Raw genomic sequence first — 112,465 nt, 5'->3', positions numbered from 1 at the left:
CGGCAGCGGCAGCCCCCGGGCCCGGCCGATGGCGGCGGCCAGCGCCTTGTCCCGTACGCCGCGGATCGAGCGGGCGTCGTTGACCGTGGTCAGCCCGGCCGCGGCGGCGGCCTCGAGCAGGGTCAGCCCGGGACCGCCGGACACGGTTTTGAGCACCCAGGCGTCGTGGGAACCGGCGCGCACCGCCTCGGTCATGGACAGCAGCGAGCCCCCCGGCCGCACCACGTCGACCCGGTGGCCCCACGCGGCCAGCTGCCGGATCACCTCGTTCGGCATGCCGTCGTGGCGGTAGTGCTCCTCCACCAGGAAGCAGAGCCTCATGGACCTTCCCCATATTCCCCGGACGTCCGCCGATCCCGTCCGGCGAGTTGTGACGTCACAGGATGTCATGGACCGCAATGTGATGATCGGTCCACCTGGGCGGGTCCGGGCGGCCGGGAGGAACCGAATATTCGAATGTACGGACGCCGCAGGCTGCTGTTAGGTTCATCCCGTGCCGAAGCTGAATCAGATCATCGCAGTCGAAAAGGGCGTCAAGTCCAAGTCCCTCCAGGAGCTTTCGCAGGCTCACCACGACGTCCAGAAGCCCGCCCTGCTGGCCGGCATCTCCCGCACCTACCAGCCCAAGGACGAGGAGGGCGAGCAGCTGCCGCCCGAGTCCACGCGGGTCCAGGTGAAGGCGGAGGACGTGCTGCGGGCGACGGCCGGCACGCTCACGCGGCTGTTCGACGTGACGGCGACCAAGGACTGGGCGAACCGCACCGCGGCCGCCGATGTCGTCGTGGACGGCAGGGTCCTGCTGGCCCAGGTGCCCGTGCCGTATCTGCTCTTCCTCGAGAAGCAGCTCACCGACATGCACACCTTCGTACGGAAGCTGCCGGTGCTGGACGCGTCCGAGTCCTGGAACCTGGACCCGTCCACGGACTCCTGGAAGACGGACCCGGTGCGCACGATCCGCACCAAGAAGGTGCCGCGCAACCACGTCAAGGCCGAGGCCACCGACAAGCACCCGGCGCAGGTCGAGGTCTACTACGAGGACGTCCCGGTCGGGTACTGGACGACGGTGAAGTTCTCCGGCGCACTGCCGGCCCGGCGCGTGAACGAACTCCTCGACCGCGTGGAGAAGCTCCAGCAGGCCGTCAAGTTCGCCCGCGAGGAGGCCAACGGCACCGAGGTGACCGACCAGCGGGTCGGCGACGCGGTGTTCGGATACCTCTTCGGGTAGCCCCGAAATCTCCCCCTGTATGTCTGCAGGGGGTGCGCGAGAGCGCAAGCTGAAACTGATGTTGAAGCTGAACAGGGGTGTCAGTTGGGGGTTCGAATCCCTCCCCCGGCACGACGTGCCGGGGTGGCCCAAGCCTGGCAGAGGCGGCCCCGTAAATCTCAGATTCTCGCTCCAGTCTCAGTATTCGCCGCCGAACACCGGATCGACCGGGCGCGGACGATCATCGACGGATGGGGGTTCAAGTCCCTCCTGCGCCTCTCCCGTGGCGCGGTAGTTCAATGGCAGAACACGTCGGTCTCAATATGATCCGCGGCACTTAAACGCCGCCGGTGTGCGCAATTGGGTGGCAAGCAGGAGCCCGGGAGCTGGACATGCTCCCGGGCTCTGTCACGTCCCCGCTCCGATGGCCGGGGCGTACGACCGGCTACACGGGTACGGACACGAACGTCCGGCCCGCCTCGTTCTCCACCAGGACCGCCTTCACGTTCGCCGGATCCACGGCCGCCGAGCCGTCCAGCGACGCGCCCTTGCCCTCGCCGTTCTCCTGGCCGACGACCCAGCCGCCCGCGGTGGTGCGGGTACCGTCCCGGGCGACCACGACCAGCCGGCACCGCTCGCCCGGAGGCACCCCCGTGACGGCCGCGTGCACCCGTACCCACTGGGCCGCCGGGGCCATCTGCACGGTCATCCGGCTGCCCGTGACCGGATCGGTCGCGGAGGCCACCTTGGTCCCGGGCACCACCGTCGGGGGAGCCGTCGACACCGTGGGGGAGGGCCGGGGCAGGGCCACCGCCCCCGAATCACCGGCGCCCAGCTGAGCACCGGCCCAGAACACGGCGGCCAGCGAGGCCGCCGCGGCCAGTCCCGCGAGCGCCGCCCGCCGGCGCCGTTCACCGGCCCGCTCCCCGCGCATCTGCCGAAGCGTGCGCTGGAGCAGCAGGTCTCCGCCCCGCGGAGGCCCGTCGAGGAACGCCTCCGCGGGGACCTCACCCAGCGCCGCCTCCATCTCGCGCAACGCGGCCACCTCCTCCCGGCACTGCACGCACCCGCTCACGTGTTCCTCGACCCGGCGGACCTCCGTGTCGTCCAGGACGCCGAGCACGTACGGGCCGAGCTGTTCTTCCTCCTCGTGCCGCTGCCGGTTCATGCCACCACCTCACGCAGTCCGGCGGGCTGCTGGGGCGGCCTGCCCGATCGTTTGCCTTGTCTGGAAGCGCCGTCCCCGGCGCCGTTGTCCCGGAAGACGTCGCGCAGCGCCTTGAGCGCGTAGTGCGAACGCGATTTGACCGTACCGGCCGGGATGCCGAGGCTGTCCGCCGCCTCCGCGACGCTGAGCTGGCGGTAGTACAACTCGCGCAACACGTCCCGGTGTTCCGGTGACAGCCGGTCGAGTGCGCCCAGCACCGTCATCGTGTCCACCACGGAATCGGCGTGGTCCACTTCCACCGGGGGAGTGGCCGCGGCCCCCGAGACCTCCGGCGGCCGTGCGGCCTTGGCCCGGTAGCGGTCGGTGATGATGTTGCGGGCCACCGTGAGCAGCCAGCCGCGCACCGAGCCCTTTCCGTTCACCAGGACCTCGGAGTGCCGCCAGGCCCGGATCAGCGTTTCCTGGACGATGTCCTCGGCGGCGGCCCGGTCTCCGGTCAGCCGGGTGGCGTACGCGAGCAGGGCGTGGCCGTGCTCCTCGTACACCGACCTGATCAGTGCTTCATCGGTCGAGCCCCGCCGAGTGCGGGGCCACAGTGGTCCGGCCATCTCACCCTCTCCGTCTTCCTCGCCTGCGTGGTGCGGTCGGAACACGCCTGCCGTACGGACCGGGTTCACGTGACGTGCGTCACCCGCTCACATGCGGCACGCGCGGCCCTCGTTGAGGCAGTCGACGACCGCGGTCATCTGCCGGCCGGTCATCGCGTTCACGAACATGCCGTGGTCCGTCTTCGGGCTGTGCCGCTGCTCGGGGAAGGAGTCCAGAGCGAGGGGCGCCCCCGCGGCGACCTCGTAGGACAGGGAGACGCGCAGCTCGGGCACCGGGAAGGTGCGCGGCGGGCAGACGCCGTTGGCGGCGGGGAACCTCAGGTGCGAGCGGTGCCCCTCGCCGGCGGTGTCCAGGCCGTTCCAGCAGCTCGGAAAGACCAGGGTGCGGGTGACGAGGTCGCCCCGGGGGCAGCGCGGATAGCGGGTGGTCGACCGGTCCGGGGTGCTCGAACAGCTCCAGCGGGCCCGGACGTCGGCGTCGCTGTCCGCCGTGCCGGCGACGGCGTCGCCGGTCACCCCGCGCAGGAAGCGCGGCATCGCCACCACCTTGCTCACCGGACTGCCGCGGAACTCCACGCGGACCGAGGCCTCCGGCAGGATCTGCCCGGTGTTGCCGTGTGCCGCGGAGGTCTCGTGCGGGCGGGTGCCCGGACGGTCCGGCCGGCGCAGGACGGGCCAGTAGTACGTCGACCGGTCGCCGCCGCGGCAACTGGTGGCGGCCGCGTCCAGGGAGGCGTCGGTGGACATCGCGTCCGTGGACAGGTTCCCGACGTACGCGTGCGTGTGGTGGGCGCCGGCCGGCAGGCCGGGCGAGACCACCAGGTTGTCCTCGTTGAAGTGGCCCTCCTCGTTGCGTCCGCAGTCCACCACCACCGAGCCGGCCGAACCCTCGGCTCCCGGCGCCGGTTCGGGCGCGGACGCGCGGGGAACATCGCGTATGTCCACGTAGTCGGAGGGTGCCGGGCCGGCGCCCTCCGTCCCCGGGTGCGGACCGGCCGCCCGCGAGGCCCCCAGGACGGCGGCGAGCAGCCCGCCGCCCAGGACCAGGAAGACGGCGAGCGTGAGCAGGCGGCGTTCTTTCCCCATGGCGGTCACGGTCGCCGGTGGCGCCACCCGAGTCAACCGGGCATCCGGATGGCGAACGGTGCCGCGCGCCCGATGGGAGAGCGGGGCCTCCTTGCCGGTCCGGGCACCGACCGCGCAGAGTACGGCCTATGACACCCGAGATGACGCCAGCCGAGCTGCTGCACGCCTTCGCCCGCACCCGTGCCTCGCTCGACGGGGCAGAGGTGACCTACTGGTGGTCGGGCGACGTCTACACCTGGGGCCCCGGGGAGCCCCACCAGCGCCTCTTCGGCTTCGAAGGGCTGAACGTCGCCCGGCTGGTCCGGGACGAGGAGACCGGCGGCTACCAGCTGCTGTCCAGGGAAGCCGCCTTCTATCTGGACCCCCTGACCCGGGAGATCCTGGACACCTGGCAGGACCGGCCGGTGGTCCACGTCTGGAACGATCCGGCCAACCAGAAGTGGCGGCCCTTCCCGGTCCCCGTGACCGAACTGGGCGACCAGGTCTGCTTCAGCCTGGAGATCCCGCTCGCCTACCCCTCGCCGCTGCCCGTGGCGCAGTACCCGGCCCACTCGGCCGACGACACCTACCGGGCGCTGGAGCTCTTCCAGTTCTTCGCGCCCGCCACGGTCCTGTCCACGGACGAGCCCAGTGTCCCGGCCACGATGTCCTGGACCCGGATGTCGCCCTGGCTGCCCTGGATGGAGCAGGGGCAGCGGCCCGGCGGCCTCACCTTCCACTGCCGTGGCCGAAAGCTCGGCTCGTACGCGGAGGTTCCCGAGCGCACTCGCTCCTCCATCGCCGCCCACCATCCGGAATTCGCCTGTTCTCCGGACAAATGGTCCGAGCCGAACGAGACCAGCTGGACGTACTTCCGCAAGCTCTTCCCGCCCCTCGGCGGCGCGGCCGAGGCAGGTGCCGCCACGCGCTGAGCGCCCCCCGAGCGCCTCCCGGGGCAGGGGCAGGGAGCGGACAAGGGTTTTCCCCGTATCGCGTTCATCCCCGCGTTGCCTACTGTCTGCCCATCGGCGATCTTCTCCTGACCCGACGGCCGGCACGCCAACCCCACATGGCATGATGCCGTCCCACCAGGGGGAATCTTCGGTACGCCGTTGCCCTGCCCCGCCGTCGAGGCCGGGGCAACGTGGCGCGCGGCGGCGGCCGGGGCGAGTTCGACCAGCTCGCTCCCGGTCCCGCGGCCGCCGGTCACCTCCCACACTGCACCGACCGGCCGCTCCGGCCTGCCCGGAACCGGCCCGCGAAAGGGAACTTCGTGCACGCATCGAGACGCAGGCTCATATCCGTGGTGGCGATGTCCGTCACCCTGCTCGCCGGCTCCGCCACCGCCTCCGTGGCCGTCGCGGCCGACGTTCCGGCGCCGGCCGCCGAGACCGCCGCCACCGCTCCGGTCGAGAACCTCATCGTCGGATACAAGAGCTCCGCCTCCGAGGCCAGTTCCAACAATGCCGCCGCCGTCGACGCCGCGGCCAAGGGCAAGCAGGCCGGCAAGAAGGCGACGTTCGACCGCCGCCTCGGCACCGGAGCGGCCCTGGTCAGCCTCGGCTCTGCCACCGCCCCCGCCGACGCCGCCAAGCTGATGGCGCAGTTCCGCGCCGACCCGGACGTCGCCTACGTCGAGGTCGACTCCCGCGCCTACCCGATGGCCACCCCGAACGACACCGAGTACGCCAAGCAGTGGGACCTCTTCGAGCCCACCGCCGGCATGAACGTTCCTGCGGCCTGGGACAAGACCACCGGCTCCGGCGTCACCGTCGCCGTGATCGACACCGGCTACGTGGCCCACTCGGACCTCGCCGCGAACGTGGTCGCCGGCTACGACTTCATCAGCAACGCCACCTATGCCCGCGACGGCGGCGGCCGTGACGCCAACCCCGCCGACGAGGGCGACTGGAACGCCACCGACGGCGAGTGCGGAGTGGGCTCCAGGGCCGGCAACTCCTCCTGGCACGGCACCCACGTGGCGGGCACCATCGCCGCGGCCACGAACAACACCAAGGGCATCGCGGGCATCGCGTACAACGCGAAGATCCAGCCCGTCCGCGTGCTCGGCAAGTGCGGCGGCACGACCGCCGACATCGCCGACGCCATCACCTGGGCCTCCGGCGGCTCCGTCGCGGGCGTCCCGGCGAACGCCACCCCGGCCAAGGTCATCAACATGAGCCTCGGCGGCTCGGGTGCCTGCACCTCCACGTACCAGAACGCCATCAACGCCGCCGTCGCCCGCGGTACGACCGTCGTCGTCGCCGCAGGCAACAGCAACGCCGACGCGGCGGGCTTCTCGCCGGCCAGCTGCAACAACGTGATCAACGTGGCCGCCAGCAACCGCACCGGCGACCGCTCCTTCTACTCCAACTACGGCGCGAGCATCGACGTCGCCGCCCCGGGCGGTGAGACCCGCCGCGGTACCGACACCCCCGGCACCATCACCACCCCCGAGAACGGCATCCTCTCCACGCTGAACGCGGGTACCACCACCCCCGGCGCCGAGAACTACAAGCCCTACCAGGGCACCAGCATGGCCGCCCCGCACGTCGCCGGCCTCGCCGCGCTCGTGCTCGCCGCCAAGCCCTCGCTGACCCCGGCCCAGGTCGAGTCGGCGATCAAGAACAACACCCGCCCGCTGGCCGGCGTCTGCTCCGGCGGCTGCGGCACCGGTCTCGCCGACGCGGCCGCGACCGTCAACGCGGTGACCACCACCACGCCTCCGGCCCTCGAGAACGGCACGGACTACACCATCGGTGACAACACCACCGTGGAGAGCCCGATCACCGTCTCCGGGAAGACCGGCAACGCCCCGGCCACCCTCAAGGTGGGCGTGAACATCGTGCACACCTACATCGGTGACCTGAAGGTCGACCTGATCGCCCCGGACGGCTCGGTGTACAACCTGCACAACCGGTCCGGCGGCAGCGCCGACAACATCAACCAGACCTACACCGTCAACGCCTCCTCCGAGGTCGCGAACGGCACCTGGAAGCTCCGCGTGAACGACAACGCCGGCGGCGACACCGGCAAGATCGACTTCTGGAACCTGACCTTCTGATCAGATTCCGCTTCGGTCGCCAACTCGGCCTGACAGGCCGATAGTACGGACCAAGTCCCACCCCGCGGACCCGCCGGTACACGTGTACCGGCGGGTCCGACGGCTTTTCCCGTCACCTGGCTGATTTCTGCGTCACAATCCGGGTCCACCCGCCATCCGACCTCGTATTGTCGCGTCTCACAGGAATGGCACAGGAGCTGGGGACCGAGAGGCTGGTGGCTGTGCGTGGTGGCGGCGACGGGGAACGCTGACACGAGCGTCGGACAGGACGAACTGGTCGAAGCGGTCGACCGTGCGCTGAACTCGCACGGCCGTGCCCTGCTGACCGGCCCCACCGGCGCGGGGAAGACCGAGGTCGTACGCGCCGTTGCGGCGGCCGCCGAGTCCCGCCGCGAGACCGTGCTGCGCCTCGCGCCCGAGGCCGCCGACCAATGGATACCCGAGGCCTCGGCCGCGGCCCTGCTGGCCACCGTCCCGGGCGCCGCCCTCGAACGGCTCTCCGGCCCCCAGCGCACCGCCATCGCCCTGCTGTGCCGCGAGACGGACACGCCCCGGGCCGGCCGCGACCACGTCGCACTGCGCCTCGCCGTCCTCGAAGTCCTCCGCACGCTCGCCGCCGGACACCCCGTCCTGCTCGTCCTGGACAACGCCCAGTGGCTCGACGCCGAGAGCACCGACCTGCTCCGCTTCGTCCTGCGCCTGACCCCGCCCCAGGTCCGCGTCCTGGTCGCCGAATGCGTCCAGGGCGGCGCACCGGTCGGCGAATGCCTCTGCGGCACCGGCACCCCCGCGATCCGGGTGCCCCCGCTCGGCGCCGACGAGATCGCCGAACTCCTCGTCCGCCACGGCCTGCCCGCCCGCCTCGCCGGACGCATCCACCAGGCCAGCGGCGGCAACCCCCGCCTGGCCATCGCCCTCGGCCACTCCCTCGCCGAAGCCGCCGGGGCCCGCGACGGCAGCGCCCACCACGCCGACACCCTGCCCGTCTCCGGGCAGGCCCGCGAGGTGGCCCGCAGGCTGCTCGCCGAGGTCCCCGCCCAGGCCCGCCGCACCCTGCTGCTCGCCGCCCTGGCCGCCCGCCCCACCACCGCCCTGCTGCGCCGGGCCGGCCGCCCGGACGCCGAGGCGGAGCTGGCCGAGGCGGAACGGGCCGCTCTGGTCCGGGTGGGGGAGGACGGCAGCGTCGAGTTCACGGCCGGCGCCCTGCCCACGGCGCTCGCGGCCGACGCGGGCTGGCCCGAGCGTTCCGCCGGACACGCCGCGCTCGCCGAGGCCGTCGGCGACCCCGTCCAGGCCGTACGCCACCGCGCACTGGCCGTGGACACCCCCGACCAGCGGCTCGCCGCCGAGATCACCGAGGCCGCCGCGGTCTGCCGCCGCCGCGGCCAGCGGGCGCTGGCCGCCGAACTCGGCCTGCTCGCCGCCGAACGCACGCCCTCCCACCTGGCCGGCGAGGAACTCGCCCGCCTCGTCAACGCCGCCGAGGACGCCGGCTGGGCCGGCCGCGCCGATCTCGCCCGCCGCGCCACCCGGGCCGTCCTGGCCCGCGACGCCTCGCCCGCCAGCCGGGTCCGGGCCCGGCTCGCCGTGATCGACGCCGCCGGGCAGGCCCTGGGCGCCCTGGACGAGACCTTCGCCTGCGCCATGGCCGACGCCGCCGGGGACCCCTCGCTCGAAGCCGCCGTCCAGCTGCGGATCGCCTGGAAGCACAACCTCAGCGACGGGGACCCCGTCCGGTCCCGCGACGCGGCGGCCCGGGCCGGCGCACTGGCCGCACTCGGCGGCGACCAGGTCGCCGAGGCCATGGCCCTGACCGTACGGGCCCGCATGGGCCGCATCCTCGGGGACCCCGGCGCCGAGGCGATCCTCGCCGAGGCGCTCGCCCTGCCCGCCCCCGACGTACCGCTCGGCATGCGCAACGCGCCCCAGTACCTCGCCGTACGGCACGCACTCTTCGACGACCGCCTGGACGACGCCCGCAAGCAGCTGATGGTCCTGCTGCCCGCCGTCCAGCGCACCGGCTCCGCCGAGGACGTCTTCGAGGTCCTGCGCAGCCTCACGGAGGTCGAACTGCGCAGCGGCCGGTGCACGGCCGCCTCGTCCCGCGCCCGCCAGGCCCTGGAACTCACCATCGAGGCGGGCCTCTCGCCGGGGCCCGCCTGGTACGTCGCCGCGATGGCCGAGGCCAACGGCGGCAGCTTCGCCCGCGCCGCCGGGTACGCCCGCCGCGGCATCCAGGCCTCGTACGAGGAGCACGACCAGGTGTTCCTCTCCCGCAGCCTGCACGCGCTCGGACTGGTCGAACTGGCCACCGGCGAGGCGGCGAAGGCCGTCGCCACCCTGCGCCGGGTCGCCGAACTCGAAGCCGCCCAGAAGGTGGTGGACCCCTCGATCCTGCGCTGGCACGGGGAGCTGGCCGAGGCACTCGTCGCGGCCGACGCGCCCGAGGAGGCCGCCCGGCTGCTCGACTCCGTGCGCACCGTCGCCCGGGGCCTCGGCCGCACCGGCGTCGTCGCCGCACTCGACCGGGCCCGCGGCCTGTGCCTGTCGGCGCAAGGGGAGGCGGACGCCGCCGTACAGCTGCTGGAGGCCACGGCGCAGCGGTTCGAGACCCTGCGGCTGCCGCTGGAACGGGGCCGCACGCTGCTCGCGCTCGCCCGGGTGGAACGGCGCCGGCGCCGGCGGGCCCCGGCCCGCGTCGCGCTCCTGGCCGCGGCCGAGGTGTTCGAGCGGGCCGGCGCCACCCCGTGGACCGAGCTCGCCCGGGAGCCGGCGGCGGGCGAGGGCGGGCGCCCGGAGGCGGCGGCCGCCGCCCTGACCGAGGCCGAGACCCGGCTCGCCCTGCTCGTCAGCCGGGGTGCCAGCAACCAGGAGGCCGCGGCGAAGCTGTTCCTCAGCGTCAAGACGGTGGAGGCACGGCTGACCCGTATCTACCAGAAGCTCGACGTGCGCTCGCGGGCCCAGCTCGCCACGGCACTGGCCACCGCACTGCGCACCACGCGCTGAGCCCGGGGCCCAGCGCGGTGGCGCGCAGTACGGGGCCGGAGCCGGTCAGCAGCTCAGGTTGGAGCCCGGAGTCACGCCCAGCAGCTGGGTGAAGCTCTGGTACTTCGAGATCCGGCTCTGGACCTGCGCGGGGTTGCCGCCGTTGCACTCCAGCGAGCCGTTGATGGAGCGGATGGTCTCGCCGAAGCCCGCGCCGTTGACCATGGCGGCGTGGGCGGTCATCGTGCCCGGACCGTTCTGGGTGTTCCAGTACCAGAGCGCCGTCTTCATGGCGATCGCCGGGTCCCGCTCCACGAGGTACGGGTCGGCGAGGAGATTGATGCCGAGCGCGTCGCCGGCCGCCTTGTAGTTGAAGTTCCAGCTCAGCTGGATCGGGCCGCGCCCGTAGTACGCGGCCTGGCCGGCGGGGCAGCCGTACGGCTGCCCCGCGTCGCAGTAGTGCGGGTAGTTGGCCGTGTTCTGCTCGACGATGTGGACGAGCCCGCCCGTCTCGTGGGAGACGTTCGCGAGGAACGCGGCGGCCTCGCGCCGCTTCACCGTGTCGTCGCCGGTCCGGGCGAAACCGGGGTACGCGGACAGCGCCGCGACCAGGCCGTTGTAGGTGTAGAAGGGGTTCCGGTTCGGGAACATCTGGTGGAACTGGGCCTCGGAGACCACGAATCCGGAGGGGTGGCCGGGGTCGGGCTCCTGGCTCCCGCCGTCACCGCAGGCGCCCTGGTCGGACCACACGCCCCACTCCCCGGTGGTTCCGGGCGTCTCGCCCTGGGTCCACCATTTCGCCTGCCAGTTGTGCCCGTTGTACGAAGCGTTCGCGCCGCCCGTGTACACGGCGGACGGGGCCCAGGCGCCGGCGCACGGGGCGGCCGCGGCGGCGGGGGAGGAGGGGAGGACGAGGGCGAGGCCGAGGCCTGCCGCGGCGGCCGCCGCGGCGGCCAGCGAGAGGGCACGGCGGCGAAGCGCACGTTTATCACGTAACTGCTCCTTCAGTGGGGGGAGTTGCCGTGGGGGCGGCAGCAGTGCCCACTGAAGCGAAAATGGTCTGAACCTGTCAAGGTCTAGACCAAATGAAACGCGCCGGCGCGGTATGCCGCGCCGGCGCGAAACCGGAGGACCGAGACTCCGGAGGGCCGGAGGGCCGGAGGGTCAGCTGTCGGCGGAGAGGTTGCCGGAGAGCACCGGGATGTTGCTGAGGATGTGCGAGAGCGACTCGTCGCCCTTGGCCTGGGTGGAGTTCTCGGCGCACTGCTGGTTCATCGGGTTGGACAGGACGTTGATGTCCTGGACACCGATGTTGACCAGGGCGAGGATCGACTGGGCGTTGACCTTGGCCGGCAGGCCGATGCAGAGCTTGTTGGCGGTGCCCTGGACCAGGTTGGCCTGCGGGCTCATCTTGCCCGTGGTCTCCGCGTTGCCGTAGATCTGCGCGGAGCCGTTGCCGTTGACGGTGTTGACGCCGTTGTCGTTGCCGATCGCCATCGCCGGGGTGGCTACGGCAGCGCCCGCACCCAGCACGGAGGCGGTGACCGCGGCGGTGGCCATGAACTTCTTGAACATGTGGGGGATCCTTCTGTCGCACTGTCGCATGAGATAGCCGCCCTCGGCGGGGCGAGCTGATCAACTGCTCCAGGCGCTGCCGGTTATCCCCACTCACCCGAGTGGCTCAACGGGCGGGGCGGCGGCCCGGTCCCGCCGCCGTGGCGGCGAGACTGAGCTCCTCGGCCCCGGGGGTCAGCCGGTCTTGCGGCGGACCTTCTTGTTCTTGCCGCCGGGGCCGCTGCTGGCGCCCTGGACCTTCGCGCGGGACTGGTGCGCCTGCTGGGACTGGGCATTCGCGGCGTTGCGCTCCAGCGCCTCCCGGAACTTCCGCTTGGCCTCCTCGGCCGGAGATTCGTCCTGCGGGGTCTCTGCTTCGTCTGCCATGTGTCCTCCTGGGGTGGTCAAGCCGTTTCAGTCTGTCAGCTGCTGTGGCCGCTGACCAGCGAGTTCCGCGGGGCCGGTGCTCTGTACACGGCGCCCCTCCCCAAGGATCACTTGGGGAGGCCATAAGTTCCGCTGATGGGGTCATAAGGTGATACCGGGTGCTGAGTAAGGATTGCCTTAGTTTAAGGTTCCTCTTGATCACCAGTGATCCACTGTGCTGTCACTCGAAGGGAACCTTTGCCATGCCTCGACCTCTGCGGGTAGCAATCGTCGGTGCCGGCCCCGCCGGGATCTACGCCGCCGACGCGCTGCTGAAGTCCGAGGCGGCAGCGGAGCCCGGTGTGTCCATAGACCTCTTCGAGAAGATGCCCGCGCCCTTCGGGCTGATCCGCTACGGCGTCGCCCCCGACCACCCGCGGATCAAGGGCATCGTCACCGCCCTGCACCAGGTGCTCGACAAGCCGCAGGTCCGGCTCTTCGGGAACGTCGACTACCCGAACGACATCAGCCTGGACGAGCTGCACTCCTTCTACGACGCCGTGATCTTCTCCACCGGCGCGACGGCCGACCGCGCCCTGGCCATCCCGGGTGTCGACCTCGACGGTTCCTACGGGGCCGCCGACTTCGTCTCCTGGTACGACGGCCACCCCGACGTCCCGCGCACCTGGCCGCTGGAGGCCGAGAAGGTCGCCGTGCTCGGTGTCGGCAACGTCGCCCTCGACGTCGCGCGCATCCTCGCCAAGACGGCCGACGAGCTGCTGCCGACCGAGATACCCCCGAACGTCTACGAAGGCCTGAAGGCCAACAAGGCCCTCGAGGTGCACGTCTTCGGCCGCCGCGGTCCGGCCCAGGCCAAGTTCAGCCCCATGGAGCTCCGCGAGCTGGACCACTCGCCCACCATCGAGGTCATCGTGAACCCCGAGGACATCGACTACGACGAGGGCTCGATCGCCACCCGCCGCTCCAACAAGCAGGCCGACATGGTCGCCAAGACCCTGGAGAACTGGGCGATCCGCGATATCGGCGACCGGCCGCACAAGCTGTTCCTGCACTTCTTCGAGTCGCCCACCGAGGTGCTCGGCGCGGACGGCAAGGTGGTCGGACTGCGCACCGAGCGCACCGAGCTCGACGGCACCGGCAACGTCAAGGGCACCGGCCAGTTCACGGACTGGGACGTCCAGTCCGTCTACCGGGCCGTCGGCTACCTCTCCGACGAGCTGCCCAAGCTCCCCTGGGACGTCGAGTCGGGCACGGTCCCGGACGAGGGCGGCCGGGTCATGGAGGCCGGCAGCCACCTGGCGTCGACGTACGTGACCGGGTGGATCCGGCGCGGCCCGGTCGGCCTGATCGGCCACACCAAGGGCGACGCCAACGAAACCGTCGCGAACCTGCTGGCCGACCACGCCGAAGGCCGCCTGCTCACCCCGGCCGCGCCCGCGCCGGAGGCCGTCGAGGCCTTCCTCGCCGAGCGCGCCGTCCGCTACACCACGTGGGAGGGCTGGCACCGGCTGGACGCCGCCGAGAAGGCGCTCGGCGAGCCCCAGGGCCGCGAGCGCGTGAAGATCGTCGAGCGCGAGGCGATGCTCGAGGCCAGCGGGGCCTAGGAAAGCCCGGGAAGCACGACGGAGGGCCGGGACCGGCGGGGTCCCGGCCCTCCGTCGTGCGGAGGGTGGTCAGCCGCGGGCGGGCTCGGTCGCCACTCGTCCGGGGGAAGCGGGTCGCGCCCCGGAATGCCGTACCGCCCGCGGGAGTTCGTACCAGCGCGAGACCTGATCCCACACGCACTGGAGAGCTCATGAAGATCGGCATCATCGGCGCGGGAAACATCGGCGGCAACCTCACCCGCCGCCTCACGGCCCTCGGGCACGACGTGTCCGTGGCGAACTCGCGCGGCCCCGCAACCCTGACGGCGCTCGCCGAGGAGACCGGCGCCACCCCCGTCACCGTCGCCGAAGCGGCCCGCGGGGCGGAGATCGTCGTCGTCACCATCCCCTTCAACAAGGTGCCCGATCTGCCCTCCGGCGTCCTCGACGGAGCCGCCGAGGGCTTCGCGGTCATCGACACCTGCAACTACTACCCCCAGCAGCGCGACGGCCGGATCAGCGGTGTCGAGGACGAGGGCCTGACCGAGAGCCGCTGGGTGGAGCGGCAGCTCGGCCACCCCGTGATCAAGGCCTTCAACGGCACCTACGCGCAGGACATCCTCGACCGGCACCGTCCGGCGGGCGACCCCGAGCGGATGGCACTGCCCGTCGCGGGCGACGACGAGGCGGCGAAGAAGACCGTCCGCGCCCTGATCGAGCAGCTCGGCTTCGACACCGTCGACGCGGGCGGCCTCGACGAATCCTGGCGCCAGCAGCCCGACACCCCCGTATACGGGCTCCGCGAGGGCGTCGAAAGCGTCACCCGCGCGCTCGCCGCGGCCTCCCCGGAACGCAAGGCGGCCTTCCGGGGCTGACACCCGCTAGCGCCGCTCCAGCAGCCCCCGTACGAAGGCGGCCTGGCCGGCGTGCTGCAGGTCGTCGGCCAGGACGCTCACCAGGCGCACGCCCAGGGTGACGGGCGGGTCCCAGCGCTCGTCGACCACCCGGTCGAGCTCCGTGGCGGCGAGTCCCCGCACGAAGCGCACGCTCTGCTCGTGGACCGCGTCGAAGTAGCCCAGCAGCAGCTCGCCGGCGCCGACCGTGACCGATCCGGCCTGCCGGACGGTGTGCCCGTACCCGGTCGACCCGGCGGGCAGGCCCAGGGCGAACCGGGCGGCCCAGCCCTGGGCCTGCCACACCTGCTCCAGGTCCGCCGCGTCCGCCACGTGGTCGTCCTGGATCCGGGTCAGGTGCCAGACGAGCCAGGTGATCGAGTTCGCCGCAGGGTCGACGCGCGCGTTGAGCTGCTCCGCCGGGAGCCCCTCGACGACCTCGTGCACGATCTCCTGGATGCGTCCGAATCCGTCGGCGATGACGTCCGTAGCCTTCATGGACCCACCATGCAAGGCGGCCCGGCCCGCGCGGCGCGAGCGACACGCGCCTCAGACGGCGGCGTCGGCCTTGTCGGTCGTCTGTACCGCCGCCGGCTGGACCGCGGCGGCCGCGGTCACGGTTCCGTGCCCGCCGCGCAGACCGAACCGGCTGATCACGGCGACCAGCGCGAACGCGGCGGCGCCGATTCCGAAGGTGAGGGTGAAACCGGACTCGGCGGGCAGCGCGGGGACGCCCGGCGGCAGGTGCTCCAGGGTCTTGGACGCCAGGATCGTGGTCACGATGGCGCTGCCGATCGCGCTGCCCGTGGAGCGGGAGATCGAGTTGATGCCGTTGGCGATGCCGCTCTGGTGGTGCGGGACGCTCGCCATGATCACGGCCGGCATGGCGGCGTAGCCGAAGCTGACGGCCGCACCGACGACCAGCCCGGCGCCGATCACCGAGGCGCTGTGCCGGTGGTCCAGGGCGAGCCAGGCGAACCCGACGGCGCCGAGCACGGCGGCCAGGCCCAGGGCCGCACGCGGCCCGCGGCGGCGGACGAGCCGGCCGCCGACGGGCGAGGCCAGCAGCGAGACGACGGCTCCGGGCAGCAGGAACTGCACGGAGGCGCGCAGGATGGACGCGTCGAAGCCGTAGCCCGTCAGGGCCTCGGGCATCTGGACGAGGTAGGAGACGCCCAGGAAGTTCGCGAACATGCCGAAGCCGACGAGGATGCCGGCCAGGTTGGCCATGAGCACCGGGCGGTGGACGAACATCCGCATGTCGACGAGCGGCTCGCGGACCTTGCGCTCGACCAGGACCCAGACGGCGGTCATGACGGCAGCGCCGGCGAAGCTGCCCAGCGTACGGGCGGAGGCCCAGCCCCACTCGTGGCCCTGGGAGATCGGCAGCAGGAGCAGCAGCAGGGCGATGCCGAGGGTCAGGGCGCCCAGGAAGTCGGTGCGGCCGCCGGTCTTGTGGCGGGTCGCGGGGACCAGGAACACCACGGCGAGCAGGGCGAGGGCCGCGAAGCCGGTCGCCATCCAGAAGGCGCTGCGGTAGTCGGCGTCCGAGCCCGAGGTCAGCAGGCCGGTGGCGACGAGCGCGAGGCCGCTGCCGAACGCCAGCGTGCCGCTGACCAGCGCCATCGCGCCGGGCAGCTTCTGCGGCCGGACCTCCTCGCGCAGGACCGAGAGGGCCAGCGGGAAGATCGCGGTGGCGGCGCCCTGGAGGACCCGGCCCAGGATCAGCAGGGGCAGGGAGGTGGCCAGCGCGGCGATGACGGAGCCGGCGACCATGACACCGAGCACGGCCACCAGGGTCGGCTTCTTGCCGTGCTGGTCGCCGAACCGGCCCAGCAGCGGGGTGAAGACGGCCGCCGAGAGCAGGGTGGCGGTGGTCACCCAGCTCACGCTCGCGGTGGAGGTGCCGAGGTCGTTGCGGATGAGGCCGAGGATCGGGACCGGCAGGGTCTGCATCATCGACACGACCATCGCGGCGAGGCTCAGGGCGAGGACGACGACCGTCTCGTTCCGTCGCCCGGTGGCCGCCGTGGCGGCGGGGGAGGGGGTGCTCATGGCTGGCTGGACCTTCTTCGGGCGTCAGAGCTTCAGGACGCAGATGTTTGACGTCATCAAGTAACTCCGTCGACCGTAGACGGGGATAGTTAAGGTGGTCAAGTAAACAATTGATAATGTCAACCATTCTGGGTAGGCTCGAGTCATGTCCGGTAAGAGCGGCACCGCCCCGCACACAGCACCCGCCAAGCTCCAGCTGCTGGAGCTGCTCGCCGCCATCGGCACGGCCCAGTGGCGCGACTTCGCGGCGGCCGCCGCCCATCACGGCCTCACCTCCACCCAGGCGAGGGTCCTCGCCCAGCTCGACGGCCCCGTGCCGATGCGCGGGCTCGCCAAACTGCTGGTCTGCGACGCCTCGAACGTGACCGGCATCGTCGACCGCCTCGAGGCCCGCGAGCTGGTGCGCCGCGAGGCGTCCCCCGCGGACCGCCGCGTCAAGAACGTCGTCGCCACGGACGCGGGCCGCGAGGTCATCCGCCGCGTACGGGAGGAGATGCAGGCGACCCGGGGCGCGCTCGACACCCTCGACGAGGCCGAGAGCGCCACGCTCTACGCCCTGTTGGAGCGGCTGCGCCCCACCATGGAGAACGACGCCTGAAGTAGCCTCGACTCCCATGAGCACCCTGCAGACGATCAACGACGTGTCCGTGCTGATGTGCGAGGCCGAGGGCGAGCCCATCGCCGGTGAACGCGAGGCCCTCGACTGCATCGGCGACGCCGGCTACCAGGGTGCCCGCTGGGCCGTCATCCCCGCCGAGCGGTTCGAGGACGCGTTCTTCCGGCTGAACACCCGCGTCGCGGGCGCCATCATCCAGAAGTTCGTCCAGTACCGGGTCGGCCTCGTCGTCCTGGGCGACATCTCCCGTCATACGGAGGCCAGTTCGGCGCTGCGCGACTTCGTCCGCGAGTGCAACCGCGGGACGCACACCTGGTTCCTCGCCGACGCGGCGGAGCTGCGCGAACGCCTCGCCGGATCGCCGGCGTGAGCGGCATGGGCGGAGCGGGCGACGTCGATGGGCTGCGCCTCCTGCGGGCGGCCGACCGTACTGCCACCGCCTGGAAGAACGGCGGGGGAGTCACCCGCGAGATCGCCGCGTGGCCCGAGGGCGCCGGAACCGGGGACTTCGCCTGGCGGGTGAGCCTCGCCGAGGTCGCCGCCGACGGACCGTTCTCGGCCTTTCCCGGCGTGGACCGCACCCTCACCCTCGCCGCAGGCGCGGGCATGGACCTCACCGTGGCGGGCGCCCACCGCCTCGTGGACGAGCGCTTCGCACCGCAGGACTTCGCCGGGGACGAGCCGACCGACTGCCGCCTCCTCGGCGGCCCCGTGGTCAACTTCAACGTGATGTACCGGCGCGGGGTGACCGGGGCGCGGACCGCCGTCGTACGGGGCGCGCTCGCGCTCGCCGTGCCGCCCGGGGAGACCCTCCTGGTGGTGGCCCTGGACGGGTCGGCGATGCTCCACCGGTCCGGTGGCGGGCCGGGCCCGGCCCCGGGCCCCGTGTCCGCCGAGGAACTGGCCCCGTACGACGCCGCGTTGCTGACGGGCGGGCCCGAACGGACCCTGCGTACGGCCGGGCGCGCGGCCGTGGTCCGCTTCGGTCCGCCTCCGGCGGTCGGCGCCGTCACCGCCGGATAGCGGCCCTGGCCGCCTCCCGCACCCGCATCCGCACCCGGGCCTGAGCCCGCATTCCGGGGCGAGGGCGGGCTGCGGCAGGACGCCCCAGCAGCACCCCGGTCAGCGCCAGCGCCAGCCCGCACAGCTGCCGGGCGCTGAGCGTCTCGCCCGCGATCGCCGTGCCCAGCAGGACTCCCGTCACCGGATTGAGCAGGCCGAGCAGGCCGACCGTACCGGCGGGCAGGTGCCGCAGGCCCGCGAACCAGGCGGCGAAGGCGAGCGCCGTCGCCACCACGGTGACGTAGCCGAAGCCCAGCAGGGCCGGGCCGTCGAGCGCGGGCGGAGCGCCCTCCGCCGCCACCGCGAGCGGCAGCAGCACCAGACCGCCGCCCAGCAACTGCCAGGAAGTGGAGGCGAGGACTTCGGCTCCGCCGCTCCACCGCTTGGCGAGGACGTAGCCGAGCGAGGAGACGGCCATGGCGGCGATCGAAGCGAGCACCCCGAGGGCGTCGAGCGACGCGCTCGCGGTGAACAGCATGAGGCACACGCCCGCCACCCCGAGGCCCGCGCCCGCCAGGTGCCGCGGCCCCGGCCGCTCGGCGATCACCGCCCAGGCGATGAGCATCATGACCAGCGGAGCGGTCGCCATGACCGTCGAGGCCACGCTCGTCGGGAGCCGCTGCGCGGCGAGGTACACCAGCGCGAAGAAGCCGCCCATGTTGAGCACGCCGAGGAGCAGCGACTTCCACCACCAGGACCCGCTCGGCAGCTTCCGGCACACGGCCAGGAGCAGCAGCCCCGCCGGCAGCGCGCGGATCACCCCTCCGTACAGCGGATGCCCGGCGGGCAGGAACTCGCGCGTGACGAAGTAGTTCGTCCCCCATGCCACCGGCGCGATGGCCGTGACCAGAGACCACCGCATATTGGCTTCCATGGAAGGTATTATAGCTTCCATGGAAGCCAAGGACCACGTCGCTCGTATCCAGGACGAATGGGCTCGTGAACGGCCCGACGTCGACGTCAGCCCCCAGGCGGTGATCGGCCGCCTCCACCGCCTCGGCCTGCTCCTGACGCAGCGGCTCTGCCTCGTCTACGCCCGGTACGGGCTCAGCGAGGGGGAGTTCGACGTACTCGCCGCGCTGCGGCGGGCGGGCGAGCCCTTCGAGCGGGCGCCCGGCGAGCTCGCCGGGCACACGATGGTGACGACCGGCGCGATGACCAAGCGGATCGACCGGCTGGAACGGGCCGGCCTGGTCGCCCGGCGCCGCTCGGCCACCGACGGCCGGGGCCGGGTGGTCGCCCTCACCCCGGCGGGCCGGGAGCTGATCGACCGGGCCTTCACCGAGCACATGCGCAACGAGCGGAGCCTCCTGGAGGGCCTGACCCCCGGGGAGACCGCGCAACTGGAGGGGCTGCTCACCGCCTGGCTGGCCAAGATCGAGCCGCCGACCGGGACATGACGCTCAGCGCAGGCCCAGCTTCACCCACTTCGCCGTGCTGGGCACGCCCTTCGCGTTGAGCAGGAACAGCATGTAGTACCCGGGTGGCGCGTCGGCGGCGGTCGGCGGGGTGCGGAGCCCGACGGCGTTGCCCCGTACGCCGGTGAGCCGGAGCTCCAGGTGGCGCTGGCTGGTGTTCACGGAGTGGGTCACGGTCGTCGGCGCCAGCAGGACGGCGCGCGCCACGTCCTTCGGCGTCGACGTCGCGACCTCGAAGGCCGCGTCGTGGGCGAGCTCGCCCGCCGGGACCCGGTCGAGGGACGGCCGGGGGCCGCGGTGCAGGTAGGCGGGCTCGTAGAGCTCGATGCTGCCGTCCATCCCGTCCTTCATGTCGGGATCGTTGGCGATCTGCTGGAGCTCGTCCCCGGTGACCATCACGCGGCCGTCGGGCATGACCAGGGCGTTGGAATGGTAGCCCCGGGGCAGCCGTTGGGCCGGACCGAGCCGCCAGCGGCCGCGGGCGTCGCGCAGCTCGATCTGCCGGTACTTCGGATCGGCCTGCGGGTTGAAGGGCCCGTTGCCGTAATCCCGGGTGTCCAGCGCCCCGTTGACGGTCAGCAGCGTGCCGTCCGGCAGGATCAGGGTGTCGTCCTGCGTCCGCCCGAAGGCGCGCGGCTCCTCGATGGTCCACCGGCCGCCGGACAGCCGGTAGGTGAGCGGGTCGCGCGGGTCGCCGCCGAGCACCAGGACGGAGTCCGGCCCCCGGAAGCCGGCCGGGAGCGGCACGGCGGAGCCGTACCCGCGGAAGTCGGCGGGCCGCCGCGGCAGGTCGGTACGGACCTCCTTGACCGGGTCGAACAGCCACTGCTGGTCGGCGTCGCGGCCCAGCCCGTAGATCATCCCGTCCCGCAGCGAGAAGAGGTGCGGGTAGTCGTTGCGGAACGGCGCGTCCGACCGCAGCCGCTGCGAAGCGAGGTCCAGCGGGATGTCGAACGGCCGCCGGGGCACGGGATGGCGCAGCGCCGGGAAGCGCTCGACCACCGGGGTGGGGGTGCCCGTACCGCGTTCGGACTGGCCGGACATGATGATCTGGCGGCCGTCCGCCCCGGTGACGACCGAGGGGTACCAGCGGCCCACGGCCATGTCCCGGTTCCGGTACCAGTTTTCGGTCCACGGGTCGAACACGAAGGACAGCTTGGCGCCGCTGCCGCCCTTGCCGCCGACGTTGCCGCCGAAGACCCCGACCATCCCGTTGGGCAGGTACGCGTGCCCGGCGCAGAAGAACGGCGCAGGACGGGGGGCGTACCGGCCGTCGGGCATCAGGACCACGGGCGGCGGCACCTTCTTGAAGGCCTGCGCACCGGTTCCCCTGGCCGGATCCCAGAGGTAGGCGCGGCCCGCGTTGGTCCGGCCCACCGTGTTCGTGGGCCCGGTCTCCTTGGTGGGGTCCTCCTCCGTGCGCTCGAAGGAGAACAGCAGCACCTTGCCCGTCGGCAGCTGGGCCACGTGCACGCCGAAGTCGGGAGAGGGGAAGAACTGGGTGAACCGCCCGAACTCCGCTGCCGCGAAGCGTGCGTTGGCCTTGGTCTGGGACTCCCGTAGTGCGGTCAGGCTCGCCGTGCGCTTGGTCTGCGGATAGCCGCGGGTGCCGTCGGCCGCCTCGCGCAGCCGCGCGTGCGCCCGGGCATGGTCCTCCCCGATCACCGCTGCCTCGGCCGCCTCTGCCGCCTCGGCTGCCTCGGCCCGCGGCGCGGTGCGCACGGCGGGGCCCGGCTGCGGGGGCGGCGACATCGCCGTGAGCGCCAGGGCGGAGGCGATCACCCAGGCCGACACGGCGGCGGAGCGGTGCGCGCGGGACATGGCTCTCCTCTGGATCTCCGATGGATTCGCCAGATATTAGGAGGAACCCGGTCTTTCCGGTCGATGCGACGCGACGCGGAGCCATTCGGCCCAGGGATACGGCCGGATGAATCGTTCCTGCGGTGAACCGCTGCGGCCATAGAGGTGAGACCGCGTACCCGTCGGCGCTCCGGGACCGCTGCGGGCGGTTATCCATGTGGACGTGATCAAGTCGCTCCGTACCGGATTCACCGCAGCCGCCGTGACCGCAGCTCTCGTCACGCTCAGCCCCTCGGCCGGGGCCTCCGCCTCGGCACCCTCCGCCAAGGCTCCCTACGACCAGGTGACCGTGGACGTCGCCTCCGTCAACGGATCGGGCTGCCGTCCAGGCAGCGCCGCCGTCGCCGTGGCCCCGGACAACACGGCCTTCACCGTCACCTACAGCGAGTACGTGGCCCAGGCCGGCGGCGGCGCCCCCGCCGTCGAAGGCCGCAAGAACTGCCAGCTCTCCCTCGTCGTCCACGTCCCCCAGGGCTACACCTACGCCGTGGCCCAGGTCGACTACCGGGGCTTCGGCAGCCTCCAGGAGGGGGCGATCGGCACGCAGAAGGCGAGCTACTACTTCCAGGGCATGAGCCAGACGGCCCAGCGCACCCACAAGTTCAACGGCGCGCTGGACGACAACTGGCAGGCCACCGACACCACCGGCGTGGAGGCGCTGGTCTTCGCACCCTGCGGGGAGCAGCGCAACTTCAACATCAACACCGAGCTCCGCGCCGAGGTCGGAACCTCCGACCCGTCGCAGACCAGCTTCATGGCGCTCGACTCGACCGACGGCAGCGTCAACAGCGTCTACCACTTCTCGTGGAAGCAGTGCCCGGGACGCTGACGGGCGGAAACGAGCCGGTGCCGGGGCACGCGCCGTCAGGCGGTCCCCGGCACCCGGCGTTTCACCCCGACTCCCGGCTCCCGGCTCCCGGCTCCCGGCTTCCGGCTCCCGGCTTCCGGCCCCCGGCTCCGGGCTCCCGGCCTCAGGCCGACGCGCGCCGGACCAGCTCGGTGGAGGTGATCACCGGGCCGGGCGCGGGGTGCTGTCGGGGGCCCGCGGCTCCCAGCGAGTCCAGCAGCAGCCGCGCCATCATGCGCCCCATCCCCTCGATGTCCTGACGCACCGTCGTCAGCGGCGGATCGGCGTTCTCCGCCACCGGCTCGGCGTCGTCGAACCCGATCACCGCCACATCGCCGGGCACGGTACGGCCCCGCTCCCGCAGCACCCTGAGCGCGCCCGTCGCCATCAGGTCGTTCGCCGCGAACACGGCGTCGATCCCGGCCCGGCGGTCCAGCAGTTCGGCCATCGCGCGGGCCCCGCCCGCCACCGTGAAGTCCCCCTCGGCGACCAGCGCGGGATCCGCCTGCGGCAGTTCGTCCCGGTAGCCGCTCAGCCGGTCGGCCGCGGAGGTCTGGTCGAGCGGGCCGGCGATGTGGGCGATCCGCTCACGTCCCCGCGCCAGCAGGTACCGTACGGCCGCGCGGGCGCCTCCGCGGTTGTCCGCGTCCACGTACGCCACCTCGCCGTCGGCCTCGCCGTTCCCCGCCCCTGCTGTCCAGCCCGGCCGGCCGCCGTACACCGTGGGCATGCCGATGCGCCGGGTGATCGAGGGCAGCGGATCGTCGGTGTGCAGGGAGAAGGCGAGCGCCCCGTCGACGTGGCCGCCCGCCAGATAGCGCTCGATCCGGTCGTAGTCCCGCCGGTCCTCCACCAGCAGGAGCACCAACTGCGTGTCGTGCGCCGTCAGTTCCTTGCTGATCCCGCGCACCTGCCGGGAGAAGAAGGGGTCGGAGAATATCCGGACCTCCGGCTCGGCGATGATCACCGCGACGGCGCCGGTGCGCCGGGTCACCAGGGCCCGGGCGGCCGGGTTGGGCACGTACCCCAGATCGCGGATGGCCTCGCGCACCTTCTCCACCAGGTGGGTGCGGACGCCGTCGCCGCCGTTGACGACGCGGGACGCGGTGGCCCGGGACACCCCGGCGCGTGCCGCGACCGCCTCCAGGGTGGGGCGGTCCCCGGGACGCTGTTCCGGCACGGGCGCTCCTCCTGGTGTCCGCGGGCACGGGCCCTCGGGGCAGCAGGGTAACCCGTACCGCCGGGAGGCCGGTGGCCTTCCCGGCGGTACGGATCGATACCGGCCGATGACCGGCGTCCGTCCGGGGCGCCTGTCAGTGGCCGAAGTCGAACCAGTTGACGTTCACGAAGTCGGCGCCCTGCCCGCTGGTGAAGGTCAGGTACACGTCATGAACGCCCGTGACCCCGCTGATGTTCGCCGGCACCGTCCGCCAGCTCTGCCAGCCGCCGGTGTTCCCCACCGAGAAGCTGCCGATCGGCGCACTGGTACGGCTGTCCAGCCGGACCTCGACGAGTCCGCTGACCCCGCCGGCCGCACCCGAGGCGACCCGGCCGTGGAACTGCCGCGCCGCCGTGGAGCCGAAGTCGACGCCCCGGTACACGGCCCAGTCGCCGTTGGCGATGGCGCCGAGGTTCTGCCCGCCGCCGGTGTCGGTGGTGGTCTCCTTGATCAGCCCGGTCTGGCCGTCGTACGACTCGGCCTGGATGGCGGCGTACGCGTCACGGCTGCCCGCCGGCGGGGTCGTCGGCGGGGTCGTCGGCGGGGGAGTGGTGGGCGGCGGCGTCGTGGGCGTGCCGGCCGCCGACTGCAGGACGGACACGTAGTCGACGACCATGGGGTGGCCGGGCACGGTACCCGCGTCGGGCCCGCCGCCGAAGGCGTCCGGGAACCCGCCGCCCATGGCGACGTTGAGGATGATGAAGTAGCCGTGGTTGGTGGCGCTGGTCCACGTGGCCGCGTCCACCTGGTCCGCGCGCACGGTGTGAAAGAGGAGCCCGTCCACGGAGAAGCGCATCTCCTCGACGGCCTTGGACCTGTCCCACTCCACGGCGTACGTGTGGAACCCGCCCTGGCAGCTGGTGCCCGGGCAGACCCGCTGGCCGCCGATGCCGGACGTCTCGTTGCAGGGGCCGCCCGGGCTCGTGCCGCAGTGCAGGGTCGCCCAGACGGTGTTGAGGCCCTGGACGTTCTCCATGATGTCGATCTCGCCGATCCCCGGCCAGTTCCACCAGTTGCCCCGGTACGGAGCCCCGAGCATCCAGAACGCCGGCCAGTAGCCCTTGGCCGCCGGGCCCGTGACGTCCGGCATCTGGATGCGGGCCTCGGTGCGCAGGGTGCCGCCCGCCGGGGGCTGAAAGTCCGAACGCCGGGTCTCCACCCGCCCGGAGGTCCAGTTGCCGGCCGCGTCCCGACGCGGGGTGATGCGCAGGTTGCCCGCCCCGTCGAGGGAGACGTTGGCGGGATCGGCGGTCATCGTCTCTATCTCGCCGGTGCCGAATCTCGCCGGCCCGCCGGGATAGCTCGTACCGGTCGTGTACTGCCAGTCGGCGGTGTTCAGGCCGGATCCGGCGGGCCCGTTGAAGTCATCCAGGAAGACCCGGGACCAGCCGGCCGGGGTGGGGGGCGCCGTGGCGCCGGCGGGCAGGACGGCCGCCACCGAGGCGGCCGCGACCACCGCGATGGTGCTGAACGCGGCTAAGACGGCCCGGCGGACGGCCGGCCGTTTCCTGTCGGATGTCTGACGCATGGATGCCTCTCTGAAACGCCGTCGGGGAGGTGCGCCGGTCTCTTGAGAGCGCTCTCAAGACGGCGCCGCTGCACACTGTGCTCCCCGCCCCCACGGGCGTCAAGACATCGCACCGGGAACGGAACCGGCGGGCCGCGCCGACGGGAACACACCCGTACGGCCCAACCCGCCGCGCCCCTCAGCCGGGAGGGCCGAGGACCTCGCGCGCACCGGGGAGGTCATGGACGGCGGCCGCCGTCCCGGTCAGCGGCAACAGCCCGGAAAGCGGGCACAGCACCGGCATCTCGTGGTCGACCTCCCACTCGCCGACGGCCGCGGCCCGGCTCTTGCGGCCGCCGCCGGCGTCGGTGGTGCACACGGCGTACAGCCGTCCGGCGCAGCCCCGGCAGAGCAGGGCGTCGTGGCCGGTCACGGCCGGACCGCCGACTGCGCCGCGGCAGCGGATCCGCCCCGGCGGACCCGCGGGCCCAACATGCCGGGTCCGGCGCCCGCTTGTAGCGTCGGTCGCGTCAGGAGTCCTGGTGACCCGACAGGAGTCCGCCGGCCGGTGCGCAACCGCGCGGTACGCACAGTGCGCGCAGTACGCAGACGAAACGGATCACGCCCGCGAGGCGCGCCGAGCCGCCCGAGCGCAGCCCGCGCCGGAGCCGGGACGGCCCGCCTTCCACGCCGTCGCGGGGCGTGCGCACAGCACCCGTACGAGAGGCCGTGCCGATGCCGAACGACGTTCCGATATCGAGCCTGCTGCGTGTCGAGCGGGGCCTGGCCGGCCCCGAGGAGCTGGCGGCGATCGCCGTCGTGATCGCCTGCTACGCGGGCCGCACCGCCCGTGCCCGCGCCGCCGTGGTGCACGGCGGCGGGCGGGAAACCGGCCCGGAAACCGGGCCGGAAACAGGCCGACGGCGACGCACCGTCCGCCCCGACGCCGGCTGCTGGGCAGGCTGCTGGGCCTGCCGCTGAACCCCGCCCGCCGGCCGGGCGCACGGCCGGCGGACAGGGACGCGAAGCGGTCACCTCCGGTGCAGCACCGTCGTGAGGACCTCGAGCAGCGCCGTCCGGGGATCCGCGACGGCGCCCTCCGAGCGCCAGGCCACGAATCCGTCCGGGCGTACGAGCACCGCGCCGTCGGGGCCCATCCCATGGACCTCGGCCCAGTCGGCGCCCTTCTCCTGGAGCAGGTCCGCGTCCGGCCCGGAACCGATGCCGTAGGCCTCCAGCCGGACTTCCGGAAGCTCCCGGGCCACCCGTTCGGCCGCCTCCCGCCACGGCGTCCCCGCACCGCTGAGCAGCACGAACGAGCGCTCGTACAGGTCCAGGGAGGAGATCCGCTCACCGGCCCTGATCAGCCACATGTGCGGGGCGCGGGTGCCGGTGTCGCCCATCAGGCGCATCGCCTCGGGGATGATCGGGCGACCCGGATCGCCGCCGACGACCGCGCCCCGCGGGTAGCAGTAGCCCATCGCCGTGGGCAGGATCCCGCTGCCCGGCCCGCCGCCCATGGTGGGCGGCGGCGCGTACCCGGGGTGGCTGTGCTCCGCCGAACGGGCCGACGCCCGCTCGCTCGTGGCCCTGGCCACCGGCAGCCGCTCGGCCTCGTAGGTGTCCAGGAGGCCGATGCCCGCCGCGCCGTCCAGCACCGCGGCGATCTTCCAGGCCAGGTTGTGCGCGTCCTGGATGCCGGTGTTGGAGCCGAAGGCCCCCGTCGGGGACATCTCGTGGGCGGCGTCCCCGGCCAGGAACACCCGGCGGCCGGACGAGTACCGCTCCGCCACCCGTTCGGCGGCGTGCCAGGGGGCCTTGCCGCCGATCTCCACGTCCAGGTCGGGCACGCCGATGGCATTGCGGATCTGCTCCACGCACCGCTCGTCGGTGAAGTCCTCGAGCGTCTCGCCCCGGTCCGGGTGCCAGGGGGCGTGGAACACCCACTGCGTCGCGTTGTCCACGGGCAGCAGCGCCCCGTCCGCCCCCGGTCGCATCAGGTAGCAGACGATGAAGCGCAGATCGCCCAGCACGTCGACGAGCCGCTCCGAGCGGAAGGTGACGCTCACGTTGTGGAACAGCTCGCCGTTGCCCGTCTGCGGGATGGCCAGCTGCTCCCGCACCGGGCTGCGCGGCCCGTCCGCGGCGATCAGGAAGTCGGCCCGTACGGTGGTGTGCTCGCCCGTCTCGCGGTTCTTCACCAGGGCGGTCACCCCCGATTCGTCCTGGTCGAAGCTCATGAGCTCGGTGGAGAACCGGATGTCGGCCCCCTGCGCGCTGCTCTGCTCGGCCAGCACGGGCTCGATGTTGTTCTGGCTGCACAGGCACCAGCCGGTCGGGCTGAACTTGCGCAGGGCCCCGGACGGGTCGACGGACTTGATCAGCCAGTTGTGGTCGCCGCTGGTCAGCGAGCGGGCTTGCAGAATGCCCTGGACCCCCTCCAGCGCGGACGCCGCCCGGCGGATCGCGTGCTCCGCCCCTGCGGTGCGGAAGAGCTCCATGGTCCGGGCGTTGATGCCACGGCCCCGCGGGTGCGGGGAGGTACCGGAGTGCTTCTCGACCAGCAGGTGCCTCACTCCGTGGCGGCTCAGGAAAAGCGAGGTGGACAGGCCCACGAGGGAGCCGCCCACGACGAGAACCGGTACGCGAACATCGGCGTTGTCTTCCATCAGCTGCGGGCTCCTGTTTTCTGTGTGGGGGAGTGGACTCTTTATGCCCCCGATCGTCGATTAGGCCCGGTTGATTCGCCGGTTGTCACCCGCTTGATCCGGACATGTAGCGGTACGTCGCCACCCGGATGACGATGAGCGACAGCGGCTCCCCCTGAGATGCGCCGGCCCGCCGTCCCGACCGAGACGGCCGCCGGCCCGGGCGGACGCCACCGGTGACGGACGAGGGGTCCGTACGCGATGGATCTCCACCCCCTCATGAAGGAGTGAGTAGATGACAACCACCCTGTCCGAACGGGTGTCGCAGTCAGCCTTCGACGGCTCCATGCTCCGGGTCGTCCTGCTGATGGACCTCCACGAGGGGGCCCAACAGCGGTTCTTCGAGGCGTACGAACAGCTCCGCCACGACATCGCGTCGATCCCGGGCCACATCAGCGATCAGCTGTGCCAGTCCTTCGAGAACCCTTCCCAGTGGCTGATCACCAGCGAGTGGGAGAGCGCGCCGCAGTACCTCGCATGGGTCAACAGCGAGCACCACGCAGAACAGGTCAAGCCGCTCGGCGCCTGCGCCCGCGTCATGCGCCCGCTGAAGTTCACCGTCCTGCGCGAGACCGGCCGGAGCTACGACCAGGCCTCCCGGCCCGCCGGCGTCCGCCTCCAGCCCGCCCCCCGCCTCGGCGCCGGCATCGTCCGCCACGCCCTCACCTTCACTGTCAAACCGGGCAGCGAGGAGCAGGTCGCGTCCATCCTCTCCAGTTACGCCTCCCCGGCCGCCCGCGTCGACGACCACACACGGCTCTGCCGGACCTCCCTCTTCATGCACGGCAACCGGGTGGTACGGACCGTGGAGGTCCAGGGCGACCTGATGGCAGCCCTGCGGCACGTCTCCGAGCAGCCCGAGGTACGGGCCGTCGAAGAGGCCATCAACCCCTACCTGGAGCAGGACCGGAACCTGAACGACCCCGAGTCCGCCCGCATGTTCTTCATGCGGGCGGCGCTCCCCGCCGTCCACCACATCGCGGCCGGGGAACCGGACACCGAGGACGTCACGCGCCACGCGCTGTACTACCCGGCCAAGCCCGGCTGCGGCCAGGCACTGGCCCGCTTCCTCGCCCGCCAGGACGAGGCGGCCGCGCACCGCCCGGAGAGCCCCGTACGGAGCAGCAGCATCTTCCAGCGCGACGACATCGTCGTCCGCCTCGTCGACGTGCGCGGCCCGCTCGACGCCGAGCCCGACAGCATCCTGGGGGTGCGCGGCCCGCGCAAGGCGGCCGTGCTGGACCGGCTGACGGCCACGGCCGGCGAGCGGACCACCGCCGCCCGCCACACGATGAACCTGATCACCGACCGCCGGGCACCCGCGCAGTCCTGACCCCGGTCCCCACCCCCAAGCCCGTCCAGGCTCCACACGCCAGGAGGAACCCGCCATGACCAGACAGCGCCCACGCATCGTCGACCTCAGCGAGACGCCGCCCAACCGCCGGCGCGGTGGCGACCTGAGGGCCGTGCTCACCCCGACCTCGGTGGGTTCCACCAGCGGCTTCATGGGCCTGGCTGTCATGGCCCCCGGGGAGTCCATCGCCGAGCACTACCACCCGTACTCCGAGGAGTTCGTGTACGTGGTCGCCGGCCGGCTGGAGGTCGACCTCGATGGCGAGGCCCACCCGCTGCGCACCGATCAGGGCCTGCTGGTCCCGCTCAACGTGCGCCACCGGTTCCGCAACGTCGGCGACACCGAGGCCCGCATGGTCTTCCACCTGGGACCGCTCGCCCCGCGCCCCGAACTGGGCCACGTGGACACCGAAGAGGCCCCGCACCCGGAGGGCACGGCCTGGGAGCAGCCCCCGGACCGCACGGGAGCGGTCTCGTGACCGGCCGCCGGGTGGCGGTCACCGGGGTCGGCGTCGTCGCTCCCGGCGGGATCGGCGTCTCGGCCTTCTGGGACCTGCTCGCCAACGGGCGCACGGCGACCCGCGGCATCACCCTCTTCGACCCGGCCGGGTTCCGCTCCCGGATAGCCGCCGAGGTCGACTTCGACCCCGCCGCGCACGGCCTCGGCGAGGGCGAGGCGGCCCGGGCGGACCGGTACATCCAGTTCGCGCTCGTCGCCGCCCGCGAGGCCCTGCTCGACGCGGGGCTCGACCTCCGCTCCGACGAGGCCTGGCGCACCGGCGTCTCCCTGGGCACCGCCGTCGGCGGGACCACCCGACTGGAGCACGACTACGTCGCCGTGAGCCAGTCGGGCGCCTGGTGGGACGTGGACCACAAGTTCGCCGGGCCCCATCTGCACCGGGCGTTCACGCCCGCCACCCTCGCCTCGGCCGTCGCCGAGCAGACGGGTGCGCGCGGACCGGTGCAGACGGTGTCCACCGGCTGCACCTCCGGACTCGACGCCATCGGGTACGCCGTGCACTCCATTGCCGAGGGCCGGATGGACGTGTGCATCGCCGGGGCCTCCGACTCACCCATATCGCCGATCACCGTGGCCTGTTTCGACGCCATCAAGGCGACCTCGCCGAACAACGACGACCCGGCCCACGCCTCCCGGCCGTTCGACGCCGACCGCGACGGGTTCGTCCTCGGCGAGGGCGGCGCCGTCCTCGTACTCGAAGAGCTGGAACACGCCCGCGCCCGCGGTGCGACCGTCTACTGCGAGATCGGGGGCTACGCCACCTTCGGCAACGCCCACCACATGACCGGGCTGACCGCCGAGGGCCTGGAGATGGCACGCGCCATCCAGACGGCCCTCGACCAGGCCGGGATCGACGCGCGGGACATCGACTACGTCAACGCGCACGGATCCGGCACCAAGCAGAACGACCGCCACGAGACGGCGGCCGTCAAGCGGGTCCTGGGCGAGCACGCCTACAAGACGCCGATGACCTCCATCAAGTCCATGGTCGGCCACTCCCTCGGCGCCATCGGAGCGATCGAACTGGCGGCCTGCGTGCTCGCCATGACCCACCAGGTGGTACCGCCCACGGCGAACTACGAGACGCCCGACCCCGAGTGCGACCTGGACTACGTACCCCGCACCGCGCGCGGCTGCACGCTGCGCAGCGTGCTCTCGGTCGGCAGCGGCTTCGGCGGATTCCAGTCCGCCGTGGTCATGACCCGGCCCAAGGAGGAGGTGTCGTGACCCGCCGTACGGTCATCACGGGCATCGGGGTCGTCGCGCCGAACGGCATCGGCGCCGACGACTTCTGGAAGGCCACCCACTCCGGTCTCAGCGTGCTGGACCGCGTCACCCGGCCCGGCTGCGAGCACCTTCCGCTGCGCGTCGCGGGCGAGGTGCGGGGCTTCGACCCCGGCGCGATGGTCGAGGAGCGCTTCCTCGTCCAGACGGACCGCTTCACCCACCACGCCCTCGCCGCGGCGGACCTCGCCCTGGCGGACGCCCGGCTCGGCCGGGCCGACTACGAGGCCGACCCCTTCTCGGTCGGGGTGGTGACGGCCGCGGGGTCCGGCGGTGGCGAGTTCGGGCAGCGCGAGCTGCAGAGGCTCTGGGACCAGGGCCCCCGCTACGTCGGCCCGTACCAGTCGATCGCCTGGTTCTACGCCGCGAGCACCGGCCAGATCTCCATCCGGCGCGGGCTCAAGGGACCGTGCGGGGTCGTGGCCAGCGACGAGGCGGGCGGGCTCGACGCCTTCGCGCACGCCGCACGCGCCATCCGCCAGGGCAGCCGGGCCATGCTCGTGGGGGCGACGGAGGCGCCCCTCGCGCCGTACTCCATCGTCTGCCAGCTGGAGTACGAGGGCCTGAGCACGCACGAGGACCCCGAGCGCGCCTACCGGCCCTTCACCGCCAAGGCCTGCGGATACGCCCCCGCGGAGGGCGGCGCGATGTTCCTCGTCGAGGACGAGGACGCGGCCCTCGGCCGGGGCGCCACGGTCCGCGCCGTGCTGGCCGGCCACGCCGCCACCTTCAGCGGGACCCAGCGGCCGGACGAGGCCGGCGAAGGGCTGGCCCACGCGATCCGGGGTGCGCTGCGCGAAGCCGGCTGCGCCCCGGAGGAGATCGACGTGGTCTTCGCCGACGCGCTCGGCACGCCGCGGGCCGACGCGGCCGAGGCGGCCGCGATCGCGAGCGCCCTCGGCGCCCACGGGCGCGAGGTACCGGTCACGGCGCCGAAGACCGGTACGGGCAGGGCGTACTGCGCGGCGCCCGCCCTCGACACCGCCGCCGCGGTGCTGGCACTGGAGCACGGCATCGTCCCGCCGACCCCGAACGTCTACGACGTGTGCCACGACCTCGACGTGGTCACGGGCAGTGCCCGCTCCACGGACCTGCGCACCGCGCTCGTGCTGAGCCGCGGCCGGATGGGCTCGAACTCCGCGCTCGTCCTGCGCAAAGGCCCCGTGGCGGCCTCGTAGTTCACCCCCCCCAGGGTGCGCGTTCGGCAGGAGCCGCGCAGCCCCCGTAGGAAGAGAGAAGCCACCATGTCCGACCGACTGACCCTGGAGGAGCTGGCGGCCCTGATGAAGACCGCCGGCATCACCGTCGACCCCGCCGAGCTGGCGAGCCGTCCCGACACCGCCTTCGACGAATACGGCCTGGACTCGCTCGGCCTGCTCGGCATCGTCGGCGAGCTGGAGAACCGGCGCGGACGGGCGCTGCCCACCGACGCCGACCGCTGCAAGACCCCCGGCGAGTTCCTCGACCTCGTCAACAACAGCCTGATGACAGGAGCCTGACATGCCAGGACACACCGAGAACGAGATCACCGTCAACGCACCCGTGGACCTCGTGTGGGAGATGACCAACGACCTCCCCAACTGGCCCCAGCTGTTCAGCGAATACGCCTCGCTGGAGATCCTGGAGGAGAAGGGGGCCACCACGCGCTTCCGCCTGACCATGCACCCCGACGAGAACGGCAAGGTGTGGAGCTGGGTCTCGGAGCGCACCGTGGACCGCGACAGCCTCACGGTCCGGGCCCGGCGCGTGGAGACCGGCCCGTTCGCCCACATGGACATCCACTGGCAGTACTTCGCGGTGCCGGGCGGCACGCGGATGAAGTGGACCCAGGACTTCGCGATGAAGCCGGACGCGCCGGTCGACGACGCGTGGATGACCGACAACATCAACCGCAACTCCCCGATCCAGATGGCGCTCATCCGGGACAAGATCGAGCAGCGAGAACGCGAGAACCGCGCTCCCGCCGTCAGCCGTCTCTGAAACGAAGGGCGAGTACCCCCGGATGAACCAGACGCACCGCGCTCTCATCGTCGCCCGCATGGCACCGGGCTCGGCCCCCGACATCGCCGAGCTGTTCGCCGGCTCGGACGCGGGCGAACTGCCGCACCTGGTCGGCGTCACCCGCCGCAGCCTGTTCCAGTTCGGTGATGTGTACATGCACCTGATCGAGGCGGACCGGCCACCGGGCCCCGCCATCGCCCAGGTCACCGACCACCCGGAGTTCCGGCAGCTCAGCGACCGGCTCACCGCCTACATCAGCCCGCACAACCCCGATACGTGGCGCAGTCCGAAGGACGCGATGGCCCACGAGTTCTACCGCTGGGAGAACCCCGCCGCCACGTGACCCGAGCGGCCCGGACGGGACCCGCACACCGGTGTGTGCGGGTCCCGCCGCGTGCGGCCGCCGCATCGCGGACCGATCTTCGCCGGCCACGGGGCGTGAGCTATGTTGGAGCGTGAGTGACAGAGTCAAGGAGGCCCTTCGGTGTCATCGGGGCAGCAGGCACGGGCTCAAGCGGCTGCGATCAAGCCGAGCGGGGAGTCGTCCGACGCGCAGGAGGAATTCCTGCCCCCGGCCGACCGGCTCCTCGCGCTCTTCGACGGCCGCCGCCTCTCGCCGGGCCAGCGCCGGATCGCCCAGTACCTGATCGACCACCTCACCGAGGCCGCCTTCCTGTCGATCACCGAACTCGCCGAGCGCGTCGGCGTCAGCCAGCCCTCCGTGACCCGCTTCGCCGCCTCCCTCGGATTCAGCGGCTACCCCGCCCTGCGCGACGTGCTCCAGCCCATCGCCCTGAGCGCCGTGGCCGGCGCCCCGGACACCCGCGAGCAGATCCGCCGCAACGAGCTGCAGGCCGCCGTCGACGCCGAGATCGAGAACCTGGAGAACGTCCGCCGGCTGCTCGCCGACACCAACCAGGTGCTGGACATCGGCCGCGCGCTGGCCGCCTCGGTGCCGCTGACCGTCCTCGGACTGCGCATTTCGGTGTCCCTGGCCGAGTACTTCGCGTACGCCGCCCGGCGCATCCACCCCGACGTGCGCCTGGTGACCCGGGGCGGCAGCGTGGCCTACGACGCGCTGCTCCAGTCCAAGGCGGCCGGCGGGACGTGGGTCCTGGCCTTCGCGATGCCGCGGCACGCCAAGGAGACCCTGGCCGCCGTCCGCGCGGCCCGCAGTACGGGGCTGCGCGTGGTCCTGATCACGGATCCCACGCTCGGGCCGCTCGTGGACGAGGCGGACGTGACCCTGAAGGCGGGCACCGGCTCGCGCCTGGTGTTCGACTCGTACGCGGCCCCCGGAATGCTCTCCGCGGCCCTGCTCCAGTCGATGGCCGACGCGGACCCCGAGCGCACCCAGGCGCGCCTGGAGGATTACGAGCACGTGGCCGATCAGCACGGATTCTTCCTCTAAGAGCCGATCGGATCCGATTCGCACGCTCCTGACCGGGGGATATTCATCCCCCGAGGTGCATGAAATTTTTCATACTCTTGCCTACTCGACGGTATATATGTTTACTGACGGCGGCGCTCCGGATCCACCAGATGCCGAGGAGGAAGACCCCCTCCTGAACGGACGCGCGGTCGCGACGACCTCCTCACGCCGCGACCGCGCGTCGAGTCCAGGCCTTCGGATCCCGCAGAGCGCCCACGGCGGCCTCGGTCAACCCCTGGGCCGAGGCCGCCCACCTTGCCTCTCGATCAGAGTTCGACACCCCTCGGAAGTGACGAGAATGCCCCTGACGGCCACCATCACGCGCAGCCCGGACTGGCCCCTCCAGGTCAAGGCCCCCGGCACCCACGACTGGGAGCGCACGGCCACGCGCTGGCTGCGGGACCTGCTCCCCGCCCGCTACGGCAGCTACCTCACCCTGACCCGCCACCACGCCCTGCTGGCGCGGCACGTCCAGCTCCAGCTCCAGCACGAGATGCGGGCGGTACGGGTGGCGCTCCAGACCAGCCGGGCCGAGCTGCCCATGCTGGGCGTCGCCGAGTCGGTCATCGAGAACACGATCCGGATGTACGCCGTCGAACTCGAGCAGCTGGGGCGCCTCGCCCGCGGCGCGCGCCTGGTCTCCGACGCCCTGCTGACGGGCACCCCCGCCCAGCGCAGGCGCTGACCGGCCGGGGCTGCTGACTGGCCGGGGCTGCTGACCGGCCGGGGGCCACTGCGCGGGCTGCCGCTACTGCGCGGGCTGCCAGGAGCGCAGGCGCGCGGCCACGTCGAAGACGGTCGCGCGGAGCAGGCGGATGTCGGTGATGAGGTCGCGCCACTGCTCGTACGGGGCGTCCACCGCCTTGCCGGACGCCTCGATGTAGGCGACGGCGACCCCGTAGCCGAAGAACTCGTTGGCCTCGGGGAGCGGGCGGAGCAGGACGATCGCCTCCAGCAGGGCGGCCGCGCGCCAGTACGCGTCGGGGTCGTCCACGTCCAGGCTGGGCGTGTTCACCCGGTGCCGGGCGACGGCGGCGACCAGCGCGGAGTGGTCGGCCACCGCCACGTCCTTGAACAGTGACTCCTGCCGCTCCAGCAACCAGCGGTGATCGATGTGCAGTTCCACGCGTCCGAGTATCCCCGTCCGGGGGACGGCCGGGGGGCTGTTCGCCCAGCACGCCGCCTGCCGCCCGGCTTTGGGGAGCGGGCGGCGGGTGGTGACGGTCCGGTGACTTCCCGATCTCTCTCCGGCACAGGTGTTCCGTAGCGGAGGCTTTGACTCCTACGGTCTGTGCAGCACAGTTCCGGATCAGGAGGCAGCGTGGAGCGCGAGATCGGCATCGACCAGCTGGTGGCGGCGATGAAGGCGGTCGACGGGGCGGCCGGCCTCTTCGAGGAGTCGCTCGCCGTGTACGAGGCACGCGGCCTCAAGCGGACCAGCGACGATTTCAAGGTGGCGGGCGGCTCCGTACAGACGCTCCAGGGCGCCGAGGAGATGGCGCTGGGGGCCCGCAGGTTCCTCACCGAACTCGCCGTGCTCGCCGGTCTCACGGCGGCGGGCCTCGAAGACCGGCTGGCCGTACGTTCGGACACGGTCCGGGCGGGCTTCAGGGGTGTCCGCGGCGGCGGCTCCCGGATGGCCCGCCCCTTGCTGGACCCGACCGTGGCGGGGCTGCGGCTGCTGCTGGACGTCGACCTCTTCGAACCGGCCTTCAAGGCGGAGATGGAAGAGGTGCTGCGGGCCGAGGCGGCGACCTACCCCGCGCCCTCGACCATCCGCATGCCGCGCGCCGCCGCGGTCCGCACCCCCTGAGCGGAGCCCCTCGGGGTGCCGTACCGGGCGCAGGGGGAGAGGCTGGAGACATGCACCACGCACCGGTCGTCGTCCACCGGGTCTTCCCGTCGGGAGGCCGGCAGGTCACGCTGCGGACCGCGGGCGGCGAGGAGTCCCTCGGAGTGGCCCGCTCGGACGAGGACGTCATCGAGTTCCTCCGGCGGGCCGGCATGCCCGACCCCGACGAGGTGGTCCTCGGCGGCTCGGAGCTGGTCGAGTGGGATTCCGACGATCCCCACGTGTACACCGCGGATCCGCCCACCGAGGACCTGCCGTAACCGGCTCGCCGGGTGCCCCTGCGTGGCGAGCAAGGCGAGGACCCGCCGGCTGTCCTCGGCGCACGGGGCGATCCGCAGCTTGGCGAAGATGCCGGCCGTGTGCTGGGCGACGGCGCTCTCGCTGACGTGCAGGGCGAGCCCGATCGCGGCGCTGGACCGGCCCTCCGCCATCAGCTCCAGCGCGTCCCGCTCCCGCGGGGTGAGGCCCGCGATGGTCCCCCGGGCGTCGCTGCGCGCGAGAGCAGCCTGGACATCACCTGCTGGTCCAGGACGGTGCCGCCCGCGACGACCCGGCGCACCGCGTCGACGAACTGGCCGGTATCGGTGACCCGGTCCTTGAGGAGGTAGCCGACGCCTCCCTCGCGGCCGGCAGGGTGCGCTCCAGCCCGTCCCTCAGGAGGAAGAGGTCTTCGGCGAGGACAACGCGCACGGAATCTCCCACATCACGGCGGTCGGCCCGCCCGGCGGGCTGTGCAGGGCGAGGGTCTCGTCGAAGGGAGCCGACCGCCCCCGGACACCGAGTAGCCCGGTCCCCCCTGCGGGATCCGCACCGCCGTGGTGCTCGAAGACGATGTCGACGCGGTCGGCGCAGGCGTGCTTCGCCGCGTTGGCCAGCAGCTCGTCGACCGCGAAGTAGGCGGCCGACTCCACGGGCGCGGCGAGCCGGCGGGCCTCCACCCGTACGTCGAACAGCTGTCCAGTGCCGGCGAGCGCAGCGCGTCACCCGGCCCGCGGTCGGTGAGCACCGGCGGCTGGATGCCCCGGAACGGGCCCGCTCGCGGGAGCGGTCGGACCGGTGGCGCTGCGCGCCGGCCGCAGCCGGGAGGATCCGGCCGCCGAGGCCCACGGGCAGGAGCAGCAGGGCTCCGGCCACGCCCGCCCCGGCGCATGCCACGGCCACCGCCGACAGAGTCGCCAGTTGTGACCGCCAGGCGGCGGTCGGGGAACGGGATGCCCAACTCATGTCCCGTGCAGGGCATTCGCTGCCGAACCGGTCCCGGAGCGCGCCTTCGCGGCCCGTCCGGCCCATCCGGCCCACGGCGGGGCCGCGAGCAGGCATGCCGCCCGGAAGCAGACCATCGGCAGGACGGCGCCGGACTCCTCGTCCGTGAAGAGCAGCATGCTGAGGTGGACCAGGGTGTGGAAGCCACCCGCCGGCAGCAGCCGGTACGTCCCGCCGGTCCCCTCGAGCGCGAGGCCCAGCACCACCGACATGGCCACGGTCGCGACGAGGAAGGCCGCCGCTACACCGGGCCCAGCGCGAACACCGGTACGTGCCACAGCCCCCACAGCACACCCACGGTGACCGAGGACGCCAGCACACCGAAGCGGGTGCGCAGCAGCGGCTGCGCCCCACCAGCTGGGCCGCGGTGATCACTGCAAGGAGTGTTCCAGGGAGCCGGGACGGGTGAACCAGCCCTCGTCCGCGCCGCTTCGGCTCAGTACGTGCGCCAAGACCGCCAGCGCGGTGATCAGCGGAGCCGTGGCGAGCAGCGCCGCGCTGCGTCCGGTGTGTCGCCGACCGGCGCCTCGGATCAGCCGGGCCACGCGGTCGCCCCGGACCAGCGCGAGCGCGGCCACCGCGACGGCCGGTCCGGTCTGCGTCAGCTGGATCAGCTCGGCGGGTACCCCGGCGGCCTGCTGCACCGCCCCCAGCGCGTCCGCCGCCACGAACGCCACCGCGAGGAATGCACCGGCCGCTCCCCCTATCCGCGGTGTCCGCGCCGGCCGCGCCGCCCCGACGCCCTCGACCGTTCCCGTGTCCCGCCCCGTTCCGCTGCGTGTCATGGCCGTGTGCTTGTACCGACGACGATGCCGGGCGGAGCGGCCCGGGCCCTTGCACCTGGCCACCGGACCGGGGTGACCCAGGTGCACCTACACTCCCTGCAGCCCCGCCCCGCTCGTCGAGGAGGGCGGGTCCGAAGCGGAAGGGAGCCCTTCGTGGGGGAGCGTCAGCGACGCCTGGAGGAGCACATCGTGGTCGGGGCCGCCCCGGCGGACGTCCACCGGATGGTGGCCGACCTGCGGAACATGGGCCGCTGGAGCCCGGAATGCCGGCGGGTCTGGCTGGCGCGGCCGCCGGCCCGCTCCGGCAGCCGGTTCGTCGGATTCAACCGGAGGGGGCCGTTCGTCTGGTTCACGACGGGCCGGGTCACCTCCGCGCGGGCACCGGAAGAACCGCGCGGGGACGGGGAGTTCACCTTCGACGTGGGTGTCTTCGGCCTGCCCATCGCCCGCTGGGGCTACCGATTCGAGCCGGAGGGCGACGGTACCCGGGTCACCGAGACCTGGCAGGACCTGCGCAGCGGCCGCGGCGCCCGCCTGGCCGACGCCCTCGGCGCGGTCTTCGCCGGGACCGGGCCGCAGCGCCGCGTGGCCGTCAACCGGGCCGGAATGCGCACCACGCTCGCCCGCCTGGCCGATGCCTGCGGCGGCGAGGCGGGCGAGGCGGGCGAGGCGGGCGAGGCGGGCGAGGCGGGCGAGCGCGGGCGGGGGTGACGGCGCGGGTCAGGCCGCGCCGCCCTTCGACGCGGGGCCGAACTGCTCGTCCAGCACGGACAGTCGCCGCCAGTACTCGTCCTCGTTGATCTCACCGGACGCGAAGCGCCGCCCCAGGATCCCGATCGGCGACTGCTCGCCGTAGGCCGCCCCCCGGGCCCGCCACGGCCCGGGGCGGCCGCGCCACACGGTGCGGCGCAGCACGGTCACGGCGCCGATCACGACCGCCGCCCAGATCAGGGGGACGAACAGGATCCACGGGCCGGGCCCGTCGTACGCGAGGGTGGTGAGGGTGTTCATCTCGGTTCATCTCCTCGGAGGGGTGGAGGTGGTGGAGGTTTCCTCTCACTCCGAGACTCACTCCGGGAGGGGGTCCCGGTCGTCGTACGGCCGGCTGCACCCCGCGTACCACCGGGGGAGTACGGGCCGCCGCGTCAGCCCAGCCAGCCCGGCCGCACCAGCCCCGACTCGTAGGCAAGGACCACCAGCTGGGCCCGGTCCCGGGCGCCGAGCTTGACCATCGTCCGGCTGACGTGCGTCTTCGCGGTGAGGGGGCTGACGACCAGGCGGCGCGCGATCTCCTCGTTGGACAGGCCCATGCCCACCAGCGCCATCACCTCCCGCTCCCGGTCCGTGAGCCGGCCCAGATCCGCCGCGGCCGCGGGCCGTTTCGAGCGGGCCGCGAACTCCGCGATCAAACGGCGGGTCACGCCCGGGGACAGCAGTGCGTCGCCCTGCACGACCGCCCGGACCGCGCGCAGCAGTTCTTCCGGTTCGGTGTCCTTGACGAGGAACCCCGAGGCGCCCGACCTGATCGCCTCGAAGACGTACTCGTCGAGCTCGAAGGTGGTGAGCATGACGACCCTGACGCCGTCCAGCTCCGGGTCTCCGGTGATCCGCCGGGTGGCGGCGAGCCCGTCCAGCACCGGCATCCGGATGTCCATGAGCACGACGTCGGGGCGCAGCTCCCGCACCATCCGGACGGCCTCGTCCCCGTCGGCCGCCTCACCGGCCACCTCGATGTCGGGCTGCGCCGAAAGCAGCGCCCGGAACCCCGCCCGGACGAGCAGCTGGTCGTCGGCGAGCAGCACACGGATCACGGATCCTCCCGGGGCGTGACGGTCTTCAGCGGCAGCCTCGCGACCACCCGGAACCCCCCGTCGGGACGCGGACCGGCCTCGATCGTGCCACCCAGGGCGGCGGCCCGCTCCCGCATGCCCACGAGGCCGTTCCCACTGCCGCCCGAGGCGTCGCCGGTGGCCGGGCCGTCGTCGTCCACGCGCAGCTCCAGCGCGCTCGGCTGCCATATGAGGCCGACGCGCGCGGTGCGCGCACCCGAGTGCCGTACGACGTTGGTCAGCGCCTCCTGCAGGATCCGGAACGCGGCCAGGTCCGCGCCGGGCGGCAGGGCCCGCGCCGTCCCCTCGGCCGACACCTCCACGGTCAGCCCGGCCGCCGCGGCCTGCTCCACGAGCTCGGGAAGGCGGTCCAGACCGGGCGCGGGGGCGCGCGGTGCGTCGCCGGGGGTGCGCAGGGTGTCCAGCACCTGCCGGACCTCGCCCAGGGCCTCCTTGCTGGCGGCCTTGATCGTGGTCAGCGCCGTTCGGGCCTGCTCGGGGTCGGTGTCGAGCAGGGCCAGCCCGACCCCCGCCTGCACGTTGATCACGGAAATGCTGTGGGCCAGGACGTCGTGCAGCTCCCGGGCGATGCGCAGCCGCTCCTCGTTCACCCGGCGCCGCTCCGCGGCGGCCCGCTCGGCCCGTTCCCGGGCCCACTGCTCGCGCCGCACGCGGACCAGCTCGGCCACGGCCAGCATCGCGAGCACCCACGCGGTGACGGCCAGCTCCTGTCCCCAGGGCGCCGGGCCGTCCCCCGCCGGCGGGAGCCACCGGTACAGCCAGTGGACGATGAGCAAGTGCCCGGCCCACAGCAGCCCCACGGCTCCCCAGGCGGCTCTTCGGTGTCCGGCGACGACGGCTGCGAAGCAGGCCAGTGCCAGGCTGACGAACACCGGGCCGTACGGGTACCCGGCGCCGATGTACACGAGGGTGACGGCGCTGACCCCGTATGCCACGGCCACCGGATGCCGGTGCCGGGCCAGCAGCAGGGCGGGCCCGAGCAGCAGCAGGAGCCGCGCGAACACATCCAGCCCCACCCGCCCGGTCTGCTCCCGCGCGGCCCAGCCGGAGCCTGCCTGGGCGAAGACGGCGACGAGCAGCACCGAGCGCCAGGCCGGGCCCCGCCCGGTCCGCTCCACCCATCGCCGCCAGGGAGGACCCGGGCGCTCACGCTGCTCTTCCATACGGCCACGCTAGTGCGCGGCCGCCGTCACCCGCGTCACCCCGGCGTAGCGTCCGCCGCGTACTCCCCAGGTAGTACGAGGACCAGACGCGCCGGCAGCAGCCGCCCCTTCGTCCAGGTCGTCCCGGTCGTCCCCGGCGTCCCCGTCGCCCCCCGCGTCCCCCTCGGCCAGCCGGGCGATCTGTGCGCCGCCCCTCGCGCGAATGACCGCGTCTGACGCATCGTCATGTTCTTCTTGACCCTCGTTGCGTCCGGTACCCCGGCACCCCGGCACCCCCACCGGGGTCGAGAAGGAGATTCCCCGTGCCCCGTCTGGTCCGCTTCCCGCGCGTCGCCTGCACCGGTGTGGCCGCAGTCGCCCTCACCGTCCTCGCTTCCACCGCCCCCGCCTCCTCCGCACTCGCCTTCTCCGCCCCCGTTTCCTCCGCCACTGCCGCCGCCCCGCACGTCTTCGGGGCCGCCGAGCCGTCCGGGTCGTCGCTCACGCTCTCCGACCCGCGCATCGTGGCGCACTTCGACTTCCAGGCGGGTGAGACGCCGGAGAACATCGCGCTGGAGCCCGACGGCTCGGCCAATCTGACGTTCGCCCTGGCGGGCAAGGTCGTCCGGGTCGCCAAGAACGGCGACACCACGCCCGTCGCCACCCTGCCCGCCGTCACGAACCCGGCCACACCGCTGGTCGGTGCCGCGCTCGCCATGGGGATCGTGCGGACCGCCGACGGGTCGCTGTACGTCAACTACCTCACCGGGCACGAGGAGCAGACGGGCGTGCCGACCGGTGTCTACCGGATCGCTCCCGACGGCTCGGTCGAACTGTTCGCCGCGCTGCCGGCCACCAGCTTCGCCAACGGCCTCGCACTCGACGAGAAGCGCGGCGTGCTCTACGCCGCCGACTCCGTGCTCGGCAGGGTGTGGCGGATCTCGCTCGACGACGCCACCGTGACCACCTGGGCCACCGGCACCGCCCTCGAACCGGACGGTTTCGTCGGCGCCAACGGCATCAAGGTCCACCGCGGCGCCGTGTGGGTGTCCAACACCGACCGCGGGACCCTGCTGCGCATCCCCGTGAACGAGGACGGCTCCGCCGGAGCGATCGAGACCCGGGCCACCGGACTGGCCGGCATCGACGACTTCGCCTTCCCCGGCCCCGGCGACTCCGCCTTGGCGGCCCTCCACCCGACCAGCCAGGTCGCCCTCGTACGCCCCGACGGTACGCACTCCATCCTGCTGGAACCCGAGGCCGGCCTGTCCAACCCGACCTCCGTGGCCGTGCGCCGCCACAAGGTCTACGTGCCCAGTGCCGCCTTCACGACCCAGACCGACCCGAACCTGCTGATCGCGCGCCTGCACAAGGCTCATTCCTGACGATCCGCGCTATCCGGACTATCCGCCTCCGCCTCCGGACGCCCATGGCGGCCGGTGGTGGAGGGGGTTGCCGCCCTGCCGTAAATTGGCCCACGGCCCGCCGGGCCAGGCCGGACATAAGGGACGATCGCGGGCAGGAGTGGGCAGGACATGGCGCGACGCGGACGTGCGGAAACCGACCGGGGGGGCGCCGCCGGCGAGCCCGCGGTCCCGGGCTCCGAGATCGCCGCGGCGGCCGACGGCGGGCACGCCACCCCGGGCTGGCTGCGCCTGGGGCGCGACGGCCGGCTGACCGCCTACGCGAGCTGCGCCGAGGGGCTGGTGCGCTGGACCGAGTCGGCGCCCGGCTCGGACGTCTGGCGCGGGCCCGACCTGTTCCCCGTGGAGGGCTGGACCGGGCGGTACACGCTGACCCAGGACTCCAACGGCTTCGTCTGGTTCGCCGCGATGCGCCATCGGGACGGGGCGCCTGAAGGCCGCGAATTCTCCATAGCCGCCCAATATCAGACAAGTCGGCCGTTGAGCGACTGGCGGGCGGTGGGCAATCCGTTCCCGCCGGGCGACGCTTCGGCGCCCGCCCCGGGCGCCCCCGTCGTCCTCGCCGACGGCTCGGGCTCCCTCCACTACGTCGTCACCCGCTTCGGAGTCGGCGTGCGCGCCCGGACCCAGCGCGCGGACGGGTCGTGGAGCGCATGGGCCGACCACCAGCTCAGGTGGGTGCGCGGTGCGGTCGTACCCGCGCCCGCGATCCAGGGCCGGGTCGGTTTCCTCGTACCGTTCCGCGGCGGGGCCGTTCAGCTGGGCCAGGAGAAGCCGGGAGAGGGGGCCTTCGCCTGGCTGGGCCGGATGGAGGCGGAAGCGGTCGAGGGGACGTACAGCTCCATCGAGACGAGCCCCGGTGTCGCCACCCACTTCTGGCGCGCCCCGGCGGACGGGAGCGTCGTCGCCTGCCGGCCGGCCGGCGCCGGCGTGGTGACGACGAGCGGGTTCATGTCCCTGGGCGGCGCGGGCGGCGTCGGGCCGGTGGGCGCGGTCCGCGCACCCATCAACGGATACGACTGCACGGTCCTGCTCCAGCGCGGGGCCGAGGGCTACCCCGAGATCGCCGCCTACCCCACGCAGGGTGAGCAGTACGGGGCCTGGTGGGCCCCTGTGGGGGACCGGTGCGCGGGGCTCCCGGCCATGGCCGTCGACGCCCACGGCTCGGTCACGATCGCGATGCTCGACACGGACGGCGGGCTTCGGATCGCACGACAGGATCTCACCGCCGAGGGGCTCGTGTTCGGCGCTTGGCGCTGTGTGGGGTGACCTTCATCACCGAGTCATCTTGGCCGGTGGGGTGAATTGCCCATTCCGGCATTTCTCGCGACCAACTGGGCAGCCGGCGCGCCCGCTGTGCCTTGGATGCAGTTGCTCATTAACACACGCGAAACGTTGCGGGGCCGGGACGCTTCCGAATACTTGCTCGGCGTCAAACAATTGGCCTAGGCTGCACACGCCCTGTGAGGATCGCATAAGTGTGCGGGCCCGGCGCGGGGTCGGACGGGCGAGGCGAGGAGCGGCGGTGGTCAGGGTCGGGGGCGGATCCGGCTTCATGTCACGGCAGGGAGCCACACGCCGTAAGAAGAGTGGCAATCGAGGAGTTTTCTGAGTGGCCGGTACGCCCCGCCTGAGTGTTGTCGTTCCCTTTCAGGACGTCGAGATATACCTCGAAGAGTGCCTGGAGTCGATAGCCAGGCAGACGTTCCCCGACCTCGAGGTCGTCATGGTCGACGACGGTTCGACCGACTCCTCGACCGCGATCGCCGCCGACTTCGCCCGCCGGGACCCCAGGTTCAGGCTCCTGCGCCAGGAGCCGATGGGGCCGGGACATGCCCGTAATGTCGGTATTCGCGCCGCCCATCCCGAGGCGGAATTCCTCGCGTTCGTCGACGGCGACGACGTCATACCCGAGTACGCCTACGAGCTGCTCGTGCGCACCCTCGACGCCTCCGGCTCCGACTTCGTGTCGGGCAACGTGCAGATGATGAACTCCACCAAGAAGTGGCAGTCCCCGCTGCACAAGGCGCCCATGCAGCGCAGCAAGCGCGGTACGCACATCACGAAGGTGCCGGAGCTCATCTATGACCGGACCGTCTGGAACAAGCTGTTCCGGCGCTCCTTCTGGGACTACCACTACATCGCATTCCCCGAGGGAGTCATGTATGAGGACTCCTGGGTCAACATGTTCGCGCATTTCCGTGCGAGCAAGGTGGACATCCTCACGGACATCGTCTACTTCTGGCGCCGGCGCGAAGGAGGTGCCGCTCCCTCCATCACCCAGCGGCACACCGAATTCAGCAACCTGCAGGACCGCGTGGCCGCCGTGCAGTCGGTCAGCCGATTCCTCGCCGGACACCGCGCCAGGTCCTACAGCGACCACAAGCGGAAGTACGATCTCGCCTGTCTGAAGTCCGACCTGATGCTGCATCTGAAAGTGCTGCCGGACGCCGACGAGGAATACCGGAACGCCTTCATGCACTGGGCGAACGAGTTCCTGGACGAGGCCGACGAGGACATCATCGACGAACTCCCCGCCGATGCCCGCGTCAAATGGCTGCTGGTGCGCGAGGGCCGGCTGAAGGAACTGCTCGACGTCGTCGAGTTCGAGCGCAAGGGCGGCCCCCTTCCCGTCCAGCGGCGCCTGCACCGGTACCTCAACTACCCCTACCTCGGGGACCGTTCGGTCGGCCTCGACAAGAGCGCCTACCGGCTCGACAAGGAACTGTCGCTGCACGGTTCGCTGACGAGCGCCCGCTGGGACGATTCCGGACACCTGAACCTCGAAGGGTCCGCGTACGTCCGCTTCATCAACGTGCACAAGCGGCACATGTCGATGAAGGCCATCGCGCTGCGCAACAAGAAGCAGAACCGGGTCGTCGTCGCAAAGGCGAAGACCACGTACTACCCGCAGGCCACGGAGCACTCCAACCAGAACCGCTACTGCTACGACTGGTCCGGGTTCCAGGTCAGCTTCGACACCTCCCGCCTCAAGCGCAAGGGCCAGTGGGTCGAGGGGACGTGGGACGTGGCCGCCGGCGTGCTGAGCCGGGGCCTGTTCCGCTACAAGGGGATCGCGCGCGGCGGCGCGGGCACCGCCGCCAACCCGCCCTACCAGTACGTCGAGAAGAACACCCGCGTCGTACCGCTCTTCCTCCAGGGCAAGCTCAAACTCCGCGTGGAGATCGTCCGTTGCCGGATCACCAGGCACCGGATCGTCGGCGACAACATCGAACTCGGCGGTGTCTACCTCGGGCCCAAGCTGCCCGAGTGGGGCAAGTTCCGGGTGACCAGCATGGGCGGCGCCGGCCGTCACGACTCCTGGGTCCACTTCAAGCCGGGCGGCGAGGGCTGGTACACCTTCGTGACCCGCATCCCCGTCAAGGCGCTCGTCCCCGGCCACCGCACCAACTCCGGCGACGGGGTCCCGCAGACCTGGAACACCGGCGCCAACGGCTGGAAGACCACCCTGCACGTGGAGGGCCGCAAGGCGGCCATCTACCCGGTCATGGCGGAGGAGACCGCCGACGGCCACTACCGCCTGCCGGCCGGACTGCAGACGCCGAACGCGGACCGCGAGGTCGTCGTGCACCGCAACGGTTCCGGCTACGTGGTGATGTTCGAGCGGGACACCCTGCCGCTCGCCAAGTCCGTCACCTGGCGCCAGGACGGCTCCGTGGAAGTCGTCGTCGGCTACGCGGCGGAGGACATGCTCAGCGCGTCCGAGTACGCCGCGGCCCACATCGTCGTCCGTTCCCGGGCCCACGGCGCCGAACGAGTCGTCCCCATCACCTGGTACGGCCAGGAGTTCCGCTTCGTCCTCACGCCCGCCGCCATGCGCACCCTGGCCGGCGACATCCCGCTGGCCTCCGGCCGCTGGGACTTCTTCCTGCGCCGCCAGGACCCCTCCGCGGTCACCCCGGAGAACCGGTCCGGCGACCTCATGGTCAAGATGGCGCAGGAACTGATCCCCACGTTCCCCAGCGAGATGACCGCCGACGAGCGGCGCTACGAGATGCAGGCCGAGGCCTACGACCGGCTCTCCCTCCTGGTCCACTCGGCGATGCCCGACGAGGCGCGCGGCCCGTACCGCCAGAAGCTGCTGCGCACCAAGTCCTACCCGGACGCCCGGCGCAAGCCGCTGAAGCAGGCCGTGCTGTTCGACGCCTTCAAGGGCACCCAGTACTCCGACAGCCCGCGCGCCCTGCACGAGGAGATGGTCCGCCGCGGCGTCGACCTCGAGCACCTGTGGGTGGTGCGCGACGACCAGGTCGCGGTTCCCCCGACCGCCCGCCCCGTCCGCATGTGGTCCCCCGACTGGTACGAGGCCATGGCCCGGGCCCGGTACATCGTCGCCAACAACCACCTGCCCGACTGGTTCGAGAAGCGCGAGGGGCAGGTCGTCGTACAGACCTGGCACGGCACGCCGCTCAAGAAGATCGGGCACGACATCGAGGCCGTGCACTTCGCGGACAAGCGGTACCTGGAGCGTGTGGAGAAGGAAGTGCAGAACTGGGACATGCTGGTGTCCCCGAACAGCTTCAGCACCCCGATCCTCAAGCGCGCCTTCCAGTTCCCCGGCGAGATGGTCGAGAGCGGCTACCCCCGCAACGACATCCTGCGCCGCGCCGACTCGGGACAGCGGGCCGCGGAAGTACGCCGCCGCATCGGCCTTCCGCCCGGCAAGCGGGTCGTCATGTACGCACCGACCTGGCGCGACGACCAGTTCTACGCGCCCGGCAAGTACAAGCTCGACTTCCGCATCGACCTGGAGGACGCCCGGGCGCAGCTGGGCCACGACCACGTTCTGCTGGTGCGCCGCCACCCCAACGTGGTGGACCCGGTGCCCGGCGCCGGCGACGGGTTCGTCTTCGACGTGTCCGACTACCCGGACATGGCGGACCTCTCCCTGATCACCGACGTGATGATCACGGACTACTCCTCCCTGATGTTCGACTTCGTCAACACCGGGCGGCCGATCCTCTTCTTCACGTACGACCTCGACCACTACCGGGACACGCTGCGCGGGTTCTACTTCGACTTCGAGCAGTCCGCTCCCGGTCCGCTGCTCTACAACTCCCCGGAACTGGTGGGGGCGATCCGCAACATCGACCGGATCCAGCAGGGCTACGCGGCCCGCTACCGCTGGTTCCAGCAGGAGTTCTGCGACCTCGACGACGGCTACGCGTCGGCCAGGCTGACCGACCGGATCCTGATCGCCGGAGGAGACCTCGACCCGGCCCGGGCGCAGGCCCCGGCGGTCGGTGCGCCCGTCGGCCGGATCCCCGCCCAGCCGGGCCCCTGGAACGCGGGCAGCCTCGGCCAGATGCCGCGGCAGCCGGTGAGAAGGATGGATTCCGAGCATGTCTAACGCAGCCCAGAACGCGCGTCGCATCGTCACGGGCGTGGACGCTTCCGGGCCGGTTCCCGTCGAGTACCGGTTCTCCCACGCCAGGAACGGGAACCGGCATCTGGTCGTCGTCTTCGCGAACTTCGCCGCGCCCGACGACTACGGGATGTCGGGGGGAGTCCTCGACAAGCTGCGGTCGAACATCCTGTGGATCCGCGACTCCTTCGACGGCGAGAACAGCTACTACCTGTGCAAGGGGATGGATTTCGGCATCGAGCAGTCGGTGGCCGGGCTCATCGCGCGGGTGGTGAACGCGCTGTCGCTGACGCCGGACGACTGCACCATGATCGGCAGTTCCAAGGGCGGCAGCGCGGCGCTCTACTTCGGGCTGAAGTACGGCTACCGGAACATCGTGGCCAGCGTGCCCCAGTTCCTGATCGGCACGTACGTCAGGGAGTCCATGCCGGGCGCCGCGCAGCTGATGACGGGGGAGGTCACCGAGGAGAAGGTGCGCTTCCTCGACTCCGTCCTCCCCGACCTGGTGCGCAGCCGGCCGAACCCCGCGGCCAACATCTACCTGATCTCCTCGCCCCAGGACGAGCAGTACACCCGCCAGGTGGAACCCTTCCTCGGCCTGTTCCAGGGGTACGAACGCTTCAACTTCATCTTCAACGACTCCGCCCTGGTCACCGGCTCGTCGAAGGTGGTGCCCCACAACGTCCCCGTCATCATGGGACTGCTGAACCTCCTCGTCGACGGGGTCAGCCCCGTGATCGGCGGCGTCCGCTACGGCTATGAGGAGCCGGACCGCGACACGTCCGGGATCGAGGCGTACCTCGCGGCGACCTCCCAGGTGCGGGGGGACGACTTCCCGGCGCCGGTGGTGCTGATGCCCGCGGCGGAGCAGCGGCTGCCCGCGCACGCGGTCCGCTTCGTGGGGTCCGCCCCGCGTGCGGTACGGATCAGCATCTGGGAGAACGGGAAGTTCCAGGGGTCCCCGGCGGTCGCCCCCGATGGCAGCTGGAGCTGGCTGCGGGACAAGCCGTGGGGCAAGGGGCGGCACGTGGTGCGGCTGTTCGGGGTGGACGCGAACAACTTCCACTCCGGGCGCAGCGAAGTGGTCTTCACGGTCGTGGACCCGGTGGAAACAGCGGACCCCGTCTCCGCGCCGGCCCGGCCCCTGGCGCTCACGGTGACTTCTCCGGGCGCCCAGCAGCAGGTGCCGGGCCCGGTCCCCCGGTTCGCGGGCTTCGCCCCGGGTGCGGTGCGTGTGGAATTCCAGGAGGCCGGGATGAGCCTGGGAGCCTGCCCCGTGCAGGCCGACGGCAACTGGACCTGGGAGTCGAACTGGGCCTGGAACGACGGGCCGCACTTCGTCGAGGCCGTCGCGGTGGGCGCCGGGGGCAACGCCTCCGCCTGGATCTCCGTCCCCTTCACGGTGGTCGGCTCCTACCCCGTCCCCGGCCCCGGCGGCTACTCCGGCGTGAGGCACTGACCCGCGGGAGCGGGGTTCGTGCCAGGCCGTCGAGAAGAATGGATTGCGAGCATGTCCAACACAGCGAAGAACGCGCGCCGGGTCATCACGGGGGTGGACGCCTCCGGCCCCGTTCCGGTCGAGTACCGGTTCTCCCACGCCAAGAACGGCAGCCGCCACCTCGTCGTGGTGTTCGCCAACCTCAACGCGCCCGGTGACTACGGGATGGGCGGCGGGATCCTCGACAACGTCCGGGCGAACATCCTGTGGATCCGCGACTCGTTCGACGGTGCCAACAGCTACTACCTGTGCAAGGGGATGGATTTCGGCATCGAGCAGTCGGTGGCCGGGCTCATCGCCCGCGTGGCGAACGCGCTGTCGCTGACACCGGACCAGTGCACGATGTTCGGCAGTTCCAAGGGGGGCAGCGCGGCGCTCCACTTCGGCCTGAAGTACGGCTACAAGAACATCATCGCCAGCGTGCCCCAGTTCCGGATCGGCACGTTCGCCGTCAGTGCCATGGCGGATGCCGCCCGGGCGATGATGGGGGAGGTGACGGAGGACAAGGTGCGCTTCCTCGACTCGGTCCTTCCCGAGGTGGTGCGCGGCAGTGCCAACCGCTCGGCCAACATCTACATGTTCTCTTCGCCCCAGGACCGGCAGTTCGCGATCCACATCGAGCCGTTCCTCGGACTGTTCCAGGGCTACGAGAACTTCAACTTCATCTTCAACGACTCGCCCCTGATCTCCGGCCACGACAAGGTGACCACGCGGAACATCCCTTCGATGGTAGGGCTGTTGAACCTGGTCACCCACGGGATCGTCCCCCGCATCGGCGCCGTCCGCAACGGCCGCGAGGAGCCGGAGCGCGACACGTCCGCGATCGACGGGTACCTCAAGGCGACCTCCCAGGTGCGGGGCGAGGACTTCCCGGCGCCGGTGGTGCTGATGCCCGCGGCGGAGGAGCGGCTGCCGGCGCGGGCGATCCGGTTCGCCGGGTCCGCTCCGGGTGCGGTGCGGGTCAGCATCTGGGAGAACGGGAAGTTCCAGGGCTCCCCGGCGGTCGCCCCCGACGGCAGCTGGAGCTGGGAGCGGGAGAAGCCCTGGGCCAAGGGGCGGCACGTGGTGCGGCTCTTCGGGGTGGACGCGAACAACTTCCACTCCGGGCGCAGCGAAGTGGTGTTCACCGCCACCGACGAGCCCTTCGCGCAGGCGCCGGTTCCCGCCCCGGGTGGGGTGGCCGCGCAGGCGCCGGCCCAGCCGCCCGTCCTGTCCGTGACGTCTCCGGTTCCCCAGCAGCAGGTGCAGGGCCCGGCGGTGCGTTTCACGGGCTTCGCCCCGGGCGCGGTGCGGGTGGACTTCCTGGAGGGCGGCACGGGCCTGGGCACGTGCGAGGTGGCGGCCGACGGCGCCTGGACCTGGGATCCGGGCTGGGCCTGGAACGAGGGCGACCACCTGATAGAGGCCGTGGCGGTGGACGCGGGGGGCAACGCCTGCGCATGGGCCGCCGTCCCCTTCGTCCTGATGAACGCCTACATCGTGCCGACCCAGGGCGGATACACCACTACGAGGTACTGATCTCCGGGGCTGCCGTGACCTCCGGGGCGGGGCGGCTCACCCGCATCACCAGCGCCCGGTGGTCGGAGGTCTTGGTCTCCACGACCTGGCATCCGGTGCGCTGCAGCGCCGTGAACAGGTAGTCGATCTTCGCCCCGTCCTCGTGGGTGCGGCGCCCCGCCCGGGAGTCGCCCTTCTGGTCGCATTCCCGGTACGTGGTGTAGGCCTCGGCCGGCCAGAGCCAGGCGGTGGCGCTCCCGCCGACCGGCGGCGTCGAGTTGAAATCACCGCCGAGGATCGTACGGCCGTCCTCGGCCGCGGCCCCGAACAGCGAGTGCAGCTGTTCGTCCCGGAAGTCCCACTCGGGGTGCGCCGTGTCGGCGCCGCGCAGCGCGACGTGCCCGTTGCACACCCGGACCCCCTGGGCCGGAGCCTGGGCGCAGAGGAACCGCCGGTGCACTCCGGCCGTCGGCTGCTGCGTCGGTACGGCCCGTATCTCGGTGAGCGGGGACGCCGCGAGCAGACCGGAGCCGGCCTGCCCCCTGCCCCGTCCCGTGCAGCTGACGGGAACGCTGCGGCCCGCCTCGTCCACGCTGACGTAGGGGTCGAACTCGCTGTGCCAGTCCTTGCCCAGACGCCGGGCGGCCGACCGCAGGTCCTCGGAGCACACTTCCTGGAGGAGCATGACGCGCACCCCGCGCCCCTCGGCCAGGGCGCGCAGCTGCTGGTACTTGTCGTCGGGGCTGCCCTTGTCCTCGCAGCCCCACTGCTCCACTCCGCACATGTTCCACGTGGCCACGGACAGCGTGTCCGGCTCGATCTCGGGAGTGAGTGCCGAGGGCACCGAGGCGGTGGGCGCGGACGTGCAGGCCGCGACGAGCAGCAGACCGAGGGCCGCCGCCACGCCGCCGAAGCGGCGCGATCGGTGGCGTACCCCGGTCTCCGTGTGTCTGTGCATCCCGCCATCATTGAGTATGGGCCGGTCAGGCGGTGCACCGGGGGGAGCGGAACGCCGCAGTCCGGGAGGCTCGGTTTCCACGAGGAAGCCACCCCCTAGAGTGGGGGCGTGGTGACGAACACAGGTGCGGGCGTGAGTGGTGACCGGGTGCTGTACGGGTGCATGGGGCTGGGCGGGAGCTGGGAGCCGGTTCCGTACGGGCCCGCTGACATCGACGCGGCCGAGGCGGCGATCGTGGCGGCCCTCGACAGCGGGATCACCGCCTTCGATCACGCCGACATCTATCGCGGCGGCAAGGCCGAGGCCGTCTTCGGCGAGGTGCTCGCCCGGACGCCGGGGCTGCGCGAGCGCATCACCCTCCAGACCAAGTGCGGGATCCGGCCGGCCGGCAAGGACGGCCCGGGCCTGTACGACCTGCGCGGGCCGAGCATCACGCGGCGCGTGGAGGACAGCCTGACCCGGCTGCGGACCGAGGTGATCGACGTGCTCCTGCTGCACCGCCCCGACCCCCTGGCGGACGCCGACGAGATCGCCTCGGCGCTGATGTCCCTGCACCGGCAGGGCCTCGTACGGAACTTCGGGGTCTCCAACATGGGGGCCGCGCAGATCGCCGCGCTCCAGGCCCGGCTCGACGTCCCGCTGGTGGCGAACCAGCTGGAGATGAGCCTGCACAGCCGGGACTGGGTGGAGGCCGGGGTCCTGCTCAACACGCCCGCATCCGCGGGCAATGGGTTCCCGCTGGGGACGCTGGAGCACTGCCGCGACCACGGCATCCGCCTCCAGGCCTGGGGGGCGCTGGCGCAGGGACGGTTCACCGGCCGCCAGGAGACGGCCGCCGAACGGGCCACCGCCGAGCTCCTGGCCGAGCTCGCCCGGCGCAAGGACACGACACCGGAGTCGGTGCTGCTGTGGTGGCTGGGCCGGCACCCGGCCGGGATCGCCCCGGTCATCGGCACCGCCCGCCCCGAGCGGATCCGCGCCTGCCGCGACGCGGCGCTCCGCGAGCCCGACCTCACGCACGAGGAGTGGTACGAGCTGTGGGTCACGGCCAGGGGAGTCCCGCTGCCTTAGGGCGCTGCCGGGTCGTGCCGGCAGAGCCGTGACGGCCTGCTGTGACGCGACGGCGGCTCGATCCGCGGCCGGGCACGGCCGGGAAACGATGTTGCCCGCGTCCGTGATGGTCACTAGGGTCGGTCGGGTGACTGCCGGGTCGGCCATGGGCCACGCACGAGTGAGGTTCCCGGCCTCGGCGTGAGCACGAGGCGGGCCAGAGGCCCGCCCCCCTTCTCCGAGTCCCAGCTCCGGGCGCCCGCATCCGGCGCCCCGTTCCAGCGGATCCCAAGACCGGAGACACACCACTGATGTCCTATGACCAGCAGTACCCGCATGAACCCGAACCGCCGACGACCGCCGTCCACCTGAACCACACTGCCGTCTACGCAAGCGACCGGCACCTGTCTGCCGAGTTCCTCGCCGCGGTCCTGGGCTTGCAGGTCGGCGCCCCGTTCGGGCCGTTCCTGCCCGTCGACCTCGGCAACGGGGTAACGCTCGACTACTACGAGAAGAGGGACGAGCCGATCCAGGCGCAGCACTACGCCTTCCTCGTCCCTGACGAGCAGTTCGACGCAGTCATCACCCGACTGGAGGCGCTCGGGATCACCTACTACGCCGACCCCGGCCACACCGACCCCGGCCGGATCAACCGTCTGTTCGGTGGTCGCGGCGCCTACTTCGACGACCCGGACGGTCACAACATGGAGGTCATGACCCGCCCTTACGTCCGCCCTTAGGGCCGAACACGGCAAGCGGTGGCGGTGGCGGGCAGCCGGGCGGATAGCCGGGGGGATAGCCGGGGGGCCGGCCGGGCAGGGCCGGGGGATAGCCCTACCAGGGCCGACCGGCTTCCCGGATGGGGGCGCGAGGCGGAACCAACGAGGCTTGCGCCATGACCACTTACTCGCGCAAGGCGCTGCTCCTCGCCCTCTCCGCCGCCACCGCGGCCACCGGTCTGTCCGTGTCCGGCGCGGCCCCCGCGGCCGCCCGCGCCGCGGCGGGCGTCCCGGCACTCACCTGGCACCCCTGTGCCAAGCCGGGCGGCCCCGCCGCGCAGGAGTGCGCCGAACTGCCCGTGCCGCTGGACTACTCCGACCCGGACGGCCCGCAGATCACCGTCGCCGTCTCCCGCATCCCCAGCGACCGCCCGCAGGCCCGGCGCGGCTCACTCGTCGTCATCCCCGGCGGCCCGGGCGGATCCGGTGTCCAGCGGCTCACGCAGAAGGGCGCCGCACTGCAGAGGGAACTGGCAGGGGCGTACGACCTCGTCGCCCTCGATCCGCGCGGAGTGGGGGGCAGCACCACGGCGAGCTGCGCACTCGATCCCGCCGACCGGTACCTGACCAGCCTGCGGTCCTGGCCGGGCCCGAACGGCGAGATCACCGAGAACGCCGCCCGCTCCCGCCGCACCGCCGAGGCGTGCGCCCGCAACGGCGGCCCCGTACTGCGCAGTTTCACCACCATCAACCAGGCCCGCGACATCGACCGCTTCCGGGAGGCGCTCGGCGAACGCACACTCTCCGCCTGGGGCGTCTCGTACGGCGCGTACGTGGGGGCCGTGTACGCGCAGAAGTACCCGCAGCGCACCGACCGCTGGGTCCTCGACAGCAGCGGCGACCCCGACCCGCAGCGGGTCGCCCGCGGCTGGCTGGCCAACATGGCGCAGGGCGCGGAGGACCGCTTCCCCGACTTCGCGGCCTGGGCGGCCCACCCCGACCGGGACGCGGACGGACTGCGACTGGCCGCGACCCCACAGGAGGTGGAGCCGCTCGTGCTCTCGCTCGCGGCCTCGCTGGACCGGACACCGCGCGAGTCCACGACCGCGGGGGTGCCCCTGACCGGCAACGGCCTGCGCCAGGCCCTGCAGAACGCGCTCTACAGCGACTCCGCCTTCGCCTCCTTCGCCCGGCTCGTCCGGGCGGTCCAGGACCCGGCGGCGATCCCCGCGCTCCCGCCGGAGCTCGCCCAGCCGCTCCGCGACCAGGACGCCGCGATCACGGTCGGCGTCATCTGCAACGACGTGGCGTGGCCCCGCACCCCCATGGCCGCGTACCGGCGCGCCGTCGAGGCGGACCGCGTCCGGCACCCGCTCACGGCCGGACTGCCGGTGAACGTGCTGCCCTGCTCCTTCTGGAAGAGCGGCCCGGCGGAGCCGCCGACCCGGATCACCGACGAGGGGCCGTCCAACATCCTCATGGTCCAGAGCCTCCGCGATCCGGCGACCCCGTACTCCGGGGGCCTGAAGATGCGCGAGGCCCTGGGCGGGCGGGCCCGCCTGGTCACGGTCGAGCAGGGCGGCCACGGCGTGTACCTCGGCAACGGCAACGCCTGCGGCGACCGTGCCGTCACCGCGTTCCTCACCAGCGGTGAGCGTCCGTCCGGCGACGCGTACTGCGCCGGCTGACCGGAGCCGCGGGTGGCCGGCCGCCGCCCACGCCGCCGCGCGGAGGCGGTTATTGATCACCTGGTACACCAGGTGTCGGGCCTTTGAATTGAAGGATGCGGAGCGGTTACGCCCCGCTGAACATCTGTTACTGTGCCCGCGCTTGGTGTTCATCCATCAATCCGTCTCCCCTCCGGCGCCGAGCGCCCGAGGGTGTTGCGAGGTGTCTCGTACGTGTACAGCACTCCGTTCTCCCCCGCCCAGGCCAGGTCGGCGCGCGCCCGGATGGGCCTGACCACGGCCCAGGTGGCCCACTCGATGGCCACCTGCGGGACCCCCGTCCACCCCGACCTGGTGGCGGCCTGGGAGCACGGCTCCCATGTCCCCTCCGACCGGCAGCTCTTCGCCCTCGCCGACGTGCTGTGGTGCGATGCCACGACGCTGATGGGCGTCGAGCCGCGGACCCTCGCCGAACACCGCCTGGCCGGCCGGCTCACGGTGGAGCGGCTGGCCTACCGCATAGGCATGGACCCCACGGAGTACCGCGCGGCCGAGGCGGCGCGGCGGTGGGACGGGGACGCCTGGCAGACCAGGGCGCTGGTGGAAGCCCTCGGGCTGTCGCTGCGCAAGCTCATCGGCATCATGGGCCGGGTGGACGAGCTGGCGGAGCACCTGCGGTCCGCCGTGGACGGGCGGTGGAAGGCGCACGTGGAACCGGTCGCGGAGATCGTGGTGGTGGACGCGACCAGCGTGGGCGATGCCCTGCAGACCATGCACGCGGAGTTCTCCGCGTTCTCCGAGCGGTACATGGGCCACCTGGTCGCCCGCAACGCGGACGCCAGGCTCAAGGAGGTCGCGGCGGAGCGCGCCGCGTACCTGCGCCGACTCGTGGACCACTTCTGGGAGTTGATCGGCGAGGAGGGCGACGCCGCGCCCTTCCCCGCGGGCGGGCGGTGACGCGGCGGTACCGGGCCGCGGGCCGGGAGGGCGCGGACGCCCCTCCCGGCCCGCCGCCGGTTCAGCGGACGGCCGTTCCCAGGTGCGGGCCGTTCGCGCCGCCCTCCGCGAAGCCCTCGCCGTAGTCGTCCCCGTGCTCCTCCCAGTCGATCTCCATCGTGGAGCGGCTGGTGAACACGTTGAAGAGCAGGTTCAGCGTGATCGCCGTCAGGGCGCCCAGCGTGATCCCGCTGTTGAGCACCGCCTTCACGTCGTCCGGCATCCGGTCGAAGAACGGCGCGACCGTGGTCGGCAGCAGGGCGGCGCCCAGACTGACCGCCAGGATCAGGGTGTTGCGCTCCTCGCGCAGATCGGCCTTCCCCAGGATCTGGATGCCCACCGCGGCGACGATGCCGAACATGGAGAGCGCGGCGCCGCCCAGCACCGGATGCGGAACCGAGGCGACCAGGCTGCCCGCCTTCGGCAGCAGTCCCAGTACGACCATGAACACACCGGCCGCGACGACCACGTACCGGCTCATCACCTTCGACATGCGCACCAGCCCGATGTTCTCGGCGAACGCCACGTACGGGAAGGAGTTGAGGACGCCGCCGAGTACGGTCGCCACGCCGTCGGCGCGCAGCGCCCGCGCCACGGTGTCCGCGTCGACCCGCTTGCCGGTGATCTCGCCGATGGCGTACACGTCCCCGGTGGTCTCCACCATCGTGATCAGGATGACGACGAGCATCGCCGCGATCGGCAGCAGCTCGAACCGGGGCGTGCCGAAGTGGAACGGCGTGGTGACCCCGAACCAGGCGCTCTCCCGCACCGCGTCGAAGTCGGCGTCCCCGAAGAGCCAGGCCGCCGCCGTACCGACGACGAGCCCGAGCAGGACGGCGAGACTGCTGAGGAACGGCTTGCCGATCCGGACCATCGCGAGGATGAACAGCAGGGTGCCCAGCGCGTAGGCGAGGTTCTTCGGGTCCCCGTAGGCGGGCGTTCCGATGAGGTGCGCGCCGCCGGCCGCGTCCTGGAGGGCCACCGGGATCAGGGTGATGCCGATGATGGTGAGGATTGTGCCGATGACGACCGGCGGGAAGTACTTCACCAGCTTGCTGAAGAGCGGTGCGAAGGCGAACGTGGCCATGCCCGCCGTGATCACCGCCCCGTAGACCACGAGCAGGCCGGCGGTGCCGCCGCCCGCTCCGGTTCCGATGGCGATCATGGGCGAGACCGCGGTGAAGGTGACGCCCTGGACCAGCGGCAGCCGCGCGCCGACCTTCCAGACCCCGAGGGCCTGGATGATCGAGGCGACGCCGCACGTCAGCAGGTCCGCGTTGATGAGGTGGACGAGCTCCTCGCGGGAAAGGCCCAGCGCGTTGCCCAGCAGGACCGGGACGATGACGGCCGCCGCGTAGAAGGCGAGGACGTGCTGGAAGCCGTAGAGGGCGAGCTTCGGTACCGGGAGCAGCTCGTCGACGGGATGGGCCCGGTGCCGGGAGGGCGGGCGCGGGGACTGCCGGGGGGATGGAGGGGAGGACTGTCGGGAGATTCGTGCCATCTCTGCCTTGCCTTCGCGAGGTAGGTGAATGAGAGGGCCGCCGCCATCGGGTCCTGGGTGGCAGGGCGAGGCAGGCCGGCTCGTACCGAGCCGACGCCGGGCGGTGTTGCCGACACCACGTCGCTCTAGCACTGCGTATGCGCCCTGGATTGGCAGGACGTCCTTCGATCGATGCGGCGAATCCGTCTGTGATCATTGGATCCGAAGGGGGACTCGATCGGGGGCGCTCACCATAGCCAAAGCCCGCGGTTCCTCGCGAGTAACCTCCCGGCACAGGCCGCGGCTCCCGCACCGCTGCGCCGGGGCACGTCCCCTACGGCGCCGAAGCCGCGGCCTCCGCCTCCGGCCGCGCCCCCGGCCCGGCCGCGCGGGACGCCCGGCGGCGCAGCGCGTCCTCGTCGGTGTCCGCGTCGTAGACAATCAGCTTCGGCAGCAGCGCCGCGAGCACCGCCACCGACGCCACGCAGGCCAGACCGCCGCTCCAGAACGCCGTCCGGGTCCCGGTCCAGCCGGCCATCGTGCCCGCCCGTACCTGGCCGAGCTGCGGCCCGACGCTGTACGAGAGGACCTCGATCCCGGCGAGCCGCCCCCGCAGCCCCTCGGGGATCGTCTGGTTCCAGATCGTGGCCCGCCCCAGCCCGCTGAGCATGTCGCCGGCGCCCGCCACCGCGAGGCACAGCAGCACCAGCCAGATGTCCGGGAACCAGCCCGCGGCCGCGATCGCCAGCCCCCACACCGCCGCTCCGCACACCACCAGCAGCCCGTGCCGCCGTACCCGCGAGGTCCAGCCGCTGGTCATGCCCAGGACCAGGGAGCCCACCGCGCCCGCCGCGTACATCAGGCCCAGCGCCCACTCCGCGTCGAGCTCGTCCGCGAGGAACGGGTAGATCGCGTTCGGGAACGCGAAGAACATCGCCGCGAGGTCGACGGCGTACGTGCCGAGCAGCACCGGCCGGCTCCACGCGTAGCGCGCGCCCTCGGCGATCCCGCGCAGCGAGGGGCGTTCGGCGTCCCCCGCGGCCGGAGCCGGCGCGAGCCGCAGGCACAGCAGCACGGAGACCAGGAACCCGGCGACGGTCACCGTGTAGGCCGAGGCGTACCCGGCGTACGCGACGACCAGGCCGGCCAGCGCCGGACCGGCGATCGCGCCGAACTGGTAGCGCAGCCCGTTGAGCGCGGCGGCGGCCGTCAGCTGGTCGTGCGGCACGATCCGGGCCATCAGCGAGTCCAGGGCCGGCCGCTGAAGCCCGGTCAGGGCCGAGACGCCGGCCGCCACCACGTACAGCGGCCACAGCAGCGGGCTCGGCAGCAGCGCGTTCACCAGCAGCACCAGCGCGAGCAGCCCCAGCCCCGCCTCGGTCAGCAGGATCAGCCTGCGCCGGTCGACGGCGTCGGCGAGCGCGCCCCCGTACAGCCCGCAGACCACCAGCGGTACCAGCTCCACCGCACCCATCGCACCGACGGCCAGCGGCGAGTCGGTCAGGTGCTTGATCTGGAGCGGCAGCGCGATCATCGCCATGAACGAGCCGAAGAACGTGACCGTGCCCTGGTAGAACAGCAGCCGGAAATCACGGCTGGAACGCCACGGGGAGAAGTCGGGCAGCACGGCGGCCCAGCGGGAGGTACTCACGAGGGGCCATGGTCGGCGCTCGGCTGCGGCCGGGCAACGGATTATCCGCCCCGGACGGCCGAATCCGGGCCCGCGCGCGTGCCATCGGGGCTCCGCGGTGGCACCCATGGGTCATGCCGCCGGTGTCAGCGTTCCTTCGTACGGCCGCCTCGTACGCCTGGCGCCTACTGGTCGTCGGCGCCGCCGTCTACGCGGTCTTCGCCGTCCTGGGCCGTTTCCACGAGATCGGCGTGGCGCTCTTCCTCGGCCTCGTCGTCACGGCCCTGCTCTCCGGCCCCACCCGGCGACTGGCCCGCCTCGTGCCCCGTTCCCTCGCGGTCGCCGTCTGCCTGCTCGGCAGCGCGGCGCTGCTGCTGGGCGTGCTGGCGCTGGTGGCCGAGGCCGTCGCGGGGGAGAGCACCACACTCGTACGGGAGTTCCGCGCGGGCCTGGACAGCATCGAACGGTGGCTGGAGCAGCCGCCCTTCCGTCTCAACCCGGGGGCGCTGTCGGACGTGCAGGTCCGTGTCGGGCAGTACCTGACCAGCCACCGCTCGACCCTGCTCAGCAAGGCGCTCAGCGGAGCCGGCCACCTGGTGCACGTGCTGACCGTCCTCGCCCTCGCCGTCTTCTCCTCCGTCCTCTTCCTGCACGGCGGCGACCGCCAGTGGTCCTGGTTCTGCGCGCAGCTGCCCGAGACGGCCCGCGCACGGGTGGCGGTCGCCGGGCGCGCGGCCTGGCGCACGTTCACCGGCTACACCCACGGGATCGTGCTGGTCGCGGCGACGAACGCCGTCCTCGTCGGGGTGGCCCTGTACTTCCTCGGCGTGCCGCTGGCCGTACCGCTGGCGCTGCTCGAGTTCCTCGCCGCGTTCGTCCCCCTCATCGGCTCCCCGGTCGCGCTCGCGATCGCCGCGGTCGTCGCCCTGGCCGCGAAGGGACCGCTGGTCGCGGCCGTGGTGGTCGCGCTGATCGTGGTCATCGGCCAGATCGAGGGGCACCTGCTGCACCCGCTGGTGATGAGCTGGGCGGTGCGGCTGCACCCGCTGGTGGTGGCGGTCTCGGTGGTCGCGGGCGCCATCGCCGCCGGAGTGGTGGGCGCGGTCGTCGCGGTCCCGCTGGTCTCGGTGACCTGGTCGGTGCACACCGCCCTGCGCGAGTCCCGGCTCGAGCTCCCGTCCTGACGGGAGCCGCGCGTCGGGCACAATCTCCGGATGAGCGATGAAGACCCGTACCTCTGGCTGGAAGACGTCACCGGCGAGGCCGCCCTCGGCTGGGTCCGCGAACGCAACGACGAAACGGTGGCCGCACTGACCGGGAGCCCCGGGTTCAAGGTGCTCGAGAGCGCGATCCGCGAGGTACTCGACGACGACGGCCGGATCCCCTACGTCGTCCGCCGCGGCAGCCACCTCTACAACTTCTGGCAGGACGCCGACCACGTACGCGGGCTGTGGCGGCGCACCACGCTGGAGGAGTACGTCAAGGACCGGCCCGTCTGGGAGCCGGTCCTGGACCTGGACGCCCTGGCCGAGGCCGAGGGGGAGAAATGGGCCTGGGCGGGCAGCAGGGTGCTGGGACCCGAGTACCGCCACGCCCTGGTCCTGCTGTCGCGGGACGGCGCGGACGCCTGCGTGGTGCGCGAGTTCGACCTGGAGACCCTGGAGTTCACCGCGGGCGGGTTCGAGGTCGCGGAGGCCAGGACCACCATCGGGTGGATCGACCGCGACCGGGTGTGGATCGGCACGGACTTCGGTCCCGGCTCGATGTCCGGGTCCGGCTACCCGCTCCAGGTCCGCCGCTGGCGGCGCGGCACACCCCTGGCGGAGGCCGAACTCGTCTACGAGGGCCGGCCCTCCGACATCTCGGCGTCCGGCTGGCACGACGACACCCCGGGCTTCGAACGGGACTTCCTGCACCGGCAGATCGACTTCTGGCACCAGGAGATGTTCCTGCGCCCGGAGGACGGATCGGCCGCGGAGCCGGAGAAGATCGACGTACCGGACGACGCGGGCGCCTCCGTCCACCGCGAATGGCTGATCGTCGCCCCGAAATCTCCGTGGCTCGGCCACGAGGCGGGCACGCTGCTCGCCTTCGACTTCGACGCCTTCCGGGCGGGCGAGCGGGAGGCGGCGGTGCTGTTCACCCCGGACGCGCAGACCGCGCTCGCCGGGTGGAGCTGGACCCGCAACCACCTCATCCTCACCACCCGCGCCGACGTCTCCTCCCGGATGGAGCTCCTGACTCCGGGACCCGGCCCCGACGGCTGGCAGCGCGCCCCGCTGGCCGGGGTACCGCCGCTGTCCACGGCCTCCGTCACCTGCACCGACCCGGACGTCGGCGACGAGTACTTCCTGAACGTCTCCGGCTACCTCCAGCCCTCCACCCTCTACCGGGGCACGGCGGGCGAGGGCGAGGGCGCGAGCGTGAAGCGGGGACCGGCGCTGTTCGACACCGCCGGTCTCGCCGTGCGCCAGTACTTCGCGGTCTCCGCGGACGGCACGCGCGTCCCCTACTTCGTCGTCGGCCCCGAGGACCGGCCCGGCCCCGGCCCCACCCTGATGTACGGGTACGGCGGCTTCGAGATCTCCATGGTCCCGCAGTACAGCGCGGTCACCGGCCGGGCCTGGCTGGCGCGCGGCGGCACGTACGTGGTCGCGGGGATCCGCGGCGGGCACGAGTACGGGCCCGGCTGGCACCGGGCGGCCCTCGGGGCGAACCGGGTCAGGGCGTTCGAGGACTTCGCCGCCGTCGCCCGGGACCTCACCGCCCGCGCCATCACCACCCCCGCCCAGCTGGGGATCGAGGGAGGCAGCAACGGCGGCCTCCTGATGGGCGCGATGCTCACCCGCGAACCGGAACTCTTCGGTGCCGTCGTCGCGCACGTGCCGCTGATGGACATGCTCCGCTTCCACCGGCTGCTCGCGGGCGCCAGCTGGACCGCCGAGTACGGGGACCCCGAGAACCCCGCCGACCGGCCCCACCTGGAGGAGATCTCCCCCTACCACCGGATCCGCACCGGGGGCCCCGCGTACCCGCCCCTGCTGCTGCTCACCTCGACCCGTGACGACCGGGTGCACCCCGGGCACGCCCGCAAGATGGCCGCCCGGCTGCGCGAGTTCGGGCACCCCGTCCTGTTCCACGAGCACCTGGGCGGCGGCCACTCCGGGGCCACCGACCACGAGCAGACGGCGTTCAACGAGGCGCTCGTGCACACCTTTCTGTGGGAGCGGCTGACCCCGGGGGCCTGACCGATCCGCCGCCGGCGCCGGGCGGCCCTCGTCACCATCGCAGCGACGCCGCCACCGGCAGGTGATCGCTGGCGGTGGCCGGAAGGGTCCGGGCAGAGACCACGGTGAGCTCGCGGACCAGGATCTGGTCGATGCGGGCGACGGGAAACCGCGCGGGCCAGCTGAAACCGAAGCCCGCGCCCGCCGCTTCCTGGGCCGAGCGGAAGCGGCCCGTCACCGGCGCCAGCGCCCGGTCGTCGGTGGTGCCGTTGAAATCGCCGAGCAGGAGCGTCCGTCCGGCCGGGGCGGAGTCCAGCTCCGCGGCCAGCCGGCCCGCGGCCTCGTTGCGGCGGTCGGTGGTGAAACCCGAACCGAGGCGGACGCGGACGGACGGCAGGTGGGCGACGTAGACGGTGAGCGGGCCCTCGGGAGTGTCGGCGACGGTCCGCAGGGCACTGCGCCACGGCACGAGCGGGACCGCGGCCGTATCGCGCAGGGGGTAGGTGCTCCACAGGCCGACGGTGCCCTCCACCGCGTGGTACGGGTGGGTCCCGGCCAGCGTCTGCTCGTACTGGCGCAGGGCGGGCCAGGTCAGTTCCTCCAGGGCGATCAGCTGCGCGCCCGAGGCGGCGAGCGCGCGGGCGGTGGCCGCCGGATCGGGGTTCACGTCGTCCACGTTGTGGGTCAGGACGGTGAGGTCTGCCGGGCCGCCGGGACCCCGGTCGAGGAACGTGCCGCCGTGGAGGGCGGCCCAGGTGACCGCGGGCAGGAGAACGGCGACCAGAGCCAGGCGGGAGCGGCGCAGCAGCGCGGCGGCGAACAGCGCCGCGACCGGCGCGGCGGTCCAGGGCAGGAAGGTCTCGACGAGGCTGCCGAGGTGGGGGCCGCGGTCCGGGATCCAGCCGTGCAGCGGCATCAGCAGCGTGAGGAACACGGCGAGGGCGGCGATCACCCGGCCGCGGCGGGTGCGCAGGACGCGGCGCACGCGGGGGAGTCCGGGGAGCCGGGTGAGCCGGGGGAGCCGGGGGAGGATCCGGCGGCGGCGCGGGGCCGTCGGCGTGTCTGCGTGCGCGTTCATGATCTCGGAGACGCCCGAAAGGGGGTTCGAGGTTCTGTCCGTATCCCGACACCTTTCGGGCCCCGTACTCGCCGCCGCCGGAGGCTCCGGGGCCTACCCGGGTGTCCGCTCGGAGCCCTGGCCCGCGGCGCGCATCCGCCGCACGCGCCGGCGGCGCAGCAGCAGGCCGCCCGCCGCGCCGGCCAGGGCCGCCGCGGCCACACCCGCCGTGGTCCACCAGACGGCGTCGTCCGCGGTCCCGTCGGGCGGGGTGGCGGGAGCGGAGGGAGTGCCGGCGGGGTCGGGGGCGGACACCGGCACGGATGCCGATACGGATGCGGATGCCGACGGCGAGGCGGATACGGGGGAGACGGGGGGTACGGGAGTCGTCGGGGCCGGAGCCCCCGTGGCGGGTGCGGGGTCCACCACGGGTACGGACAGCTCGAGTTCGCCGTGCCCGAGATCCGGGAACCCGACGTCGATGGTGACCTTCCAGTTGCCGGGCGGCAGTATCTCGGCGGTGGTCCAGCCCGCCGGGGCGGCGGCGACATCGCGGATGAGACGCCAGGGCCCCAGTGAGCGGGAGCCGTCGGGGCTGACGGCGTTCACCGTGGCGGCGACGGCCTCCTCGACGGGGTCCCCGTCGTTCTCCCAGGTGACGTCGGCGGTGACGTGGCCGTCCCGCTGCCCGGTCACGGTCACCTTCACGGTGTCGCCGTGGGCGTGGGCAGCGGTGGGGGTCAGGAACAGGAGGCCGACTGCGGCCAGCAGGGCCGGGAAAGCGGTTCGTATGCGCATCGTGGCGGTGCTCCGGGTGGCTGGGGTGAGGGGACCGGCGGACGGCCGCGCGGTGCGGCCGTCCGCCGGGGAAGGACCGGCCCGGGTGATCGGTGACCACCCGTCAGTCGGTCAGGGGGCGGTGGACCCGGCAGGTCAGCCGGCCTTCTGCACGGTCCACGCCTGCGTGGCGCGGCCGTCCGCCCGCTGGAGGTCGAGCAGCCAGTTCCCGTAGTAGGGGCGGTTGCTCACGGTCAGCGCGAAGCCGCCGCTCGGGTCCGTGACCGTCACCGCGCCACCGCGGGAGGTCAGCTTCCAGGCCTGCGCACCGTTCGCGCCGCAGGGCTGCTGGGCGACCCACATGCCCGCGGCGGGAGTACCGCCCGGCTGCAGGCACTTGCCGGAGACCGCGGACCGGATGCGGACCTGCCCGCTGCCCGCGTCGTCGAAGTACCACTGCTGCTGGGCGTATCCGTTGGCCCGCGCACCGACGAGTACGGTGCCGTCCGCGCTGCGTCCGCCCCACACCTCGGCGTTCATGCCGGTGCTGCCGTTGCCGAGCAGGTACTTGGTGCCCGGGGTGGTCGCGCCGCCGCCGGTGCCCGTCGTACGGAACGAGGCGGCCTTGCCCGGTCCGCTGTCCCGGCCGGAGCCGTCGCGGACCGAGACGGTGACGGTGTACGCGGTGTTGGGCTGGAGGTTGTAGATGCGCAGCGCCTGGGACTGCACCCAGGTCAGGTGCTTGCCGTTCAGCAGGACCTGGTACCAGGCGGCGCCCTCGACCTTGGGCCAGCTCACCACGACGGAGTCGGACTGGATCTGGCCGGCCGTCGCGGCCGGGCCGCCCGTGGGCTTCTTGGTCGGCGTCGGAGTGGGCTTCTTGGTGGGGGTCGGGTTCGGGTTCGGACCGGGGTCGGTGCCGCCCTTGGTGCGCATCAGGAACTGGTTGTCGGCGATGTTCCAGTGCGTGGCGAGGTAGCTGCCCGCCTTGGGACTCGTGTGGAAGTAGTCGTCGTGGTTGCAGTCCAGGATGTTCTCGGACGCCTGGTTGGTGCAGATGTTGCGCATCTGCGGGTAGTACGGGGTGTCCGAGTAGCACATGACGTCGTACTCGTCGGTGCAGTGCGCGCCGCGGCTGGTGTTGGGCGCGCTGTTGTTGACCGCCCCCAGGTTGTGGCCGAGTTCGTGGGCGGCGGTGTGTCCGCCCCAGCAGCCGGAGTCGGTACGCCCGTACGAGGGGCCGAAGTTGCTCTGGTTGGCCTGGCCGGGCCGCTCATCGCCGTTGAAGGTGCCGATGCCGCAGTAGACCTGGCTGTCGGCGAAGATCATGTACTTGCGGTCGCGGCGGTCGAGCCCCTTGGCGGCGAGCGCGGCGTTGGTCGCGCTGAACTCCGCGAGCGCCGAGGCCGGGAGCTCGATGTTGAGCACGGTGGGGGTACAGTCGGCGGCCGTCACGTAGCGGATGTGCCGGACCCCGCCGGTCTCCTGGGCGCTCGCCGCGTAGATCAGGTCGGCGTCGGCCGCCCACTTGCGGAACGAGGCGACGTACTCGGAGTAGCGGTCGCGGCCGGGGGCGTGGACGTAGACCACCTGGACGCGGTTGCCGGTGCTGCCGTCGCCGTCGCACTGGACGGTCTGGCCCGCGGGGCCCGCGGCGACTGTCTGGCCGCCGGTGGACGAGGCCTCGGGAGCGGGCGTCTTCGCGGAGGCCGCGGCGGCGTCGGCGGCGGGCGCGTCCTGAGGACGCCCGCCGCCTTCCGTGGTCGCCGGGTCGTCGCTCGCAGGCCGGGCCGGATCGGCCGCGGGGGCCGAGGCCTTGACGACCGGGGCGACCTCCTTCGTGATGTCGACGCCCTTGGGCGGGGCATCGGGGCCGTGGGTGCAGTGGCCGACGTCCGTGCGGTAGACGCCGACGCACTTGTCGCCCTTCGGTGCGATCTGGAGGCCGTCGTAGACCATGCCCCGCGCGCTCTCGTTGGCGGGCGCGCTCGCGATGGGCTCCGGCTCCTGGTCGCGTGCGGGCGCGGCGGCCGGGGCCGCGGCTTCCGCGGCGGCCTCGGCGGGGGCCGCGGCCTGGGCCCCGTCGCCGATTCCGGAGTAGGCGATGCCGGTGGCGATCACCGCCGCCGTGGCCGCGGCGGCGGTGAGGAGTATCAACCGCCGGGGTTTGCGGCGGTGTTCGCGCCGTCTGCGTCGTCCTGTCATGGGCACCTCAAATCGAGTTCGGAACACTGGGTGCGCGGAAGCCTGCCAGACGAATGCGCCGGAGAATTCGGACAAAGGGGAGGGCGTCTCGAGAAATCGTTCCGTTACCTGTTGATCTGATTTGACGAACCATCAACTCGTAGTGCTAAAAGGGGAGTTACGCGCGTCGCGTGTGATTGGTCCAGGCCAATAAAGGGGAGTCGTTATCAAATCGAGATATGAACCCGTGACTTATTGACGGGAATTCAGTCAGGTATTCATCCAATAACTACCTGTCGAATTGCCTCCGTTACGACCCGTGAGGAACCGTCCGCATCCCCCTGCTAGCCACCGACAACGGGACAATCGGCCACGGGTCCGCCCCAGGGGGCGGATAGGGGGGCGCCGGCGGACGGGCAGTCCACCGGCCCTCGCGGCCGTCCGGCGGTTCAGGCGTCGATGACGCTCAGATCGAGCCGTGCGAGGCGCTCGGGATCCGTCAGGATGTCGAGGGCGGTGATCCTGCCGTCCCGCACGGTGAACGCCATGACCGAGAGCGGCCGCCCCTGCGACAGCGAGACCACGCCCGGAAGGCCGTTGACCAGCACCGGGTACGCGGCTTCGGCGAAGCGGGCGAAGGCGATCGCCTGGGAGGCGACCTCGGCCGCGCCGCGCCGGAGCATGCTGGGCAGCAGCGTCCCGCCGTCGGAACGCGCCACGATGCCAGGGTCGAGTACGGCGACGAGCGCCTCGAAGTCCCCGCCGCGGGCGGCGGCCAGGAAGGCGTCGACGACCGTGCGCAGGCGGGCCCGGTCGGTGTCGGGAGCGGGCTCCGCGCCGTGGACGCGGCGACGGGCGCGGCTGGCGAGCTGCCGGGTGGTGGCGGCGCTGCGCCCGAGCACCGGGGCGATCTCGTCGAAGGGCACGGCGAACAGGTCGTGCAGCACGAACGCGAGCCGCTCGGCGGGGGAGAGGGTGTCCAGGACGACCATCAGGGCGATGCCGACCGAGTCCGCCAGGAGCATCTCGTGCTCGGGGTCGAGGCCGTCCGCCCTGCTGAGGACCGGGTCGGGGATGCGCACCTGCCCGTCCTGGTCGTGTAGGGGGTCCTCGCGCCGCGTGGTCCGCGAGCGCAGCATGTCCAGGCACACCCGGCCGGTCACCGTGGTCAGCCAGCCGCCCAGGTTCTCCACGGCGTCGGCGTCGGAGCGGCTCAGCTTGAGCCAGGTCTCCTGTACGGCGTCCTCGGCCTCGCTCAGCGAGCCCAGCATGCGGTAGGCGACGGCCCGCAGATGGGCGCGGTGCCCCTCGAAGCGCTGTGCCAGAAGGTCGTGGTCGCTCACCTGTCGCATCCCCCGTGTTCCGTGCCGTCGTACTGACCGGTTATTCAACGGACGATAACCGATGGGCCGTTGCCGCGACGGAACCGTGATCGTTTGAGTGGCTGAGAGTGGCCGGGGCGGTCATGGTTCGACACGTGAGGCGAGTGGTCGGCATGCGGATTGCGCGCAGGACGGTTCTGCAGGCGGCTTCGGCCGGCGCCCTGGCGGCGCTGTCCGGCCTCCCCCCGACGGCCGCGGCGGCGCACCCCCGGCCCGAGCCGCCGCCCGGGGACCTGGTCCGGCTGCGCTTCACCCGCGCCACCAACGGAGCCGCGACCGCCACCGCCACCGGGGACCGGGTCATCGCGGAGGTACAGAACGTTCTCTGGTCCCTCCCCGCGGACGGATCGCCCGCGACCCCGCTCACCCCGCCCGATCTGGAGCCGGGCCGCCCCGTCTTCTCCCCGGACGGCCGCCGGGTGGCGATGAGCGCCTACCGCGGCGGCGCCTTCCACATCTGGCTGATGCAAGCCGACGGGTCGGGCCTGCGCCGGCTCACCGACGGCCCCTTCGACCACCGCGCGCCCGCCTGGTCGCCCGACGGCCGCACCCTCGCCTTCTGTTCCGAACGCGGCGGCGACCCGGTGGCGGGCAGTCCGTACCGGATCTGGACCGTCGCGGTCGCCGACGGCCGCCTGCGCCGCCTGACGGGCCTGCCGGGGCAGCCCGGCCCCCACCAGGACGGGCATGGCGCGCAGGGCGGGCAGGGCGGGCAGGGCGGCGCCGGAGGGGAGGGCCAGGACACCGCCGTGTGGGAGGACTTCGATCCCGTCTGGTCGCCGGACGGCACCCGCGTGCTCTTCCTCCGCGGCACGCTCGCCGGCGAGACCCTGACCGCCCGGACCCTCGCCTCCGTCCCCGCCGACGGCCAAGGCCCCGTACGGACCGAACACACCGTCACCGAGGGCAGTCTGCGCACACCGGCGCTCTCCCCGGCCGGGCGCACCGCGTGGCTGTCCGCCGCCCCCGGCCCCCGCAAGGCCGAGAGCTTCAGCCTGTACGTGGACGGCCGCCGGGTCGCCCTCGACGGGGACCTCGCGCCCGCGCCCCCGCGCTGGATCGGCGAGGACCGCCTGCTGCTCACCCTCGACGGCCGGTTCCGGGTGATCGAACCCGACGGGGACACCACGGGCCGGACGATCCGGACGATCCCCCTCGACGCCACCCTCGAAGTTCCCCGCCCCCGGCGCCGGTTCAAGGAGTACGTCCTCGAGGCCGAGCGGACCCGCCCGGTGCGCGGCATCCACCTGCCGCGCCTGTCGCCCGACGGCCGCAGCGTGGCCTTCGCCGCGCTCAACGCCCTGTGGGTGGCGCCCGTCACCGGGGGCGCACCGCGCAAGATCCTCCAGGCCCCGGCCACCGCGTACGTCCAGGGACCCGTCTGGACCCCGGACGGCCGGGCCCTGGTCTACACCGACGACCGCGACGGGCTGAACACCGTACGCCGCAAGGAACTCACCGGTGGCCGCGACAGCGTGCTCGCCGCGGGCGGACGCGTCTACGGTGCCCTCTCGCCGGACGGCTCGCGGCTCGCGGCCCTGGACCTCGCCGGGCGGCTCCTCGTCCGCGACCTCGCGACCGGCACCGACACCCCGCTGGTCGCCGCCCTCGGCGGCGGGGGCCTGCCCGGCCCGCCCAGCTGGTCTCCCGACGGACGGTACGTCGCCCTCTGCGACCGCAACCGCCTCAGCCGCCGCTTCCGCGAGGGCTATAACCTCATCCGGATCGTCGACACCACCACGGGCTCGGCCCGCCTGCACGCGCTCGCCCCGCACACCTCGCTCTCGGACCGGTACGCCTCCGGCCCCGCCTGGTCACCCGACGGCCGGTTCCTGGCCTGCGTCGGCGAGTCGGCCCTGTGGCTGCTGCCCGTCGCCCCCGACGGCACGCCCACCGGCCCGGCCCGCCTCCTCACCGACGAGCCCGCCGACCACCCGTCGTGGTCCGCCGACTCCCGCACCCTCCTCTACCAGTCCGGCGCCCGGCTGCGCCTGCTCACCCTCGACGGCGCGGGGGCGCCCGCCGCGGCCCCCCGGACCGTGCCGCTCGCCCTGACCTACCGCCGCCCCGCCCCCGTCGACACCGTCGTGCACGCCGGACTGCTGTGGGACGCCACCGGCGCACCGCCCCGCGCCGACGTCGACGTCCTCATCAGCGGCGGCCGGATCACCGCCGTCGAACCCCACCGGCCGGGCCGCCGCGCGGCGCGCATGGTCGACCACTCCGCCGGCACGGTCCTGCCCGGCCTGTGGGACTCCCACGTCCACCCGTACCCGTACACCTACGGCGCCCGGCAGGGTGCGCTGCACCTCGCGTACGGGGTGACCACCGCCGTCTCCCTCGGCGGCTCCGCCTACGAACAGGCCCGGCTGCGCGAGGACATCCGGGCCCGCCGGCTCACCGCACCGCGGCTGCTGGCCGGCGGTGAGCTCCTCGACGGATCCCGGGTCGCCTACAGCATGGGCCGGGCCCACCGCACCCGCGAGGGCTTCGCCCGCTCGCTGGCCCGGGCCGAGGCGCTGGACTGGGACGTCGTCAAGACCTACGTCCGCGCCCCGTACGCGCTCATGGAGGAAGCCGCCCGGTTCGCCCACGAGCGGCTCGGCGTACTGGCCGGTTCCCACCTGTGCGCGCCCGGCGTCCAGGCGGGCCAGGACCTGACCACGCACCTGGTGGCGACCGAGCGTGCGGAGTACGGCCACGGCGCCACCCCGGCGGGCCACACCTACCAGGACACGCTGGAGGTCTACACCCGCGGCGGCTTCGACCTCGTCGCCACCCCGTTCACGGCCCTGCCGCTGATCGGCGCCGATCCGGAGCTCGCCGCGGACTCCCGGGTCACGGCCCTGATGCCGCCCTGGGACGTGGAGGCCGTCCGGGCCGCCGCGGCCCGGCCGCCGACCGCGGAGCAGAGCGAGGTCCTCGAACGGGAAGTCGCCACCTACCGGCGGCTCCTGGCGGGCGGCGGCCGCCTGGCGCTCGGCACCGACGCCCCGCTCACCCCGGTCGGCCTCCACCTCCACCTGGCCCTGCGCGCCCTGCACCGGTACGGCCTGTCCCCGGCGGAGACACTCACCACCGTCACCCGTACGCCCGCCCGTGTCTTCGGCGTTGCCGACCGGCTCGGCACGGTCGAGCCCGGCAGGATCGCCGACCTCACCCTCGTGGACGGCGCCCCCTTCACCGACTTCGCCGACCTGATCCGCGTACGGGCGACGGTACGCGGCGGAACCGTCGCCGAACGCACCGCTCAGGAACGTGCCTTCACCCGCCCGGCCGCATCGGACTCGGCCGACGAGGACTGGCGCGCCGTCCTGCACCAGCTGCTCCGGGACGGCTGCTGTACGGGTGACCGATAGTGCTGTGACCGCGGGCGCCATGACCGGCACGATTCACCGGCCGCAGCGCTAGCGCAGGGGCAGCAGGTCCGGGCGTTTCGCGGTGCGGCCGTCGCCGGAGGAGCGGCCGCTGAGGCGGCGGCCGATCCAGGGGCCGAGGAAACCGGCCGCCCAGCGCAGTTCGGCTCCGGCGGCCTGCAGGCGGCCGGGCGCCGGCCGCGGTGGCAGGGGGTGGGTCCAGGAGTCGTCGCTGCCGAGAAGGCGGACGGCCTCGGCGAGGGCGGCGGCGATCCGGGCGTGGCCCAGGGGACTGACGTGGAGGCGGTCCGTGCTCCACAGCCGCGGGTCGGTGGCGACGGGCTGCGCGGCGATCTCGGCGACGGTGACCCCGTGCCGCGCGGCCGCGGCGCGGATGCGGTCGTTGAGGCCGGTGACGCGGGAGCCGAGCGGTCGCGCCAGCGGCGCGATCTGCCCCAGGTCGGGGACGGTCACGGTCAGCACGTGGGCGCCGGCCGCCGTGAACGCGGCGAACATGTCCTCAAGGTGGCCGGCCACCCGCGCCGCGTCGAACCGGGGCCGGAGCAGGTCGTTGACCCCGGCGACGACGGTGACCAGGTCGGGGCGCAGGGCCAGGGCGGGGGCCAGCTGTTCGGCGTGGACCTGGCCGGCCAGCCGGCCGCGTACGGCCAGATTGGCGTACCGCAGCCCGGGGTGGGCCGCCGCGAGGTGTTCGGCGAACCGGTCGGCGAAGCCCCGCAGACCGATGGTGTCGTCGCCGTCGCCCACTCCTTCGCTCTGGCTGTCGCCCAGGGCGACGTAGCGCAGGTACGCACCGTTCGTCATGAGTGGTCGGTCCTTTCGCCGGTCAGTCGTTCCTTCAGGACGGCCGCGGTCCGCAGGCACCAGTCGCGGTGGCCCTGTTCGAAGGCCACGCCGCGCAGGCAGGTCAGGTACCCGCCGATCCGTTCGCCGTTCCGGAGGAACTCCTCCTCGCCGGCATCGCCGCGCATCCGCCGCAGCAGGGTGTCGAGCAGCTCGATCTTGGCCTCGGCGGCGGCCGCCCGCGCCTCCAGCTGCTCGATCACGGGCACCGTGCCGACGCGGTCGGCGGTCTGGACCTTGACGAGGAGGTCGTCGCGGATGACCGAGGGCTTCGCCGCGGCCGCCGCGAACTCCTCCAGCGCGGCGCGGCCGGCGTCGGTGACGTGGAAGAGGCGCTTGTTGGGCCGGGTCTCCTGGACCACCTGCCGTCCCGCCACCAGGCCTTCCCGCTCCAGCTTGGCCAGCTCGGCGTACAGCTGCTGGGGGAGCGCGTGCCAGAAGTTCGCGACGCTGACGTCGAACACCTTGGCCAGTTGGTAGCCGCTGTACTCGCCGTCCAGCAGCGCCGCCAGCACGGCATGTCGCAAGGCCATCGCCGCAGCCCCTTCCCTTCCCTCGTCCGTCCGGTGCATCATACTCAAGAAAATGACTAGTCATATCCTTGAGTATCTGGAGGGGTCATGGAGACTGCCGAACGCTTCCGCGCCGCCGTGGAGAAGCGTGATCTCGCCGTACTGGACGAGCTGTTCACCGACGACATCCGGCTGTACAGCCCGGTGAAGTTCACCCCGTTCGAGGGCAAGCCGATGGTCCTGGGCCTCTTCGGGGTCCTGCTGCGCGTGTTCGAGGACATCCGCTACGTCGGGTACCTGGAGGGCGCGGCCGAGACCGGCGGCGACGGCGAGGAGGCCCCCTCGGCGATCCTGCCGTTCCGGGCCGTCGTGAACGGCAAGCAGATCCACGGGATCGACCTGCTCCAGTTCGACGGGACGGGCCGGGTCAAGGAGTTCACCGTGATGGTCCGGCCCCAGTCGGCCGTGCAGGCCCTGGGCCAGGCGGTCCTGGCCGGCCTGGTGGCCGACGGCCTCGTCCCCGGCGAGGCCGTCCCCGGTCCGGCCTAGGTCTTGTTCTCGCTGTCGGCGAGGATCAGGTCGGCGGCGTAGTGCGGGCAGGACGCCGTGTGCCAGGTCACCGACAGCGAGTCCGCCACGGCGCTCAGGGTCCGTGCGACCCCCTCCTTGTCGGTGGCCCGGCAGTACGGGCAGACAACGGTCCTGGGGCGCAGAAAATCGAGCATGGTCACGTCCTTCCCGCGGGCAGTGTGCACACGGACTGGTCCAGAAGTATCAAATCCCGGCGCTATCGGGTCGTGATACCCGCGAGTACGCACAAACCGTTCTCATCAGGCGTGGCAGCGGAGTTGTCAGTGGGGCCTGACAGGATCGGAGGCATGAACCTTCCCGTCCCCCTTCCGCCGGAACCCCACAGGTCGGAGGCGTACGCCGACTGGGTGCGCGCCCACGACCCGGGGGCCGAAACCGCCGCGGTCGGCCTGCTCGCCGACGTGCGCGACCGCGTGTCGCGCGCGTACCCGAAGGCGGGCCGCGCCCTGGACGGGATGGCGTACCTCGCGCGGCAGCTGCCGCCGCGTCATCTGCCCTGGTTCTGGGACACGATGGCCCACCGGCTCATCTCCTGGGACCCGAAGGCCGCCGGGCGGGCGTACACCCTCGCCCGCACCGCGGAGCGGGAGCACGCCCTGCCCGTCGACCCCGCCTGGCGCAGGGAGAACGTACTGCTGCTCGCCCGCGCGGGCGCCCTCCCGGCCAAGGAGTTGAGCGGTCACCAGGGATGGCTGGCCGCCCGGTTGGAGCCGGCCGACGCGCACGCCCAAGCGGGCCCGCGCGGGACGCACGGCCTTCGTCCCGGGCGGATGGGCCGAGTTCAAGGCCCCGCACCTTCCGATGGAGACGGCCAAACTCGCCGCCCATGCGGTGTCCGCCGACACCGCGGACTTCCACGGCCCCTTCGTCCGCGCCCTGCCAACGGTCCCGCCGCACGAACTGTTCGCCAGGGCCTGGGCGGAGGCCGTCGTACGGGCAGGTGACAGCGGCTGATCCGTGGTCAGGGCCTTCGACGTACGCGCAGCACGTCCGCGGTCAGGTCGTCCTCCAGGGCGAGGCCGGCCCGCGCGAGCTCCTCGGCGAGCTCCTGCGGGGTCATCGGCCGGAGCAGGAAGGTCTCCTCGGCCCGCCGCAGGACCCGGCCCCGGCGGCACACCAGGTAGGTGTAGTCGCAGCGGATCCGGCCCTCGCCGTCGGCGCGCGCCGTGACGTGCCCGCGGTAGCTGTCGATGCCCAGGCGTACTTCACCGAGCGAGCGCCGGGTGGGCCGGGACGGCAGCCGGGCCGGAGGGCGGTCCAGGAGGAGCAGGCCGCCCGGCACCAGCAGATCGGCCGCCGTACGCCACAGCGCGCGCCGCTCGTCGGGCGGCAGGCAGGGGATCATCCGCAGGCACACCACCAGATCCGCCTGGCCGGTGAGCGACAGGTCGAGCGCGGAACAGGCGTGCACCGTGACCCGGTCCGCGGCCGAGCCGCCGACCGGGGGGTGCAGGCGGGAGAGCAGCAACGCCCGCATCGCCGGGGCCGGTTCGACGGCGTGGACGGGCACGATCGACGCGTTGATCAGCACCTGGGTGACCAGGCCGGTGCCCGCGCCCACCTCGACGATCCCCACCCGGGCCGCCGCGGCCGGAGCGGCGAGCACCTGCGCGTGCCGGTGGTACGCCCGGGCGTGCAGCAGGTCGTAGAACTCGGCCGACGCGGCATACGCCCCGGCGTGTTCCACCGGCCGCGCGTCCACGGGCCGCACGTCCACCCGTGGTGCGTCCACCGGCCGCGTGTCCACCGGCTGTGCGTCCACCCGTGGGTCCAGCCGCCGTGCCTCCACCCGTATGTCCATCGGGCCATCATCGTCGGGTACGACCCGGCCCACGAGCGCACGATCCGGCCACCCGGAGCCGGCACCCGCCCTGACCACTGGCGACGACAGACACATCCGCGGGGCGGAGTGTGGCGGCTGCACACATGGGAGCGATGAGGGAACGTCGCGGATGATTCCGAGCCATGACAAGCGGAATCACTCCCGCGTTCGACGGGACAGCAGGTGTCGACCTGGCCGGACGCACGGCCATGGTGACCGGGGCCGGCAGCGGTATCGGACGCGCCTGCGCCACGGCCCTCGCCGCGGCGGGGGCCCACGTCCACGTCGTGGACATCGACGGCCGGGCAGCCGCGGCCGTCGCCGAGCGGATCGGCGGCACGCCCCATGTCGTGGACCTGGCCCAGGGCGGCCTCGTGGAGGGGTTGCCGGCCGGCATCGACATCCTCGTCAACAATGCGGGCCTCCAGCACGTGGCGCCGCTGACCGAGTTCCCCCCGGACCGGTTCGAACTGCTCCAGAAGGTGATGGTCCACGCCCCGTTCCTGCTGCTCCGCCGGACCCTGCCGCACATGCGGGAACAGGGCTGGGGCCGCATCGTCAACATCTCCAGCGTCCACGGCATGCGGGCCAGCGCGTTCAAAGCCGGATACGTGACCGCGAAGCACGCCCTGGAGGGTTTGAGCAAGGTCGCCGCCCTCGAAGGCGCTCCGCACGGCATCACCAGCAACTGCGTGAACCCCGGCTACGTGCGCACGCCCCTGGTGGAACGGCAGATCGCGGCCCAGGCCGCCGCGCACGGCATCGACGCCGACCGGGTGGTCGGCGAGGTGATGCTCAGCCGCTCGGCGGTCAAGCGGCTGATCGAGCCGGAGGAGGTAGCCGCCGTCGCCGTATGGCTCTGCGGACCCCACACCGGTTACCTCACCGGCGCCTCGATCCCCCTGGACGGCGGCTGGACGGCCGCCTGATACTGCGCCGGGCAGAACAACCCGACCACGGAGGGGAATCGATGAGGCCGACCGAGATGTTCCGCACCGCGTTACGAAGGCCGGGCCGCGGCATCGTGCAGATGGCGGCACTGGCCGCGGCGGCGAGCGTGCTCGTGCCTGCGCCCGCCCACGCGGCACCCGCGTGCGGCGTCACCGGGTCGGCGCCACCGGTCGAAGTGGCGCGCGTACCCGATTGGGTCGAGTCGATCGTCGTCGACCAGCGGGGCCGGATGTTCGCCATCGCGTACTCCACGGGCCGGGTCTACCGCATCGACGCGCCGGGCGCCGCGCCCGTCCCGATCACCGGGAACATCGGCGCCAACGGGGGGATCGTCGTCCGCGACGACGGCCGGCTCCTCGTCGGCACGGGCAACGACGTGGTGCACTCGCTCACCGGCGACGTCCTGCCGGTGTCCGAACTCCTCCTGGTCGACCCGGAGTCCGGCGAGGTCAGCACGTACGCTTCCGGCCTCGGCGGCATCGACGGCGTGGCCCTCGCGCCCGACGGCACCGTGTACACGTCGACGCTGGGCGGCCGGAACATCGGCCGCGTCACGCCCGAGGGGCGGGTCGATCCCGCCTGGGCCCGCGTGCCGCAGGCCAACGGGATCGCCGTCTCCCCGGACGGCGGCCAGGTGTACATCGTCCAGACCACCGTCGCCCCCGGGGTGTACCGGATTCCCACGGACGACCCGGCACACCCGCAGCGGTGGATCTCCGCCGGCCCGTCCGACGTCCTCGCCCTGCCCGACGGCCTGACGCTCGACGGCCGGGGGCGCCCGTTGATCGCCACGCACGCGTCGGGGCAGATCTGGCGGGTGGAGGGTGGGAGCCTGTGCGCCGTCGAGTCGGGGATGCACCTCTCCACCCAGATCACGTACGGACGGTCCGACCGGGGCTTCTCCGCCGGCAGGCTCTACCGTGCGGGCATCGACGGAAAGATCTACGAGGTCCCCGCCGGCGCGGAACCGCCGGCCGGATAGCCGCCCCGGCTGCCCTCACGGTCCGGCGGGGCCATCACGCGGGGTACGGTCTCCGCCGGAGGCAGCGCGGCACCCCGGCACCCCGGCACCCCGGCACTGTCGGGGAGGCTGGACCGCGGGAGGATCCGCTCACTGCCCACGGCCTTCACCGCGTCCGAACCCGAACCCACGCGCTCGCGTTCTCCCAGGCACGCCGACGGGCTACGGCCCCAGCTGCTCCGGTGGACCGGCCGCACCTCCCGCACCCGCGGCGCGCCCACGACCTGGACGAAGGCGGACGCGGCCGGCCTGCTCTTGGTCAGCCGCCTCTCCAAACGCTGGGACACCCGCCAGCACACGACCGGCAAGACCGTCTGGGCCGAGCAGTCCCGGCCGAGCACACCGTGGGACGCCGCGGGCGTGGACGGCCCGACCACGGTCAGACCGCCGCCGATTCCCTTCCCTGCGTGGCCGCAGGAGCTGTGCCGTGTCCATGTCCCACCGTGCTGCGGAAGGCGGCCATGCAACGGGCACAGTAGCGTTCCACCGTTCCTTCCGACATGAGTGCGGCGACCGTCGACGCCTGCGGCAGCAAGTAGCCGCACAGCGTGGTCGCCGTCTGCCTCTTGGCTAGGACGTGCCACAGCATTTCCGATCGTTCGGGGGTGAACTCGGCGCGCATTTCGTACATGGGCCGTTCCCTTTCTGCCGTGGCGGCCGCGTCAACCGACCGTCTCCGACCATGAGAGCGCCCCTGCTCCAAAGAGGCCAACGGGCGTAGGCCAACAGGGGGAAATCGGCCTTCCGCAGGTTTGGCGGTCATCGCGCCCGTCCGGTACCCGGATGGCGCGCTGAGCTGCTGTCACACACGCGCCGGGCCTGTCTGCCCCCTTGGCGCGCCTCACTTTCAGGCCGCCTCTCGCACGGGCAGGATGACCCTGCCAGACGCATCAGCCCAGGGCCGGGCAACTGGCGGCAGGAGGACACCACCATGAAGACCACCTTCGAGACGGCGATCCAGCACACCGCACACACGGTCATGGTCGCCGCCATCGGGGAGCTGGACGCGGCCGCCGAATCGTCCCTTCGCGCTGTGCCGGGCGCTGTGCCGCCGGGCATGACCGTCGCCTTGATCGACGTGCACGGGGTGCCGTTCATGGACTCGGCCGGCCTGCTGCTCCTCCTCGACCTGCACCGGCGCCTGGAGCTCGGCGGCCTCCGCGTCCTGGTGGTGGGGTGGCAGCCGCAGCCGCAGCGCCTCATGAGCCACGTGGCCGGTCTCTCCGCAGAGGACGGGGAACCGTATGCCGTCCGGCACAGTGCCCTCGTCGGCTTCCGCCGCATGATCCAGCAGCGGGCGGAGCACCAACGTGCCGCCGCCGACCGAACGGGAATGCACGTCTTGCCCCTGCGGTAGCAGACGGGTAACGGCCTGCCCGGCCGGGGTGCGCGAGGAACGGGCGTGACCACGGGTGGGCAGGAGGCGTTGTCACCATGCCGGAGCAGCGCACCTACCCGGGCTGTCCTGCTCCGGCTCCCCTCCAGGGCCGTTACGCAGTGCGACCGTGTGCCGGTGTCGACGATGGTGCTGCCGATCCGGTGCGGAGGCGGTCAGGTGCCCTCAGGCGCCCGGCAGCGCATCCGGCTCCCGGCCCTCGACCTGGTAGGTCTTCGTCCAGGTACTGCCGCACTTGCAGTGGTAGGTCTCGACCAGTTCACCGACAGCAGACACGGTCATGCCGTCCTTCACGCGGACGTGTATGTGTTGATCCATGACGGTACCTGCTGTTCTGTCGGGCGGTGATCCGCTCAGTCTGGGCGCAGCAGGGACCCTTCGCAATGGTCTGTCCGATAGGCGGACAAAACGTAAGCCTTCTCTCCGGGGCTCGCTGGGCGCGGTCGCATGCCGGTGGCCCAGGTTTCCTCTTTGTCTCCGAGCGAAGATCGCTCATGCGCGGGGTGACGCGGTGGGTGTCGGCGGCCGAGGTGGTGGTGACGACGGCGGTCCGGGCACCGGAGTCGGCGTGTGCGGCGAGGACTCCGCCGGCGACGAGGGCTTCGTCGATGACGGGTATGTCGGCGGTCGTGGCCTTGGTGTCCGAGGCCGTCTTGCCGTCCTCCCCGAAGCCCTGCAGTCCGAACTCGCATAGGGAGGTGCCGGCCGCTTCGTCCTGCTCGCGCTTCTCCACCATCAGGCAGGCCAGTGAGCGCCCGGGGACGATGGCTTCGGCGCCGGACCTCTTCCGCAACCGCACCGGGCCCGGCCGGTCCGGGGCGCCCTCCATCCGGCAGAAGCCGCCCAGGGACGTGGCCAGCCACAGCTCCAGGTCCTGGAACGCGGTCCAGGCCGTCGAGTGGGGCGGGGCGGGGTGTCCTCCCAGTGGATCCTGTCCTCTTTGCGCAGGCCGGCGGCTCGGGTGAATCCGCGGATGCGCAGCGGCACGGCGAGGTGCCCGCCTTCGGCGAGCTGGGCGGTCCAGCGCCAGGGGGGTGAGCCGGGTGCTGCGAGTGACGAACCTGGCGAAGAGTCGTGTCCTACCGGCTCGAGGCGCGGCCCACCGCCCCCGCTGCGTCCTACTCCTCCGGCTCCCAGGCGCGGAGCAGGTCGAGCAGCCCTGCGTCTCCGTCAACGTGCAAGGAGTCGGCGGGGATACGGTCGTACAGGTAGAGGACCAACTCACTGGCCGTGCCATGGACGGAGACGCCGGCTGCGTCCGAGTCCTCGCCGGTCGCGGCAGCGGGCGCGGGGATGCGGGTGGAGCGTGCGCCGTCGCCGTCGACCGTGAGGCGCCACGAGCGGCCCTCGGCGGTGTGGAAGTCGAAGGCCGTGGGCTTGTGCGGCCAGGCACTGGGCGTCGCGACGCAGGTGAACAGGAACTCCTCGACACCGTCGAGTGCGACCTCGGCCGGCAGCGGCTGCGGGGCGCCCGCGGCGAGCTGGGCGTCGTAGGTGTGCACCGCGCTCTCCTGGACCCGGTGCCGGGCGACTCCGCCAGAGGTCCGAGGCGTCTGCAGGGCACTCCACCACGCCCAGCAGCCGGCGTCCGGTCCTGCCTCGCGCAGGGCGTTCAGCAGAAGTTGCGTCGACGCGGCCAGCCAGGCCAGCAGCGCCTCACGCTCCCGCGGCACTTCCAGAGCGGCGCGCGCAGCGGCGGCCCCGGCCGGGGGAGCGTCGGCAGGCCCCGCGCCGACGATGGCGGCCCAGTAACGGTCTCCCCCTCCCAGGTGCTTCACCAGATCGAACAGCGTCCACCCGGGGCAGGTCGGCACCTGTGCGTCGAGACTGGGCGCGGCGGCGACCGCGCTGCGGAAGGCGGTCGACCGTTCATCGATCAGTCGCAGCAACTCGGGGAACTCAAGACTCTTTTCCACGCCGGATGTCTATCACCGTGCTCCGGTGATCGGACAGCGATTTTCACAGTCGCCGCCGGTTGGCCATTGCGGAGGTCGTCCTCACCTCCCACCGCTCGGGCGCCATGCTGCGCACTGCTACGGCGCTCTGAGCGCCGGGTCCGGCGCGAAGCCGAGGCCCTCGTTCAGCGGGGCGGGTTCAGTCACGGGGTTCCTTCTTCAAGGGGGAGGTGCGGTCTACGGATCACACGTCACGGGCGTCGGGCGGCGTGGAGTCGGCGCAGGGTGCGGTGGCCGCGCTCGGTCACCTCGGGGTCGTCGTGGCTGGTTCCGTAGGCGATGCCGGAGACGGCGTCGAAGGCGGCCTCGCAGTCCATGCGCAGCTCCTCGGTGGATGTGAGGGGGCGTCCGTAGCCGTCGAGGAACGCGGCGCGCAGGTCCGGCCGGCCGGTCCAGGTGTCGCTGAGGCGCACCAGGTCACGCGTCGCCGTCCCGTACTCGGACCGCTCGAAGTCGAAGAGCAGCACTGCGCCGTTGTCGTCGAGGAGGACGTTGCGGTACTGCAGGTCCCCGTGGGTGGGTACGAGCACTGGCTTTGGCAGGTCGGCGTAGGTGCCGGCCAGGGCGAGGACCAGGTCCTCGTCGCCTTCGGCCAGGTACGGGCGGGCCCCTTCCAGGTGGCGCCTGACCTTGTCGGCGGCCGTCGCGGACTCGGCGGGCCGCTCGGGCGCGCTGCGGTGGAGGGTGCGGACGAGACGGCCCAGATCGTGCTGGATGCGCGCCTCCTCGACGGCGGGGAGGACCATGCCGGGCAGCGGGTGTCCGGCCAGCGCGCTGACGACGACGGCCTGTGCCGCGGGGTCGGCTGCGACGAGACGGGGAGCCTGCGGCCCGAGCGCCGGCACCCACGACCGGTACGCGGCGACTTCCCTCTCGTGGAACCTCCGCCCGCGGTGCCGCTTGAGGTACCAGGTGCCACCACCGGCCCCGGTGAGCCGCCACACCCGGCTGCCGGTGCGTACCCAGGAAACCTCCGACGCCTGCGCGATCCGGCCGACCGCCTTCTCGGCGAACACGCCCAGTCCGTAAGGCAGTTCCCACTCACCGGTCGGAGGGCCGGGCAGGAGGCGGGTGCGGTCGGGCCCGTGCGGGCGGTGTTCGACGGTGTCACCCGGCTGCTGAAAATGGACGGCGGCGGGCAGGCGGGCGCGGTAGGCGTCCAGACCTGCGCGGCAGTACGCCACCATCGGCGCGGGGAGGGCCTCCAACGGGTACCAGCCCATCCCGTCGCAGCGGTCCGGCTCCATGACCCGGGGCTCGCCGTTCCACCGGCGCACCTCGAAGAAGACCCCGAGCCGCGAGCGGGATCCCGTCGGGGGGTGGTGGTGGACGGTGACGGCCGCGGTCACGTCCTCCGCCGCGATGAGTACGCCCGTTTCCTCGCGGGCCTCCCGGATCACGGCCGTGACCATGTCCTCGCCGGACTCGAGGTGCCCGGACGGGAGATGCCATAGGCCTGACGCGTAGACCGGTCCGGCTCGCCGTGACAGCAGGACCTCCGGGCCGCTCCCGCCGTCGCGGCACAGGACGAGGTGGACGTCGACCGGCACGGTGTGCCGGTCCCCGCCGCTCACGGCGACGTCCCGGAGCGGCGCGCGGGGCGGGTGTCGGGGAGTTGGCGTGGCGGGCGTGGTGGGGGTGGTCATACGGTCGCTTCCTGCGGTTCGCGGTGGTCGGGTTGCCGTCGGCCAACCGATGGGTGGGGCGCCTGCTGTTCCGGGGCGGCCGGGAGCGGCCAGGAGAGTTCTGCCGGGCCGGCACCGGCGCTGACCCACTGGGCGCCGTCGGGTTCGAAGTGGAGCCGGTAGGAGGAGGGGGAGCCGGCGTTCCGCCAGCGGGTGGCGGTGCCCTGGATCTCCTGCCAGATGTCCCGGGGCCCGCAGGACCTGACCGTCCACCCTCCAGTGCCGTCGGGGCGGGCGGTGATCCAGGACTCGCACGCAGGCGCGCCGACGACCAGGTGATCGGCGGCCCAGTCGCGGACCAGACCGGGGTGGACATGGTCCAGCGCCAGCCACATTCCCCGCGCCTCGTCAGCCGGCGGGCCGCTCCGCGTCGTGTGCGTGCTGCTGCCATCACCGGCGGCGATGCGCTCCCGGAAGCGGGCGTTGAGGAAGATCTGCGTGCGGCCGTCCCCCGGGCGGTGCCCGAGCTTCACCGCCTCCAGGTGTGCTTCCACCTGCCCGGCGGGGGACCGGGTGATGAGGGCGAGGCCGGGCCAGGACGGTGAGGACGTCGCCAGGCTCGCCAGCGCGAGACCGCCCGCGGCCAGTTGCTCCGGCCAGGCGGCGGGCACCCGGGTGACGGCGTAGGAGACGAAGATCCTGTCGTACGGCGCCTGCGGGGGCCAGCCGTCCTGCCCGTCCCCGGTCACCGCCAGAGGCCGGTGCCCGAGCGCGGCCAGCCGCTCTCGGGCGGCAGCGGTGACGTGCGGGTCGCGGTCCACCGTGACCACCCCGGCATCCCCGGCGATCGTGCAGGCGACTGCCGCGGTCACCCCGGCGCCGGTCCCGATGTCCAGGTAGCGCTGTCCCGGCTTCACACCCAGCCGGTGGAGAAGGCCGACGGTCATGCCGACCGTGCTGGACATGGCCGTCATCGAACCGCCCGACCGCGGGCTCGGTACCCGGCCCAGGATCGGCTCACCGTCGTGCTGCACCAGCACGCTTCCGCCGCCGTACAGCAGCCCGACCAACTCCTCCCGGTCCGCGGACACGCTCCAGTCGAGGAGGTCCCAGCGCGCCGGGACCTCGTCCGGGGCGCTCCGCCGCACGTAGGCCTGCGGCATCAGCACCTCCCGCCGCACGGCCAGGAAGGCGTCCCGGATCGGGCCCTGCCGGAGGTGGCCGGCGGCTTCCAGCCCGGCGACCATCTCCGCCCGGGCGGTCTCCGTCCTCTCGTCGGGGGAGGCTTCGCTCCAGGCGGGCGGCACGGTGGGATCGGCCACGTACGACTCCTGACGTGTGGTGCGGCGGGGGCTGGGCGCGGGAGGCTGGCACGGGAGGCGGGGCGCGGAGCGCGGGTTGCGGGGTGGTCAGGCCCAGCCGAGTTCGGTGTAGGGGCGGCCTGCACGGATGCCCTCGATGGCCGCCCTGGTGTAGGGGACGATCGGTTCGGGGAGCACGTCGGCGGGCCACCATCCCCAGGAGACGCACCGGTCCGGCTCCAGGACCTCCGGCGTTCCCGTCCACTGCCGTGCGCGGAAGACGAACCCGATGCGGGGCTGTGCGCCGGGCCGGTCGAGCGTGTGCACCACGTGGGCCAGCTCGACGTCGGCCGGGTCGATCAGCAGGCCGGCCTCCTCCTTCGCCTCGCGGACCAGGCAGGCCACCGCGGATTCCTGCTCGCAGTGTCCGGCGAGGAAGTGGTGGGTGGCCCCGGCGTATGCCGCGTCGGGGTGCCGCAGACCGAGCAGGACCTGGCCATCGCGTTCCAGGTAGAGGTGTACGCCGACGATGTGGGGCACGCCGGTACTGCCGGCCTTCGGCGCATCCGGCCCGAGAGCCCGGGGCCGGGTCGCCGCTGCCGGGTCGCCGGACGAGCGCTCGGCGTGTTTGCGTACGAGTTCCAGAGTGGAGGGGCTCAGTCGCAGGCGGGGCATGGCGTCCGGGTGGAACCAGGCGAGCATCACACCCTCGGTGAGGTGAAGTCCGGCGGGATCTCCGTTCCACCGTGCGGCGAAGATCTGGAGCATTACGGTCAGGCCGTCGGTGCCGGTGGCAGGCACGACCGCGAAGGGCTCCACGGCGGCCGGCTCGAGCCCCGCTTCCTCACGGAGTTCACGGCGGACGGTGTCCTCCAAGGAGGCGTCGCCCGGCTCGCGTCCGCCACCAAGGAGGGACCAGGCTCCCGGTTCCCAGATGCCGGGCACGTCATCGCGCAGGTGGAGCAGGTAGCGGCCGTGGCCGTTGTGGATCAGTGCCGAGGCGTTGGTCGGCTCGATCCGGCCGTCGAGCGCGGAGGCGCAGAGCTTCGTCCGCAGGGGCGGGGACGTGACCTGGCGGAAGGGCAGCCACACAGCGGCCGAGACCTCATCGGGCTGCACCGTGATCTCCGCATCGCCCTGGACGAGCGTGAAGACGAAGCGGAAGTCGTAGTGCTGGTGGGCGCCTACTCCTTTGGACGGGTTGGCGTCGATGTCGTGGACGTCGATGTCGAAAGGAAGCGTGCCGTACTCGGCGGTGGCGCACAGGGCGCCGGGCGGAATGCCGGCCTCCTCGTGGACCTCGCGCAGTGCCGCTTCCGGCAGCGTCCGGTCGCCGTCCTCGACGTGTCCGCCCGGTGCGAGCAGCTTGCCCGTGGCGTTGTGACGGATGTGGAGGACGCGGCGGTGGCGGTCGACCACGACCGCGCTGCACGTCACGTGTCCGGGCAGGGTGGAGCGGCTCGTGGGGTTGTCGTCGCCGTCGAGCGCCCGCAGGAGGGGGTCCAGCTGTGTTGCTTCGGTCGGGTGTTGTTGCAGGTAGGAAGCGACGAGATCGTGGATGTGCGGGCCGGTGGGCGGCAACGCGGGCCTCACAGTTCGTAGAGGGGGCGGGGAAGGCGGGGGGACGGGGCGTCAACACGGCGGCCACCCGCCGGTCGAGGGCACGGGGCGGAACCGGGATGTTCGATTACGGCGGAGGTTTCGGGGTGGGCCGGATGGGGATTCGCGGGATCCTCCGGATGGGTGCATGGGTGGTACTGGTGCTCTAAGAACGGCTCCCGATCGGGCGAGTCACGGTCGATTCGGGGGCGGATGGTGAACGAATGTTCTGATCGGCCCTGGTGGGCTTGGCCTGCCTGCGGTGGCGGCGTTGAAACTCGCTCGAACAGGGACCGGTCACCCGTGCGGGGGATTGTGGAGCGTAGGCGCAGACGCCGCATCAGGTCCGTTCGCGCCTCGCCAGGGAGGCCTGGCCTGTCCGCGTGTCCACCTGTCCACATGTCGCAGGGAGTGTCAGTGGCCGGTGCGATGCTGACGCCAAGAACTCCGCTCACGGTGATCAATGGGGGGCCCATGCCTGAACGATCAGGCTCCGACTCGTCCTCGGTCGGCTTCGACTCGGCTTGGTGTGCCACCGACTTGGGTGAATACCGGCCCTGCCTCTCCACCTACGAGTACTACCCGTACGAGAGCCTGCCGCCTCTTGACTCCACCGAGTTCACGGGTGCCTTCCCATGGCTCGGTGGTACCGGCGAACCTGTCCCGGAACACGTCACGGTGCTCCATCGCTTGGCAGAGGACCTGGCAGCCGAGGGCTTGACGCTGCCACGCGACTTCGCCGCCTTCCAGGCCGACTCGAAGCTGCACGGCTCGCTGGATGACGTTTCGGTGACCGGCTGTTGGACCGATATCTCAGGTCCCTTGCCCAGTCCGGTCGAGCCTGGTGCCTTTCTCGTGCGCTTCCTGCGGGACCAACAGGACTGCGTCATCTGGTACCTCTACATCCGTCCTTCGGGTGAGGTGTCCGTGGTGCACTCCCCTCTCGACTACGAGTACGAGTACCAGGCTCGGCGCGATGGGGCGGAGACGGAGACCGATCTCGACGATGCGGAGGGGCAAAGGGCCGCCATCCTCTGGTGTGCGCCTTCGTTCGAGGAGTTCGCCTATCGGTTCTGGATGGAGAACCGTCTCTGGTATGCCGTCAACGGCAATGACCTGTCCGGACTCGAGCCTCGGATGCGTGACTACCTGCGCCACTACGCACCGCCCGGGATGTCTGCATGACCGTGCAGCCGTCCGGGCGGCCGGGCCGATTGTGTGGTGGCGAGACACATCGGATGTGGACAGCCGGGCTCAGGCGACGTTCGCGGGCGGGTGCCCGTCTGGGCGTACGGAGGTCCCGCCGGCCTGCGGCTGCGCTGGTTGGGCGCGAGTGACCGGAGGCGATGCCGCAGGCAGGCGGCGTGGCCCAAGGGCCCCGGCTGTCTGGCCCTCATGACGGGCATCAGACGACGGTCAGCCGGTCCACCAGCAGCTCCACCCTGCGCTCGGTGTCCTCCGGCGGGAGCCGTCGCGCCCGGGTCAGGGTCGCCATCCCGTGCAGGGACGCCCAGAACACCTCGGTGAACAGGCCCGGATGGACCCCGTCCCCGGCGACCTCGCCCAGGCTCTCCAGCAGCGCGGCGAAGGCGTCCTTCAGAGGCTCGGGGGTGTCCTCGTGCGCGAACGCCAGGCCGCCGTCGAGCTGGAACATGGCGTCGTAGACCGCCGGGTTGCGTGCGGCGAAGTCGAGGTAGGCGCGGGCGAGGGAGGCGATCCGGGCGCGGGGAGCGTCTGCGGCAGAGGTCGCGGCGCGCACCGCCGCGGCCATCTCGGCGGCGCCTTCGAGGGCGACGGCGCCGATGATCTCCCGTTTGCCGCGGAAGTGGCTGTAGAGGACGGGCTGACTGTATTCGATGCGCTCGGCGAGCCGGCGGGTGGTGACCGCGTCCCAGCCCTGCTGCTCGGCGAGTTCGCGGGCCGTCGCCACGATGAGGCGCTCGCGTTCCGCCCGTTCGCGCTGCTTGCGTTCCTGTACCGACATGGTCCGATCCTAGCACTGCTAGACAATCGAGCGGCAGCAGTCTAGCGTTGCCTCATCAGCTAGCAGCGCTAGATTCAAGAGGGGTCGTCATGCTCAACGCACTCCAGGTCTTCACCACGGTGGTCGTCGGCGTGATGGTGGGGGTGGAGTTCTCCGTCGCCTTCGTCATCAACCCGATCCTCAACGCCCTCCCCGAGGACAGCGGCCAACTCGGCCGCGCCCACGGAGGCCGGATGCTGGGCGCGGTCATGCCGGTCTGGTACATCGGCTCGCTCGCCCTCGTCGCGGTCTGGGCCGTGGCCGGATGGCACCACCACGGCACCGGCCTCGTCGTCACCGCCGGCGCGCTGCTGATCCTCAGCGTCATCATGTCGATCCTGCTGCTCGTCCCGATCAACAACCGCGGCAAGACGTGGACCCCCGAGAACCGGCCCGCCGACTGGAAGGAGCAGATGAACCGCTGGGACCGCTTCCACTACGTCCGCGTCGCCGTCATCATCGCCGCCTTCGCCCTACTGGTCGCCGCCCTCATCTGACCCTGCCGGCCGACATCGGACGGGCTGCGGCGCCGGGCCGACGGCCCGGGTGTCAGACTCGGCGGCGCCGCCGGACGCCGCGTCCCCCGGCTCCTCCGCCCGCGGCCCGTAGTGCAGCACTGCACGGTCACGGGCCGGTTGCTGCGGAGCACCCGCCGATCCGGATGACCCCGTGCCATGACGGCGCCGGGAGTATCCGGCATCACCTCGGTCCGGGCTCAGCCGCCCAGGGGGAGGTATGCCGAGTTGAGTCGGTCGAGAGACCAGCCTCCGCCGCCGGGACTGCACTTCAGCGCCGTGTCGGCCGTGGAGGACGCATGGGTGCCGGTGTTGAAGTTGGCGTTGGGGGTGTTGGGCAAGAGGCCCATGTAGTACTGCCCGGCCGAGGTCCACACGCACTGGTGCAGGTTGAGGGTGTGGTTGTCCGACAGGTCGAAGGATTGAACAGCGGAGTTGGCCGGCAGTAGGCTCCAGCCGCCCCCGCCCGGACCGCAGGACAGCGTGGTATCCGCGGTGTGGGAGACGTTGGTGCCCGAGTTGAAGTTGACGTTCGGCGTGTTCGGGAGCACGGCCGTGTAGTGCTGCCCGGCCGAGAAGTACACGCACTGGTGCAGGTTCAGGTACCGGCCCGCGGTGAGGTCGAAGGCCTGCACCGCCGAGTTGGCGCGAGCAGGACTCCAGCCCCCGCCCCCGGGGCCGCACGAGAGCGCCGTGTCCGGCGTGCTGGAAACATTCGTACCGGTGTTGAACGCGGTGTTCGCCGTGTTGGGCAGCACATTCGTGTAATGCCCGCCACTGCCGACATAGACGCACTGGTGGAGATTCAGATAGCGCTCGGCCAGCCGTGGCGCCTCCGGCTGCGCCGCCACGGCGGTACTTGCCAGAGTCAGGCCGATGGCCCCTGCAACTGCTCCCGCGACAAGGGAATATCTGCGCATGGCGCGCTCCTCCGGATCCGACGGCGCCCATCAGGGCATATACGGATCAAACTACTGATGCGAAGCCCGGCGGAAGGCCGGAAGCGCACGGTGCACCCCATTTGGCCCCATCGCACGGATGCCCGTGTTCCCTTCGAGTCCCGGCGGCTGTACAGCGGAGATCGCCGAGAGCAATCCGGCTGCCGTGTGGGCGAGCTGCCAGTCGCGGCCTGGCTCTGCCGTGACGAAGGCGGCCGCACCCACCGGATGCGGCCGCCTCGCGCAACTACTCGGGTACTAGCGGCAGTTGTGTGCTCCACTGACTGCCGTGCCGACCGTGAGGTCGACGAGGTTGCCGGTCAGGCCGGGCACCACGACGTGCGCGGCGGTGACGGTCAGGCCGGTGTCCGCGCCGGGCGTCGGTGACTGCTCGTTGACGGTGATCCGGCCGCCGCCCGGCAGTGCGACGGTGCTGTTGGGCGCGGTGGGCACGGTCACCTGGGCGCCCGCGATGCGGAGTGTCAAGGTTGCCGATCCGGTCGCGGCGGCGCAGGTGCTCCGGGATTCGGCGGTCACCCCGGAGATGTCGATCACCGGTACGCCCGGCAAGCCGATGCGCACCTTCTCGATCTTCGAGGTGGCCTGTGAAGTGCCGGGCGCCAGGCTGGTGGTCACCTCCGGGCAGAGGGTGCCGGCATGCACGAGCAGCGTGCCTGCCGAGGCCGCGCACGGCGTGTCGGTCCGGGATGCCTTGGCGGTACGAACCGGTCCGGTGTCCGGGGTCGGCGCGATGGACAGTGAGACGAGCGGAAGGCGTACGGAACCGCTCAGACCGGTTGCCTGGCCGGTGTAGTGCTCCAGCCGGGCCTCGGCCGCGTCGCGCGAGCCCAGGTAGTACGCGTCACCGGCGAAGTCCGTCGTCACCGGGACGGTCGCCGCTGCGTTCAGCGGCTGGTCGACCGAGGCGATGGTGCAGCGCGCGGTGCCGTGCTCGTCCGTGGCCGCCGTGCACGACTGCCGGGCGGTGCCCTCGCCCAGTGCGAGGTTCACCGAGCGGCCCCGAACGGGGGTCGTGCCGGTCTCGCCTTCGGTCAAGTCGGCTGAAAGGACCGCCGGTTCGCCGTTGGCGACGCGTTTCACGCCGGTGTAGTGGAGGTCGGTGGGCAGTTTCAGGATGGTGAAGTCCACCGAGGTGGAGCTGGGCTCGTACCTGGCCGTCCCCGAGTAGCTGACCTGCAGGGCCTTGGTGCCGGGCGCGTCCGTCGGCGTGAGCTGGCAGGTGGCGTTGCCCGACGATCCGGGAACCGTGGTGCACGAGGATCCGCCGAGCGTGAACCTGACCGTGCCGCCGGTGACGGCGCCGTCGGCACTCGTCACCCGTGCCGAGGCGCTGAACGGAGCGTGGTAGGGCGCGGAACGCGGTCCCGTGTAGGTGACGGTGGTTGCCTTGGGGGCCGGTGGGTTCGGGCCGGGGTCTTCATCGGGCTGCAGCAGGGGGTCGTACACGTACTCCGTGATGCTGGGGAAGTCCTCTTGCGCGGCGGCACCGGAGCCCGCACCCGAGGGGGCCGCGCCGCCTCCGCCGGGAGCCGGGGTCGGATTGGCCTGAACGACCTTCGTGTGGCAGTCCCGGTCGAGCTTCTCGTCGCAGTTCCAGTGGTACTTCTGCTCGAAGGGAACTTCCATGGTCTGCGGACCGCTGTTCAGGTCCTTGCAGTCCTTCGACGAACGGTGCCAGTGGAAGGTGAACGCGTGCTTGTTCACGCCGTACCGGGTCCATACCTTCTGACCCCGGGGGACGACGATGCTGAACGGCAGCGTCACCGACATCGACGACGTCACCGTGGTGCCCTTGCTCAGACCGCCCGACGCGGACGCCTTGAACTTGTCGAAGCCGTACTCGATGCTCCAGTTCTGGCTCCAGGTCACCGACTCGGACCGTGTCTTGTCCTCGGTGACCGACATGGTCCAGCGGCCGCCTATGTCGTCCGGGCTTCCGAAGGTGGGGGTGAAGTCATACCATTTGTCCGGCAGGACTTCGTCGATCACCATGGTCAGCGGGTCCATCGTGCACGCACCGGCCACAGGGGTGATGGTCCAGCGCTGACGGTCGAACCCGAGGTAGGCCCCGCCGATGACCTGGGGCGGGTCTGCGCTGAGGAAGCGCTCCGTCTTCGGGTTGAAGATGACACGTCGATCGACCGTGGACGTCTGCCATTCCTGGTAGGGATTCTGCTGGTTGGGGTCGCAGGGCATCGTGTAGATCCGGCCCTCGGCGTTGCCGTCGAGGCAGAGTCCGGTCTGCACGTTGACGAGGGTTTTGCCCACGGCCTGCCACTGCTGCGTGTAGTTCTCGCCGTCCGGTGCGCAGGGTTTGGAGTAGACGTGACCCTCGTAGTCACTGTCCAGGCAGTTGTGGAACTCCTGGTCGGAGATGGTTGCGGCGGTGTTCGCGCCTTCGAGTGCGTTCACGGGCCGTGATGCGGCGGCCACCGCGCTGCTCGGCGGTCCGGCGAGTCCCAGGCCCAGAACCAAGGCCAGTGCTGCTAACAGGGCGAACAACCTGCCCCGGCCCTCCCCCGTACTCATGCTGTCCGGCTCCTTCCTGACGGGAACGGGGACCCCCTCGAACGACTTCCTCGCCGGCCCGCCGTTTCGGAACACGGGGGACGAGTCATTCCTCCGAAGTCGCGGTGCCATTCCGGGCCGCGGTCCGCGTACCCGTTCCCCGCCGTCGAGGCCCTTTCGGCCTCCTGCGAATAAGTGGCCCTCACGCAACCATCGCGTCGAAGGGCATGTCAACGCACGGGTGGTGGAGCTTTTGTGATGCCGGTGTACAGCCTCACCAGCCGGTATCCCAACCGATCTCGGAACGGGGGTGATGGCCACCCACTCGGTCGTTGAGGCTGAAGCCGGTCACCATGACCATGTCCGAGTCGTGGGCCACTCCTCAGCGCTGCCGGTATCGGCTCCAGCATGCTGCCGGCCGGACACCGGGCCGGACGACATCCGACCCGGTGTCCGATCCGATGCGTGGTGGCCGGCGCTCACGCCACGGCCGGCATGGAGGTCAGGACGAGTTCGCCGATGCCGTGGGGACGCGGCGGAACGCCGCTTCCCTCACCGTTTCCCCAACGGCCCTTGTGCGTCACCCTGGTTGGCAGAGAACCTGAACAGCACTCATCTTCTTCGTCATCCATCGGAGACGCCCCCACCATGAGAAGACTGATCGGCACGCTCGCGGCCGCAGCCCTGGCCCTGACCGGCCTCGCCACCACCGGCTCGACCACCGCGGTGGCGGCCACCACCGGCACCTTCAACGTCCTCACCTACAACGTCGCGGGCCTTCCGGAAGGCCTGAGCTCCGGCAACCCGAAGAAGAACACCCCGTTGATCTCACCGCGTCTGGCGGCGTACGACATCGTGAACGTCCAGGAGGACTTCAACTACCACGCGGCCCTGTACGCGGGCGACAACCACCCGCACCGCACCGCGACCAGCGGTGGCGTGCCCTTCGGTGACGGTCTCAACACCCTCTCGGACTACGCCTTCGAGGACTTCCAGCGGGTGAAGTGGAACAAGTGCACGGGTACCAACTGCCTGACTCCCAAGGGGTTTTCGCTCGCCCGGGTCCGCCTCGCCGAGGGCGTCTTCGTGGACCTCTACAACGTCCACACCAACGCCGACTCCACGGACGACGCACTGGCCGCCCGCCGAGCCAACGTCGAGCAACTGTCGGACTTCATCCAGGCGAACTCGTCCGGCAACGCGGTCATCGTCATGGGTGACACGAACACCCGGTACACCCGCAGCGGCGACAACATCCGCACCCTCGCCGACGAGAACGGGCTGACGGACCCGTGGGTGCAGCTGGTCAAGGGCGGCGTCCGGCCGGAGCAGGGCGCGGATCCGCTGCTGTGCCCGACGACGGCGCCGCCGAACGGCTGCGAGGTCGTCGACAAGGTCCTCTACCGCGGCAGCAAGCTCCTGACGCTCGACGCCACCCGCTACAACAACGACTGGGCGTCGTTCCTGGACTCCGCGGGCGGCAACCTCTCCGACCACTTCCCGCACACGGTCGACTTCTCCTACACGCTCAACTCCTCCCTGAGAGCGAGCGACTTCTTCGGTGGCCCGCACGGCACGGCTTTCAACGACGCGGACGACCTGCCGGCGTCGGGGTCCCCGCGCACCCTGACCCTGCGCGGCAGCTCCCGCCTGGACGCGGTGACCCTGACACACGACGGCGGCACGGCCCTCACCCACGGCGGCACGGGCGGCATGGCGACGTCCCTGACGCTGGCCTCCGGCGAGCACCTCACCGCCGTCAAGCTGACACGGGGCCAGAAGGACGGCCATACGCGGATCTTCTCGGCGTCGTTCACCACGGACAAGGGCCGCACGCTGTCCGCCGGTACGGCGACGGCGGACACCAAGACCTTCACGGCACCGTCCGGCTGGCAGATCGTCGGCTTCACGGGACGGGCCGGCACCGAGATCGACAAGCTGGGGGTGCTGTACGCGCCGATAGGCTGATCACCCCGTCACCCCGTCACCCCGGTACGGCCGGCGGCTGCAGGCTCCAGGCTCCAACGGTCTCACCTCGGCCACGTCCGTTCCGGGTCGGTGGCGAACCGCAGCACGGCTCACCCCTGTCAGCACAGTCCGTGGAGCGGTGATCGGCAGCGGTGCTTACCAGTCGCCGAGGACGAGGCGTCCGCCGACCTTGCCGAGGACGGCGCGCACCGCTCCGCACGCTCCCTGTTCCAGGCGCACCGACGCCCGGCTCCGCAGGACGTGGCCGACGCCGCGGTGGTCGTCGACGGCGTGCAGCAGCGCGGCGGCCTGGTCGAGGAAGTGGACCGCCTCGGTCAGGCGTCCCGGCTCACGGCACGCCATGCCGAGAGCGGCCAGCGTGAAGGCCTGTCCCCGCACGTCGCGCAGGGCGCGGAACCTGCTGAGCGCCTCGCCGAAGTGGCACCGCGCCTCGGTGAACCGGTCCTGGTCGTAGGAGAGCTGGGCCGGCTCCGCCAGCATGGCGGCCTCGTGCCGCTGGTCCTGCATGCGCTGTGCCGCGGCCAGCGCGGCTCCGGTGATCCGGGTCCGGAAACCCAAGTGGTTCGTGCGCAGGTCCACCGTGTTGTACGCCGAGACCAGGTCGCACACGAGGTGGTCCAGGCCGATCGCTGCGGCGCGGTCGACGGCCACGGCCAGCGCGGCCTGGTCGCCGTCGAACCCGCCGAAGGCGTCTCCGAGCGTGAGCTCGCGCAGGACCCGGTCGCCGACCTCGTCCGGCACCGTCCCGTGCGGCTTCGGCGCGGCTGACCTGGGGGCGAAGGACTGCTCGCGGCGATCCGGTGCAGCAGGGAGATCCAGCCGCGGACGACGCGGGCGACGGCCTCGAACAGCTCGAAGGCCGACTCGGAGGCCTCGGCCTGCTCCCGGGTGAAGATCCGTACGAGGTCGTGGAGGCGATAGCGCGACCCAGGGACTGGAAACTCAGTCCGATCGTGCTGCGCACCGCGAGGTCGCCCACCGCCAGCTCGTCGAGCAGTCGACGCTCGTCGGTCAGCCGTCGGTGAGAGCGCGGGTCAGCGTGGCCGGTATCTGCGTGCGGCCGGTGAAGTCGGCGGGGGCGGGCGGCAGGTGCGCGGGAGGCCTCGCCTGCAGAGCCTGGAGAGGCCGGACGCGTCGGGCCGGGCAGTCGCGGCCGCAGCGCCCTACCGTGGGACGCATGCGGCTCCTGCTGACCTCGGACACCCACCTCCCCACCCGGGCCCGCTCACTGCCGGAAGCCCTCCTGGCGGCTGTGGACGACGCCGACGCCGTCATCCACGCCGGGGACTGGATCGACGAGTCCACCCTCGACCTGTTGGAGTCCAGGAGCCGCCGGCTGATCGGCGTGTACGGCAACAACGACGGCCCGGGCCTGCGCCGCAGGCTTCCGGAGGTGGCCCGCGCGGAGCTGGAAGGAGTGCGCTTCGCGGTCGTGCACGAAACGGGAGCGGCCGCCGGGCGGGAACGGCGCTGTGCCGCACGGTTCCCCGACGTGGACGTGCTCGTCTTCGGCCACAGCCACATCCCGTGGGACACGACCGCCGGGAGTCTGCGCCTGCTCAACCCGGGCTCACCCACGGACCGCAGGCGCCAGCCCTTCTGCTCGTTCATGACACTGACGGTCGCTGACGCGAAGGTGAACGAAGTGACGCTCCATCGCCTGCCCCCGCGGCCCTGACTCTCTCAGACCGCACGGTTCGCGGCTGACAGATCATCGGGGAGGTGCTTATGATGCCCGTGATGAACAACTTCCCTTCTTACGGATTGGGGGAATCGTCCACGCAAGGTGAGTGCTGATGGCACCTCACTTCGTGGAACCGATTCCCGCCCACCTGCTGATGTGGCAGCGCGTACGCCATTACGCCGTGCCACCGTCCATGATCGAGAACGCGACCGCGCGCCGTGCGGCCGGAGACTGGGCTGGAGCCTGCGCCACCGCCCGGATTGACGTCGATCTCGATCTGCGCGCCGTGCGCGCCCGCCACGGCACCGACTTCACCACCCGCCTCCGGGCAGATCTGCGCCGCCTGGCGCCGGATCTGCTCCGCTGGAACATGCCCCGCATCGCCCCCGACGGGCGGCTGCGACCCGGGCTCACCCTTGCGCTGGCCCGCTACGGCGGCCCGGGCTCCACGGCGCCGCAACTCGTCGTGCGGACCCCGCCTGCCTGGGCGGACGCAGGCCAGCGGATGTCCCTGACGCTCTGGGAAGACTCGCGGGACGGCGCACCGGAGCACCACCCGCACCCCCACCCCGACCGGCGCTTCCGGCTCGATCTGCACCGCCACCTCTGGGATGCCGCGCGCAGCTCCGAGCTGGCACAGCGGTGCGGCGCCGACGCACCGGACCGAACCGCTGAGCGGGATCCCTCGTGGCCGCCGGACCACTGGACCCACGAGGCGGAACTGCTCCTGCGGGCCGGGGGCCGTCCTCGCGGGGCTCTCACCGTGCGGCTCGGAGCGCGCAGCCACGCCCTGCTCGAACTCGTCGCCCCCGACGACAGCCACGCCCCGGTCCTGCGGCCGGTACGGGAGGCGCCGACGCCGCAGCAGATCGCGGCGCTCCCGCTGCTCCCGGAGGCCGCTGTCCGCGGACTTCCGGACCTGGAGCTGCTGCGGGCCGGCCTGCTCCGCGCCGAACAGCTGCACCCGCTGGTCGCGGCAGCACTGTCCGCGCCCGCAGGCACGGCCTCCGCCACCGGTCCGGCGGCCCCGCCCGGCTCCGGAACGCCGGCGGACCACCCGGCTCCCGGGCCGGCGGATCCGCACCGGGTCACGTGCCAGGGGGAGGTCCACCGCATCGCGCTGCGCGACGGGACATTGGCGGCGGTCGACCACGATCAGGCCCAACTGGCCCGTGAGGAACTGCTCATGGCGCTCGGCGGGCCCGGACTGCCCTGTCTGAGGGCGATCGACACGGTGCACCGCAGCCCCGAGGCACTGCCCGCCGTCCGTGAGCGGCTCGGCCACGGCGACGTCACCGGGGCGCTGGCCGTGGTCGAGGGGCTGCTCGGTCCTGGCGCGGTCCTGCGCGAAGGACCCCTGCGGGATGCGCTGGAGGCGGCCGTATCCGGCCGGCTCGACCACGGGCTCTTCCGCTCGGGGCTGGTACCGGTGCACCCCGCCGCAGCCGTGACGGCGGGAACCGGCCACCGGCCACGGCTCGACCGCCGTCTGCCGTGGGAGTTGCACCGCAAGCGGGGCAGCCGTACCCGCCCGCGGACCGGCCTGTAGATCTCCGCAGTGCCCGGGTCCGCGCGCCCGGGCGGCGGGCGCGGCGACCTCCTCCGACCGCCCCCGTACCTGACCCGCACCGGCACCGGACCGGACCGGGCCCGCCTCCGTCGCCCGAACGCGACCCCGACAGCTCCTCCGCGTACCGCACGCACGGCGCCCACGCCGGCGTGCGCTGATGAACGACGACGACATCCGGGACGGCTCCCGTCCCCGCACACACCCAGGTGATGACCATGACCTCGACCACCGTCCTCTCCATGCCCGCGCCCGCGCCCGCGCCCGCGCCCGCGCCGGTGCCCGAGCCGGTGCCCGCGACCGAGCCGCGGCCCGCCGACCGCCCGCAGCTCTCCCTCGCCGAAAACCTCCTGACGCTCCTGCGGACGACCACGACGGAGCCGCGCCCCGACGAGCAGTTGGAGGCGCTCACCCTGGCCGTTGCGGCCGACCTTCCCGTGCTGCTCTGGGGCGAGCCCGGCATCGGCAAGACCGCCGCGCTGACCCAGCTCGCCGCCTCCCTCGATCTGCCGCTGACCACCGTGATCGCCAGCGTCCACGAGCCGACCGACTTCTCCGGGCTGCCCATCGTGGGCGAGGACCCGGCAGCGAACGGCGTGCCCATGGCTCCGCCGCAGTGGGCCGTGGAGCTGGCGCGCGCCGGACGCGGGCTGCTCTTCCTCGACGAACTGTCCACCGCCACCCCCGCCGTCCAGGCCGCGTTGCTGCGGGTCGTCCTGGAGCGGAAGGTCGGCGCTCTGCACCTGCCGCCCGGCGTACGGATCGTGGCCGCGGCCAATCCGCGTGCGTCGGCCGCGGACGGCTGGGAGCTGAGCCCGCCGCTGGCGAACCGGTTCGTGCACCTGTACTGGGTGCACGACCGGGACGTGGTGGTGCGCGGCCTCGGCGGGGTCTGGCCGCGCGCGGAACTGCCCCGGCTCGACCCGGCGGCCTTGCAGGAGGCGGTGGCGTTCGCCCGCCGCGCGGTCTGCGGCTTCCTGAACGCCCGGCCGACGCTGATCCACCGGCTGCCGACCACCGAGACGCGGCGCGGTGGCGCCTGGCCCTCGCCCCGCAGCTGGGAGGCCGCCATGACCCTGCTCGCCTTCGGCACGGCCGCCTCCGTATCCCGGGACGTGCTGGCGACGCTGGTCCGCGGTGCCGTCGGGGACGGTCCCGGCCTCGAACTGCTCGCCCACATCGACCGCATGGAACTGCCCGACCCGGACTCGCTGCTCGCCGACCCGGCCGCCGCCGAACTGCCCGAGCGCGGCGACCTGCGCCAGGCCACCCTGGAAGCCGTGGTCGCCGCCGTCGGCGCGCGCCCGGAGCGGGAGCGCTGGGAAGCAGGCTGGGCGGTGCTGGTCAGGGCGCTGGAGACCGGCGCACCGGATCTTCTGGTGGCCCCGGCGAAGGCACTGGCCGCGCTGCGCCGCGACGGCTGGGAGGTCCCGGAGGCGGTGGAACGCCTCGCCGCGGTCGTCGGCCTCGCGCGGCGGGCGGAGGAATCGGTGGCCCGTACCGCGGCCGCCGCCGACGCCAAGAGCGCGGCGGGTGGCCGCCGATGAGCGGGACCGTGAGGCAGCCGCTTCCGCGCCCGCTTCCGCGCCCCATGTCCCCGCCCCCGCCGCCGCGGCCGGTGCGGGCCGCGGTCCCCGGGCCGCCGCCGGGCCCCGTAGTCCCGTTGGACAGGGACAAGTTGCTGGCGGCGAGGTTGTACGCGGTCGCCGTCCGGCCGTACCTCGCCGGCGCGCTCTTCGCGCTCCACGTGGTGGAGGACCGGTCGGTGCCGACCATGGCGGTGGACGCCCACTGGCGCTGCTACGTCTCGCCGTCCTTCGTGGCGCGAACTCCTTTGGAGGAGCTCGCGGGCGTCTGGGTGCACGAGGTTTCCCACCTCCTGCGGGACCACCACGCACGCGGCGCGCGGTACGCCCGGGAGCACGGGGACCAAGGGGAGCGAGGGGAGCAAGGGGAGCGAGGGCCGGGACAGCGGCTCCGGCAGAACATCGCGGCCGACTTCGAGATCAACGACGACATCTACGGGGACGGCCTGCCGGAGCCGGCGGGGGTGGTGCTCCCGGCGATGATGGGCCTGCCCGAGGGGCTGCTGATGGAGGAGTACCTGCGGCGGTTCTCGATGGCGGGCCGCACCCCGCAGCTGGCCTGGCTGGACTGCGGCAGCGGCGCCGACGGGCACGCGCGCCCCTGGGAGCTGGGGCCCGAGGGAGCGCACGGTCTGAGCCGGCAGCAGCGCGACGCGGTGCGCTTCCGGGTGGCCGAGGCGATCACCGGCCGGCCCGGGGACGCTCCGGAGGGGTGGCGGCGCTGGGCGGACGAGGCGTTCCACCCTCCCCAGCCGTGGCGACAGTTGCTCGGCGCGGCCCTGCGCGCGGCCGTGGGCGCGCCGGGTCCGGGCGAGGACCACAGCTACCGTCGCCCGTCCCGCCGCTCCGCCGGCGTCCCCGGCGTCGTGCTGCCGAGCCTGCGCCGGATGCCGCCCCGGGTCTGCGTCGTGATCGACACCTCGGGGTCGGTGAGCGATGCCGAGCTGGGCGGCGCGCTGCTGGAGGTCGCGGCGATCTCACGGGCGGTGGGCGGGCGGCGCGACCTGGTCTCGGTGATCTCCTGCGACGCGGCGGCGGGCATCGCCGTTCCGCTGTGCCGGGCCGAGAACCTCGAGCTCATCGGCGGCGGCGGTACCGACCTGCGGTCCGGCTTCGCCCGTGCGCTCCGCTCCCGCCCCCGGCCGGACGTGATCGTCGCCCTGACGGACGGCCAGACGCCTTGGCCCTCCGTGCAGCCGTCCTGCCGCACGGTCGTCGGCCTCTTCCCCCGTCCTCCCCGCACCGTGAACGAGGCAGACCCGGACTACATCCCCGACGCCCCGCCCACCTGGGCCCGCGTCGTCCACATCGGCTGAGCGCGCCCTCCCGGAGACGCGCGGCGGGTGCGGACTGGCCGGTGATGCCCCGCCGGCTCGCCGGCCACCGACCGGTTGGCGGCCCTCACCAAAGCTTGTCGATCTCCCCTGGATACAGCTCGATGCGGGAGTGAGGGAACGATGCCTGCGCCTGACGGCCCGCAGCCGAGAAGAAGTCCGACATCGTGACCTTGTCGAAGCCGGGCTGATCGCTGGGAAAGGGAGCCTGCCGTGTTCCTCCGATGAGTACGGCTCCCGGAAGGACACGCCAGCCGGCGCTCTCATAGAACGCCTGCAGCGGGCGATCACACGTGAACAGGCCCAGGTCCAGGCTCTGGGTGATCATCCTCTCCCGCGCCGCTGTCACCAGCTGCCGGCCATACCCACGGCCGCGTGCCTGCTCGCTCGTCACCACCGTGCTCAGCCCACCAGCCGAAAAGCGCTGACCGGCATGGACGATCTCTTTGAACAGGATGTCCAGCGCGGCCAGTACGGTCCCCTCGTCCACAAGCAGCAGCGACAACGGGCGCAACGCAGGATCGTGGGTCGGGGCCTCAACAGGAGCGTCCGGCCCGGACTCGGACGGCCATGCCTGCTCTTGGATCTCTCTCACCTGGACGCGCAAGTCGGCGGGAGTGGCTGCTTCTGGGAAGGACACGATCTGCACGCGCCGATTGTCCTCACGCCCGGCGCAAGCGCAAGCGAAAGAGTCAGCACCAAGCCAGCACGGGCGTCAGCACGGTGCCGTCAAAACGTGGCGGATAGGGCATAGCCGGCAGCCGTCACGCGGTGATGGCGGCCGGCCCGGAGGGTGCGCTCAGGCATCGGTGTGGTGGTCGTACCGGTGCCTGAGGGGCCAATTGTGGTGGCCCGCCACATACGCTCGTGACCTGCTCGCTTCTACGGTGTGGCGACACGACAACGTCCCCGTGACCCGCTCGGAAGTGGTGACCATGGCCGCCTCGGCAACCGCTCCAACACCCCCCGGCTCCATCAAGCGCATCATCGCCGCCAGCCTCATCGGCACCACCATCGAGTGGTACGACTTCTTCCTCTACGGCTCCGCGGCCGCGCTCGTCTTCAACAAGCTGTTCTTCCCCAGCAGCGAGCCGCTCGTCGGCACCCTCCTCGCGTTCCTCACCTACGCGATCGGGTTCGCGGCCCGCCCGCTGGGCGGCCTGGTCTTCGGGCACTACGGGGACAAGATCGGCCGGAAGAAGCTCCTCGTGCTCAGCCTCCTCATGATGGGCGGCGCCACCTTCGCCATGGGCCTGCTGCCCACCCACGCGAGCATCGGCGTCGGAGCCCCGGTCCTGCTGACCCTGCTGCGCCTGATCCAGGGCTTCGCGCTCGGCGGTGAGTGGGGCGGTGCGGTGCTGCTGGTATCCGAGCACGGCGACGACAAGAACCGCGGCTTCTGGGCGTCCTGGCCCCAGGCCGGCGCTCCCGGCGGCAACCTGCTCGCCACCGGCGTCCTCGCCCTGCTGGCCGCCGTCCAGTCCGACGAGGCCTTCCTCGCCTGGGGCTGGCGGATCCCGTTCCTGCTCTCCGGCGTGCTCGTGGTGATCGGCCTGTGGATCCGGGTGTCGGTCTCCGAAACCCCGCTCTTCCTCGAAGCCCAGGCCAAGGCCGCCGAACAAGCCGCCGCCGGCACCCGCGGCGACGCGAAGCCGCCCGTGGTGGAGGTGTTCCGGACGAACTGGCGAGGTGTCCTCACCGCGATCGGCACCCGCCTCGGCGAGAACATCTCGTACTACGTCATCACCGCCTTCCTGCTCGTCTACGTGACCACCCACCTCGGCCTGTCCAAGAGCGACGGCCTGAACGCCGTCCTCATCGGCTCCGCCGTCCACTTCGTCACGATCCCGGCATGGGGCGCGCTGTCCGACCGGATCGGCCGCCGCCCGGTCACGCTCATCGGCTCCCTCGGCATGACCGGCTGGGCCTTCGCCTTCTTCGCGATGCTCGACTCCAAGTCCTTCCCGGTCATCGCCGCCGCCGTCACCATAGGGCTGCTCTTCCACGGTGCGATGTACGGACCCCAGGCGGCCTTCATCTCCGAGATGTTCGACACCGAGGTCCGCTACTCGGGCGCCTCGATGGGATCCCAGCTCGCCTCCATCATCGGCGGCGCCCTCGCCCCGATCATCGCGGTGGCCCTGCTCGAGGACTACGACTCCTCGCTGCCGATCTCGATCTACCTCGCGGCGGCGGCGCTCTTCACGAGCGCCACCGTGCTCATCGCCCGGGAAACCCGCGGGCGTAACCTGGCCGGGTCGTACGGCGCGAGCCCGGTGCCGGTTCCCGGCAGCCGCCGGGCCGGGGCCGAAGCCGAGCTGACGTCCCCCGGCAACTAGCCGAGGCACCCCCGCCGGTCGCCGCCGCTGTCGTCAGCGGCGGCGGCCGGCCCCGTACCCCGGAGAGCCCGACATGCCGACCACCGCGAAGAGCCCCGGCGACGGCGAGGCATGGACCGCCCTGCGCCGGCTCCTGGACCTGCTGGCCGAGGGCGCGCCGGCCGAACACTTCGCGGGGCCGGCCGAAGCCGCCCGGCAGGCGGGCCTGCCCGCCGCGCGGACGCAGGAGATAGCCGAGGCGACCCGGGTGGCGCTCGCCATCCGCCGCACGCTCAGCCAGCACCGCCGCCGCGAGGCCGAACTCGCGGCCCTCTTCGACACCGCCGGGGACCTCGCTGCGCTGCGCCACCTGGACGCCGTCCTGCGGGCCATCGTCCACCGGGCCAAACTCCTCCTCGGTACGGACGTCACCTACCTGTCCCTCAACGACGACGAAGCCGGCGACACCTACATGCGGGTGACCGACGGCTCCGTCTCCGCCGCCTTCCAGCAGGTGCGCCTGGGCATGGGGGAGGGCCTGGGCGGGCTCGTCGCCGAGACGGCCCGCCCCTACACGACCGGCGACTACCGCGACGACCCGCGGTTCAAGCACACCGCCACGATCGACAGCGCCGTCGCGGAAGAGGGGCTGCGCGCCATCCTCGGAGTCCCGCTGCGCCTGGGCACCCGCGTGATCGGCGTCCTCTACGCCGCCGACCGCACCGCCCGCACCTTCACCCAGGACGAGGTCGCCCTGCTGGCCTCGCTCGCCGACCACGCCGCCATCGCCATCGACAGCGCCCGGCTCCTGGAGGAGACCCGTACCGCACTGGTCGACCTCAACGAGGCCTCCCGGACCATCGAGGCCCACAGCCGGGCCATGCGGCGCGCCGAGGACGCCCACGACCGGCTGACCGATCTGGTGCTGCGCGGAGCGGGCATCACCGAGGTCGCCACCGCCATCGGCGCCGTCCTGCAGGGCGGCACGCTCATCCACGACGCCGACGGAACCGAACTCGCCCGGGCGGGCGCCGACCCGCAGCCTCCGCCCCCGCAGGCGGTGGCCGCCTCGCGGGCGGGCGGGCGCGCGGTACCCGTCCACGGCACGTGGGTGTGCGCGGTCCTCGCGGGACACGAACTCCTCGGCAGTATCGCCCTCACAGGCCGCCCCGACCTCGACGACGCCGACCGCAGACTCTTCGAACGGGCCAGCGTCGTCACGGCCCTGCTGCTCCTCCTGCGCCGCTCGGTCGCCGAAACCGAGGACCGGGTACGGGGCGAGCTGCTGGGCGACCTCCTCACCCGGTCCGCCGACCCCGCAGGTCTGTCGGCCCGCGCCCGCCGCCTCGGCGTGGACCTCGGCCGGCCGCACGCCGTGTTCGTCCTGCACGCGGACGCGGTCCCCCGCCCGCGACTGCTGGCGGCGGCCGCCCGCACCGCGCAGGCGCGCAAGGGACTGGCCGGACAGCACCACGACGACGTCGTCCTCATCTGCCCCTCCGACACCCCCAGCCCCTGCGCGTCCTCGCTCGCCACCGAACTGGGCCAAGCCGTGGCAGCCCCCGTCACCGTCGGGGCGGCCGGCCGGCCGGTGACCGGCCCTCTTGACTTCGCCGAGGCGCACGCGGAAGCACGCCGCTGCCTCGCGGCCCTGCACGCCCTGGGCCACCGGGGGACCGGGGCCGCCCTCGCGGACCTGGGCTTCGTCGGCCTGCTGCTCGGCGACCAGACGGACCTGGGAGGGTACGTACGGCAGACCCTGGGCCCGCTCCTGGACTACGACGCGAAGCGCGGCACCGACCTCACCCACACCCTGCGGACCTACTTCGCGCTCGGCATGAGCCAGGCCAAGACCCGGGCCGCGCTCCACGTCCACGTCAACACGGTCGTGCAGCGCCTGGACCGCATCGGGCGGCTCCTCGGGCGGGACTGGCACCTCCCCGAGCGGGCACTGGAACTGCAACTGGCCCTGCGCATCCACCAGGTGTCGGCGGTCGGCGGATCCGGGGAGGACGGCAACCAGCCGGTCCAGGTCCGCTGATACCGATTCGGTTGCGACCGCCGGCCCGCTCGTACCCGACCCGCTCGTGCGGCAGTTGCAGGGTCATGGAAGCCTCCACCCCAGAGACGTACGCAGTGCTCGACGGCGCGTACTGGCTCGACCCCGCCGACGGTGACTTCGCCCCCTGCGTCCACTGCGCGCTCCTCCACCGGAGCCTCGCGCCCGCTGCCCCGCAGGAGCCCGGGCAGGACGGGGCAGCCGGGCAAGACGGGACAGCCGGCCAGGACGGGGCAGCCGGCCAAGACGACCAAGAAGGGCTGCTCGACCGGCTCCAGACCGCCCTCACCTGCGGGAACGCAAGCAGGTTGCGGGCCGTCATGCTCAGCTGCGCGGTCGGCACCGTCATCGTGGGAGCGGCCGCGACGCTGCGTCGCTGAGCGGCGAACGGCTTTGATCCACAACGGGGTTGTTGCCTAGCATGTGCACGCCATACGCACCTTCGCGTGCCCAGCCCGACGAAAGCACCCCATGCGCATCCAGCGGACCCTCACCGCGACCGTTCTCCTCGCGTTCCTCGCCACCACGCTCGCGGCCTGCGAGGACGCGGAGCCCGGCCGGTCGGCGACCGTACCGCCGGGGGTGGGCGGCCCGTCGGCGCCGGCGCCCGCGTCCCTCGCCGAGGCCCAGAAGTACGTCCAGCAGTACGCGTCGTGCGAGAAGATGGGCACGGAGCCGGGCGACAGCCGGCTGCCGCTGACCGACCTGACGACCGTCGGCGCGTGGTCGGTGACCGAGCGCGGCGTGTGCAGCGACCGCACCGAGCAGGGCGAGATCGTCTTCTACATGGCCTCGGACATGAAGGAGTTCCAGGCGGGCTACAAGAAGCGCGTCATGGACAAGATCGCCGGGGGCGACGGCTCGTACGGTCTCCACAGCCGGGTGTTCGTGGGCCGGAACTTCGCCGTCACCCCGACGGAGACCAAGACGGCCCTCGCCCTGGCTGCGGCGTCGGAGCTGCGCATCCTCACCTGCAACCCCACCTTCGGCGTCCCCAAGGGGTACAAGAAGGAGCAGGCGCTGGTCGAGGGCTGCGTGCTCAGCGATTTCGTCGGGAGCGCGGACGGCAAGGGCAGCCCGAACTTCGAGACGCCGCAGGAGGACCCGGCCGCCGCGGGCGGGGCGTCCGCGAAGCCGGGGCAGCCGGCGCAGGGCAGCCTCGGCCTGCCCCGGGCGGACAGCCTCGGCGAGCTCAAGAAGCTCGTCCACCCGCACACCGTCGACTGCACGAACATGTCCACCGCTCCCGACGCCGTGGCCGTCGAGTCCATCGACTACGTGCCGGTCGTGGCGGGGGAGCAGCTCGCGTGGGGCATCAAGGAGCGCGCCGTCTGCGGGGACATGGCGGGGGAGCGGCGGGCCCACAACCTGAACTGGCTCGACGTCGTCCGCGACATGAAGCTGCTGCAGACCAAGGCCAAGGCCGCCCAGCAGGCCGACCTGAAGGACGACGGCCGCCTCAAGGCCACTGCCAGCAGGCTCCTGGTCGGCGAGAACATCGCCGTGGAGACCAATAGCGCCTCGGTCCGGCACGGCCTCTACCAGCTGCAGTTCCTCACCCTGAACTGCGAACCCGGATTCAGCGCCCCGGCCGGCTACCGGCTGGAGAAGTCCCAGGTCGAGGGCTGCGTCCTCACCAACTACGAGCGGCGCTGACAGGGCCGGCCAGCCGACCAGCCGACCAGCCGGCCAGCCGGCCGGCTGGCCGACGCCGCTACGCGAAGCGGGTGGTGTCGCCCGCGCCCACGCGGACGATCTCGGCCTCGCCGCTGGAGAAGTCGATGACGGTGGTGGGCTTGGTCCCGCACTCACCCGAGTCGACGACCGCGTCCACCAGGTGCTCGAGGCGCTCCTTGATCTCCCAGCCCTGCGTCATGGGTTCGTCCTCGTCAGGCAGCAGCAGGGTGCTGGAGAGCAGGGGCTCGCCGAGTTCGGCGAGCAGCGCCTGGGTGACGGCGTGGTCGGGGATCCGTACGCCCACCGTCTTCTTCTTCGGGTGCATCAGCTGACGCGGTACTTCGTTCGTCGCCCGGAGGATGAAGGTGAACGGGCCCGGCGTCGACGCCTTGATCGCCCGGAACACGTCGTTGTCGAGGTGCACGAACTGGCCCAGCTGGGCGAAGTTCTGGCAGACGAGGGTGAAGTGGTGCCGCTCGTCGAGGTTGCGGATCGACCGGATCCGGGCCATGCCCTCACGGTTGCCCAGCTGGCAGCCCAGCGCGAAGCAGGAGTCCGTGGGGTACGCGACGAGCGCGCCGGACCGGATGCTGTCGGCCACGCTGCCGATCGTGCGCGGCTGGGGGTTCTCGGGGTGCACATCGAAGTACTTCGCCATCCACCGAGCCTACCCGCCACCCGCGCCACCGATGTCACCCGCGTCACCCGGGCATCGTGGTCACCCGCGTCACCCGGATATGGGGCGGGCCCGGACCCCGAGGGCGGGCACCTGCTGGCTGCTCGACGCCAGCATGCGGACCTCGCCCTGGTCGCTGATCTCCGCCTGCACGATGCCGGTCTCGTCGCAGTAGACGGGGTGACCGCCGGGGCCGGTGCGCTCCGTACGGCTCACCACCACCACGTCCTGGCCCTCCTCGGCGCCGTCGGGGAACACCAGCTCGTACTGCTCCGCGTGCATGTCGTTCCCTCCGGCAGGTCCGCCTCTGGCAGCTGCGGACGGCAGGCCGCCCGCCGTTTCATCATGCGGGCCGTACGCCATGACCGCATCGCCGTGCGATCACGGAGGGTGACCCCGGCGCGAGGGCGGCGAAGTGCTGCTAAAATGCACCCGTTGGCCTTCGGAGGGCGCATCCCGCGCACGCGTCCGGAGGCTTTTTTCATGCCTGCTTCCACCTCCGGGCCCACCACGCCCGCTGCCACCGCCACCGGATACCGCGACCTGCTGCGCAACCGCGAGTTCGCCGGACTGTACGTCGGCTTCACCCTGACGGCCGCCGCGACCACCCTCTCGGGCTTCGCGCTCGGCACCCTCGTCAACCAGCAGACCCATTCGCCGTTCCTGACGGCCGTGAGCATGTACGGCGCCACCTTCGCGACGGTGCTGGGCGCGCTGACGCTGATGTCCGTCGCGGACGGGAGACGTCCGCGGCGCACCCTGGTCGTGCTCCAGTTCCTCGCGCTGGCGGGCGTCGCCGCCCAGGCCGTGCCCGGCCTGCCGCTGGCCGTCCGGTTCGCCCTGCTGCTGGTGCTCGGGTTCTTCCAGTCCCTGGGAACCGGCACCCGGATGGGGCTGCTCGCCGAAGTGGTGCCCGATTCCGCCTACGTCATGGCCCGTTCGCTGATGAACATCACCGCGGGCGGCACGGCGATCCTCGGCTACGCGACCGGGGCCGTGCTGCTGCGGTACCTGACCCCGCAGGGGCTCTTCGCCGTCGCCGCCGCCCTGACCGCACTCGCACTGGCCGTGGTGGCGGCGACCGTACGGGAGCACTCGATCCGCCTGACCCGCCGTCCCGGGCCGCGCCAGACCTGGACCACCAACGCCGCGCTCCTCGCCGACCCCGCCCGACGCCGCCTGCTCCTCAACCTGTGGGTCCCCAACGGGCTGATCGTCGGCTGCGAGGCGCTGTTCCTCTCCTACGACCCGGCCCACGCCGGGACCTTCCTGGCCGCCGGATCGGCGGGCATGCTCCTCGGCGACCTGACCGTCGGCCGCCTGCTCACCGCCGGCCGGCGCCGCCGCTGCGCCTTCGCGCTGCGGCTGCTGCTCGCCGTCCCGTTCCTGCTCTTCGCGTTCCACCCGCCGGTCGTGCTCGCGGCGGTCGCGGTGTTCCTTTCCGGAGCCGGTTTCGCGGCCACCCTGCCCCTGCAGGAGCGGCTGCTCGAGCTGACCCCCGACCCGGTCCGCGGCCAGGTGCAGGGCGTGGAGTCGGCCGGCCGGATGACCTGGCAGGGCATCGGCGCCGCGCTCGCGGGCGGCGCCGCCCAGTACCTCGGCCCCGGTACCGCGATCACCGTCGTGGCCGCCGCCTCCGTGGCGATCACCCTCGTCTCGGCCGACGGCGGCACGCGTCACGCGCCGGTGCGCGCCGCCTCGTAGCGGGGCCGGCCTCCTCCTCCGCGTCTGCGCGGGCCCCGCCCGGACAGTGCGCCGGGCGGGGCCTTGGAGCGCGGCGGGATCGCCTGCGGGTCGCCTGCGGGTCGCCTGCGGGTCGCCTGTGGGTCGCCTGTGGGTCGCCGGTGGAGCGTCAGCCGGTCGGGAAGCTGTCCGCGGTGCGGATGCGGTCGCGGATCCAGACGCCGGCCGGCTTGAGCGAACCGGTGCCCGCCCACGGGCCGTTGCTGTTGCACGTGCCCGTCGTGAACACCGCGCCGGTGCGGTTGTCGTCGGAGAAGTTCCAGTTGGTCCAGCTGATCTTCTTGGCCGCCATCAGGTCGAGGTACTTCTGCGACATGGTGAAGTCGTTGCCGCCCTCACCCGCGTAGTTCTGGGTCCCGAACTCCGTGACGAACACGGGGATCCGGTCGGCGGCGCGGGAGAGGGTGTCGAGGTACTCCTCGCGGTGCGAGTACGCGTAGAAGTGGAACGTGTACATGATGTTGGACGCGTTCACCGGGTTGTTGACGACCTCGGTCTCGTCGGCGCCGTCGGAGACGCCGAGGGAGGACCAGCCGCGGGTGCCCACGAGGACCGGGGCGTCGGAGTCGATGTTCCGGATGACCGGGATGAGCTGCTCCGCGTAGCTCTTGACCGCGGCCCAGCCCACACCGCTCGGCTCGTTGGCGATCTCGTAGAAGATGTTGTTCTTGCCCTGGTGGCGGTTGGCGATCGCGCTGAAGAAGGTCTTGGCCCGGGCAAGGTTGTAGTTCGGGTCACCCGGGTCGAGCATGTGCCAGTCGACGATCACGTACATGCCCCGGGCCGTCGCCTGCTCGATGAGCGAGTGGGCGAGGTCGGTGAACTTCTGCGGGTCCGTCTCGTAGCCGCCCTCCTGGACGTACGTGGAGACGCGCAGCACGTCGGCGTTCCAGTCCTTCGCGAGGGCGTCGAGCGAACCGCTGGTGAGGCACTGCGCGTACCACTGCGTGCCGTGGGTGCTCATGCCGCGCAGCTGGACGGGCTTGCCGTACTGGTTGCAGAGCTTGGTACCGCAGACCGTGAGCCGGCCGTTGATGCCGACCGGGGTGGTGCCGGGCACGGGCGGGGTGGTTCCGGCATCGACCGCGAGGTGGTCGACGTTGGGGCCGCCGCTCGCGGTGGTGGCGGTGGCCCGGATGGTGTTGGCGCCGGCCCTGAGGGCGGCGCTCAGGCTGGTGGTGGACCAGCTGGTCCAGGCGCCGGTGCCGTTGAACGCCTTGTTCGGGGCGACGGCCGTGCCGTTGACCGTGATGGTCATCGGCCGGTTGGAGGTGGTGCCGTTGGCGTAGCGCAGCGTGAGGGTGGCGGTGGCGGCCTGGGCCGAGTTGACGGTCCACTCGACGTAACTGCCGCTGGCGTTCTCGTAGTTGACGAAGCCGCTGCCGGTGAAGCCGGTGTGGTTGGACTCGGCCGCGCCTCGGGAGATGGCGGCGTTCTCGGCCTCGTGGGTGACGGGGGCGGCCGCCGCGCCCGAGGCGCCGGGTGCGGCGGTGAGGCCTATGAGCAGTGCGCCGATGAGGGTTCCGGCTCCGGCGAGGGAACGCAGCCGAACGCGTGGGGGTCTCAAGGTGTCTCCATCCCATTGACGGCCCGAGGACCGTAAGGAAACTTTCCTAATGGAATGGAATAGCAGCGTCCGGCAGGGCGGCACAAGACCCCGTGCACGCGGTCCACGGACGGGGACGTGCGGTCGGGCCCCCTTCACGGGGACACGGCGGCCCCCAGCGAATCCGCGGCCAGCGCCCTGGGCGCCCCCTTCTCGTAGAAGACCTCGAGCGCCGTGATCCGGAACCCGGCCGCGGTCAGCATGCCGGCGGGCTGCCGGGTGAGGTGACAGCCGCCGAGGAGGCGCTTGTTCAGCGGCTCGAGCCGCCGCTGCCAGCGGCGTACGCCCTCGTCCCCCTCCGGGGCCAGCCCGTGTTCCACGAAGTGCAGGGTCCCCCCGGGCTTGAGGACGCGCCGTACCTCGCGCAGCGCCGCGCCGGCATCGGGGATGGTGCACAGCGTCCACGTGGACAGGGCGCTGTCGAAGGTGTCGTCCTCGAACGGCAGCGACTGGCCGTCCAGCCCGGCACGCCGTACCGGCACGCGCGCCGCCGCGACCCGGTCGGCGGCGAGCCGCCAGCCGAGATCGGACGGCTCGATCGCGGCCACGCCGGTGACGGACGGCGGGTAGAAGGGCACGTTGTGGCCCGTACCGAAGCCGATCTCCACGACCTCGCCCGTCAGGCCCCCGCAGACCCTGCGCCTCAGCGCCTCGGCCGTCTTGACCCCGCAGGCGGCGTTGATGATCCGCGGCAGGACCCGTTCGGTGTAGAACCCCATGTCGGCCTCCCTGGGGCTGGTCGGGCGGTCCGGCGGGGTGGTGCCGTGCCCCAACACGGCACCACCCAGGGGCAACAGGCGTGTCAGACGTTGATGCAGGTGTTGCCGCCGGCCGGGTTGAGCGCCCCGATGATGTTGACGGAGTTGCCGCACACGTTGATCGGGATGTGAATGGGAACCTGGATCAGGTTTCCGGAGAGAACGCCGGGGGAGCCGGCCGCAATACCCGAGGCTCCGGCGTCGGCCGACGCGACCGAGGCACCACCGAGGAGCGCAAAACCGACGGCGAGGGCCAGCCCGGCACTCTTCAGGACACGCGACATGTGAAGTCTCCTTGTACAGACTGAAAGCGCAGCCAGCTGCGCACGGCCCCGGACGGGGTCCGCATCTTGTCTTCGGCAGCCACCACCCCCGGCGCCCGGTGATGCACGCCTTATTCCCCCGAAGGAGTGCCCCGGGCGGCTGCATTCGGCGGCACCGGAAACCTCGGCGTGGCGCGGTTACGCATCCGGTCCGGGCGTTCGCCGGTGTGCGGCTCCCGGGGCGTCTGACGGGTCGTAGGGGCCGTGCCATGCGCCGAAGCCCATGTCGGACGGGACGGGCGGGGGACGAGGGGCGGAAGTGACGGCCGTTCGCGTGGATTTGCGGAGGGTCCGAACTCGGGTGCCAGGGCCTGCCGGAATCGGGAGATACCTCTGGTGCCTCCGACCCGAGGAGAGAGAAGCGCATGAAGAACCGACTCGCACTCGCCGGATCTGCCGTAGTCGCAAGTGTCGGACTGTGCGCGGTGGCCGCGCCCGCCGTGGCGCAGGTCCCGTTGAACCTCAGCGTCGGCTGCGGAGACGTCGCCGGGCTCATCACGGCCATCGGGCAGGTGAACGCCCATGCCGACGGCGGCACGATCACCCTGGCCAAGGACTGCGCCTACCGCTTCCAGGACGACTTCGAGGACTCGGGCACCGCACTGCCGGCCATCACCGGGAAGGTCGCCGTCGTCGGACAGAACTCGACCCTGATCCGCTCCGCGCGCGAAGGCCTCCCGTACTTCCGCATCCTCACGGTCAGCGCAGGGGGCCGGCTCACCCTGAAGGGCGTCAGTGTGACCGGCGGCCACACCGAGGGAGACGGCGCGGGCATCGCCAACGCGGGAACGCTGCGGCTGGAGGCCAGCAGGGTCGTGGGCAACCAGGCGGGCGGGGACGGCGGGGGCATCGCCAACGACGGCGGGGACGTCACGCTCGTCGACAGCAAGGTCCTGGTGAACGTGGCCACCTCCGCGGCGGGCGAACCCGGGGACGGCGGCGGCCTCAGCAACAGCGAGACGGGCACCCTCACGCTGAGGAAGAGCACCGTCGCGGGCAACACGGCCGACGAGGACGGCGGCGGCATCCAGAACCACGGCACGCTGACCGTCGAGCACAGCCACTTCACGAACAACGAGGCCCGTGACGACGACGGCGGCGGCATCAACAACCTCGGCACCGCGCAGATCGAGCACAGCAGGATCATCGAGAACTGGGCCGGAATCGACGGCGGTGGCATCGCCAACGGTGAGGACGGGACGCTGGAGGCCGAGAACTCGTTCCTCATCGGCAACAAGGCGGGCAACGACGGCGGCGCCCTCCACAACGAAGGCACCGCGACGCTGTGGAAGAGCAAGGTCGAGAGGAACTCGTCGGGCCGCGACGGCGGTGGCATCAACAACGAGCAGGTGGCGGGGGCCGACACCACGCGGCTGACGCTCGAACGCACGACCGTCTCGGAGAACCGTGCGGCCGGTGTGGGCGGCGGCATCAACAACCGGGTCGGGGCCACGGTGACCCTCACGGACAGCAAGATCGTCAAGAACCTGCCCGAGAACTGTGCCGGAACGGTCCCGGGCTGCTCCTGACAGGCACGTCGCGGCAGGTGGAGCACATGGAGCTGCCACGGGCGAGGGGGAGTGGTCGGATCGGTGCATGAACGATCCGTACGCGATTGACGTCCTGGCCGTATCGGCTCCAGCCGGCCTCGCCGAGCGGCGGGCGGCCCGCCGCACGGCGGCCGCCCATGCCGCGAACGCCGAGGAGCTGGAGGTCCTCCTCGACATGCTCGGACTCCACCCCGACCACGACGCCTCCGCCTCGGGCGGGACGGGCGCCCCCTTGCGCCCCCGGTGCCCGTAGGCCGTACGCGCGCACGGGACCATGCGCCCGACGCCCGACGCCCGACGCCCGACGCCCGACGCCCGACGCCCGACGCCCGACGCCCGACGCCCGACGCCCGACGCCCGACGCCCGACGCCCGACGCCA

The 112,465-nt window shown here is 72.3% G+C and carries 104 protein-coding genes (1 of these 104 running past the window's edge); 55 read left to right on the top strand and 49 right to left on the bottom strand.

Features of this window, described 5'->3' with window-relative positions; translation table 11 throughout:
• Positions 1-321, bottom strand: the 5' portion of a protein-coding gene (locus tag ACZ6I1_RS19850) for an ATP-grasp domain-containing protein (RefSeq protein ID WP_469288855.1). Its footprint begins 585 nt before the window's first position; the window shows 321 of its 906 coding nt (coding positions 1-321); its start codon is at positions 319-321; the stop codon falls past the left edge of the window.
• Between the two features lie 172 nt (positions 322-493).
• On the opposite strand from ACZ6I1_RS19850, the gene ACZ6I1_RS19845 reads away from it, so the two are divergent.
• Positions 494-1,225, top strand: coding sequence for a DUF7873 family protein (locus tag ACZ6I1_RS19845; protein WP_469288853.1), 732 nt, complete (start codon positions 494-496; stop codon positions 1,223-1,225).
• 424 nt (positions 1,226-1,649) lie between these two features.
• On the opposite strand, the gene ACZ6I1_RS19840 is transcribed toward ACZ6I1_RS19845, so the two are convergent.
• The 3 genes from ACZ6I1_RS19840 to ACZ6I1_RS19830 form a co-directional block, all read right to left on the bottom strand.
• A complete protein-coding gene (locus ACZ6I1_RS19840; RefSeq protein WP_469288851.1) occupies positions 1,650-2,372 on the bottom strand; it encodes an anti-sigma factor in 723 nt (240 codons plus the stop codon).
• Positions 2,369-2,980 carry a sigma-70 family RNA polymerase sigma factor gene (locus ACZ6I1_RS19835; protein ID WP_469288849.1) on the bottom strand — a complete coding sequence of 204 codons (612 nt, stop codon included), beginning with the start codon at positions 2,978-2,980 and terminating at the stop codon, positions 2,369-2,371. Before ACZ6I1_RS19835 ends, ACZ6I1_RS19840 begins: the two co-directional genes overlap by 4 nt.
• Positions 2,981-3,067: 87 nt before the next feature.
• Positions 3,068-4,066, bottom strand: a complete 999-nt coding sequence (locus ACZ6I1_RS19830; protein WP_469288848.1) for a DUF1996 domain-containing protein — start codon at positions 4,064-4,066, stop codon at positions 3,068-3,070.
• A gap of 140 nt (positions 4,067-4,206) precedes the next feature.
• Between ACZ6I1_RS19830 and ACZ6I1_RS19825 the strand changes: the two genes are divergently transcribed.
• From ACZ6I1_RS19825 to ACZ6I1_RS19815, 3 genes are all read left to right on the top strand, one after another.
• Positions 4,207-4,977: a DUF1838 family protein gene (locus ACZ6I1_RS19825; RefSeq protein ID WP_469288846.1), complete on the top strand. Its 771-nt coding sequence runs from the start codon at positions 4,207-4,209 to the stop codon at positions 4,975-4,977.
• A 380-nt stretch (positions 4,978-5,357) separates the two neighbouring features.
• Positions 5,358-7,109, top strand: a complete 1,752-nt coding sequence (locus ACZ6I1_RS19820) for a S8 family peptidase (protein WP_469288905.1) — start codon at positions 5,358-5,360, stop codon at positions 7,107-7,109.
• 225 nt (positions 7,110-7,334) lie between these two features.
• The gene (locus ACZ6I1_RS19815) at positions 7,335-10,115 is read left to right on the top strand and encodes a helix-turn-helix transcriptional regulator (RefSeq protein ID WP_469288845.1); all 2,781 of its coding nucleotides are present in this window, start codon (positions 7,335-7,337) and stop codon (positions 10,113-10,115) included.
• Between the two features lie 45 nt (positions 10,116-10,160).
• Here the strand turns inward: ACZ6I1_RS19815 and ACZ6I1_RS19810 are convergent, their stop codons facing one another.
• From ACZ6I1_RS19810 to ACZ6I1_RS19800, 3 genes are all read right to left on the bottom strand, one after another.
• Positions 10,161-11,051, bottom strand: coding sequence for a glycoside hydrolase family 19 protein (locus ACZ6I1_RS19810; RefSeq protein WP_469288903.1), 891 nt, complete (start codon positions 11,049-11,051; stop codon positions 10,161-10,163).
• Between the two features lie 207 nt (positions 11,052-11,258).
• The gene (locus ACZ6I1_RS19805) at positions 11,259-11,669 is read right to left on the bottom strand and encodes a rodlin (protein WP_469288843.1); all 411 of its coding nucleotides are present in this window, start codon (positions 11,667-11,669) and stop codon (positions 11,259-11,261) included.
• A gap of 174 nt (positions 11,670-11,843) precedes the next feature.
• Positions 11,844-12,035, bottom strand: a complete 192-nt coding sequence (locus ACZ6I1_RS19800; protein ID WP_215147036.1) for a DUF5302 domain-containing protein — start codon at positions 12,033-12,035, stop codon at positions 11,844-11,846.
• A 242-nt stretch (positions 12,036-12,277) separates the two neighbouring features.
• On the opposite strand from ACZ6I1_RS19800, the gene ACZ6I1_RS19795 reads away from it, so the two are divergent.
• A complete protein-coding gene (locus tag ACZ6I1_RS19795) occupies positions 12,278-13,639 on the top strand; it encodes an FAD-dependent oxidoreductase (RefSeq protein ID WP_469288842.1) in 1,362 nt (453 codons plus the stop codon).
• Positions 13,640-13,830: 191 nt separating this feature from the next.
• The gene (locus ACZ6I1_RS19790) at positions 13,831-14,493 is read left to right on the top strand and encodes an NADPH-dependent F420 reductase (RefSeq protein ID WP_469288840.1); all 663 of its coding nucleotides are present in this window, start codon (positions 13,831-13,833) and stop codon (positions 14,491-14,493) included.
• Positions 14,494-14,499: 6 nt separating this feature from the next.
• Here ACZ6I1_RS19790 and ACZ6I1_RS19785 read toward each other — a convergent pair whose 3' ends face one another.
• Complete coding sequence (locus ACZ6I1_RS19785; protein ID WP_469288838.1) at positions 14,500-15,009, bottom strand: mycothiol transferase; 510 nt, start codon at positions 15,007-15,009, stop codon at positions 14,500-14,502.
• 51 nt (positions 15,010-15,060) lie between these two features.
• Entirely contained in the window at positions 15,061-16,566 is a 1,506-nt protein-coding gene (locus ACZ6I1_RS19780; RefSeq protein ID WP_469288836.1) for an MFS transporter, read from the bottom strand.
• A 145-nt stretch (positions 16,567-16,711) separates the two neighbouring features.
• Here ACZ6I1_RS19780 and ACZ6I1_RS19775 point away from each other — a divergent pair, with 145 nt between their 5' ends.
• From ACZ6I1_RS19775 to ACZ6I1_RS19765, 3 genes are read left to right on the top strand one after another with little or no spacing between them, the layout of a single operon-like run.
• Positions 16,712-17,164, top strand: coding sequence for a MarR family winged helix-turn-helix transcriptional regulator (locus ACZ6I1_RS19775; RefSeq protein ID WP_469288834.1), 453 nt, complete (start codon positions 16,712-16,714; stop codon positions 17,162-17,164).
• Between the two features lie 16 nt (positions 17,165-17,180).
• The gene (locus ACZ6I1_RS19770) at positions 17,181-17,552 is read left to right on the top strand and encodes a DUF4180 domain-containing protein (protein WP_469288832.1); all 372 of its coding nucleotides are present in this window, start codon (positions 17,181-17,183) and stop codon (positions 17,550-17,552) included.
• Between the two features lie 5 nt (positions 17,553-17,557).
• Entirely contained in the window at positions 17,558-18,205 is a 648-nt protein-coding gene (locus ACZ6I1_RS19765) for a HutD/Ves family protein (protein WP_469288901.1), read from the top strand.
• Here ACZ6I1_RS19765 and ACZ6I1_RS19760 read toward each other — a convergent pair.
• Positions 18,192-19,118 carry an EamA family transporter gene (locus ACZ6I1_RS19760; RefSeq protein ID WP_469288830.1) on the bottom strand — a complete coding sequence of 309 codons (927 nt, stop codon included), beginning with the start codon at positions 19,116-19,118 and terminating at the stop codon, positions 18,192-18,194. The two genes, ACZ6I1_RS19765 and ACZ6I1_RS19760, sit on opposite strands and share 14 nt — an antisense overlap.
• A gap of 19 nt (positions 19,119-19,137) precedes the next feature.
• Here ACZ6I1_RS19760 and ACZ6I1_RS19755 point away from each other — a divergent pair, with 19 nt between their 5' ends.
• Positions 19,138-19,644 (top strand): MarR family winged helix-turn-helix transcriptional regulator, encoded by a 507-nt coding sequence (locus ACZ6I1_RS19755; protein ID WP_469288828.1) that lies wholly within the window; start codon positions 19,138-19,140, stop codon positions 19,642-19,644.
• A gap of 3 nt (positions 19,645-19,647) precedes the next feature.
• Here ACZ6I1_RS19755 and ACZ6I1_RS19750 read toward each other — a convergent pair whose 3' ends face one another.
• Positions 19,648-21,483 carry a glyoxal oxidase gene (locus ACZ6I1_RS19750; protein ID WP_469288826.1) on the bottom strand — a complete coding sequence of 612 codons (1,836 nt, stop codon included), beginning with the start codon at positions 21,481-21,483 and terminating at the stop codon, positions 19,648-19,650.
• 202 nt (positions 21,484-21,685) lie between these two features.
• Between ACZ6I1_RS19750 and ACZ6I1_RS19745 the strand changes: the two genes are divergently transcribed.
• Positions 21,686-22,351, top strand: a complete 666-nt coding sequence (locus tag ACZ6I1_RS19745) for a DUF4360 domain-containing protein (protein ID WP_469288825.1) — start codon at positions 21,686-21,688, stop codon at positions 22,349-22,351.
• Positions 22,352-22,493: 142 nt separating this feature from the next.
• On the opposite strand, the gene ACZ6I1_RS19740 is transcribed toward ACZ6I1_RS19745, so the two are convergent.
• The 3 genes from ACZ6I1_RS19740 to ACZ6I1_RS19730 all read right to left on the bottom strand — a co-directional run bounded on the left by ACZ6I1_RS19740 (position 22,494) and on the right by ACZ6I1_RS19730 (position 25,528).
• Entirely contained in the window at positions 22,494-23,549 is a 1,056-nt protein-coding gene (locus ACZ6I1_RS19740) for a LacI family DNA-binding transcriptional regulator (RefSeq protein WP_469288823.1), read from the bottom strand.
• A gap of 133 nt (positions 23,550-23,682) precedes the next feature.
• Positions 23,683-25,116 carry a glycoside hydrolase family 16 protein gene (locus tag ACZ6I1_RS19735; protein ID WP_469288821.1) on the bottom strand — a complete coding sequence of 478 codons (1,434 nt, stop codon included), beginning with the start codon at positions 25,114-25,116 and terminating at the stop codon, positions 23,683-23,685.
• A 178-nt stretch (positions 25,117-25,294) separates the two neighbouring features.
• Positions 25,295-25,528: a hypothetical protein gene (locus ACZ6I1_RS19730; RefSeq protein ID WP_469288819.1), complete on the bottom strand. Its 234-nt coding sequence runs from the start codon at positions 25,526-25,528 to the stop codon at positions 25,295-25,297.
• Between the two features lie 302 nt (positions 25,529-25,830).
• Here ACZ6I1_RS19730 and ACZ6I1_RS19725 point away from each other — a divergent pair, with 302 nt between their 5' ends.
• Complete coding sequence (locus tag ACZ6I1_RS19725; protein ID WP_469288817.1) at positions 25,831-26,076, top strand: acyl-CoA carboxylase epsilon subunit; 246 nt, start codon at positions 25,831-25,833, stop codon at positions 26,074-26,076.
• A 50-nt stretch (positions 26,077-26,126) separates the two neighbouring features.
• Here ACZ6I1_RS19725 and ACZ6I1_RS19720 read toward each other — a convergent pair whose 3' ends face one another.
• Positions 26,127-27,764, bottom strand: a complete 1,638-nt coding sequence (locus ACZ6I1_RS19720; RefSeq protein ID WP_469288815.1) for an FAD-dependent oxidoreductase — start codon at positions 27,762-27,764, stop codon at positions 26,127-26,129.
• A gap of 274 nt (positions 27,765-28,038) precedes the next feature.
• Here ACZ6I1_RS19720 and ACZ6I1_RS19715 point away from each other — a divergent pair, with 274 nt between their 5' ends.
• The 9 genes from ACZ6I1_RS19715 (at position 28,039) to ACZ6I1_RS19675 (ending at position 35,078) form a co-directional block, all read left to right on the top strand.
• Entirely contained in the window at positions 28,039-29,136 is a 1,098-nt protein-coding gene (locus tag ACZ6I1_RS19715) for a SchA/CurD-like domain-containing protein (RefSeq protein ID WP_469288813.1), read from the top strand.
• A gap of 55 nt (positions 29,137-29,191) precedes the next feature.
• Positions 29,192-29,635, top strand: coding sequence for a cupin domain-containing protein (locus ACZ6I1_RS19710; RefSeq protein ID WP_362595774.1), 444 nt, complete (start codon positions 29,192-29,194; stop codon positions 29,633-29,635).
• Complete coding sequence (locus ACZ6I1_RS19705) at positions 29,632-30,903, top strand: beta-ketoacyl-[acyl-carrier-protein] synthase family protein (protein ID WP_469288810.1); 1,272 nt, start codon at positions 29,632-29,634, stop codon at positions 30,901-30,903. The genes ACZ6I1_RS19710 and ACZ6I1_RS19705 overlap by 4 nt, the downstream gene beginning before the upstream one ends.
• Positions 30,900-32,138, top strand: coding sequence for a beta-ketoacyl synthase N-terminal-like domain-containing protein (locus tag ACZ6I1_RS19700; protein WP_469288809.1), 1,239 nt, complete (start codon positions 30,900-30,902; stop codon positions 32,136-32,138). The genes ACZ6I1_RS19705 and ACZ6I1_RS19700 overlap by 4 nt, the downstream gene beginning before the upstream one ends.
• A gap of 66 nt (positions 32,139-32,204) precedes the next feature.
• On the top strand, positions 32,205-32,459 hold the full coding sequence (locus ACZ6I1_RS19695; RefSeq protein ID WP_469288807.1) for an acyl carrier protein: 255 nt from the start codon (positions 32,205-32,207) through the stop codon (positions 32,457-32,459).
• A 1-nt stretch (position 32,460) separates the two neighbouring features.
• On the top strand, positions 32,461-32,940 hold the full coding sequence (locus tag ACZ6I1_RS19690) for an SRPBCC family protein (protein ID WP_469288805.1): 480 nt from the start codon (positions 32,461-32,463) through the stop codon (positions 32,938-32,940).
• 22 nt (positions 32,941-32,962) lie between these two features.
• The gene (locus ACZ6I1_RS19685; protein ID WP_469288803.1) at positions 32,963-33,304 is read left to right on the top strand and encodes a TcmI family type II polyketide cyclase; all 342 of its coding nucleotides are present in this window, start codon (positions 32,963-32,965) and stop codon (positions 33,302-33,304) included.
• Between the two features lie 141 nt (positions 33,305-33,445).
• A complete protein-coding gene (locus ACZ6I1_RS19680; RefSeq protein ID WP_469288801.1) occupies positions 33,446-34,372 on the top strand; it encodes a MurR/RpiR family transcriptional regulator in 927 nt (308 codons plus the stop codon).
• A gap of 319 nt (positions 34,373-34,691) precedes the next feature.
• Entirely contained in the window at positions 34,692-35,078 is a 387-nt protein-coding gene (locus tag ACZ6I1_RS19675; protein ID WP_469288899.1) for a hypothetical protein, read from the top strand.
• Positions 35,079-35,141: 63 nt separating this feature from the next.
• Here ACZ6I1_RS19675 and ACZ6I1_RS19670 read toward each other — a convergent pair whose 3' ends face one another.
• Positions 35,142-35,519: a toxin Doc gene (locus ACZ6I1_RS19670; protein ID WP_469288799.1), complete on the bottom strand. Its 378-nt coding sequence runs from the start codon at positions 35,517-35,519 to the stop codon at positions 35,142-35,144.
• A 195-nt stretch (positions 35,520-35,714) separates the two neighbouring features.
• Between ACZ6I1_RS19670 and ACZ6I1_RS19665 the strand changes: the two genes are divergently transcribed.
• Positions 35,715-36,206, top strand: a complete 492-nt coding sequence (locus ACZ6I1_RS19665; RefSeq protein ID WP_469288797.1) for a hypothetical protein — start codon at positions 35,715-35,717, stop codon at positions 36,204-36,206.
• Positions 36,207-36,256: 50 nt separating this feature from the next.
• Positions 36,257-36,505, top strand: a complete 249-nt coding sequence (locus tag ACZ6I1_RS19660; protein WP_469288795.1) for a hypothetical protein — start codon at positions 36,257-36,259, stop codon at positions 36,503-36,505.
• Positions 36,506-36,898: 393 nt separating this feature from the next.
• Here ACZ6I1_RS19660 and ACZ6I1_RS19655 read toward each other — a convergent pair whose 3' ends face one another.
• The 3 genes from ACZ6I1_RS19655 to ACZ6I1_RS19645 form a co-directional block, all read right to left on the bottom strand.
• The gene (locus tag ACZ6I1_RS19655; protein WP_469288793.1) at positions 36,899-37,183 is read right to left on the bottom strand and encodes a hypothetical protein; all 285 of its coding nucleotides are present in this window, start codon (positions 37,181-37,183) and stop codon (positions 36,899-36,901) included.
• A 282-nt stretch (positions 37,184-37,465) separates the two neighbouring features.
• Entirely contained in the window at positions 37,466-37,786 is a 321-nt protein-coding gene (locus tag ACZ6I1_RS19650; RefSeq protein ID WP_469288791.1) for a hypothetical protein, read from the bottom strand.
• Between the two features lie 93 nt (positions 37,787-37,879).
• The gene (locus ACZ6I1_RS19645; RefSeq protein WP_469288789.1) at positions 37,880-38,293 is read right to left on the bottom strand and encodes a hypothetical protein; all 414 of its coding nucleotides are present in this window, start codon (positions 38,291-38,293) and stop codon (positions 37,880-37,882) included.
• 153 nt (positions 38,294-38,446) lie between these two features.
• Here ACZ6I1_RS19645 and ACZ6I1_RS19640 point away from each other — a divergent pair, with 153 nt between their 5' ends.
• Positions 38,447-39,004: an SRPBCC family protein gene (locus ACZ6I1_RS19640; RefSeq protein ID WP_469288787.1), complete on the top strand. Its 558-nt coding sequence runs from the start codon at positions 38,447-38,449 to the stop codon at positions 39,002-39,004.
• Positions 39,005-39,013: 9 nt separating this feature from the next.
• Here ACZ6I1_RS19640 and ACZ6I1_RS19635 read toward each other — a convergent pair whose 3' ends face one another.
• From ACZ6I1_RS19635 to ACZ6I1_RS19625, 3 genes are all read right to left on the bottom strand, one after another.
• A complete protein-coding gene (locus tag ACZ6I1_RS19635; RefSeq protein WP_469288785.1) occupies positions 39,014-39,304 on the bottom strand; it encodes an SHOCT domain-containing protein in 291 nt (96 codons plus the stop codon).
• 134 nt (positions 39,305-39,438) lie between these two features.
• Positions 39,439-40,104 (bottom strand): response regulator, encoded by a 666-nt coding sequence (locus ACZ6I1_RS19630; protein WP_469288783.1) that lies wholly within the window; start codon positions 40,102-40,104, stop codon positions 39,439-39,441.
• On the bottom strand, positions 40,101-41,306 hold the full coding sequence (locus tag ACZ6I1_RS19625) for a sensor histidine kinase (protein WP_469288781.1): 1,206 nt from the start codon (positions 41,304-41,306) through the stop codon (positions 40,101-40,103). The genes ACZ6I1_RS19630 and ACZ6I1_RS19625 overlap by 4 nt, the downstream gene beginning before the upstream one ends.
• Before the next feature lie 302 nt (positions 41,307-41,608).
• Between ACZ6I1_RS19625 and ACZ6I1_RS19620 the strand changes: the two genes are divergently transcribed.
• The 5 genes from ACZ6I1_RS19620 to ACZ6I1_RS19600 all read left to right on the top strand — a co-directional run bounded on the left by ACZ6I1_RS19620 (position 41,609) and on the right by ACZ6I1_RS19600 (position 51,111).
• The gene (locus ACZ6I1_RS19620) at positions 41,609-42,670 is read left to right on the top strand and encodes an SMP-30/gluconolactonase/LRE family protein (protein WP_469288779.1); all 1,062 of its coding nucleotides are present in this window, start codon (positions 41,609-41,611) and stop codon (positions 42,668-42,670) included.
• A 150-nt stretch (positions 42,671-42,820) separates the two neighbouring features.
• A complete protein-coding gene (locus tag ACZ6I1_RS19615; RefSeq protein ID WP_469288777.1) occupies positions 42,821-43,978 on the top strand; it encodes a hypothetical protein in 1,158 nt (385 codons plus the stop codon).
• A 343-nt stretch (positions 43,979-44,321) separates the two neighbouring features.
• On the top strand, positions 44,322-48,080 hold the full coding sequence (locus ACZ6I1_RS19610; protein ID WP_469288775.1) for a bifunctional glycosyltransferase/CDP-glycerol:glycerophosphate glycerophosphotransferase: 3,759 nt from the start codon (positions 44,322-44,324) through the stop codon (positions 48,078-48,080).
• Positions 48,073-49,554 (top strand): hypothetical protein, encoded by a 1,482-nt coding sequence (locus tag ACZ6I1_RS19605; protein WP_469288773.1) that lies wholly within the window; start codon positions 48,073-48,075, stop codon positions 49,552-49,554. The genes ACZ6I1_RS19610 and ACZ6I1_RS19605 overlap by 8 nt, the downstream gene beginning before the upstream one ends.
• A 51-nt stretch (positions 49,555-49,605) precedes the next feature.
• On the top strand, positions 49,606-51,111 hold the full coding sequence (locus ACZ6I1_RS19600; protein ID WP_469288771.1) for an Ig-like domain-containing protein: 1,506 nt from the start codon (positions 49,606-49,608) through the stop codon (positions 51,109-51,111).
• Here ACZ6I1_RS19600 and ACZ6I1_RS19595 read toward each other — a convergent pair.
• Positions 51,098-52,048 (bottom strand): endonuclease/exonuclease/phosphatase family protein, encoded by a 951-nt coding sequence (locus ACZ6I1_RS19595; protein ID WP_469288769.1) that lies wholly within the window; start codon positions 52,046-52,048, stop codon positions 51,098-51,100. The genes ACZ6I1_RS19600 and ACZ6I1_RS19595 overlap by 14 nt on opposite strands.
• A gap of 108 nt (positions 52,049-52,156) precedes the next feature.
• Between ACZ6I1_RS19595 and ACZ6I1_RS19590 the strand changes: the two genes are divergently transcribed.
• The 4 genes from ACZ6I1_RS19590 to ACZ6I1_RS19575 all read left to right on the top strand — a co-directional run bounded on the left by ACZ6I1_RS19590 (position 52,157) and on the right by ACZ6I1_RS19575 (position 56,441).
• A complete protein-coding gene (locus ACZ6I1_RS19590) occupies positions 52,157-53,119 on the top strand; it encodes an aldo/keto reductase (protein ID WP_469288767.1) in 963 nt (320 codons plus the stop codon).
• Positions 53,120-53,409: 290 nt separating this feature from the next.
• Positions 53,410-53,838, top strand: a complete 429-nt coding sequence (locus ACZ6I1_RS19585) for a VOC family protein (protein WP_469288765.1) — start codon at positions 53,410-53,412, stop codon at positions 53,836-53,838.
• A 155-nt stretch (positions 53,839-53,993) separates the two neighbouring features.
• The gene (locus tag ACZ6I1_RS19580; RefSeq protein ID WP_469288763.1) at positions 53,994-55,505 is read left to right on the top strand and encodes an alpha/beta hydrolase; all 1,512 of its coding nucleotides are present in this window, start codon (positions 53,994-53,996) and stop codon (positions 55,503-55,505) included.
• Positions 55,506-55,718: 213 nt separating this feature from the next.
• A complete protein-coding gene (locus tag ACZ6I1_RS19575) occupies positions 55,719-56,441 on the top strand; it encodes a helix-turn-helix domain-containing protein (RefSeq protein WP_469288761.1) in 723 nt (240 codons plus the stop codon).
• Between the two features lie 61 nt (positions 56,442-56,502).
• On the opposite strand, the gene ACZ6I1_RS19570 is transcribed toward ACZ6I1_RS19575, so the two are convergent.
• Positions 56,503-57,981 carry a nucleobase:cation symporter-2 family protein gene (locus ACZ6I1_RS19570; RefSeq protein WP_469288759.1) on the bottom strand — a complete coding sequence of 493 codons (1,479 nt, stop codon included), beginning with the start codon at positions 57,979-57,981 and terminating at the stop codon, positions 56,503-56,505.
• A gap of 313 nt (positions 57,982-58,294) precedes the next feature.
• Complete coding sequence (locus tag ACZ6I1_RS19565; RefSeq protein WP_469288757.1) at positions 58,295-59,611, bottom strand: MFS transporter; 1,317 nt, start codon at positions 59,609-59,611, stop codon at positions 58,295-58,297.
• Positions 59,612-59,724: 113 nt separating this feature from the next.
• Here ACZ6I1_RS19565 and ACZ6I1_RS19560 point away from each other — a divergent pair, with 113 nt between their 5' ends.
• Positions 59,725-60,774, top strand: a complete 1,050-nt coding sequence (locus ACZ6I1_RS19560; protein ID WP_469288755.1) for an AI-2E family transporter — start codon at positions 59,725-59,727, stop codon at positions 60,772-60,774.
• 30 nt (positions 60,775-60,804) lie between these two features.
• Positions 60,805-62,838, top strand: a complete 2,034-nt coding sequence (locus ACZ6I1_RS19555) for a prolyl oligopeptidase family serine peptidase (protein WP_469288753.1) — start codon at positions 60,805-60,807, stop codon at positions 62,836-62,838.
• A 31-nt stretch (positions 62,839-62,869) separates the two neighbouring features.
• On the opposite strand, the gene ACZ6I1_RS19550 is transcribed toward ACZ6I1_RS19555, so the two are convergent.
• From ACZ6I1_RS19550 to ACZ6I1_RS19535, 4 genes are all read right to left on the bottom strand, one after another.
• Positions 62,870-63,895, bottom strand: coding sequence for an endonuclease/exonuclease/phosphatase family protein (locus ACZ6I1_RS19550; RefSeq protein WP_469288751.1), 1,026 nt, complete (start codon positions 63,893-63,895; stop codon positions 62,870-62,872).
• A 93-nt stretch (positions 63,896-63,988) separates the two neighbouring features.
• Positions 63,989-64,672: a hypothetical protein gene (locus ACZ6I1_RS19545; protein ID WP_469288749.1), complete on the bottom strand. Its 684-nt coding sequence runs from the start codon at positions 64,670-64,672 to the stop codon at positions 63,989-63,991.
• Positions 64,673-64,807: 135 nt separating this feature from the next.
• On the bottom strand, positions 64,808-66,808 hold the full coding sequence (locus ACZ6I1_RS19540) for an RICIN domain-containing protein (protein ID WP_469288747.1): 2,001 nt from the start codon (positions 66,806-66,808) through the stop codon (positions 64,808-64,810).
• Between the two features lie 476 nt (positions 66,809-67,284).
• Positions 67,285-68,178 (bottom strand): sigma-70 family RNA polymerase sigma factor, encoded by an 894-nt coding sequence (locus ACZ6I1_RS19535; protein WP_469288745.1) that lies wholly within the window; start codon positions 68,176-68,178, stop codon positions 67,285-67,287.
• 152 nt (positions 68,179-68,330) lie between these two features.
• Between ACZ6I1_RS19535 and ACZ6I1_RS19530 the strand changes: the two genes are divergently transcribed.
• On the top strand, positions 68,331-71,576 hold the full coding sequence (locus ACZ6I1_RS19530; RefSeq protein WP_469288743.1) for an amidohydrolase family protein: 3,246 nt from the start codon (positions 68,331-68,333) through the stop codon (positions 71,574-71,576).
• A gap of 48 nt (positions 71,577-71,624) precedes the next feature.
• Here ACZ6I1_RS19530 and ACZ6I1_RS19525 read toward each other — a convergent pair whose 3' ends face one another.
• The gene (locus ACZ6I1_RS19525; protein WP_469288741.1) at positions 71,625-72,398 is read right to left on the bottom strand and encodes an SGNH/GDSL hydrolase family protein; all 774 of its coding nucleotides are present in this window, start codon (positions 72,396-72,398) and stop codon (positions 71,625-71,627) included.
• The gene (locus tag ACZ6I1_RS19520) at positions 72,395-72,970 is read right to left on the bottom strand and encodes a PadR family transcriptional regulator (protein WP_469288739.1); all 576 of its coding nucleotides are present in this window, start codon (positions 72,968-72,970) and stop codon (positions 72,395-72,397) included. Before ACZ6I1_RS19520 ends, ACZ6I1_RS19525 begins: the two co-directional genes overlap by 4 nt.
• An 87-nt stretch (positions 72,971-73,057) precedes the next feature.
• Here ACZ6I1_RS19520 and ACZ6I1_RS19515 point away from each other — a divergent pair, with 87 nt between their 5' ends.
• On the top strand, positions 73,058-73,498 hold the full coding sequence (locus ACZ6I1_RS19515; RefSeq protein WP_469288737.1) for a nuclear transport factor 2 family protein: 441 nt from the start codon (positions 73,058-73,060) through the stop codon (positions 73,496-73,498).
• Here ACZ6I1_RS19515 and ACZ6I1_RS19510 read toward each other — a convergent pair.
• Positions 73,495-73,674 carry a hypothetical protein gene (locus ACZ6I1_RS19510; RefSeq protein WP_469288735.1) on the bottom strand — a complete coding sequence of 60 codons (180 nt, stop codon included), beginning with the start codon at positions 73,672-73,674 and terminating at the stop codon, positions 73,495-73,497. The two genes, ACZ6I1_RS19515 and ACZ6I1_RS19510, sit on opposite strands and share 4 nt — an antisense overlap.
• A 153-nt stretch (positions 73,675-73,827) precedes the next feature.
• Here ACZ6I1_RS19510 and ACZ6I1_RS19505 point away from each other — a divergent pair, with 153 nt between their 5' ends.
• Complete coding sequence (locus ACZ6I1_RS19505) at positions 73,828-74,484, top strand: hypothetical protein (protein ID WP_469288733.1); 657 nt, start codon at positions 73,828-73,830, stop codon at positions 74,482-74,484.
• Positions 74,485-74,501: 17 nt separating this feature from the next.
• Here ACZ6I1_RS19505 and ACZ6I1_RS19500 read toward each other — a convergent pair whose 3' ends face one another.
• Positions 74,502-75,341 carry a class I SAM-dependent methyltransferase gene (locus tag ACZ6I1_RS19500; RefSeq protein ID WP_469288731.1) on the bottom strand — a complete coding sequence of 280 codons (840 nt, stop codon included), beginning with the start codon at positions 75,339-75,341 and terminating at the stop codon, positions 74,502-74,504.
• Positions 75,342-75,505: 164 nt separating this feature from the next.
• On the opposite strand from ACZ6I1_RS19500, the gene ACZ6I1_RS19495 reads away from it, so the two are divergent.
• Positions 75,506-76,291: a 3-hydroxybutyrate dehydrogenase gene (locus tag ACZ6I1_RS19495; protein WP_469288729.1), complete on the top strand. Its 786-nt coding sequence runs from the start codon at positions 75,506-75,508 to the stop codon at positions 76,289-76,291.
• Positions 76,292-76,332: 41 nt separating this feature from the next.
• The gene (locus ACZ6I1_RS19490; protein WP_469288727.1) at positions 76,333-77,295 is read left to right on the top strand and encodes an SMP-30/gluconolactonase/LRE family protein; all 963 of its coding nucleotides are present in this window, start codon (positions 76,333-76,335) and stop codon (positions 77,293-77,295) included.
• 418 nt (positions 77,296-77,713) lie between these two features.
• Here the strand turns inward: ACZ6I1_RS19490 and ACZ6I1_RS19485 are convergent, their stop codons facing one another.
• Entirely contained in the window at positions 77,714-77,965 is a 252-nt protein-coding gene (locus tag ACZ6I1_RS19485) for a hypothetical protein (protein WP_469288725.1), read from the bottom strand.
• Positions 77,966-78,265: 300 nt separating this feature from the next.
• Here ACZ6I1_RS19485 and ACZ6I1_RS19480 point away from each other — a divergent pair, with 300 nt between their 5' ends.
• Positions 78,266-78,691, top strand: a complete 426-nt coding sequence (locus ACZ6I1_RS19480) for an STAS domain-containing protein (protein WP_469288723.1) — start codon at positions 78,266-78,268, stop codon at positions 78,689-78,691.
• Between the two features lie 298 nt (positions 78,692-78,989).
• On the opposite strand, the gene ACZ6I1_RS19475 is transcribed toward ACZ6I1_RS19480, so the two are convergent.
• From ACZ6I1_RS19475 to ACZ6I1_RS19455, 5 genes are all read right to left on the bottom strand, one after another.
• On the bottom strand, positions 78,990-79,466 hold the full coding sequence (locus tag ACZ6I1_RS19475) for a hypothetical protein (RefSeq protein WP_469288721.1): 477 nt from the start codon (positions 79,464-79,466) through the stop codon (positions 78,990-78,992).
• A 382-nt stretch (positions 79,467-79,848) separates the two neighbouring features.
• On the bottom strand, positions 79,849-80,646 hold the full coding sequence (locus tag ACZ6I1_RS19470) for a maleylpyruvate isomerase family mycothiol-dependent enzyme (protein WP_469288719.1): 798 nt from the start codon (positions 80,644-80,646) through the stop codon (positions 79,849-79,851).
• A gap of 230 nt (positions 80,647-80,876) precedes the next feature.
• Positions 80,877-82,331, bottom strand: a complete 1,455-nt coding sequence (locus ACZ6I1_RS19465; protein ID WP_469288717.1) for an NUDIX domain-containing protein — start codon at positions 82,329-82,331, stop codon at positions 80,877-80,879.
• Positions 82,328-83,632, bottom strand: a complete 1,305-nt coding sequence (locus ACZ6I1_RS19460) for a protein-L-isoaspartate O-methyltransferase family protein (protein WP_469288715.1) — start codon at positions 83,630-83,632, stop codon at positions 82,328-82,330. The genes ACZ6I1_RS19465 and ACZ6I1_RS19460 overlap by 4 nt, the downstream gene beginning before the upstream one ends.
• Before the next feature lie 87 nt (positions 83,633-83,719).
• Complete coding sequence (locus ACZ6I1_RS19455; protein ID WP_469288713.1) at positions 83,720-85,204, bottom strand: NUDIX domain-containing protein; 1,485 nt, start codon at positions 85,202-85,204, stop codon at positions 83,720-83,722.
• Between the two features lie 480 nt (positions 85,205-85,684).
• Here ACZ6I1_RS19455 and ACZ6I1_RS19450 point away from each other — a divergent pair, with 480 nt between their 5' ends.
• Positions 85,685-86,395: a hypothetical protein gene (locus tag ACZ6I1_RS19450; RefSeq protein ID WP_469288711.1), complete on the top strand. Its 711-nt coding sequence runs from the start codon at positions 85,685-85,687 to the stop codon at positions 86,393-86,395.
• Between the two features lie 220 nt (positions 86,396-86,615).
• Here the strand turns inward: ACZ6I1_RS19450 and ACZ6I1_RS19445 are convergent, their stop codons facing one another.
• Positions 86,616-87,194, bottom strand: coding sequence for a TetR/AcrR family transcriptional regulator (locus tag ACZ6I1_RS19445; protein ID WP_469288709.1), 579 nt, complete (start codon positions 87,192-87,194; stop codon positions 86,616-86,618).
• Positions 87,195-87,283: 89 nt separating this feature from the next.
• Between ACZ6I1_RS19445 and ACZ6I1_RS19440 the strand changes: the two genes are divergently transcribed.
• Positions 87,284-87,730, top strand: coding sequence for an anthrone oxygenase family protein (locus ACZ6I1_RS19440; RefSeq protein WP_469288707.1), 447 nt, complete (start codon positions 87,284-87,286; stop codon positions 87,728-87,730).
• A gap of 218 nt (positions 87,731-87,948) precedes the next feature.
• Here the strand turns inward: ACZ6I1_RS19440 and ACZ6I1_RS19435 are convergent, their stop codons facing one another.
• Positions 87,949-88,668 carry a hypothetical protein gene (locus ACZ6I1_RS19435; RefSeq protein ID WP_469288705.1) on the bottom strand — a complete coding sequence of 240 codons (720 nt, stop codon included), beginning with the start codon at positions 88,666-88,668 and terminating at the stop codon, positions 87,949-87,951.
• 276 nt (positions 88,669-88,944) lie between these two features.
• Complete coding sequence (locus ACZ6I1_RS19430) at positions 88,945-91,236, bottom strand: choice-of-anchor P family protein (protein ID WP_469288703.1); 2,292 nt, start codon at positions 91,234-91,236, stop codon at positions 88,945-88,947.
• A 627-nt stretch (positions 91,237-91,863) separates the two neighbouring features.
• On the opposite strand from ACZ6I1_RS19430, the gene ACZ6I1_RS19425 reads away from it, so the two are divergent.
• Entirely contained in the window at positions 91,864-93,183 is a 1,320-nt protein-coding gene (locus ACZ6I1_RS19425; protein ID WP_469288701.1) for a jacalin-like lectin, read from the top strand.
• 156 nt (positions 93,184-93,339) lie between these two features.
• Here ACZ6I1_RS19425 and ACZ6I1_RS19420 read toward each other — a convergent pair whose 3' ends face one another.
• On the bottom strand, positions 93,340-93,945 hold the full coding sequence (locus ACZ6I1_RS19420) for a hypothetical protein (RefSeq protein ID WP_469288699.1): 606 nt from the start codon (positions 93,943-93,945) through the stop codon (positions 93,340-93,342).
• 436 nt (positions 93,946-94,381) lie between these two features.
• On the opposite strand from ACZ6I1_RS19420, the gene ACZ6I1_RS19415 reads away from it, so the two are divergent.
• The 4 genes from ACZ6I1_RS19415 (at position 94,382) to ACZ6I1_RS19400 (ending at position 99,357) form a co-directional block, all read left to right on the top strand.
• The gene (locus ACZ6I1_RS19415) at positions 94,382-94,882 is read left to right on the top strand and encodes a metallophosphoesterase family protein (RefSeq protein ID WP_469288697.1); all 501 of its coding nucleotides are present in this window, start codon (positions 94,382-94,384) and stop codon (positions 94,880-94,882) included.
• Between the two features lie 118 nt (positions 94,883-95,000).
• The gene (locus ACZ6I1_RS19410; protein ID WP_469288695.1) at positions 95,001-96,437 is read left to right on the top strand and encodes a hypothetical protein; all 1,437 of its coding nucleotides are present in this window, start codon (positions 95,001-95,003) and stop codon (positions 96,435-96,437) included.
• A gap of 236 nt (positions 96,438-96,673) precedes the next feature.
• Entirely contained in the window at positions 96,674-98,002 is a 1,329-nt protein-coding gene (locus ACZ6I1_RS19405) for an AAA family ATPase (RefSeq protein ID WP_469288693.1), read from the top strand.
• Between the two features lie 44 nt (positions 98,003-98,046).
• Positions 98,047-99,357: a vWA domain-containing protein gene (locus ACZ6I1_RS19400; RefSeq protein ID WP_469288898.1), complete on the top strand. Its 1,311-nt coding sequence runs from the start codon at positions 98,047-98,049 to the stop codon at positions 99,355-99,357.
• Positions 99,358-99,442: 85 nt separating this feature from the next.
• Here ACZ6I1_RS19400 and ACZ6I1_RS19395 read toward each other — a convergent pair whose 3' ends face one another.
• Positions 99,443-100,024, bottom strand: coding sequence for a GNAT family N-acetyltransferase (locus ACZ6I1_RS19395; protein WP_469288691.1), 582 nt, complete (start codon positions 100,022-100,024; stop codon positions 99,443-99,445).
• A gap of 286 nt (positions 100,025-100,310) precedes the next feature.
• Between ACZ6I1_RS19395 and ACZ6I1_RS19390 the strand changes: the two genes are divergently transcribed.
• The 4 genes from ACZ6I1_RS19390 (at position 100,311) to ACZ6I1_RS19375 (ending at position 105,408) form a co-directional block, all read left to right on the top strand.
• Positions 100,311-101,714: an MFS transporter gene (locus ACZ6I1_RS19390; RefSeq protein ID WP_469288896.1), complete on the top strand. Its 1,404-nt coding sequence runs from the start codon at positions 100,311-100,313 to the stop codon at positions 101,712-101,714.
• Positions 101,715-101,787: 73 nt separating this feature from the next.
• Entirely contained in the window at positions 101,788-103,734 is a 1,947-nt protein-coding gene (locus ACZ6I1_RS19385) for a helix-turn-helix domain-containing protein (protein WP_469288689.1), read from the top strand.
• 65 nt (positions 103,735-103,799) lie between these two features.
• Positions 103,800-104,132: a hypothetical protein gene (locus tag ACZ6I1_RS19380; protein ID WP_469288687.1), complete on the top strand. Its 333-nt coding sequence runs from the start codon at positions 103,800-103,802 to the stop codon at positions 104,130-104,132.
• 91 nt (positions 104,133-104,223) lie between these two features.
• Positions 104,224-105,408 carry a hypothetical protein gene (locus ACZ6I1_RS19375; protein ID WP_469288685.1) on the top strand — a complete coding sequence of 395 codons (1,185 nt, stop codon included), beginning with the start codon at positions 104,224-104,226 and terminating at the stop codon, positions 105,406-105,408.
• A 58-nt stretch (positions 105,409-105,466) separates the two neighbouring features.
• Here ACZ6I1_RS19375 and ACZ6I1_RS19370 read toward each other — a convergent pair whose 3' ends face one another.
• Together ACZ6I1_RS19370 and ACZ6I1_RS19365 are read right to left on the bottom strand one after the other, a co-directional pair.
• The gene (locus ACZ6I1_RS19370; protein ID WP_469288683.1) at positions 105,467-106,087 is read right to left on the bottom strand and encodes an L-threonylcarbamoyladenylate synthase; all 621 of its coding nucleotides are present in this window, start codon (positions 106,085-106,087) and stop codon (positions 105,467-105,469) included.
• Between the two features lie 69 nt (positions 106,088-106,156).
• Complete coding sequence (locus tag ACZ6I1_RS19365; RefSeq protein WP_469288681.1) at positions 106,157-106,387, bottom strand: DUF6296 family protein; 231 nt, start codon at positions 106,385-106,387, stop codon at positions 106,157-106,159.
• A 201-nt stretch (positions 106,388-106,588) separates the two neighbouring features.
• Between ACZ6I1_RS19365 and ACZ6I1_RS19360 the strand changes: the two genes are divergently transcribed.
• On the top strand, positions 106,589-107,809 hold the full coding sequence (locus tag ACZ6I1_RS19360) for an MFS transporter (RefSeq protein WP_469288679.1): 1,221 nt from the start codon (positions 106,589-106,591) through the stop codon (positions 107,807-107,809).
• A 148-nt stretch (positions 107,810-107,957) separates the two neighbouring features.
• Here ACZ6I1_RS19360 and ACZ6I1_RS19355 read toward each other — a convergent pair whose 3' ends face one another.
• The 3 genes from ACZ6I1_RS19355 to ACZ6I1_RS19345 all read right to left on the bottom strand — a co-directional run bounded on the left by ACZ6I1_RS19355 (position 107,958) and on the right by ACZ6I1_RS19345 (position 110,496).
• Positions 107,958-109,499: a cellulase family glycosylhydrolase gene (locus tag ACZ6I1_RS19355; protein ID WP_469288677.1), complete on the bottom strand. Its 1,542-nt coding sequence runs from the start codon at positions 109,497-109,499 to the stop codon at positions 107,958-107,960.
• Positions 109,500-109,549: 50 nt separating this feature from the next.
• A complete protein-coding gene (locus ACZ6I1_RS19350; protein WP_469288675.1) occupies positions 109,550-110,173 on the bottom strand; it encodes a class I SAM-dependent methyltransferase in 624 nt (207 codons plus the stop codon).
• Positions 110,174-110,256: 83 nt separating this feature from the next.
• Positions 110,257-110,496, bottom strand: coding sequence for a chaplin (locus ACZ6I1_RS19345; RefSeq protein WP_469288673.1), 240 nt, complete (start codon positions 110,494-110,496; stop codon positions 110,257-110,259).
• Between the two features lie 404 nt (positions 110,497-110,900).
• Here ACZ6I1_RS19345 and ACZ6I1_RS19340 point away from each other — a divergent pair, with 404 nt between their 5' ends.
• The gene (locus ACZ6I1_RS19340) at positions 110,901-112,064 is read left to right on the top strand and encodes a hypothetical protein (protein WP_469288671.1); all 1,164 of its coding nucleotides are present in this window, start codon (positions 110,901-110,903) and stop codon (positions 112,062-112,064) included.
• A 67-nt stretch (positions 112,065-112,131) separates the two neighbouring features.
• Positions 112,132-112,338, top strand: a complete 207-nt coding sequence (locus ACZ6I1_RS19335; RefSeq protein WP_446588973.1) for a hypothetical protein — start codon at positions 112,132-112,134, stop codon at positions 112,336-112,338.
• Positions 112,339-112,465 lie beyond the last annotated feature (127 nt).

The sequence above is a fragment of the Streptomyces sp. NPDC046303 genome, from assembly GCF_055588085.1.
This window is presented reverse-complemented; position numbering and strand designations above follow the sequence as displayed.

Coding starts and splice junctions, on each gene's coding strand:
- ACZ6I1_RS19685 (WP_469288803.1), top strand. CDS start 32,963: ATGAACCAGACGCACCGCGCTCTCATCGTCGCCCGCATGGCACCGGGC.
- ACZ6I1_RS19560 (WP_469288755.1), top strand. CDS start 59,725: ATGCCGCCGGTGTCAGCGTTCCTTCGTACGGCCGCCTCGTACGCCTGG.
- ACZ6I1_RS19775 (WP_469288834.1), top strand. CDS start 16,712: ATGTCCGGTAAGAGCGGCACCGCCCCGCACACAGCACCCGCCAAGCTC.
- ACZ6I1_RS19380 (WP_469288687.1), top strand. CDS start 103,800: ATGGAAGCCTCCACCCCAGAGACGTACGCAGTGCTCGACGGCGCGTAC.
- ACZ6I1_RS19430 (WP_469288703.1), bottom strand. CDS start 91,236: ATGAGTACGGGGGAGGGCCGGGGCAGGTTGTTCGCCCTGTTAGCAGCA.
- ACZ6I1_RS19785 (WP_469288838.1), bottom strand. CDS start 15,009: ATGAAGGCTACGGACGTCATCGCCGACGGATTCGGACGCATCCAGGAG.
- ACZ6I1_RS19715 (WP_469288813.1), top strand. CDS start 28,039: ATGACAACCACCCTGTCCGAACGGGTGTCGCAGTCAGCCTTCGACGGC.
- ACZ6I1_RS19625 (WP_469288781.1), bottom strand. CDS start 41,306: ATGGAAGAGCAGCGTGAGCGCCCGGGTCCTCCCTGGCGGCGATGGGTG.
- ACZ6I1_RS19720 (WP_469288815.1), bottom strand. CDS start 27,764: ATGGAAGACAACGCCGATGTTCGCGTACCGGTTCTCGTCGTGGGCGGC.
- ACZ6I1_RS19735 (WP_469288821.1), bottom strand. CDS start 25,116: ATGCGTCAGACATCCGACAGGAAACGGCCGGCCGTCCGCCGGGCCGTC.
- ACZ6I1_RS19405 (WP_469288693.1), top strand. CDS start 96,674: ATGACCTCGACCACCGTCCTCTCCATGCCCGCGCCCGCGCCCGCGCCC.
- ACZ6I1_RS19465 (WP_469288717.1), bottom strand. CDS start 82,331: ATGACCACCCCCACCACGCCCGCCACGCCAACTCCCCGACACCCGCCC.
- ACZ6I1_RS19340 (WP_469288671.1), top strand. CDS start 110,901: ATGAAGAACCGACTCGCACTCGCCGGATCTGCCGTAGTCGCAAGTGTC.
- ACZ6I1_RS19750 (WP_469288826.1), bottom strand. CDS start 21,483: ATGTCCCGCGCGCACCGCTCCGCCGCCGTGTCGGCCTGGGTGATCGCC.
- ACZ6I1_RS19515 (WP_469288737.1), top strand. CDS start 73,058: ATGGAGACTGCCGAACGCTTCCGCGCCGCCGTGGAGAAGCGTGATCTC.
- ACZ6I1_RS19335 (WP_446588973.1), top strand. CDS start 112,132: ATGAACGATCCGTACGCGATTGACGTCCTGGCCGTATCGGCTCCAGCC.
- ACZ6I1_RS19580 (WP_469288763.1), top strand. CDS start 53,994: ATGACCACTTACTCGCGCAAGGCGCTGCTCCTCGCCCTCTCCGCCGCC.
- ACZ6I1_RS19780 (WP_469288836.1), bottom strand. CDS start 16,566: ATGAGCACCCCCTCCCCCGCCGCCACGGCGGCCACCGGGCGACGGAAC.
- ACZ6I1_RS19825 (WP_469288846.1), top strand. CDS start 4,207: ATGACGCCAGCCGAGCTGCTGCACGCCTTCGCCCGCACCCGTGCCTCG.
- ACZ6I1_RS19350 (WP_469288675.1), bottom strand. CDS start 110,173: ATGGGGTTCTACACCGAACGGGTCCTGCCGCGGATCATCAACGCCGCC.
- ACZ6I1_RS19695 (WP_469288807.1), top strand. CDS start 32,205: ATGTCCGACCGACTGACCCTGGAGGAGCTGGCGGCCCTGATGAAGACC.
- ACZ6I1_RS19520 (WP_469288739.1), bottom strand. CDS start 72,970: ATGGCCTTGCGACATGCCGTGCTGGCGGCGCTGCTGGACGGCGAGTAC.
- ACZ6I1_RS19450 (WP_469288711.1), top strand. CDS start 85,685: ATGCCTGAACGATCAGGCTCCGACTCGTCCTCGGTCGGCTTCGACTCG.
- ACZ6I1_RS19360 (WP_469288679.1), top strand. CDS start 106,589: ATGCCTGCTTCCACCTCCGGGCCCACCACGCCCGCTGCCACCGCCACC.
- ACZ6I1_RS19550 (WP_469288751.1), bottom strand. CDS start 63,895: ATGAACGCGCACGCAGACACGCCGACGGCCCCGCGCCGCCGCCGGATC.
- ACZ6I1_RS19525 (WP_469288741.1), bottom strand. CDS start 72,398: ATGACGAACGGTGCGTACCTGCGCTACGTCGCCCTGGGCGACAGCCAG.
- ACZ6I1_RS19595 (WP_469288769.1), bottom strand. CDS start 52,048: ATGCACAGACACACGGAGACCGGGGTACGCCACCGATCGCGCCGCTTC.
- ACZ6I1_RS19555 (WP_469288753.1), top strand. CDS start 60,805: ATGAGCGATGAAGACCCGTACCTCTGGCTGGAAGACGTCACCGGCGAG.
- ACZ6I1_RS19485 (WP_469288725.1), bottom strand. CDS start 77,965: ATGTACGAAATGCGCGCCGAGTTCACCCCCGAACGATCGGAAATGCTG.
- ACZ6I1_RS19805 (WP_469288843.1), bottom strand. CDS start 11,669: ATGTTCAAGAAGTTCATGGCCACCGCCGCGGTCACCGCCTCCGTGCTG.
- ACZ6I1_RS19440 (WP_469288707.1), top strand. CDS start 87,284: ATGCTCAACGCACTCCAGGTCTTCACCACGGTGGTCGTCGGCGTGATG.
- ACZ6I1_RS19690 (WP_469288805.1), top strand. CDS start 32,461: ATGCCAGGACACACCGAGAACGAGATCACCGTCAACGCACCCGTGGAC.
- ACZ6I1_RS19645 (WP_469288789.1), bottom strand. CDS start 38,293: ATGACACGCAGCGGAACGGGGCGGGACACGGGAACGGTCGAGGGCGTC.
- ACZ6I1_RS19635 (WP_469288785.1), bottom strand. CDS start 39,304: ATGAACACCCTCACCACCCTCGCGTACGACGGGCCCGGCCCGTGGATC.
- ACZ6I1_RS19585 (WP_469288765.1), top strand. CDS start 53,410: ATGTCCTATGACCAGCAGTACCCGCATGAACCCGAACCGCCGACGACC.
- ACZ6I1_RS19600 (WP_469288771.1), top strand. CDS start 49,606: ATGTCCAACACAGCGAAGAACGCGCGCCGGGTCATCACGGGGGTGGAC.
- ACZ6I1_RS19505 (WP_469288733.1), top strand. CDS start 73,828: ATGAACCTTCCCGTCCCCCTTCCGCCGGAACCCCACAGGTCGGAGGCG.
- ACZ6I1_RS19760 (WP_469288830.1), bottom strand. CDS start 19,118: ATGGAAGCCAATATGCGGTGGTCTCTGGTCACGGCCATCGCGCCGGTG.
- ACZ6I1_RS19345 (WP_469288673.1), bottom strand. CDS start 110,496: ATGTCGCGTGTCCTGAAGAGTGCCGGGCTGGCCCTCGCCGTCGGTTTT.
- ACZ6I1_RS19475 (WP_469288721.1), bottom strand. CDS start 79,466: ATGGTGGAGAAGCGCGAGCAGGACGAAGCGGCCGGCACCTCCCTATGC.
- ACZ6I1_RS19365 (WP_469288681.1), bottom strand. CDS start 106,387: ATGCACGCGGAGCAGTACGAGCTGGTGTTCCCCGACGGCGCCGAGGAG.
- ACZ6I1_RS19755 (WP_469288828.1), top strand. CDS start 19,138: ATGGAAGCCAAGGACCACGTCGCTCGTATCCAGGACGAATGGGCTCGT.
- ACZ6I1_RS19660 (WP_469288795.1), top strand. CDS start 36,257: ATGCACCACGCACCGGTCGTCGTCCACCGGGTCTTCCCGTCGGGAGGC.
- ACZ6I1_RS19570 (WP_469288759.1), bottom strand. CDS start 57,981: ATGGCACGAATCTCCCGACAGTCCTCCCCTCCATCCCCCCGGCAGTCC.
- ACZ6I1_RS19415 (WP_469288697.1), top strand. CDS start 94,382: ATGCGGCTCCTGCTGACCTCGGACACCCACCTCCCCACCCGGGCCCGC.
- ACZ6I1_RS19390 (WP_469288896.1), top strand. CDS start 100,311: ATGGCCGCCTCGGCAACCGCTCCAACACCCCCCGGCTCCATCAAGCGC.
- ACZ6I1_RS19370 (WP_469288683.1), bottom strand. CDS start 106,087: ATGGCGAAGTACTTCGATGTGCACCCCGAGAACCCCCAGCCGCGCACG.
- ACZ6I1_RS19790 (WP_469288840.1), top strand. CDS start 13,831: ATGAAGATCGGCATCATCGGCGCGGGAAACATCGGCGGCAACCTCACC.
- ACZ6I1_RS19445 (WP_469288709.1), bottom strand. CDS start 87,194: ATGTCGGTACAGGAACGCAAGCAGCGCGAACGGGCGGAACGCGAGCGC.
- ACZ6I1_RS19495 (WP_469288729.1), top strand. CDS start 75,506: ATGACAAGCGGAATCACTCCCGCGTTCGACGGGACAGCAGGTGTCGAC.
- ACZ6I1_RS19710 (WP_362595774.1), top strand. CDS start 29,192: ATGACCAGACAGCGCCCACGCATCGTCGACCTCAGCGAGACGCCGCCC.
- ACZ6I1_RS19675 (WP_469288899.1), top strand. CDS start 34,692: ATGCCCCTGACGGCCACCATCACGCGCAGCCCGGACTGGCCCCTCCAG.
- ACZ6I1_RS19615 (WP_469288777.1), top strand. CDS start 42,821: ATGGCGCGACGCGGACGTGCGGAAACCGACCGGGGGGGCGCCGCCGGC.
- ACZ6I1_RS19510 (WP_469288735.1), bottom strand. CDS start 73,674: ATGCTCGATTTTCTGCGCCCCAGGACCGTTGTCTGCCCGTACTGCCGG.
- ACZ6I1_RS19840 (WP_469288851.1), bottom strand. CDS start 2,372: ATGAACCGGCAGCGGCACGAGGAGGAAGAACAGCTCGGCCCGTACGTG.
- ACZ6I1_RS19400 (WP_469288898.1), top strand. CDS start 98,047: ATGTCCCCGCCCCCGCCGCCGCGGCCGGTGCGGGCCGCGGTCCCCGGG.
- ACZ6I1_RS19530 (WP_469288743.1), top strand. CDS start 68,331: ATGCGGATTGCGCGCAGGACGGTTCTGCAGGCGGCTTCGGCCGGCGCC.
- ACZ6I1_RS19820 (WP_469288905.1), top strand. CDS start 5,358: ATGTCCGTCACCCTGCTCGCCGGCTCCGCCACCGCCTCCGTGGCCGTC.
- ACZ6I1_RS19800 (WP_215147036.1), bottom strand. CDS start 12,035: ATGGCAGACGAAGCAGAGACCCCGCAGGACGAATCTCCGGCCGAGGAG.
- ACZ6I1_RS19480 (WP_469288723.1), top strand. CDS start 78,266: ATGAAGACCACCTTCGAGACGGCGATCCAGCACACCGCACACACGGTC.
- ACZ6I1_RS19605 (WP_469288773.1), top strand. CDS start 48,073: ATGTCTAACGCAGCCCAGAACGCGCGTCGCATCGTCACGGGCGTGGAC.
- ACZ6I1_RS19500 (WP_469288731.1), bottom strand. CDS start 75,341: ATGGACATACGGGTGGAGGCACGGCGGCTGGACCCACGGGTGGACGCA.
- ACZ6I1_RS19545 (WP_469288749.1), bottom strand. CDS start 64,672: ATGCGCATACGAACCGCTTTCCCGGCCCTGCTGGCCGCAGTCGGCCTC.
- ACZ6I1_RS19725 (WP_469288817.1), top strand. CDS start 25,831: ATGCCGAACGACGTTCCGATATCGAGCCTGCTGCGTGTCGAGCGGGGC.
- ACZ6I1_RS19410 (WP_469288695.1), top strand. CDS start 95,001: ATGGCACCTCACTTCGTGGAACCGATTCCCGCCCACCTGCTGATGTGG.
- ACZ6I1_RS19765 (WP_469288901.1), top strand. CDS start 17,558: ATGGGCGGAGCGGGCGACGTCGATGGGCTGCGCCTCCTGCGGGCGGCC.
- ACZ6I1_RS19770 (WP_469288832.1), top strand. CDS start 17,181: ATGAGCACCCTGCAGACGATCAACGACGTGTCCGTGCTGATGTGCGAG.
- ACZ6I1_RS19835 (WP_469288849.1), bottom strand. CDS start 2,980: ATGGCCGGACCACTGTGGCCCCGCACTCGGCGGGGCTCGACCGATGAA.
- ACZ6I1_RS19490 (WP_469288727.1), top strand. CDS start 76,333: ATGAGGCCGACCGAGATGTTCCGCACCGCGTTACGAAGGCCGGGCCGC.
- ACZ6I1_RS19435 (WP_469288705.1), bottom strand. CDS start 88,668: ATGCGCAGATATTCCCTTGTCGCGGGAGCAGTTGCAGGGGCCATCGGC.
- ACZ6I1_RS19795 (WP_469288842.1), top strand. CDS start 12,278: ATGCCTCGACCTCTGCGGGTAGCAATCGTCGGTGCCGGCCCCGCCGGG.
- ACZ6I1_RS19830 (WP_469288848.1), bottom strand. CDS start 4,066: ATGGGGAAAGAACGCCGCCTGCTCACGCTCGCCGTCTTCCTGGTCCTG.
- ACZ6I1_RS19375 (WP_469288685.1), top strand. CDS start 104,224: ATGCGCATCCAGCGGACCCTCACCGCGACCGTTCTCCTCGCGTTCCTC.
- ACZ6I1_RS19385 (WP_469288689.1), top strand. CDS start 101,788: ATGCCGACCACCGCGAAGAGCCCCGGCGACGGCGAGGCATGGACCGCC.
- ACZ6I1_RS19425 (WP_469288701.1), top strand. CDS start 91,864: ATGAGAAGACTGATCGGCACGCTCGCGGCCGCAGCCCTGGCCCTGACC.